This window comes from Methanocella arvoryzae MRE50 (assembly GCF_000063445.1).
Lineage (GTDB): Archaea > Halobacteriota > Methanocellia > Methanocellales > Methanocellaceae > Methanocella_A > Methanocella_A arvoryzae.
The window spans coordinates 3079824-3179916 of record NC_009464.1 but is presented as its reverse complement, the minus strand read 5'-3'; the positions used below and the strand labels follow the sequence as shown (position 1 = coordinate 3179916).

98 protein-coding genes and 1 pseudogene (1 of these 99 running past the window's edge) are annotated in these 100093 nt (G+C 52.8%); 61 read left to right on the top strand and 38 right to left on the bottom strand.

The window, feature by feature from the left end:
• The first annotated feature begins 64 nt into the window (after positions 1-64).
• Positions 65-451 (top strand): translation initiation factor IF-5A, encoded by a 387-nt coding sequence (locus RCI_RS15565; RefSeq protein ID WP_012037400.1) that lies wholly within the window; start codon positions 65-67, stop codon positions 449-451.
• A 12-nt stretch (positions 452-463) separates the two neighbouring features.
• Positions 464-1330, top strand: coding sequence for an agmatinase (speB, locus tag RCI_RS15560; RefSeq protein WP_012037399.1), 867 nt, complete (start codon positions 464-466; stop codon positions 1328-1330).
• Between the two features lie 80 nt (positions 1331-1410).
• Here the strand turns inward: speB and RCI_RS15555 are convergent, their stop codons facing one another.
• Positions 1411-1650, bottom strand: coding sequence for a hypothetical protein (locus tag RCI_RS15555; RefSeq protein WP_048198813.1), 240 nt, complete (start codon positions 1648-1650; stop codon positions 1411-1413).
• A gap of 369 nt (positions 1651-2019) precedes the next feature.
• Between RCI_RS15555 and RCI_RS15550 the strand changes: the two genes are divergently transcribed.
• The 4 genes from RCI_RS15550 (at position 2020) to RCI_RS17155 (ending at position 4341) form a co-directional block, all read left to right on the top strand.
• Positions 2020-2478 carry a 30S ribosomal protein S15 gene (locus tag RCI_RS15550; RefSeq protein ID WP_012037397.1) on the top strand — a complete coding sequence of 153 codons (459 nt, stop codon included), beginning with the start codon at positions 2020-2022 and terminating at the stop codon, positions 2476-2478.
• Between the two features lie 24 nt (positions 2479-2502).
• Complete coding sequence (locus RCI_RS15545; protein ID WP_012037396.1) at positions 2503-3795, top strand: DHHA1 domain-containing protein; 1293 nt, start codon at positions 2503-2505, stop codon at positions 3793-3795.
• Positions 3782-4024, top strand: a complete 243-nt coding sequence (locus RCI_RS15540) for a KEOPS complex subunit Pcc1 (protein WP_148266671.1) — start codon at positions 3782-3784, stop codon at positions 4022-4024. The genes RCI_RS15545 and RCI_RS15540 overlap by 14 nt, the downstream gene beginning before the upstream one ends.
• Positions 4025-4164: 140 nt before the next feature.
• On the top strand, positions 4165-4341 hold the full coding sequence (locus tag RCI_RS17155; RefSeq protein WP_158308943.1) for a hypothetical protein: 177 nt from the start codon (positions 4165-4167) through the stop codon (positions 4339-4341).
• Positions 4342-4407: 66 nt separating this feature from the next.
• Here the strand turns inward: RCI_RS17155 and RCI_RS15535 are convergent, their stop codons facing one another.
• The gene (locus RCI_RS15535) at positions 4408-5670 is read right to left on the bottom strand and encodes an alkaline phosphatase family protein (protein WP_012037394.1); all 1263 of its coding nucleotides are present in this window, start codon (positions 5668-5670) and stop codon (positions 4408-4410) included.
• A 189-nt stretch (positions 5671-5859) separates the two neighbouring features.
• Between RCI_RS15535 and RCI_RS15530 the strand changes: the two genes are divergently transcribed.
• From RCI_RS15530 to hisS, 6 genes are all read left to right on the top strand, one after another.
• A complete protein-coding gene (locus RCI_RS15530; RefSeq protein ID WP_012037393.1) occupies positions 5860-6270 on the top strand; it encodes a Mov34/MPN/PAD-1 family protein in 411 nt (136 codons plus the stop codon).
• On the top strand, positions 6270-6692 hold the full coding sequence (locus tag RCI_RS15525; RefSeq protein ID WP_012037392.1) for an adenylyltransferase/cytidyltransferase family protein: 423 nt from the start codon (positions 6270-6272) through the stop codon (positions 6690-6692). Before RCI_RS15530 ends, RCI_RS15525 begins: the two co-directional genes overlap by 1 nt.
• Before the next feature lie 11 nt (positions 6693-6703).
• Positions 6704-7708, top strand: coding sequence for an N-acetyl-gamma-glutamyl-phosphate reductase (gene argC, locus RCI_RS15520; RefSeq protein ID WP_012037391.1), 1005 nt, complete (start codon positions 6704-6706; stop codon positions 7706-7708).
• A 30-nt stretch (positions 7709-7738) separates the two neighbouring features.
• Positions 7739-8194, top strand: a complete 456-nt coding sequence (locus RCI_RS15515; RefSeq protein WP_231844874.1) for a CBS domain-containing protein — start codon at positions 7739-7741, stop codon at positions 8192-8194.
• Positions 8191-9375: a bifunctional ornithine acetyltransferase/N-acetylglutamate synthase gene (gene argJ, locus RCI_RS15510; protein WP_012037389.1), complete on the top strand. Its 1185-nt coding sequence runs from the start codon at positions 8191-8193 to the stop codon at positions 9373-9375. Before RCI_RS15515 ends, argJ begins: the two co-directional genes overlap by 4 nt.
• A gap of 752 nt (positions 9376-10127) precedes the next feature.
• Entirely contained in the window at positions 10128-11420 is a 1293-nt protein-coding gene (gene hisS, locus RCI_RS15505; protein WP_048198809.1) for a histidine--tRNA ligase, read from the top strand.
• Between the two features lie 434 nt (positions 11421-11854).
• On the opposite strand, the gene RCI_RS15495 is transcribed toward hisS, so the two are convergent.
• Complete coding sequence (locus RCI_RS15495) at positions 11855-12112, bottom strand: hypothetical protein (protein ID WP_012037386.1); 258 nt, start codon at positions 12110-12112, stop codon at positions 11855-11857.
• Positions 12113-12630: 518 nt separating this feature from the next.
• Here RCI_RS15495 and RCI_RS15490 point away from each other — a divergent pair.
• Positions 12631-15759, top strand: coding sequence for a DEAD/DEAH box helicase (locus RCI_RS15490; protein ID WP_012037385.1), 3129 nt, complete (start codon positions 12631-12633; stop codon positions 15757-15759).
• Positions 15760-15783: 24 nt separating this feature from the next.
• Complete coding sequence (locus tag RCI_RS15485) at positions 15784-16689, top strand: SWIM zinc finger family protein (RefSeq protein ID WP_012037384.1); 906 nt, start codon at positions 15784-15786, stop codon at positions 16687-16689.
• Between the two features lie 222 nt (positions 16690-16911).
• On the opposite strand, the gene RCI_RS15480 is transcribed toward RCI_RS15485, so the two are convergent.
• Positions 16912-17319, bottom strand: coding sequence for a type II toxin-antitoxin system death-on-curing family toxin (locus tag RCI_RS15480; RefSeq protein WP_012037383.1), 408 nt, complete (start codon positions 17317-17319; stop codon positions 16912-16914).
• Positions 17320-17637: 318 nt separating this feature from the next.
• On the opposite strand from RCI_RS15480, the gene RCI_RS15475 reads away from it, so the two are divergent.
• From RCI_RS15475 to RCI_RS17150, 3 genes are all read left to right on the top strand, one after another.
• A complete protein-coding gene (locus RCI_RS15475; protein ID WP_012037382.1) occupies positions 17638-19569 on the top strand; it encodes an SWIM zinc finger family protein in 1932 nt (643 codons plus the stop codon).
• Positions 19570-19881: 312 nt separating this feature from the next.
• Positions 19882-20913 (top strand): hypothetical protein, encoded by a 1032-nt coding sequence (locus tag RCI_RS15470; RefSeq protein ID WP_048198805.1) that lies wholly within the window; start codon positions 19882-19884, stop codon positions 20911-20913.
• Positions 20914-21018: 105 nt separating this feature from the next.
• Positions 21019-21174 carry a hypothetical protein gene (locus RCI_RS17150; protein ID WP_158308942.1) on the top strand — a complete coding sequence of 52 codons (156 nt, stop codon included), beginning with the start codon at positions 21019-21021 and terminating at the stop codon, positions 21172-21174.
• An 85-nt stretch (positions 21175-21259) separates the two neighbouring features.
• Here RCI_RS17150 and RCI_RS15465 read toward each other — a convergent pair whose 3' ends face one another.
• From RCI_RS15465 to RCI_RS15445, 5 genes and pseudogenes are all read right to left on the bottom strand, one after another.
• The gene (locus RCI_RS15465; RefSeq protein ID WP_048198803.1) at positions 21260-24049 is read right to left on the bottom strand and encodes a BPTD_3080 family restriction endonuclease; all 2790 of its coding nucleotides are present in this window, start codon (positions 24047-24049) and stop codon (positions 21260-21262) included.
• Positions 24050-24063: 14 nt separating this feature from the next.
• A complete protein-coding gene (locus RCI_RS15460; RefSeq protein WP_012037379.1) occupies positions 24064-26568 on the bottom strand; it encodes a site-specific DNA-methyltransferase in 2505 nt (834 codons plus the stop codon).
• A 98-nt stretch (positions 26569-26666) separates the two neighbouring features.
• Positions 26667-26969: a hypothetical protein gene (locus tag RCI_RS15455; RefSeq protein ID WP_148266670.1), complete on the bottom strand. Its 303-nt coding sequence runs from the start codon at positions 26967-26969 to the stop codon at positions 26667-26669.
• A 330-nt stretch (positions 26970-27299) separates the two neighbouring features.
• A pseudogene (locus tag RCI_RS17145) lies at positions 27300-27800 on the bottom strand (IS630 family transposase); the annotation flags it as partial.
• Positions 27794-28321: a helix-turn-helix domain-containing protein gene (locus RCI_RS15445; RefSeq protein WP_012037377.1), complete on the bottom strand. Its 528-nt coding sequence runs from the start codon at positions 28319-28321 to the stop codon at positions 27794-27796. The gene RCI_RS15445 and the pseudogene RCI_RS17145, both read right to left, overlap by 7 nt.
• Positions 28322-28404: 83 nt before the next feature.
• On the opposite strand from RCI_RS15445, the gene RCI_RS15440 reads away from it, so the two are divergent.
• A complete protein-coding gene (locus RCI_RS15440) occupies positions 28405-29241 on the top strand; it encodes a hypothetical protein (protein ID WP_012037376.1) in 837 nt (278 codons plus the stop codon).
• 201 nt (positions 29242-29442) lie between these two features.
• Positions 29443-29598: a hypothetical protein gene (locus RCI_RS17140; protein ID WP_158308941.1), complete on the top strand. Its 156-nt coding sequence runs from the start codon at positions 29443-29445 to the stop codon at positions 29596-29598.
• Between the two features lie 538 nt (positions 29599-30136).
• On the opposite strand, the gene RCI_RS17135 is transcribed toward RCI_RS17140, so the two are convergent.
• Positions 30137-30280: a hypothetical protein gene (locus RCI_RS17135; protein WP_158308940.1), complete on the bottom strand. Its 144-nt coding sequence runs from the start codon at positions 30278-30280 to the stop codon at positions 30137-30139.
• A 231-nt stretch (positions 30281-30511) separates the two neighbouring features.
• On the opposite strand from RCI_RS17135, the gene RCI_RS17130 reads away from it, so the two are divergent.
• The 7 genes from RCI_RS17130 (at position 30512) to RCI_RS15420 (ending at position 33284) form a co-directional block, all read left to right on the top strand.
• Positions 30512-30652 carry a hypothetical protein gene (locus RCI_RS17130; RefSeq protein ID WP_158308939.1) on the top strand — a complete coding sequence of 47 codons (141 nt, stop codon included), beginning with the start codon at positions 30512-30514 and terminating at the stop codon, positions 30650-30652.
• Positions 30639-30977: a DUF234 domain-containing protein gene (locus RCI_RS15435; protein ID WP_048198798.1), complete on the top strand. Its 339-nt coding sequence runs from the start codon at positions 30639-30641 to the stop codon at positions 30975-30977. The genes RCI_RS17130 and RCI_RS15435 overlap by 14 nt, the downstream gene beginning before the upstream one ends.
• Positions 30978-31180: 203 nt before the next feature.
• Complete coding sequence (locus RCI_RS16485) at positions 31181-31579, top strand: nucleotidyltransferase domain-containing protein (RefSeq protein ID WP_081477368.1); 399 nt, start codon at positions 31181-31183, stop codon at positions 31577-31579.
• Complete coding sequence (locus RCI_RS17625; protein ID WP_081477367.1) at positions 31572-31802, top strand: HEPN domain-containing protein; 231 nt, start codon at positions 31572-31574, stop codon at positions 31800-31802. Before RCI_RS16485 ends, RCI_RS17625 begins: the two co-directional genes overlap by 8 nt.
• Before the next feature lie 379 nt (positions 31803-32181).
• Entirely contained in the window at positions 32182-32343 is a 162-nt protein-coding gene (locus RCI_RS17125; RefSeq protein ID WP_158308938.1) for a hypothetical protein, read from the top strand.
• Entirely contained in the window at positions 32336-32812 is a 477-nt protein-coding gene (locus tag RCI_RS15425; RefSeq protein WP_012037374.1) for a HEAT repeat domain-containing protein, read from the top strand. The genes RCI_RS17125 and RCI_RS15425 overlap by 8 nt, the downstream gene beginning before the upstream one ends.
• 31 nt (positions 32813-32843) lie before the next feature.
• The gene (locus tag RCI_RS15420; RefSeq protein ID WP_012037373.1) at positions 32844-33284 is read left to right on the top strand and encodes a hypothetical protein; all 441 of its coding nucleotides are present in this window, start codon (positions 32844-32846) and stop codon (positions 33282-33284) included.
• Positions 33285-33794: 510 nt separating this feature from the next.
• Here RCI_RS15420 and RCI_RS15415 read toward each other — a convergent pair.
• The gene (locus RCI_RS15415; RefSeq protein ID WP_012037371.1) at positions 33795-34370 is read right to left on the bottom strand and encodes a 3'-5' exonuclease; all 576 of its coding nucleotides are present in this window, start codon (positions 34368-34370) and stop codon (positions 33795-33797) included.
• 137 nt (positions 34371-34507) lie between these two features.
• On the opposite strand from RCI_RS15415, the gene RCI_RS15410 reads away from it, so the two are divergent.
• The 4 genes from RCI_RS15410 to RCI_RS15395 all read left to right on the top strand — a co-directional run bounded on the left by RCI_RS15410 (position 34508) and on the right by RCI_RS15395 (position 38072).
• A complete protein-coding gene (locus RCI_RS15410; RefSeq protein WP_231844873.1) occupies positions 34508-36067 on the top strand; it encodes an MBL fold metallo-hydrolase in 1560 nt (519 codons plus the stop codon).
• Between the two features lie 84 nt (positions 36068-36151).
• Positions 36152-37012, top strand: a complete 861-nt coding sequence (locus tag RCI_RS15405; RefSeq protein WP_012037369.1) for an HFX_2341 family transcriptional regulator domain-containing protein — start codon at positions 36152-36154, stop codon at positions 37010-37012.
• A gap of 83 nt (positions 37013-37095) precedes the next feature.
• Complete coding sequence (locus RCI_RS15400) at positions 37096-37638, top strand: nucleotidyltransferase domain-containing protein (protein WP_012037368.1); 543 nt, start codon at positions 37096-37098, stop codon at positions 37636-37638.
• Positions 37635-38072, top strand: a complete 438-nt coding sequence (locus tag RCI_RS15395; protein WP_012037367.1) for a HEPN domain-containing protein — start codon at positions 37635-37637, stop codon at positions 38070-38072. Before RCI_RS15400 ends, RCI_RS15395 begins: the two co-directional genes overlap by 4 nt.
• Here the strand turns inward: RCI_RS15395 and RCI_RS15390 are convergent.
• From RCI_RS15390 to RCI_RS15375, 4 genes are all read right to left on the bottom strand, one after another.
• The gene (locus RCI_RS15390) at positions 38069-39220 is read right to left on the bottom strand and encodes a TIGR04083 family peptide-modifying radical SAM enzyme (protein WP_012037366.1); all 1152 of its coding nucleotides are present in this window, start codon (positions 39218-39220) and stop codon (positions 38069-38071) included. The two genes, RCI_RS15395 and RCI_RS15390, sit on opposite strands and share 4 nt — an antisense overlap.
• A 476-nt stretch (positions 39221-39696) precedes the next feature.
• A complete protein-coding gene (locus tag RCI_RS15385; RefSeq protein WP_012037365.1) occupies positions 39697-40056 on the bottom strand; it encodes a NifB/NifX family molybdenum-iron cluster-binding protein in 360 nt (119 codons plus the stop codon).
• Positions 40057-40146: 90 nt separating this feature from the next.
• Positions 40147-40572, bottom strand: coding sequence for a hypothetical protein (locus tag RCI_RS15380; RefSeq protein WP_012037364.1), 426 nt, complete (start codon positions 40570-40572; stop codon positions 40147-40149).
• A 94-nt stretch (positions 40573-40666) separates the two neighbouring features.
• Positions 40667-41890, bottom strand: a complete 1224-nt coding sequence (locus tag RCI_RS15375; protein ID WP_048198794.1) for a YncE family protein — start codon at positions 41888-41890, stop codon at positions 40667-40669.
• A gap of 291 nt (positions 41891-42181) precedes the next feature.
• Between RCI_RS15375 and RCI_RS15370 the strand changes: the two genes are divergently transcribed.
• The 7 genes from RCI_RS15370 (at position 42182) to RCI_RS15340 (ending at position 50343) form a co-directional block, all read left to right on the top strand.
• Positions 42182-43102 carry a radical SAM protein gene (locus tag RCI_RS15370; RefSeq protein ID WP_231844872.1) on the top strand — a complete coding sequence of 307 codons (921 nt, stop codon included), beginning with the start codon at positions 42182-42184 and terminating at the stop codon, positions 43100-43102.
• A gap of 54 nt (positions 43103-43156) precedes the next feature.
• The gene (locus RCI_RS15365; protein ID WP_012037361.1) at positions 43157-43372 is read left to right on the top strand and encodes a DUF2769 domain-containing protein; all 216 of its coding nucleotides are present in this window, start codon (positions 43157-43159) and stop codon (positions 43370-43372) included.
• Between the two features lie 69 nt (positions 43373-43441).
• The gene (locus RCI_RS15360; RefSeq protein WP_012037360.1) at positions 43442-44449 is read left to right on the top strand and encodes an SWIM zinc finger family protein; all 1008 of its coding nucleotides are present in this window, start codon (positions 43442-43444) and stop codon (positions 44447-44449) included.
• 10 nt (positions 44450-44459) lie between these two features.
• Positions 44460-47090 carry a cation-translocating P-type ATPase gene (locus tag RCI_RS15355; protein ID WP_012037359.1) on the top strand — a complete coding sequence of 877 codons (2631 nt, stop codon included), beginning with the start codon at positions 44460-44462 and terminating at the stop codon, positions 47088-47090.
• Between the two features lie 102 nt (positions 47091-47192).
• Positions 47193-47678, top strand: a complete 486-nt coding sequence (locus RCI_RS15350; RefSeq protein WP_231844871.1) for an Lrp/AsnC family transcriptional regulator — start codon at positions 47193-47195, stop codon at positions 47676-47678.
• A 29-nt stretch (positions 47679-47707) separates the two neighbouring features.
• Positions 47708-49075: a magnesium transporter gene (locus RCI_RS15345; RefSeq protein WP_012037357.1), complete on the top strand. Its 1368-nt coding sequence runs from the start codon at positions 47708-47710 to the stop codon at positions 49073-49075.
• Positions 49072-50343, top strand: a complete 1272-nt coding sequence (locus RCI_RS15340; protein ID WP_012037356.1) for an Nramp family divalent metal transporter — start codon at positions 49072-49074, stop codon at positions 50341-50343. The genes RCI_RS15345 and RCI_RS15340 overlap by 4 nt, the downstream gene beginning before the upstream one ends.
• 67 nt (positions 50344-50410) lie before the next feature.
• On the opposite strand, the gene RCI_RS15335 is transcribed toward RCI_RS15340, so the two are convergent.
• Positions 50411-50773 carry a heavy metal-binding domain-containing protein gene (locus RCI_RS15335; RefSeq protein ID WP_012037355.1) on the bottom strand — a complete coding sequence of 121 codons (363 nt, stop codon included), beginning with the start codon at positions 50771-50773 and terminating at the stop codon, positions 50411-50413.
• Between the two features lie 86 nt (positions 50774-50859).
• On the opposite strand from RCI_RS15335, the gene RCI_RS16030 reads away from it, so the two are divergent.
• Complete coding sequence (locus RCI_RS16030; RefSeq protein WP_148266668.1) at positions 50860-52734, top strand: sensor histidine kinase; 1875 nt, start codon at positions 50860-50862, stop codon at positions 52732-52734.
• On the opposite strand, the gene RCI_RS15325 is transcribed toward RCI_RS16030, so the two are convergent.
• The 3 genes from RCI_RS15325 to RCI_RS15315 form a co-directional block, all read right to left on the bottom strand.
• Positions 52731-53570: a phosphoribosylformylglycinamidine synthase subunit PurQ gene (locus tag RCI_RS15325; RefSeq protein WP_012037353.1), complete on the bottom strand. Its 840-nt coding sequence runs from the start codon at positions 53568-53570 to the stop codon at positions 52731-52733. The genes RCI_RS16030 and RCI_RS15325 overlap by 4 nt on opposite strands.
• Positions 53571-53572: 2 nt before the next feature.
• Positions 53573-56554: a phosphoribosylformylglycinamidine synthase subunit PurL gene (gene purL / locus RCI_RS15320; RefSeq protein ID WP_012037352.1), complete on the bottom strand. Its 2982-nt coding sequence runs from the start codon at positions 56552-56554 to the stop codon at positions 53573-53575.
• A gap of 154 nt (positions 56555-56708) precedes the next feature.
• Complete coding sequence (locus RCI_RS15315) at positions 56709-57923, bottom strand: tetratricopeptide repeat protein (RefSeq protein WP_012037351.1); 1215 nt, start codon at positions 57921-57923, stop codon at positions 56709-56711.
• Between the two features lie 204 nt (positions 57924-58127).
• On the opposite strand from RCI_RS15315, the gene RCI_RS15310 reads away from it, so the two are divergent.
• From RCI_RS15310 to RCI_RS16025, 3 genes are all read left to right on the top strand, one after another.
• Positions 58128-58457, top strand: coding sequence for a hypothetical protein (locus RCI_RS15310; protein ID WP_048198790.1), 330 nt, complete (start codon positions 58128-58130; stop codon positions 58455-58457).
• A gap of 205 nt (positions 58458-58662) precedes the next feature.
• Entirely contained in the window at positions 58663-59103 is a 441-nt protein-coding gene (locus RCI_RS15305) for a hypothetical protein (RefSeq protein ID WP_148266667.1), read from the top strand.
• 264 nt (positions 59104-59367) lie between these two features.
• Entirely contained in the window at positions 59368-61482 is a 2115-nt protein-coding gene (locus RCI_RS16025) for a histidine kinase dimerization/phosphoacceptor domain -containing protein (RefSeq protein ID WP_148266666.1), read from the top strand.
• Between the two features lie 67 nt (positions 61483-61549).
• Here the strand turns inward: RCI_RS16025 and RCI_RS15295 are convergent, their stop codons facing one another.
• Positions 61550-61780 (bottom strand): hypothetical protein, encoded by a 231-nt coding sequence (locus RCI_RS15295; protein WP_148266665.1) that lies wholly within the window; start codon positions 61778-61780, stop codon positions 61550-61552.
• 63 nt (positions 61781-61843) lie between these two features.
• The gene (locus RCI_RS15290) at positions 61844-62407 is read right to left on the bottom strand and encodes a hypothetical protein (RefSeq protein WP_012037346.1); all 564 of its coding nucleotides are present in this window, start codon (positions 62405-62407) and stop codon (positions 61844-61846) included.
• Between the two features lie 288 nt (positions 62408-62695).
• Between RCI_RS15290 and RCI_RS15285 the strand changes: the two genes are divergently transcribed.
• The 3 genes from RCI_RS15285 to RCI_RS15275 are packed head-to-tail and all read left to right on the top strand — an operon-like array spanning position 62696 to position 65849.
• Positions 62696-63577 (top strand): ABC transporter permease, encoded by an 882-nt coding sequence (locus tag RCI_RS15285; RefSeq protein WP_012037345.1) that lies wholly within the window; start codon positions 62696-62698, stop codon positions 63575-63577.
• Entirely contained in the window at positions 63574-64380 is an 807-nt protein-coding gene (locus RCI_RS15280; RefSeq protein ID WP_012037344.1) for an ABC transporter permease, read from the top strand. The genes RCI_RS15285 and RCI_RS15280 overlap by 4 nt, the downstream gene beginning before the upstream one ends.
• A gap of 59 nt (positions 64381-64439) precedes the next feature.
• Entirely contained in the window at positions 64440-65849 is a 1410-nt protein-coding gene (locus RCI_RS15275; RefSeq protein WP_231844870.1) for a chromosome condensation regulator RCC1, read from the top strand.
• A gap of 24 nt (positions 65850-65873) precedes the next feature.
• Here RCI_RS15275 and RCI_RS15270 read toward each other — a convergent pair whose 3' ends face one another.
• Both RCI_RS15270 and RCI_RS15265 read right to left on the bottom strand, forming a co-directional pair.
• Positions 65874-66773: a class I SAM-dependent methyltransferase gene (locus RCI_RS15270; protein WP_012037342.1), complete on the bottom strand. Its 900-nt coding sequence runs from the start codon at positions 66771-66773 to the stop codon at positions 65874-65876.
• A 274-nt stretch (positions 66774-67047) separates the two neighbouring features.
• On the bottom strand, positions 67048-67767 hold the full coding sequence (locus RCI_RS15265; protein WP_012037341.1) for a DNA alkylation repair protein: 720 nt from the start codon (positions 67765-67767) through the stop codon (positions 67048-67050).
• A gap of 155 nt (positions 67768-67922) precedes the next feature.
• Here RCI_RS15265 and RCI_RS15260 point away from each other — a divergent pair, with 155 nt between their 5' ends.
• Positions 67923-68504: a thioredoxin fold domain-containing protein gene (locus RCI_RS15260; protein WP_048198786.1), complete on the top strand. Its 582-nt coding sequence runs from the start codon at positions 67923-67925 to the stop codon at positions 68502-68504.
• Positions 68505-68591: 87 nt separating this feature from the next.
• On the opposite strand, the gene RCI_RS15255 is transcribed toward RCI_RS15260, so the two are convergent.
• Positions 68592-69440 carry a PD-(D/E)XK nuclease family protein gene (locus tag RCI_RS15255; RefSeq protein ID WP_012037339.1) on the bottom strand — a complete coding sequence of 283 codons (849 nt, stop codon included), beginning with the start codon at positions 69438-69440 and terminating at the stop codon, positions 68592-68594.
• 161 nt (positions 69441-69601) lie between these two features.
• On the opposite strand from RCI_RS15255, the gene RCI_RS15250 reads away from it, so the two are divergent.
• Together RCI_RS15250 and RCI_RS15245 are read left to right on the top strand one after the other, a co-directional pair.
• Positions 69602-70756 (top strand): alpha/beta hydrolase family protein, encoded by a 1155-nt coding sequence (locus tag RCI_RS15250; RefSeq protein ID WP_012037338.1) that lies wholly within the window; start codon positions 69602-69604, stop codon positions 70754-70756.
• Between the two features lie 135 nt (positions 70757-70891).
• Entirely contained in the window at positions 70892-72676 is a 1785-nt protein-coding gene (locus RCI_RS15245; RefSeq protein ID WP_048198783.1) for a PAS domain S-box protein, read from the top strand.
• Between the two features lie 31 nt (positions 72677-72707).
• Here RCI_RS15245 and RCI_RS15240 read toward each other — a convergent pair whose 3' ends face one another.
• The gene (locus RCI_RS15240; protein WP_012037336.1) at positions 72708-73808 is read right to left on the bottom strand and encodes a DNA topoisomerase IV subunit A; all 1101 of its coding nucleotides are present in this window, start codon (positions 73806-73808) and stop codon (positions 72708-72710) included.
• A 2-nt stretch (positions 73809-73810) separates the two neighbouring features.
• Positions 73811-75436, bottom strand: a complete 1626-nt coding sequence (locus RCI_RS15235; RefSeq protein ID WP_012037335.1) for a DNA topoisomerase VI subunit B — start codon at positions 75434-75436, stop codon at positions 73811-73813.
• Between the two features lie 191 nt (positions 75437-75627).
• Between RCI_RS15235 and RCI_RS15230 the strand changes: the two genes are divergently transcribed.
• Positions 75628-76320 carry a ferredoxin--NADP reductase gene (locus RCI_RS15230; RefSeq protein WP_012037334.1) on the top strand — a complete coding sequence of 231 codons (693 nt, stop codon included), beginning with the start codon at positions 75628-75630 and terminating at the stop codon, positions 76318-76320.
• A 99-nt stretch (positions 76321-76419) separates the two neighbouring features.
• Here the strand turns inward: RCI_RS15230 and infB are convergent, their stop codons facing one another.
• The 8 genes from infB to RCI_RS15190 all read right to left on the bottom strand — a co-directional run bounded on the left by infB (position 76420) and on the right by RCI_RS15190 (position 80910).
• Complete coding sequence (gene infB, locus RCI_RS15225; protein WP_012037333.1) at positions 76420-78204, bottom strand: translation initiation factor IF-2; 1785 nt, start codon at positions 78202-78204, stop codon at positions 76420-76422.
• 15 nt (positions 78205-78219) lie between these two features.
• Positions 78220-78678: a nucleoside-diphosphate kinase gene (gene ndk, locus RCI_RS15220; RefSeq protein WP_012037332.1), complete on the bottom strand. Its 459-nt coding sequence runs from the start codon at positions 78676-78678 to the stop codon at positions 78220-78222.
• A 6-nt stretch (positions 78679-78684) separates the two neighbouring features.
• Positions 78685-78903, bottom strand: coding sequence for a 50S ribosomal protein L24e (locus tag RCI_RS15215; protein ID WP_012034501.1), 219 nt, complete (start codon positions 78901-78903; stop codon positions 78685-78687).
• A 5-nt stretch (positions 78904-78908) separates the two neighbouring features.
• Complete coding sequence (locus RCI_RS15210) at positions 78909-79121, bottom strand: 30S ribosomal protein S28e (protein ID WP_012037331.1); 213 nt, start codon at positions 79119-79121, stop codon at positions 78909-78911.
• A gap of 16 nt (positions 79122-79137) precedes the next feature.
• Positions 79138-79509, bottom strand: a complete 372-nt coding sequence (gene rpl7ae / locus RCI_RS15205) for a 50S ribosomal protein L7Ae (RefSeq protein WP_012037330.1) — start codon at positions 79507-79509, stop codon at positions 79138-79140.
• A gap of 140 nt (positions 79510-79649) precedes the next feature.
• Positions 79650-79877, bottom strand: coding sequence for a hypothetical protein (locus tag RCI_RS15200; RefSeq protein WP_012037329.1), 228 nt, complete (start codon positions 79875-79877; stop codon positions 79650-79652).
• 94 nt (positions 79878-79971) lie between these two features.
• Positions 79972-80160, bottom strand: coding sequence for a DUF2795 domain-containing protein (locus RCI_RS15195; RefSeq protein ID WP_048198781.1), 189 nt, complete (start codon positions 80158-80160; stop codon positions 79972-79974).
• Positions 80161-80274: 114 nt separating this feature from the next.
• The gene (locus tag RCI_RS15190; protein ID WP_048198779.1) at positions 80275-80910 is read right to left on the bottom strand and encodes a hypothetical protein; all 636 of its coding nucleotides are present in this window, start codon (positions 80908-80910) and stop codon (positions 80275-80277) included.
• Positions 80911-81173: 263 nt separating this feature from the next.
• Here RCI_RS15190 and RCI_RS15185 point away from each other — a divergent pair, with 263 nt between their 5' ends.
• Positions 81174-81512: a hypothetical protein gene (locus RCI_RS15185; RefSeq protein ID WP_052310010.1), complete on the top strand. Its 339-nt coding sequence runs from the start codon at positions 81174-81176 to the stop codon at positions 81510-81512.
• A gap of 43 nt (positions 81513-81555) precedes the next feature.
• On the opposite strand, the gene RCI_RS15180 is transcribed toward RCI_RS15185, so the two are convergent.
• Entirely contained in the window at positions 81556-82098 is a 543-nt protein-coding gene (locus RCI_RS15180; RefSeq protein ID WP_048198778.1) for a PKD domain-containing protein, read from the bottom strand.
• Between the two features lie 367 nt (positions 82099-82465).
• Between RCI_RS15180 and RCI_RS15175 the strand changes: the two genes are divergently transcribed.
• The gene (locus RCI_RS15175; RefSeq protein ID WP_012037325.1) at positions 82466-84016 is read left to right on the top strand and encodes a hypothetical protein; all 1551 of its coding nucleotides are present in this window, start codon (positions 82466-82468) and stop codon (positions 84014-84016) included.
• Between the two features lie 51 nt (positions 84017-84067).
• Here the strand turns inward: RCI_RS15175 and RCI_RS15170 are convergent, their stop codons facing one another.
• Both RCI_RS15170 and RCI_RS15165 read right to left on the bottom strand, forming a co-directional pair.
• Positions 84068-86824 carry a DNA polymerase II gene (locus RCI_RS15170; protein ID WP_012037324.1) on the bottom strand — a complete coding sequence of 919 codons (2757 nt, stop codon included), beginning with the start codon at positions 86822-86824 and terminating at the stop codon, positions 84068-84070.
• A gap of 548 nt (positions 86825-87372) precedes the next feature.
• Positions 87373-87810: a hypothetical protein gene (locus tag RCI_RS15165; RefSeq protein WP_148266663.1), complete on the bottom strand. Its 438-nt coding sequence runs from the start codon at positions 87808-87810 to the stop codon at positions 87373-87375.
• Between the two features lie 125 nt (positions 87811-87935).
• Between RCI_RS15165 and RCI_RS15160 the strand changes: the two genes are divergently transcribed.
• From RCI_RS15160 to RCI_RS15150, 3 genes are read left to right on the top strand one after another with little or no spacing between them, the layout of a single operon-like run.
• Positions 87936-88616: a 2,5-diamino-6-(ribosylamino)-4(3H)-pyrimidinone 5'-phosphate reductase gene (locus RCI_RS15160; protein ID WP_012037322.1), complete on the top strand. Its 681-nt coding sequence runs from the start codon at positions 87936-87938 to the stop codon at positions 88614-88616.
• Complete coding sequence (locus RCI_RS15155; protein ID WP_231844869.1) at positions 88601-89566, top strand: NOL1/NOP2/sun family putative RNA methylase; 966 nt, start codon at positions 88601-88603, stop codon at positions 89564-89566. The genes RCI_RS15160 and RCI_RS15155 overlap by 16 nt, the downstream gene beginning before the upstream one ends.
• Positions 89559-90104 (top strand): PUA domain-containing protein, encoded by a 546-nt coding sequence (locus RCI_RS15150; protein ID WP_012037320.1) that lies wholly within the window; start codon positions 89559-89561, stop codon positions 90102-90104. The genes RCI_RS15155 and RCI_RS15150 overlap by 8 nt, the downstream gene beginning before the upstream one ends.
• A gap of 2 nt (positions 90105-90106) precedes the next feature.
• On the opposite strand, the gene RCI_RS15145 is transcribed toward RCI_RS15150, so the two are convergent.
• Positions 90107-90640 (bottom strand): superoxide dismutase family protein, encoded by a 534-nt coding sequence (locus RCI_RS15145; RefSeq protein ID WP_148266662.1) that lies wholly within the window; start codon positions 90638-90640, stop codon positions 90107-90109.
• A gap of 304 nt (positions 90641-90944) precedes the next feature.
• On the opposite strand from RCI_RS15145, the gene RCI_RS15140 reads away from it, so the two are divergent.
• From RCI_RS15140 to RCI_RS15105, 8 genes are all read left to right on the top strand, one after another.
• Positions 90945-92348, top strand: a complete 1404-nt coding sequence (locus RCI_RS15140) for a carboxypeptidase regulatory-like domain-containing protein (RefSeq protein ID WP_158308937.1) — start codon at positions 90945-90947, stop codon at positions 92346-92348.
• Positions 92349-92413: 65 nt separating this feature from the next.
• Positions 92414-93814 carry a hypothetical protein gene (locus tag RCI_RS15135; protein WP_012037317.1) on the top strand — a complete coding sequence of 467 codons (1401 nt, stop codon included), beginning with the start codon at positions 92414-92416 and terminating at the stop codon, positions 93812-93814.
• A 171-nt stretch (positions 93815-93985) separates the two neighbouring features.
• Positions 93986-94801 carry an HAD family hydrolase gene (locus RCI_RS15130; RefSeq protein ID WP_012037316.1) on the top strand — a complete coding sequence of 272 codons (816 nt, stop codon included), beginning with the start codon at positions 93986-93988 and terminating at the stop codon, positions 94799-94801.
• Between the two features lie 45 nt (positions 94802-94846).
• A complete protein-coding gene (gene atwA, locus RCI_RS15125) occupies positions 94847-96469 on the top strand; it encodes a methyl coenzyme M reductase system, component A2 (protein WP_012037315.1) in 1623 nt (540 codons plus the stop codon).
• Between the two features lie 101 nt (positions 96470-96570).
• On the top strand, positions 96571-98106 hold the full coding sequence (gene mmp3 / locus RCI_RS15120; RefSeq protein ID WP_012037314.1) for a methyl-coenzyme M reductase-associated protein Mmp3: 1536 nt from the start codon (positions 96571-96573) through the stop codon (positions 98104-98106).
• On the top strand, positions 98106-98561 hold the full coding sequence (locus tag RCI_RS15115; protein WP_012037313.1) for a methanogenesis marker 6 protein: 456 nt from the start codon (positions 98106-98108) through the stop codon (positions 98559-98561). The genes mmp3 and RCI_RS15115 overlap by 1 nt, the downstream gene beginning before the upstream one ends.
• On the top strand, positions 98558-99025 hold the full coding sequence (locus tag RCI_RS15110; protein ID WP_012037312.1) for a methanogenesis marker 5 protein: 468 nt from the start codon (positions 98558-98560) through the stop codon (positions 99023-99025). Before RCI_RS15115 ends, RCI_RS15110 begins: the two co-directional genes overlap by 4 nt.
• Positions 99022-100093: the 5' portion of a methanogenesis marker 15 protein gene (locus RCI_RS15105; RefSeq protein WP_012037311.1), read on the top strand. The gene runs 185 nt beyond the window's last position; 1072 of the gene's 1257 nt are visible here — the first part of the coding sequence; the start codon lies at positions 99022-99024; its stop codon lies off the right edge, out of view. Before RCI_RS15110 ends, RCI_RS15105 begins: the two co-directional genes overlap by 4 nt.

The window sequence follows — 100093 nt, the reverse complement described above, 5'->3', positions numbered from 1 at the left end:
TAAAATATCAATATCAAGGCCTTTAAATCTCATCAGAGATCCCATAAATATGGAGTGAATTATCATGAAGCAGCAGTCTGAAGTTAAGTCGCTGAAGGAAGGAAAATTCGTAATCATCGATGACGAGCCCTGCCAGATCGTCTCTGTGCAGCACTCTAAGCCCGGCAAGCACGGCGCAGCCAAGGCTCGTGTGGATGCCATCGGCCTGTTCGACGGCTCCAAGAGGTCCATCGTGCAGCCGGTCGACGCCAAGATCTACGTCCCCATCGTCGAGAGGAAGAACGCCCAGGTCATCTCCATCGCCGGCAACATGGCTCAGCTGATGGACACCGCCGACTACTCGACCTTCGAGCTCGAGATCCCGGAAGACCTGCAGGGCAAGATCAACCAGGGCGAAGAAGTCCAGTACATGGCCGCCATGGGCAAGCTCAAGTTCTCCATCAGGCAGTAAGAGCTTAAAGATATGAACTATAACATTTTTGCGGAAGCCGACCAGTCCTTCGAGGACGCGGCTTTCGTCATTTACGGCGTACCTTTCGACAACACGTCCTCGTTCCGCGCAGGCTCCCGCTGGGCTCCTGACGAAATGCGGAAGATGTCCTACAACTTCGAGACTTACAACCCGGACTTCGGCGTGGATTTAACCGACGTGCCCATCCACGACATGGGTAACTGCGACACTTACGCCAGCATAGAAGATACGCTTCTCGAAGTCTACCAGACCTCGAAGCAGATCGTGGACGCGGGGAAGATCCCCATCATGATGGGCGGAGAGCACTCGCTCACCTACCCGTGCGTCGAATCATTGGGTAAGAATGTCGGCTTCGTGGTCATGGACGCCCACCTCGACCTGAGGACGGAATACCGGGGCATCAAGCACAACCACGCCTGCGTTTCCCGCCACGTCATCGAGAACCTGGCTGACAAGTACGTCACAATCGGCGTCCGCAGCGGCCCGAAAGAAGAATGGGACTACGTCAGGGACAACAAGGACATAAGGGCGTACACCAATGAGGACGTCTACAGCAGGGGTATCGAAGCGGTGCTTAAAGAAGCTGATGAGTACCTGAAGGGCTGCGACAGGATCTACCTGTCGCTGGACATGGACGCCATCGACCCGTCGTATGCTCCCGGCCTCGGCACTCCCGAGCCTTTCGGCATGACGCCGAGGGAAGTCCGCACGGTGATCAGGCACTTCGCCCCGATCACGGCAGCCTTCGACCTGGTCGAGATTTCCCCCGAGTACGACGCTGGCAGCATAACCTCAGTGCTCGGCGCCAAGCTGATCCGGGACTTCATCGCGGCTAAGTGGAAAGCCCTGGGCCATTAAAGCGCCTGCGGGCAGGAAGATGGGGAAAAGAACATTACGGCCCGTAAGGGCCGTGACAGCCTCATCAGGCAACGCTTAACTTATTTTTCCGACTCCTTCCCCTTCTCGATGAGCTCCTTCACTTTCTGGCCGCCCTTTTCGCCGCCCTTGTGGCCGATCTCCTCGTAGAACTCATGGCCGTGGGTTTTTGCTGTCCGCTCTCCTCCCTTGTGGCCGATCTCCTCGTAGAACTCATGGCCGTGGGTTTCGGCGGTCTTTTCTCCACCCTTATGTCCGGCTTCCTTAACGCTCATCTCACCCTTTTTCTCCTTCTCAGGCATACAATCACCGAAAAAAACTATTTTCGCATATGTATCAAGGTATCTTGAGAAAAATGACGGAGTAGAGCAGGTATGTCGTATTATGAACAAACGGGAGGCAGGGGTAAATCGAACCACGCCGGCGTCGTGTTGCTATAGATCGAAGCTTGCGGTCAACTGCCGGCTGCCGGACAGACAGGCTTAATGCGTCAGCTGCCAGAGTATAATGGGCCAGCGCGCACATGTCTGCGTACCCAGGTCTACGGACATATTCAGCGTATGTGCGGGGCAAAAATTATATAAGCAAAGCCACAGAGTAAAGGTACAGCTTCGCCACTGTACAGCACTACAGTAAAACTAACCAAATTTCACTGATCAAGAGGATTATTAATGGCTAAGATGCATACTCGCAGAAAGGGCCGCTCCAGGTCCACCAGGCCGGTCAGGAAGACCCCGCCGGCATGGTTCACCATGAGCAAGGAAGAAGTAGAGAAGCTCGTCGTCAAGACCTACGGGCAGAACGCCACCACAAGCCAGGTCGGCATCATTCTCAGGGACAAGTATGGCGTACCTGACATCACTCAGGTCACCGGCAAGAAGGTAACCGCAATCCTGAAAGAGAACGGCACCGGACCCAAGCTCCCGGAAGACCTTGTCAACCTGATCAAGAAGGCAATCCGCCTGCACAAGCACCTCGATGAGAACCACAAGGACCTCCACAACAAGAGGGCACTGCAGCTCACGGAATCCAAGGTAAGGCGCCTGGTCAAGTACTACCACGCAACCGGCGTGCTCCCGATGGACTGGGTCTACAGCCCGGCAACGGCAGAAATTCTCATATCCAGGTAAGACTGACCCGCGGCAGGTGGCGGCATGTTAGACGCTATCTCACAAATGGCCCGACCTGCAGCGGATAAAATTTTTAAAACGCCTTTTATACGGGTCGTATCCCACCACGACGCTGACGGGATCACGGCCTGTGGCATTATTTGTCATGCGCTGCTGCGCAGAAAAGTCCATTTTCAGGCTACAATAGTAAGCAATCTGGACCCTTCGATCGAAGCGATCCTTGACCCTGCAGTGCCGGTCATATTCTGCGACATGGGCTCGGGCCAGCCGGACATCGTCAACAAGTACGACGCCATAATCCTGGACCATCACGTGCCTGTAGGAGAGCATAAGAACATTCAGGTCAACCCTCACCTGATCGGCATCGACGGAGGCTCAGAGCTGTCAGGCTCGGGAGTTGCCTACGCCCTGGCCCGAATTATGGGAGACAACGTCGATCTGGCCGGTCTCGCAATCTCGGGAGCCATAGGTGACAAGCAGAAGATGGCAGGCCCCAACAAGGACATCCTCGACGAGGCCATCAAGAATGGCGTCATCACTATCCAGAAAGGGCTGAAACTGGGCATGGGCCCGCTGGAAAAAGTCCTCGAATACTCGATCGATCCTTACTTCAGCTTCTCCGGCAAGCAGAAAGAGACAGAAGAATTCCTGAAAGAAATGGGGCTTAGCGGAAACATCGAAGCCCTGTCTCAAGACGACTTAAAGCGCCTGGGCAGCGCCCTATCACTGTTATTGCTCAAGAAATCGCCACCGGATTCGGTAGATGCCCTGTTCGGGGACATCTACATCCTGAACAAGGAATTAATCAAGGACGTCTACGATTTCACCAACACGGTGAACTCCTGCGGAAAGATGGGCACGCCCGGTCTCGGCCTGGAAGTGTGCCTTCGCCACGAAGCTTCCCTCCGGGAGGCAGAAGAAAAGCGCTTCAGCTACGCCCGCCAGATCCTGGACGCGCTGCACGATGCTGTCGGCAGGGTGAAGGATATGGGCTGGATCAGGTACATCGATATCCAGAGCAGCGACGTCACCGGAGCTATCGCATCGACTGTGATCAGGTACATCCTGCCCGATAAGCCACTTATCGTGTTAAACACAGAAGATGGCAAAGTAAAGGTATCAGCACGGGGCACCCCCCAGCAGATCAAGCAAGGCCTGGACCTCTCGGCCGCGCTCCGGGAGAGCGCCGGCATCGCAGGCGGCAGTGGCGGAGGCCACAAGATTGCGTCGGGAGCGGCAATTCCGGTCGGCAGGCAGCCGGAATTCCTCGAACGCCTGAATACGATTGTCGGGAGGCAGATTAGTGGCCAGGTGTAAGGCTCGCATGGTCATAGAAGCGGTAAATGCAGAGATGGTCGAAAAAGCGCTAGCTGCAGATAACCCCTCGTATGTCCGCACCCACGCGGAGGGCGGCAAAGTTATCATAGAAACTGAAGCGGACAGTACAGGCTCTATGCTGGCAACGCTGGACGATCTGATGATTAACCTCAAAGTCGCCGACGAGATGCTGGAAGGCCACGGCACCATCGAAGGCAAGGAAGACTGAGCCAGAAAGATTTCTGGTACCGGCTATAATACCCCGTCATCCCATGACGACGGGCCTGCTTGCCGAACGCCTGCTCCTGCAACGCAAAAATATTTATTGCCATACGCACATAAGCCTATATTTGCAGGAAGAAAAAACGTATGTCTGATCTAAAAACACTGGCCGTCGTGACAGTACTGGTCAGCCTGGTCGTGGGCATGACATCGCTATTTGTATTCCACATACCAGCCGTTTACTGTGGCATAATTACGCTGGCTACAGGAGTGCTCTTTTTCTTCATCATGCTCTTAAGCTCCTATATGTTTGTTTTCAAGTAAAAGAGGAAGGCAGCGACATGTCTAACACATGATGGCTGCTTTACATTTGAGATACTGGCAGCCCGATCACAGGCTCCACATTAGAAACGGTATTTCCATCTCATCCCGGGTCAGCCCGCCATGATGGCCTTTAAAAGTTACTTCGAAAACATCTTTCTCATACCACCAGACAGATTCGCCCTGTAACGGCAGTATGACCAGGTCCCCCAGCCTGCCACGCAGTGCTTCAGAGATGTCGGAAGACCCGAAGTAGCCGGCCGAGACCAGATCCGAGGTCTTGCATACGATTGCACGGCCATACAGTCGCTCATTTAAAAATGCCAGCGTCGCTGGGAGATACTCGGCTTTTACATACAGGAACATATCTCTGCACGATCCGGCAGGAGCCAGTATTTTTCCATCACGGTTCCTTCGCAGATACCGCTCTATCTCAGGAAAGTCTTGATTCAGGTAAATCGTCTTCGCAGGATCGATCGACGTCTGCCCGTGATCTGCGGTGAGGATAAAGGCGGTGTTGCCGACTTTATCTATCCCCGCACTCAAGAGCGTTTCCCGGAAAACTTTTTCCAGACACTCCAGAAATTTGCTGAAGGCCGCCCGGACTTCTTTCGATCCGGGACCATGATGATGAAGCGCTGAGTCTATGCCATCGTAGTAGAAGTAGAAGTAGGCCTTTTCAGGCTCTGAAAGCACTGCTTTTGCCAGTGCAGCCAGGCCATCCGAGGCAGACTCATAGCCCTGAACGATCGCAGGACTGAAGATGATATCCGAAAAAGTCGACCGGGCATACTCCCGGTTCTGGAAAGCATAACATTTGACCCCGTGACCGGCCATTTTCTGATAGATGCTCTCCGACGGGTATATCTCAGCCGGCTTCACGCCTGCATTTTTCCTGAGGGAGTCACGAACCTTCTGCTCCCGGGCGTAAGAGAAGAGTAGCGGCGCAATGATGTCATCAGCTTCAGGCTCGTAGTAGAACCACTCGAAGAGGCCGTGCCGGGCTACCGTCAGGCCAGTGTTGACCGTTGTCACATTGCACGCAGTAGTCGAGGGAAACTGTGTCGCTAGCTTTAATAATACGCCGGTATCAAGCAGGCTTTTGATAAACGGCCTCTGGAGAGCCATATTAGTGAACTGACTCCACCCGAAGCCGTCTACAAGGAACAGGACCACTTTATCGTACTCCTTATAGAGTCCACCAAGCGCTTCCCGTGGCAAAACGGCGGTAGGACGCTCCCCGGTAAGCATAGACAGGATAGTGCCAGACACATTTTGTATCTGGTATCCCCCGTAAGAGCCGGGGTCTACAAAGTGGTCGGAAAGATGCATAGTCAGTAACCTGATTTGGAGGCTATGGTGAAATACTGGTATGCCGGCTAATAGCAGCGCTTCGGGCAAAATATATCAGCCAGCGGACCGATATGTAAAAACAGCTGTACGATGGAAAATGCGGAGTGGCAAGCCGCGTAATTAATCTTAAGTACGAACAACACGTAGAAGTGTCAAATCCGGGCAGGAATGATCACAGTGGCGGGAAATAATGGCGTGAAAGGGATTTCCAGAGACCTACTCAAGCTGATCATGGAAGCCAGCAAGTCCACCCACCCCCACGAGTTCGCCGCCTTGCTGCGGGCTGAGAAGGGAGTGATCAACGAAATACTGCTGGTCCCCGGAACGGCCTCCGACGAGGACTCTGCCATAATGATGTTCCACATGATGCCCATCGACCGCTCGATCGTCGGATCGGTCCACAGTCACCCCGTACACGATCTCCGGTACTCCGATGCAGACATTCACATGTTCGGCAGCAAGGGCACCTATAACATCATCGTGGCGTACCCGTACATGGAAAACGACTGGGTATGCTACAATCCCCGGGGCGAGAGAGTGGCTATTCCAGTAGTAGACGAGCCCGCAGGTGGTAACTGATGGTCCGCAGAGTCGTGGCCACAGGGACATTCGACATTCTGCACCCGGGCCACGTGCTGTACCTGTGCGAAGCCCGAAAGCACGGAGACGAACTCTGGGTCATCGTCGCGAGGGAGAGCACGATCAAGCATAAACGCAAGCCGCTGATACCCGAAGAGCAGAGGCTTTTCATGGTGCAGTCGCTCAAGTGTGTCGATCACGCCGTGCTGGGCAGCGAAACCGACATGTTCGAGCCCATCAGGCAAATCCAGCCGGAAGTCATCGCGATCGGGTTCAACCAGCACTGGAACGAAAACGAGCTGAAAAAACAGCTGGCCGAGAGAGGGATCAAGGCAGAGATCGTCAGGATACAGACGTCTGACCACTCGCCTTACGCGTCCAGCCGCACAATCAGGCAGAAGATCAAGGAAAGCGATCCTTAGGTGAAAGAAATATGTTAAAGATCGGGATTGTTGGCGGCACCGGCTACACCGGTGGCGAATTGCTGAGGCTTCTTTCGATACACCCGCTGGCCGAAGTCACCGTGGTTACATCACGGAAGCAGGCAGGCCAGCCCGTGGACACAGTCCACCCTAACCTGAAGAGCCTCACGGACCTGAAGTTCGAGGACCCCGACCCGGCGAAAATCGCTGAGCGGTGCGACGTAGTTTTCACCGCAGTACCGCACGGGGCTGCCATGGCTGTCGTGCCCGAACTGCTGAAGTACGGCCTCAGAGTCATCGACCTGAGCGCAGACTACCGGCTGCCGACGGAAAAATTCGAACAGGTCTACAACAAGAAGCACCTCGATCCCAGAGAAGCGGTCTATGGACTGCCCGAGCTTCACCCCGAGGTCAAAGACGCCACCTTGATAGCAAACCCGGGATGCTACCCAACAGGGGCAAATCTGGCCTGCGCACCGCTGATCGCGCAGGGCCTGGTAAACAGGGCGGTGGTAGACTCGAAATCGGGCATATCTGGCTCAGGGCAGGACCCCACCGAGGGCACTCACTACCCTAACGTCACTCAGAACGTCCGGCCGTACAACCTGACCACCCACCGCCACAAAGCGGAGATCGAGCAGGAGATGCTCCGGCTCAACAACAGCACCAGAATCCACTTCACCCCTCACGTAATACCGTCGACCAGGGGCATCATGACGACAGCCCACCTGTTCGTGGACGAGCCGCTTACGACAGATCAGGTACAGACGATCTACGATGAGTTCTACAAGAACAAGCCGTTCGTTAGACTGCAAAAGCCGTCACTGGCTAACGTGAGAGGCAGCAACTTCTGCGACATAGCGTTCGAGGTCGAGAAGGACTCGGACAGGATCGTCGTAGTCTCGGCCATAGACAACATGGTCAAGGGAGCCTCCGGCCAGGCGATCCAGAACATGAATCTCATGTACGGTTTCGACGAGCGCACCGGCCTCTGGACCAGCGGCCTGTCGCCATAGGAGGATTTTGTCATGAAAGTAGGAGAAATAATGACAACGACGGTTATCACCTGCACGCCCTCGGATGCCATCCAGGACGTCATCAAGCTGATGAGCGAGAAGAATGTCAGCGGCATCCCGGTCATGGACAAGGACAGGCTGGCGGGCATCGTCACTGAAGGCGACATCCTGAAGCTGCTTGCCGTACCCCCGAGATCGGACACCCTCTGGCTGCCGAGCCCGCTCGAAGTGATCCTGGAGATCCCCTTCCGGGGGCTCATGCAGATCAGGGACCTGCAGAACGCTTATACTGACCTGGGACACAAGCCGGTCAAGGACATCATGCATAAAGAGGTCTGGACCACCACGCCGGAAACGGACATCGAGGACGCAGCGGCAGAGATGGTCAGGCGGAATGTCAACAGGCTGCCCGTCATGAAAGGCGATCAGCTGGTAGGTATAGTCACCAGAGACGACATCATACACGGTTTAGGTGGAAGGAAATGAAAGAGGTAAAAGGCGGCATCTGTGCCGTCAAAGGCGTAAAGGCGTGGGGCATCAAGGAAGGCAAAATGGGCTTAGCGATCATGCTCGCCAAAGGCCCCGCTGCGGGAGTATTCACGCTGAACAAGGTCAAGGCGGCTCCGGTCCTGGTGTCGCAGGATCACCTGAAAAAGATGGGCAAGGAATTCAACGGCATCATCGCCAACAGCGGCTGCGCAAACGCGTTCACCCACGAGCAGGGAGTCAAAGATGCTATTGCCATGGCCAACCTGCTGGCCAAAAAGCTGAACGTCGATCCCCACACGATCGGCGTCTCCTCTACGGGCGTCATCGGCAGGCCCATGGATATGCCATGGTACATAGACCACTTCGAGGAAGTCTTCTCGAAGCTCACCAGCAAGGCAGAGGGCAGTGAAATGGCCAACAAGGCTATCATGACGACTGATCTGGTCCCCAAGTCGTATGCGGTCGAAATAGAGGGCGGCATTCGGATAGGCGGCATCTGCAAAGGCTCCGGCATGATCGAGCCCAACATGGGAACGATGCTCGCGTTCGTGTTCACCGACGCGAAGATCGGCCGGGCCCAGCTCCAGAAGTGCCTGCAGAAAGCGGTCGACAGGTCATTCAACATGGTGGTCGTCGACGGCGACACAAGCACCAACGATAACCTGTTCCTGATTGCTACTGGCGAGGCCGGCAAGCCTGCGGACATGAAGAAGTTCCAGGAAGGCCTGGACACTGTCTGCATGGAACTGGCGAAGAAAGTCGCTCGCGATGGTGAGGGCGCCACCAAGCTCATCGAGGCCACGGTCACCGGCGCAAAGTCGATCGAGGACGCCAGATTAGCAGCTAAGGCCATCATCAGGTCGCCGCTGTTCAAGAGCGCTGTGTATGGCACCGACCCCAACTGGGGCAGGGCAGTCTGCGCCGTCGGCTACTCCGGTAGCGAGATCGACCCAGCTAAAGTAAGCCTGATCTTCTCGGACGGCAAGAGCAAGGTAAGCCTGGTCGATGCAGGTGTGCCCAAGAGCGACGAGAAGACACTGGCAAAGGCTAAGAAGATCATGGGCAACGACACGCTTTACGTGACTGTTGAGTTAAAGTTAGGGAAGAGCTCGGCTACGGCCTGGGGCTGCGACCTGACGCACAAGTATGTGGATATTAACGCGTCGTACACGACATAGAGATAGATAAAAATTGACGCGTTTAAGTTGGCGACCGGCCTACGTGCAGATGATAAAAATTCATTGCAGTAGCAGGTTGCCGACAAATCTTGTTCTATTTAATGTTCTCAGCGGGTCGACGTCCGACCTGATGGTCGGACTACTACGGTTTTTCGGGCCCCATGAAAAATCCGGGTCCGGGAGGTGTTGAGAGGTCGGAGGGGAGGCCAAAGAGGTTCACGGAGTTTAGAGAGGATACGTTCAAGCTGGGAGGTCAGGGAGGCCATTGAGTTCAGAGAGGAGGTTATGTGAGTACCCGGAGGTCAGAGAGAATATCTTTAAAAAATCCTCCCAAACCTTTCCACACTCCCTATCCTCCTCTCAGACCTCTCCGCCCTCTCTAACCTCCCAGTTTGAAAATCCTCTCAGAACTCCCGGGAACTCCCCGACCTCCAGGAGTTTTTCATCGGCTTTACTTGAAAAACCAGTTTTCATGAGACGAGTGCTGCTATGCCGGTGTAGGACTCGCACCCTCGCAACGAAAGCCCGGCTGGCGCTTCGCAGTTGCCGGTTTACATTGCTTCGCAAGTCCTAAGCACCGCCACCTTCAGTCGGCGGTCATTACCCCGCCATCTCCGCATCCGGCTGATGCCGGGCAAGCCCGAAAAACCTCCGTCGACCGCTACATAAGTGGTTTTTATGCAACATGAGAACTTATTAATAGTTTAAATACAGCCTATAAACTATCTTTTTAACGGCATAACGTGGTTCAAATGAAATTCCAGTCACTAAAAGGGTTCAGGGACTTTTACCCGGAGGAGATGGCGGCACGCAGAGAGGTGCTTGACAAGATCTTCAACGTCGTCCGCAGGTACGGCTTCAGAGAAGTTGATTCCCCCAGCGTAGAGTCTATGGACCTGTTCAGGATAAAGAGCGGCGAAGAGATCGTCCAGCAGACTTTTAGTTTCAAGGATAAGGGCGAGAGAGAAATCACCCTAATCCCGGAGCTTACGCCGACGATAGCGCGCATGGTCGTCGACAGGGAGAAGACCCTTCGCAGGCCTATCAAGTGGTTCTCCATGCCCAAGATGTGGCGGTACGAGGAACCTCAGTCAGGCAGGCTCAGAGAGTTCTACCAGCTGAACGTGGACATCTATGGAGTCAAAGGCCCGGAGGCAGACGCTGAAGTCCTGGCTGTAGGCATCGACCTGATGCTGAAGCTCGGCCTGGAAGGCGAGTTCGTCTTCAAGATTAGTGATCGCAGGTTCATGCAGGGCGCACTGGAAGGATTAGGTGTGACTGAGGTCGGGCCGGTCTTCGCAGCCATCGACAAACGGGGTAAGATTTCGCCCGAGGAATTCAAGCAGCTGCTGGCCACTGCAGGGCTGAACGACTTCCAGATGGGCAAGCTCATCGCCATCCTCGATACAAAGGGCCCGATCACAGAAGCCCTGCCCAAGGTGAAGGCGCTGCTGGCCAGGAATGACACAGTCGTGGAAGGCATGACAAATCTCGAGAAGCTCGCCGAGCTGATGACCATGTACAACATGGCCCAGTACTGCGAGTTCGACCCCGCTATTATCAGGGGCCTGGCGTATTATACGGGCACCGTGTTCGAGTGCTTCGACGTCAAGGGTGAACTAAGAGCAGTATTTGGCGGCGGCAGGTACGACAAGATCGTCGGCCTGTTCGGCGGCGAGGACATGCCCGCAGTCGGCTTCGGCATGGGCGACGCAGTCCTGGAAATCCTGATGAGAAGGGCCGGCGTCTGGCCACAGGAGTCGATCACGACCGACTACTATATACTTACGACTAAGCCCCAGTTCAAGGAGACTGAGACTTTCCTGGCACAGGCGCTGAGGGAGAATAACTTCGTCGTCGAAGTCGACCTGCAGGGCAGGAACTTCGGTAATCAGATGAAGTACGCCAATGCGATTGGCGCCAGGCATGTGCTGATCCTGGGCGATAAGGAAATGGCTGAGGGTAAGGTCACTGTGAAGAATATGGAGACCGGCGAACAGGTCATGAAAGAGATTAGAGAGTTTTTGAGTAGTGTGGGCCGGTGAGAGAAAGCTGGCCTTTATACCTTTTTTCATTATTCAACAAGATAATTCAAGCCTATAATTCTCTTCTACATCAAGCTTAAAGTAGAGGCGGACGGCATCATCAATTCTCGTCATCAATGTATTCCATGTCTTAGCCTGGGTGACAATCGGATAACCTTCAGCGTCAGCTACAAAGTAGCCTTCGCTCTCCGAAATATTGAATTTAATTGTCCGCATAGCCATTGTCGCTCTAATAATTCTTGTATCTTCATGGCTATAACTATGTCTGTTCAACAATACGACCGGCTCTACATCCATCTTATTTTTATGCAATACAACATTATGCAACGAATTAACACATCCAGAGATGCAAATTTTCAGCTATATGCATATAAGTTAGTAATCGGTTATTCCTTAACTGCTATATATTAATTACTATGACGATATCTTTCCAGTTAACAACTGGCAGTTTCGGCATTATCGGTCACCATCGGGTCGATCTCCAGAAGAATTTTTACTGCATCGGCCGATGGGATATCAAAATAGGTTTCGATGACGTCTCGAATGTTTTTCATCAGTATGTTCCAGTTCTTGCCCTGCGTCACAATACCTAGTTCCCTGTTACTGGCAACGAGCATTTTTTCGCCCTGGTGAACGCGCAGTGTGACTGAAAGCATCCCGTCAACTCGAATAGTTGTCTCATTTTCATTCATAAATACATATCCCGGTAGCCATTACAAATCTTATAGTTGCATGTATTAGTACATAGTAATCTGCAATGATATGAACTAAAGCTATAGGTAGACTGAAAATATTTGAGAATATGAAAAGAGAGTATGCGATAACTGCCTGTGTTAAAAGGAAATAAGAAAATATCTTTATTCTAAGTAGGCTGGAACCGGTCTGTCTTCTTATACTCGTTCATCAACGACGAGATCATCCTTTCAGCCCGGGTATTCTCGCCAGTCCATGTATTGTAGGAGATAGACTCGGTCACTCTGACCTCATGTGCATGTCACTTAAAATTATAGTTGGGAGTGCCGTAGCCGATGGTTATCATGAACATGCTGGTCTTATCAGATATCTCCTCATCCAACTGGAAGAACAGGTAGGCCTTGTCCGAACAACTGGTATAACATCAACCATAAATATATAAAAGCCTGATTACCTTATTCAAGATCGGGGCTCAGAATTATCGACCGGACGTCAGCCCCTAATTTCGAGTAATGTTATGATTACACTTCACGGAACCTGGACTACTGTCGATCCCCTGAATGGCACATTTTTCCTCTGGGGAGAGAGTGATCCGGCCACGCAGCATAAAAGAAGAGGCAGGCCTCGGAAAAGTGCAGGGGAGAAACAGCACCCGTTTCACGCCGGCATCAAAGAGCTGGAAGCTGGAGCGGGGGCTATCAATTCATCGTGTATAAGACATATAGCAGATGCGGGAGCACGGGCGGAGCAGGTTTTAATTTTGCCGTCAGCTACGGACAGGCCCCTGAGATCTGCGAGCCCTTCAGCACTGGAGTCAGGTGAAGAAACCAACCCTGACAGCAGTTTACAATTTCTTCCGTGGACGGTGACCGGCATCAACATTAAGCCCGGGAATGCTCTGGTACTTCTATCCTCTATAGCCGAATCACAAAAGCGGATCGGAGATATGGCGATAGGCCCAGACCTGCTTTACTGGAGTAAGGTAGCCAAGTTTACGCTTAAGCTCCTGATAAGCCAGCAGTTCAGGCCGGAGGTTGTCGAAGTAATGAGCGGAAAAGCATATAGCCGTTGGAGATTTGCGCTCACCGATGAAACTGACCGGAAACACTATGCCTCGCTCGAAAACTCCATGCCGCTGGCATGTATTGCGGTTTCAGGAAAGGCTGGCATTTATAATCGAAAAGAAGCCTTAGATTTGTTCATTAATACCGCCCTTGACACATTTATCCGGGACCAGATTGCCCTGCCCGCTGACAGCAGGATGACGAACCTGCTATCGCAAGCATGGCTAGATTCGCTCGGCACCGGAGAGAGTATCCGCCTGTCGGCTCCTGAGATGAAGAAACTCAAAGATTCGGCAGGCCGCTGGACATCCCGCATGAAAACAGAGAGCAAACAAGCTTTAAAGACCTGCTTCATCCTGGAGCCGCCAGCCCCGGATACAGAGTATCCTGAAGCGCCGTGGAACCTACGGTACTGCTTGCAGGCATCCGATGACCCCAGTCTGGTAATTCCGGCTGAGACTGTGTGGAAAGAGTTGAAGAAGACGCTGAAGTACCTGAATAAGAGATACGATAACCCTCAGGAGCAATTGTTACAGGATCTCGGAAAAGCGATGCAGATGTTTCCCGAAATCGAGCCCAGCCTCAACACGTCAAAACCTCTGTCCGCAACGCTGAGCACCAGTGAAGCCTACAAGTTCCTGACAGAAGCGGCGCCTCTGCTGCAGGACAGCGGGTATAGCATTATCCTACCGGAATGGTGGCGCAACAGCACTGGCAGGCTCAAGCTCGGCGCCAGGCTTCGCTTCAAGCCGAAAGCCGAAGGTAAAGCGGGTAAAAGCCAGTTCACCATGGATACCCTCGTCAGCTACGACTGGCGCCTGGCGCTGGGCGATCAGGAGATCACCGAAACAGAGTTCAGGAAGCTGGCAGCCCTGAAAGAGCCGCTTCTGCAGATAGGCGGGAAATGGTTTGCGCTGAAAAAGGAAGACATAGACAGCATCATGAAAGCATTCAGGGCGAAGAAGACTGGAGAGATGGCTTTATCGGAGGCACTGCGCCTCAACGGCGGGCTGGAAGACTTCAACGGCATCCCCGTCAGCGGCATGAAATCGTCAGGATGGCTGGCAGAACTTTTCGACAGGCTGGCAGCCGGCGAAAAAATAACGAGCCTTGCCCCGCCGGACGGTTTCAACGGGGAGCTTAGAGATTACCAGGTTAAAGGCTACTCCTGGCTGGCCTTCATGAAAAAGTATGGCCTGGGCTCCATTCTGGCTGACGACATGGGCCTGGGTAAGACGATACAGCTGCTGGCGTTGCTCCTGAAAGAGAAGGAAAGAGGCACTAAAGGCCCTACTCTGTTGATCTGCCCCACCTCGATTCTCGGAAACTGGCAGCGGGAGGCGAAGAAATTTGCCCCGGCCCTGAAAGTCCACATACACCATGGGGCAGGAAGGGCTGATAAAGAGCAGTTCGGAAAAATCGTCAAGGCTCACGACCTGATCCTGAGCACTTACGCTCACGCCTACCGGGACGAGGAACTGCTTAAAGAGGTGAACTGGAAGCTGGTAGTGCTCGACGAGGCTCAGAATATCAAGAATCATCATACCCGGCAGGCCAGAGCTATCCGGGCTCTTAAGGCCGATCACCGAATAGCCATGACGGGAACGCCGATAGAGAACAGACTCTCGGAGCTGTGGTCGATCGTGGACTTCCTGAACCCCGGCTACCTGGGCAAGGCGGAGACATTCAGGAAACAATTCGCCATACCTATCGAGAGATACGATGACGCTGCCCGGTCGGAAAAATTGAAGCAGGCCATCAAGCCCCTGGTGCTGCGCAGAGTGAAGACGGATCCGGCCATCATCAAAGACCTGCCGGACAAGATCGAGATCAAGGAGCCCTGCAACCTCACCAAAGAACAGGCCACGCTCTACGAGGCCATCGTAGAGAACATGCTGAAAAGTATAGATAAGGCCACGGCAATGCAGAGACGGGGAATCGTCTTAGCGTCCCTGATGAAGCTCAAACAGGTCTGCGATCACCCGTCGCTGTACATCAAAACGGGCGCTGTGACCGACGATAAGACGCTGATCAGGTCTGGCAAGCTGAAGCGCCTCACGGAGCTGCTCGAAGAAGCGCTGGCCGAAGGCGACAGCGTGCTGATCTTCACCCAGTTCGTGGAAATGGGGGAGATGCTGAAAGCCTACCTGCAGAGCACGTTCGACGAAGAAGCCCTCTTTTTGCACGGCGGAGTACCGCAGAAGGCCAGAGACAAGATGGTCCTCCGTTTCGGGGAAAAGGACGGGCCACGGATCTTTATCGTCTCGCTGAAAGCCGGCGGCGTCGGCCTCAACCTGACGAAGGCAAGCCACGTGTTCCACTTCGATCGCTGGTGGAACCCGGCGGTCGAGAACCAGGCGACAGATCGAGCTTACAGGATAGGCCAGAGCAAAAATGTACTGGTCCATAAATTCGTCTGCGCCGGCACGCTGGAAGAAAAGATCGACGAGCTGATCGAGAGCAAAAAGGCGCTGTCGGCGAACATCCTCGGCACGGGAGAAGACTGGATCACGGAGTTGTCGACCGAACAGCTGAGGGACATGGTCATGCTGAGATGGGACGAGGTAGCCGATGATGGCTAACGCAGGACTAAAGAGGCATTCAAAATGAAATTTTACAGCTCGTGGAGTAACAGCTATCCGAAGTCGTCGCCACGCAAAGTCGAAGGAGGCATCAAGGCTAAGACCAAAAGAGGCGCCATCGGCAGCACCTGGTGGTCGAAGAGATGGGTGAGCGTGCTCGACAGCTTCGGGTGGACCAACCGCCTCGAACGGGGCCGGAGATATGCAAGAGCCGGGCAGGTTCTGGACATTAAGATCGCACAGGGAAAGGCTGTGGCAGATGTTCAGGGATCTAGATCTAAGCCGTATGACGTTGAGATTATGCTCGCGCCTTTCAGCCCTGAAGAGTGGGACCGGATCATCGACAGCATGTCTGCGAAAGCGATCTTCTCCGCAAAGCTGCTGGCCGGGGAGATGCCCGAAAACATAGAAGATGCGTTTAGCGAAGCCGGAAAGTCCCTGTTCCCGACAAGCCCGAAGGAACTGACCACAGACTGCTCCTGCCCCGACTACGCCAATCCCTGCAAGCACATCGCAGCAGTCTACTACATACTAGCCGAAGAGTTCGACAAAGACCCGTTTATGATCTTCAGGTTCAGAGGGATGGAGAAAGAGCGGCTTTTAGAGGCCCTGAGAAAGAAGAGGGCAACTGTGGAAGAGGAGACTGGGGGTGGCTTATCTGATGTCAGGCCAGAGGATGATGAAAAGCCCGGGGACGAGGAGATTACCTTAGCTAGTTTCTGGGCCGGAGAGGGTGACAGCCATGTTTCTTTTGATATCGCTCCCCCGGAAGTCAATGCAGCGATTATGAAAAGGCTGGGGACGCCGACGTTCTGGGTTTCGAATGAAGATTTTGGGAAGTTGATGAGTAAAGTGTATGCAGAGATCAGTAGAAGGGCGGCGGATGTGGCATACAGGGATAATGAGGATAGATTGACAGATCAAGGGTAGATGCGAGAGATCACGAACAATATACGTTACAAAACTTATTTATACAGATTATTCTCAAGAACTAACATATAAGAGCGTGAATTTATGGAACATGAGAATTCACAACGAGAGATCATGAAAAAGAAAGGAGAAAACGGTCTTTCGGACACAAGGAGAATGCTGCTTGAAGATACACTTCGAAGGCATAAACAGGCTCTCGATCTAATGAGCAAACACTAATTTTTATCGCGCCTGGACATGTCTGGTCAGCCAGTCTTCTACCTGATCTATTGTAAATGTCCCATTGGCCACATTAAGCATAAAATCATCCAGCTCTATGTGCCCGACGTCTAAACGAAGCCCACATAGTAAAAGACAGTTCTCAGCGGCGATGAAGCCAGTCCTTTTATTGGCCTGTGCAAATGGGTGCTGTGATGCAATGGTATGGAGTACGAAAGCTGAATATTTTATCACGTCAACGGATAATTCAGGAACCCAGTCCGGCTGTTCAATGACATAATCCAGTATTCCAAATGCACCATCACGGACAATGCCTTCGAAACCATCATCAGCTTCACTATGGTTACGACTTATGGCAATTATCTGAATGTCGATCAGTTGATCAACATGAGTAAAGATAAAGCCGGGCATTGCACTTTATTGATTACATTTTATTGTAAATAAGTATTCTGATATTGTAAACTGATCATATAAATTGAGCTGCCGAACCGGATGGAGAAAATTTTCGGATGAAGACTTCGTGAGCCTGGAGTAAAGTGTATGCAGAGATCAGTAGAAGGGCAACGGAGGTGGCATTTAGGGATAATGAAGATGCGTCGGCAGATCAAGAATAGATATGCGTAGATCAACCCTCTGGTTCGAATATCTGGCCGCGCTCTGTGACACTCGGCCAACCCCGATCTGGCAGAGCAGGTAAAAAGATATCATCTAATATTTTAATCATAGATCATGCCCGATTTCACCGACGACGACCTGATCGATATCTTCGGCGATCGTACCTACGGGCGCGGCCTGGATTATTACCAAAGCGGTAACGTGACGGATCCGCTGAAGATAAACGGCGTTCTCTATGCCGAGGTCTGGGGCAGTGCAGACGAGCCGTACCAGACAAGCGTGACCATCGACGAGGGTGGAAACATTTTTTCTGACTGCTCCTGCCCGTTCGGGGACATGTGCAAGCATGGAGTCGCAGTTATGCTGGCATGGATGCATGAGCCATCGTCGTTCATGGATGGAGACAGAGTGATCAAATCGCTGGAAAGCCGAAGCAGGGAAGAGCTGCTGGAGACATTGAAGAAGCTCCTGTACCGCCATCGAGGCCTGATCAAGGAGATCGGCGTCAGCAAGGCAGCCGTTAAGAATGCGGACATCTCTGTCATCGTCAAGAGGATCGGGCGTGCAATAAATCCTGGGCGGGAGTATTACGACGGAAGTATGCTCGTCAATAAGCTCGAGCCCATTATGGAAGAGACCTACGCTCTATCCAGTGAAGGCCGGCGCAAGGATGCGGCTATTGTTTTCCTGAAGCTGATCGATTCCTGCCTCGACGTGCTGCAAGACGGAATCGACGATGAGGCTGATGAAATTGGCGACTTGATTGTCGAGTGCTCCGAAGCATTCTCCGAAAACGTTGATACACTTGAAGAGGAGGCTAAGGAAGAACTGATCGACCCCGTGCTGACCTCGATCTGGAAGGACGACTGGTCATATGGCCTGGAGGACATGCTATCTGCCCTTATCACCAGAAAAAACATCGATACAGTCCGTCAGCACTTCTTGAAGAATATTGAGGCGAACCATGATATCAGCCACAATAGAAAAGGCGACATCATCAAACTCCTCGGCGACATTTACAAGAGCTATGGTAAGCCGGACGAGAAAGTCCGCTTGGCAGAGGAGTGCCTGGCAGATAAAGATGACTATGCCAGGCTTGCTACTGCCAAACTGGAGTCCGGGGACGAAGTAGGGGCGTTCGTAGTCGTTATGCGCGGGCTGTCTGAAAAAGAAGGCAGGTCGGTTCTGCTGGATGATCTATACTTCGATCTGGCGCTCCGCCTGGTCGATAATAAGCCAGAGCTGATAGATCACAGGACATCGCTGATCCCGGCGCTCAACATCCTCTCGGGATGGTTCGACGCAAAAAGATATGCAGGCGTCTCGGGCCTGTTCAGTAAAATCGGCAAGCTTGACGAGCTGCATGAGACTATGATCAAATGCATCAAGAACAAGGACACTGTTGCTCAGGCGCTGATCTACGACGGCAATGTCAACGCAGCGATCAAGCTGGCAACCGATAAGCCTGATCTCCACCCGAACGTACAATTCGAGATCGCGAAAGCGGCGAAAAATCGCGGCATGGAAGACGAGGCGGCAGGGATCATCCGATCGTTTGCCGTAAGAAAAAGGCATCTCTGGGATCGGCAGCTTCCATCGGACGAGCTGATCGAGCTGATGATCAGCCGCTCGGACATGAGAACGTTGAGAGCAATCTGCGATCAGATTATCAGTAACAAGACAGTTGACATTGCAGAGAAAATGCTGCCGGGGCTGGCGAGGAGATATCCGGAACTGGCTGCTTCGCTCCTGAAAGCATTTTACGACCGTATGGCTGTGCAGGTGATAGCCAATGCAGCCCGCCTGATCGGGGGAGGGATGCCGGAGCAAATGATTGACATCTGCATGAGGAAGATCATGCGGGATTGCCTGAAATCTCACAGCTACTACGATGATGCCATGCTGCTGCTGAAGGCGGTCAGGGACATATGCGTGCAGGGCAGTATGGAGCAGAAATGGGCGAGTATCATCCGGGAGTTCGCTTCGAAAAACAAGGGGAAAAAGAAGCTCATCGGCATGATCGAGAGGGAGTTCGGAGGTATATGAGAGGAAGGTTATTCTCCAGGTTTGGAAACACAAAGGGCAGAGCGGCCGGCCTATATTGTAGTCGGTGCCTTTTCCGCAGTGCCTACACTGATAGAACTTATCATACTGCACCCTACTCCCATACCCATACGTGAATAACGCCTTCCAGAACTACAAGAACCCTGTATCGAAGTCATGTATAATCACACCATCGTCATTGTACTGGAGACTGAGGATAAGTTACTGAAAACTATTGAAACGTTGAAAGATAAAATAGTAGGCAATAGCTTTATATCTAATTGGTGCAAATAAGTGCTAACATTTAGTGAAAAAATGCCTAATCAGCCTGTAACTTCTGAAGAAAAAATAGTAACCCAAGACGTAGTAGTCAGCAGGTGGCGGTATTTTTACAAATTCATTGATGTAACAACCATAAAGATCACTGAAGAAATTACTGTATACAATCCTGCGAATACAGATCAAGAAACTATTCGAATACCGTTTGAGGAATTTATTAACCCTTTCAACGAAGATAAAAATAAACGGGATCGATTTAAACCATATTTACACGTATACGACACGCGCGGAGAATCGCTTGAATTTTGGACCCTTGAAGATAATATAGATTTTTTATATATTGATCTCCCAAAAGACAGCAAGCTATCTCATGACAAATTTACTACTGTACGCCTCGAATACATTATTGAAGTAGATCATACAAAAACTAAGCAGACTATCGTACACGATGAGGAACTGGAATACAAAGACTATCTCAAACCACTATTATTTCCAGAAGACGTAAAAGTAAAAGAAATAGAATTAGCATTCAAATTACGATCTGGGGCAAAAACATACGTCTTCATTGAACACTGTGATAAATATAAAAAAGATTTATTCTACCTTGTTACCGATAGTAAATTCAAAGGTGATCAAGAAAAAACTAAAAAAGTAAAGAAAGAAGATGGAGAACGTTACACCCATATTAGATATGGTGCAGACCCGGAAGAAGGTCTATTATTCGTTACGATAAGATATTCGATTCCAAGGCATATGCTGGGCTGGAGTTATCTAGGAGGATGTATTGGTATATTCTCATTGCTTGGAATACTGCTGCTCTCGATACTCAAATATGCGCTTGGACATAATCATTATGAAGAGGGATTCACGTCAACCTATTTAGGAGTAATAGTAGCATGGGGAGCATTCGCAATTTCCGCAATGATCATGATAAAAGGCTGGCTTGTAGATAAAGATTATAAAAGCGATTTAATCACAATCCATGATTCCACATATAAGTGGATTGCAGCTTTGATCACAATCGAAGTAGCAATGCTATTACTTATTATCGCATTTATTAACAATTGATTGAATGCATAAACTCAAGACTACAATAATAACGTTTATAAAGTCGATGAGACATATAAATAAATATTAGTTATCAGCTATCTCTGATATAACCAGGTGGTATAAGTGACATACATTAAGCCAAAAAACAGAGATATCGGGATAATAAGGGTAAAAGAGTTGGAGATCAACCTGGCAGATCCCGAACAGGTTAGAGAAAAACTCCAAGAAAATAGAGAATTAATGAAAAAATATAGGATTGAAATCAATCCCCTTAAATAGTATTCTTTATAATACCATAATCAGATCAAATCATTAATCAGCTACAATCCCTTTTCAATATACTGAAGTAGAGATATTAAAGAGATTATTGACATTCTTTTCTAATAATCTCCTCAACATCAGCCGGATCTCTCGACACCGCCGAACTCCACACCCCAAACCCGCCATGCTGGTTGACGGCCTTTATCCACTCTTCAAGCGCAGCACGCTTGACCTGATCCTGGAAAGTCTCCTGCCCTTTCACTTCCAGCACAAGATGCTTACCACCTTTGAGCCGGACGATGAAGTCAGGACGGTACTTTCGCACGACACCGTTGAACATATAGACGATCTCAAAGCCGAGGTGGTCGTTCTTTACCCATGCTTCAACATCGCTGCTGTGATCGAGCCGGTACGCTTCAGTGGCCTCCCACGCGCTGTCGTAAACAACAAGGTTGATATGCGACTTCTGGGTCAAATGATTGGGCTTACTGGTATACCATGCCTGCATATCCCCTGTCGTCCTCGACGGACGTTCAGGGTCGAAAACAGGCACTATTGCCTCGGAATTAGACAGCTTGATCTCATTGGCCACGTGCTGGACGACCTTGGTCATGTTCAGCATGATCAAAATCCGTCTCCTGAGGTCATCCTGCGCATAAAGAGTCTGGGAAATCTTGAGCTTGTCAGACTTGAGGAAGTCCTGGACAATCCTGACCAGCTGAGCCATCAGGAACCTCTCATCGCCCTTCCATTTGCCCCTCATCATCTCAAAGATATCCCGTGCAGACTCGAATATAATGCGCTGCATGCGGTACATTTTGCCGAGCTTTTCCAGGTCGATCTCCGTCAGGCTCTCGAAATTGGGCTTGCCTTCGATGACTGCGGCCAGTTCTGCACTGATTACGGTATCTTTCGCATCTATCACAAGCGGCTTCACTTTATCCATATCAAGGCTCATAACGGTTTTATAGGTATAGTCGACCCGCAGGATGTTCGGCCATCTTATTTCGTACTGGCTCTTCTGCGGCAGGGGCTCTACTCTCCACTTTGGCTGTGGCGGTACCGGGCCGGTGCCTTCCGATGCCTCGTGAGGCAGGAATGTGAAGGGCACTCCAAAGATGTTTACGTACTCAGCGTCGAACAGGCCTGTTTCTGGATTAATATCATAGGAAGTTCTTCGAAGCCCACGCCCAACAACCTGCTCGCACAGTAGCTGGCTGGTAAAAGCTCTCAAACCCATGATATGGGTCACAGTCTTAGCATCCCAGCCTTCCGATAGCATGCCGACTGAGATAACGTTCTGTATCTGCTCTCCAGGCTTACCAACCTGTCCGACGGTATCGACTTTTCTACGCAACAACTCAGCCAGTTCTTTCTTTGAAAGCTTCTGCTCACCATCTTCTGAATCTGAACCGTCTGCAGCCACTGGTTCAATGGTAGTAGATACCTCAGATTCTGCCATATCGAGAACTTTACTATCTATGTGCAGCAGCTTTTTAGGATCGCATAGCTCGTCGACATGCACCTTTTTATGGGTAAAGGCATACTCCACTCTCGCCGCAGTATTGGTAATATTGACCACTGAGATCATCACCGGTGGTACCGGATAGCCTCGCTCTTCCCAGGACTTTTTAGTTTCAAGCCAGTCAGCTCCGAGGAGATCATAGGCATTGATCACCAGATCAGGAAGCGGCTCGGTCTCCTCTGCTTTTCTGGCAAGGTCTTCTTTCACGTGCTCGTACACGTGATAAAGTTTCGACATGTAGCTCTTAGCATCGGGCAGCGCATCATCTCTGACGACAATTCTCGGCGTCTTGACCAGCCCGGATTCGATAGCATCGTTGAGCCCGAAGTCGCTGACGATCCAGCCGAACAGTGCCTCTTCGGTGCTCTTCTTGCCGGAAGGCACAAATGGTGTAGCCGAGAAATCGTAGCAGGTCAGGATGTTGCGAGCTTTATGGATACGGTCGAGGCCACTGATCCAGACGGTAGCCTCTTCCTTTTCTTCCTTGCTGAGCCCGGCCAGCTTCTCCCCGGGGACAATACGCCAGGCATGGTGAGCCTCATCGTTGATAACCACGATGTTGCTTGCTCCGGCCATGTCCTCCAGTACTTCACGCACATAAGCCTCGTCGCTCTTGGGCCCGCGCTTATCTACGCTCTTCTTCTTCTGGAGACGCTCCGCAGACTCCCACGCCAGCGCCTGCCAGTTCCTGATCATAACTTTGCCCTGACGGAGCTTTTCCCTGTCAGCGATCGGAACGATATTGAACTCATCGTAGTAGTTGCCTTCCGATGAAGGAATAAGTACACCGAGCCGGCTCTTTACTGTCAACCCGGGAGCTACAACGAAAATGTTTTTCGAATAACGGCTGTCCTGTGGATATGTTACCTTATTCAGGACCTGCCATGCAATAAGCATGGCCATAACGATCGTCTTGCCGCTGCCGGTGGCCATCTTAGAGCATAGTCGCCTGAAAGGCCCACCGTCGCCCTGAATCTGGTCGATGATCCCCACTTTATCCGCATCGGGAGCTTCAGTAAGCCAGATCAGCGTTTCGATAGCCTCAAGCTGGCAGAAGAAGAATCTGCGGTCCCGCTCCTCGATATTATGCCAGTGCTCCAGCAATCGCCGGGTAACACCAGTTGCCCCCGGATAGCCGGCTTCCCGCCACTGCTTGATGCGCGGCCTAATATCGTTGACAAGCTTGATGGAACGGAATTCACCAGGGTCGTCATAGGTTCTTGACCGCTCGGAAGCGATCAGATATCCGGCAGGCCGACGGCCTTTAATCCGCTCGAACAGCTTGACGCCTGGATTGTACGACCAGTACTCCTTCGGCTCCTCGTACGGCGAGTTGATGATGAGCTTATCGATGACGAACTTTCCCATGCTATCGTCACCCCTCACTCGACGTTGATAATCCTCAGGCTCTCAATGCCCCGGTCATCTATAATTTTTACTGCGATACGCCCATTGGCGCCCTTGGCGAAGGGCAGCGATTTCGTGCCACGGAAGGCCTCTATCCGATCTTCGTCGATCTCCGCTTTGAGGTTCCTTGCCAGCTTCGCCCAGCCATCTTTCTCCCCGGCCATCGGGAAGAACACCTGCCGAGGCATAATGCTGCGACCATCGTAGTCAGTATCCAGCATCCACATAGCGATCTTTTCCACGCCACCAGACTCGACGAGCTGAGTCCTGGTATCGTAGTAGTCGAAACCATGGACCTCAATCACGTACTTGCCCTTGTCTTCGCCGTCCATGATCCGCTCGATCGTAACGTCAGGCTGGCCGACCATCCAGAAACTTTCGTTAGTGGCTTTCTTCTTCTTGAGATCACTGGTAAGTAAATCGGCGTTCATCTGAGCTTTGAGGAGAGTTACGCCAGGCCATTTGGTTTCATCGATGTCCTTAGATGCTTCGGGGTCGAACTGGAACGCTGCGAATACCACGATCCTCGGCTTCGGCACCAGCTTCTGTGCTTCCTCGATAGCCAGCGAAACCTGCCTCTGCTCCAGCGGCGCATGCTCCGGGCCAAAGGATACAACCACACGCTGTGGGCTGGATTCCTTAGTCTCGGCGTCAGCATGCAGCCACCTCGTACCGGCTAAAGGCTCGACTCTGGAGAACTCGATCTTCTGGCCAGCACGACCACGGATGCCGGTCTTTAAAAGCTCTGATCTCCACTCGCCCTGCCTGAGAGATTCACCGCTACGGGCGATAGAGTCGTCTGAAGCAGAGGGCTGTTCAAATTCGGAGACTGGCTGGACTGTCGGGGCCGGGACGGCTTCGACAGTGAATGGACCGGTGACACGAAGCTTGGATTTGTCTACCAGAGGCTGATCATAGAGAGTTTCCTGTGCAGGTGGCTCGTTGTTTGCTATAGATTTTAAAGTAATATGCGGAACAGTCTTATACCTGAACCCGCTGCCTACGCCTTCTTCTGGGTAAGCAAGCTCATAGTAGTCGAAGATTGCGGTCATCAAGCGCTGTTTTGCGAGTGTGATGGCTACTCTGGAAGTATCGCAGGTAATCCAGCGACGGCCCCACTGTTCGGCTACGTAAGCAGTGGTGCCTGAGCCACAGGTGGGATCGAGGACGATGTCGCCGGGATCAGTTGCCATCAATAAACATCGCTCGATTACTTTATGTGACGTCTGTACAACATACAGCCTTAATGTACCAATTTGAGTACTTTCCCACCTATCAGTTAATGGTATTACTGGGAAATCATCTAAAAATCTGCGATACCTTATAACACTGCCCATTACCTCGATCCGATTTTTAAGTCCAAGATTTTTAAGTCCTTCAATTGTTGTCTTCCAATGGGTGTCTTTCCGTGGCTTATATATAATACCTTTAAATTCAAACTCATTATTTTCCTTTTTTGTAGAACCCTCTGAATATAATGGTGCTAGCTGATATCGTCTTGCCCCAGCAGGAATTTTACCAGTTAATAGTTCTTCAGGAGTAAGTCCTCTATATGTACCATCTTTTAACATGACTTTATCATAACGATCTAAAGATGTATCACCAATACTGCGTTCGAGGTATAGTCTCCTAAATTTTACATTTTTGATATCCTTAGCATACCACAAGATAAAATCTATAGTGCATCCAAGTAGATTACTTGATATTCCACCGGTTTTTTGGAATGTTATGATATTTATAAAATTATTATAACCAAATATTTCATCAAGTATTTCTCGTACATGATGTAAATTCTCATCACTAATTTGAACAAAAATACTTCCACTATCGCTCAATAGTTCTTTAGCAAGTAATAGACGATCCCTCAAATATGTCAAGTAAGAGTGAATCCCCAGTTCCCATGTATCCCTGAAAGCCTTCACCATCTCCGGCTCCGATGTCAGATCTTCATCCTTTCCATCCTTAACATCACGCTTATTCACAAAGGGCTGGAAATTAGAGCCATACTTGATACCATAGGGCGGATCAAAATAGATCATCTGCACCTTGCCAGCCATGCCCTCTTTCTCAAGTAAAGAATTCATCACCAGTAAAGAATCTCCTGCTATAAGGCGGTTTGACCAATTATGCCTGTGCTTGTAGAACTCTATAGCCTCTCGTATAGGCTCGTCCCGCTCGAAGTCAAAGAGGGATACCTGTTTGAGGGAGGTCGATTTTTTCCTGACAGCGTCGATGATCGTCCGAGGGTCGATGCGCTCGTGGACGTGTAAAGAGACGGTCGGCACATGGAAAGACGTGTGCTCGGCCTTGCCAGCCCAGACCAGCTGCGGATCGAGGTGAGGGTCGTACTGATAGGTTTTTACACCTGCATCCGGATCTGTTTCAGGGTCAACGAGCCCGACCGGAGGGTTGTTACAACGTGATTTTCCCTTGTGCTGATACTGTTCAATATCTTTCTTTTCCGAAGGTACTGCTGGCATTTGACCTCATCCCGCTGGTGTTAATATTTTAAACGATTGATTATTCTGCTTATCTAAGATATTTCTTTTGGCGAGTACAAGACAATTATTATATCAAATTATTTTCTTCTTTTTATTACTGCGCCTCTTGAGATGAGCTTAACGTCGGGGTAATATTTGTTGGCATGATCAATAGCCGGCTGAGTAAAACCCGCCTTGCTATCGAATTCCCTGATACCTTTCTCTTTTATTGATCGTATCAGTTCAGGCTTGGTAACCTTTGAGCTTCTACACTTGACTTCGCCTTTAACCCGACCTCGTTCGTAATCGTGTTTTCCTGGACCACCGACATGTTTTGCGCCGTGCTGCCTGGACTTTGCTTTCTCGTAGTTTATTCCCCGTTTTGAGTGAGATACTGCCATTATATCACGCTTGTATATCAAGCGGTGTTACCATATATAGTTAACGTACAACACGTATACATAATAAGTAACATATTTTATTGTTATATTTAGAAGGAAGATCATCACAAGTAAAATTGATCTCTTGGCGTTCCATAAAAATTAGCTCTTGGCGTGCTTGGCTTCTTGGCGGGCTTGGCGGTATTTTCGACTCGCACAGGGCCAACTTTCAATTTTTCATACCCCTACATGAAAGCCACAATTTCTCGCCTATCGAGTGCCTGGCTCTCGGAGGATCGCTGTAACACCCAAACTATCGCAGAATTATAGTCAATTGAAAAAGTATTTGTACTAATTTGCATAGGTGCTTATCCAGTTCTCACCGAAACTTTTCCTGGCGCTTAGCATACGGTAGATTTGTCGTATTGCGCTTTTTAGCTCTTCGGTGGTCAGCCTGAACAGTAATGGTAGGCGGCGTTTTAACGCTCGCCAGATCTGCTCGATCGGGTTAAGATGAGGGCTGTAAGGAGGAATATGGAGCAGGATTATGCCTAACTCCTTTGCTTTTGCCATGGCCTCGTCCGTCTTATGGGGCTTGTAATTGTCCAGAATAACCAGTATCCTTCTATACGGATTCGCTTCCCGGATCGTCTCCATGAAAGACAGGAAACAAGGGGTTTTGCCGTCTTCTTTAAAATCGACGACACTGTGACCGTTTAGCGTGTAAAAACCGTATACGTTGATCCTGGGACCACTCGTATTCCTGATCAGGGTGGGCTTATGGAAAGACCATACCCGAGGATTCGTCTTAGTTTGGGAAGAGGCTTCATCAAGAAAACCAATGATCAACTGATCAGGTGGGACCCCATCCTCTTCCTGCTCCCGGAAGGCTTCTTCAACCGTTTTTTTAAAAGCTCTTCAGCATTGTCCGGTCTGCGGTAATCCTCTTCATAGGGTTTGCCCAATTTCATCTTCCAGGAGCGGAGCATGCGGTACACGCCATTTTCAGTGATCTCCACATCAAAATCCTCACTTATCAACTCCTTAACCTCTCTGGTAGTCCAATCATCCCGTAACATCAAGAGTTCCTTCAACTCTTCCTTCTGCTCCCCCGTCAGCTTTGATGGACGGCCACTACGAGGCCGAGTCAACAATCCCCCGACACCCTCCGCATTCCACCGGCGAGCCCAGATATACGCTGAATTCTTCACCATCCGCACTTTAGCACCGGCCACCGCCACCGAATCACCATCATACAAATGAGAAATGAACAAGAGCCTCTGACTCAATTTCGGATCAGAACAATCCTTCAAAAGACTATCCAACTCATCCCGCCTCAAATGCCTGACCAGCGCAAACCGTTTTTCAACCATCAGAATAAGCTGAGAATCCCAAATACTAAAACTTTCTCATGATACTATAATAAGACTACGTAAAAAAACAATTAATTGATATCATGTTCACAACCCCCGTAAGCCGTCCTTTTATAGATACACTGAAAGCCCTTGGCCTGCCCGAAAAGAAGGAAAATAACATATACCTTGTACTCCACGTGCACGGTGATGGCATCCGGGCGCCGAAGGGCTGGAACGCCAAGATTTTCAGGAACAGTAAAAATGAACTGAAACTTGTCACCACCGACGAAGCGATCTTAAACAGGCTATTGAAGGGCGGACCAGGAGTGGCTAAGAAAGAAGATGCTCCTCGGGCGACGCCCATAGTAACTCCGCCGCTGCCAAAGCATACTGCCAGTACAGCCTTAACTGATTTCGGCATGGAAGACTGTAAGCAGCCCGAAGCCCAATTAGTGATAAAAGTTGATGACTCGGGCTGGGGCTTTCCCCTTGGGGGAGTCATGATAGGCGCGACAGATGGCAGCCGGGTCGAGACGGGAATTATTGAGCTCAAGTATTTCCAGGAAGGATTGTTCGAGTCTAAAGAGTATCTCGATGAAGCGGCCCATATTACTGTCGAGCTGATAAATAAGCTGGGTGCTACGAAGGATAATTCACGGGTGGAAATATGCCCCGGCTACATTAACTCGAAGAGCTATACGGCTATTAAGTACAGAGGCTACAGTGTCGAGAAAAAGGAGATCACCGGGTTGTTGCAAGATGAGCTGGAGAAGAGGTTTTTCGAGTACGTCAAAGGGCTCGGTTATGAGTCTTACTACGATCCCAAACAGACGAAGAGTATAGGCAAGAATTTCAACGAGGTGATCGCCTGGATAGACAAAGATAGAGCTGAAAGGATGAAGCTCGCAAAATCCGGGTGGAAGTACTTTAAAAGATAGTTATGAACAGATAACATCGAATAATCGTGCATCGAGAGACAGACACATCAGGCAATATATCGACAATGGAGCCTGGCCAGAAACCAGTTCGGCTGCGGCTACGATAAAACGATCCTGCTGATCGACATCAAAGACTCGAACGGCAACCTCATAAGAGATCACCACTGGTTCCGCTCGAACGGTTACATCGAGGCACTGCAATTGCAGCCCGGCGATAGCGTCGAGTTCATAGCGAAACAAGTGATGATTGCCAAGGGCTATAAAGGCAGAGACCCGGTAGGCAGGGCGCAATCCCCGAAAGTAAAAGTGCCGGGGCTGGCGATGGAGGGGATTTCTAAGGTTCTGCAGGCGACATGATAACGACTATGAAGTGATTAAGCCCTCGATGTTCAGGGAAACACATGAACAATATTTTACTCATTAATAATAGCTCTTCTCGGATTGTCGGATGAGAGATAGGCCACGGAAAATTGGCTGCCGACCCTGCATGGGTCGTAAATACTGCCACGAATGCCTTATCTGACCAGTAACTTTTAACACAGGTTTTTCAGCCCGTAATCAGGGTTTGGTAAGTGGCGGTTTAAAATTCCTCATTTGTGGCGGGTTAAAAATACCCAAATAAGATAGCAGGTTTTAATACCACCGAACACTCCTGGAGGCTTACGAGTACCTGGAGGCCGGGAGGCAGGGGAGTGCCCGTGAGATCAGAGAGAACGATCTCAATGGGAGGATCAGGGAGGTCTGGGAGATCAGAGAGGAGTATAGTGAGTACCCGGAGGATCAGAGAGGCGAAAACATAAGAAATTTTATCACTATTACAAGTGCTTTCATGGCAAATGATCTGCCGAATTTCGAAAGTCACTACTGGAATGTTATGTACGAGTGCCCGTACCGTTTACACGAAGTACGCGAAGTACTCAAAGTACGGTAAAACGGCATGCTGGAACATGATCATATCGTAAAACTTCGCGTACTTCGCGTACCTTGCGTACTTCGTGTAAACGGTACCTGACTCCCCTAAAAGTATCAAGAATGACAATAATCAATATTATTCTCCCAGACCTCCAGTCCCTCACCTTCCTCCCCTCTGATCTCCCTGACCACTCTGACCTCTCCCTGAGAAATTGTCTTCCTGATCTCCGGACACTCCTCTGACCCCCACCTCAGGGAACTCCCGAAACTCCCCGGACAAGTAATCCATTTTCCCCCGATCGGACCACTCATCAAGGTAAAGTGTGAGACTGGCGGCCCGGCAGCCCACATAGAATTATTGCCACGGATCGATCTAAACTACACGACCACGGAGATTGGCGATACCATAGTCGTCGAGTGCCTGCTGGACATAGATTTTGACGCTTTTGCCACCATACTTTCGAGAAAATCGTCGGAGGGAACAATTGAGAAAGCTTGAGAGGGGCAGATTTACTGATATCGGCCGGTGGTGGGGCTACCACCGGGAGGCAGGTCTGAGAAAGGAGATCGAGATCGACGCCGTCGGGCTCAACAGAGAGACCGGCGAAGCGGGTTTCTTCGAGTGCAAGTGGAAAGAGCTGAGTCAAGCAGAAGCCTGGACAATCCTGGATGATCTAAAGCAGAAGGCCGCATACGTCGAGTGGCAAAACCATAGCCGCAAAGAGGTGTATGGCATATTCGCCAGGAAAATTTATAGAAAGGATAGTTTGCGCGAAGACGGGTTCATCGCCTACGATCTCGATGATCTACAGTGGACGAAGTAATATTAGGAACGTAATCCTTAGGATTACGTTCCTAAGTTATTAGTCACGGAAAACATCAAAGGAGATTATCAACGATTATTGATACATCTTAAAATTATCATTGATAATTAGCAATGATTAGTCGGCTATGCAGCTAATAGATACATATCCACCATTCTTTTATATTCGCAGATTGCATAATAGGAATTGATTAGGGAGTACATATCGACGCTGCAACTCAAGAAGACCTGAAAACTATACGGGAGGTTATCTTAGAGGAGCTTAGCGACGTAGAAGCGATCTACCTGTTCGGAAGCGTAGCAAAGGAAACTCAAAATGAAAAGAGTGACTACGATATTTTGGTATTTGTAAAAAAATACCCTGCGGATAAATTGAAAATCATATCGAGAATCAGATACAACCTTCTGGGAAAGATAAAAAGACCCCTTGAAATTTTCATGCTGGATGTTAATGATCTGAACTATCCATCTCCTTTCCTGTATGAGGTTTACCACAACAATAAGCTGCTCCATGGTAAAAATAGTATAGTTCGGTGCAGAGACGCCATCAGCAAGATGAAGCCCCTGGTTTTGAATGGGGTAAAAGTTGGGTATTATGTCTAGTTTAGCAGAAGCCCGAGCTGTAAGATATTTACTCGATGCATCATATGATAAGTCCTTAATAGACGCTGCTATTAAAGAAAATATCCCCTCTTTAGCGTTGTTCCATATGGAGCAACTATGCGAGAAATCAACGAAAGCCTGCCTGGCGATATTGAGCATTTTAATCACGAAAGAGCATGGTTTTAGCTACTATGTCGAAGCAATTACCAAGAGCGAAAGATGAACTTTTAAAGTACTTTAAATCGAGTTATTCTGAGTTCATAACGAGATAGACAGAAAATATTGCTTATATACTTCGATCAATTATCCTAAAATCAGAAGAATTAGATACTTCAGGAAATCAACTACCTGTATGCAGATATGTTCCTAACTGTACCCTATCTCTCTTTTATAATATTTCCAGGAGCACCATGAATCTTCCTGACTTTCCCTAAATCGCCGGTACATTATTTGCCTCAACATTTATAGTTTCACAGATCGCAATTATCAATAATTCTTGAGTAGTAACATATAAATATGTTATATGTCATTTATACAATACATTACGTAATTAAGTGCCTGCACCTAAAGCCCAGGCACAGACATCATGGGAGGTATTTGCATTGTCCGATCAGATCATCAGAAACTCGCAGTGTAGCTGTGAGATCCAGTTCGACGAAGTTCTCACTCACCAGATCCGTCAGCACCTCGACCAGAACCTGTGCCAGGAATACATAATAAAACTGGCCGAGGAAAAGCGGAAGAGTAGGAGCTACCATGGCTAAGTCCCTGTCCAGAGCAAATAAGGAACAGCTCAGCATTCTATGGGACTTCACGCTGCCGGAAGCCGAACGGATCCAGGCGTCGATCAAGCTGGCAGAAACAGGCAACAGCGATCTGGCAGTGACCTTCGTCGAGTTAATCAAGCTCGACCGATCTCCGGCGATGCGCAGATCGGCCATAGCGGCGCTGGGCATGATCGCAAAAGTATCTTCCGCGGACATGTCGATAGTCAGGACCCTGGAGAGGATAATAGCATCAGACTGGGACCCGGCCGTCAGGAGCGAAGCAGAGATCGCTTTAAGCAAGATCCTGAAGCGATATGAAAATTTTTGCGTACCCGGCAAACGTTGGCCGTCTCGTAAGAGAAGGCGCAGCAATGGAGCGGATAAAAGTTCCGCCAGTGTAGGGGGAGACAAAACCTGGATCATAGACGGAGAACTGGTGCGCCAGAGCCTGAAAGGGCCGGGATAAGCCGATTAAGATTATTACAGGAGGGGTTGAATTGGCATGTTTAGATTCCATTTACTACGTATTTCGGGCAACCGATGGACCCTGGATCAACGAAGGGCTGGATAAGCCCCTGTTCGAGATCTGGGTGGGCTCGGGAAGCCAGGAATGGATGGAAGTGCATTATACGGCCATGGGACTATGCCCCCTGGAACATATCACGCGATTCGTACCGGAGAAGCCGGGCATGGCTGCTTCGCTGGTGGATGCCTGCATCCTATTCTACCCCGCACACTTCAATGCTTGCGAGTCTCTGGAAAAGGTGAGGCAGGAGCTTGAAGCGCAGGTCGCAGGAACAGGTTTCCTCGACCTGAGCAATGCAGATAAGGATTTTCTGGCCATGTGGAAAGCGCTGAGAGAAGAGGCGATGCAGAAAATGGTGGGGCTAAAAGTGTGCAAGACCAAGTTTGAGCACGTGGAAAAATTTACCGGATAATTATATTGATATCCAGGAGTAATGATAGATATCTTGAAACTTTTTTAGATATTCGTCATTCATATCCTCCGGAACCTCTGGCCCCTCACATTCCTCCCCTCTGATCTCCTGACCTCTCTGACCTCTCCCTGAGATCGTTCTCTCTGATCTCCGGTGCCTCCGAAACCTCCTTGTTGTCCAGCTTGCGCACACGTATCCGGCAAAACCGGAGGTTGGGGAGTGCCAGGAGATCAGGGAGACTTTTTTCAAGGGGAGGTCAGAGAGGTCAGGAGGTCTGAGAGGAGGAAGGTGAGTGGCCGGAGGATTGGAGAGGAAAAATCAGCTGTCGGGAATCGCCTTGAGAACGCCTGCATTCGCAGGCGTTCAACAGGCGAACATCCTGGTATAGGAACTGTAAAAATTTAGGATGAAGATAATGCATGAATAGTAGCCCGGGGATCCGTTTTGAGGTGGACATTTTAGAGGTTTAACACTATGGAATTTATCCCCGGACGACATTTAGGATAATCGTTAACTGTTTACCATCTCAAGCCCGGATATGTCAAGGTCATAGTTTTTCAGCGCAGCCATGACCCCGACAGTCCTGATGCAGTCGTTCAAGGCATCATGAGCATCGAGCCCGAGGATTGCCGGGTCCTGCACATACTTATCCACGTACTTTTCGAGGCTTGCCATCTTCTCAGGCTGCAGTTCTACCCACTTGCGTATGGGCGACTCCATTTTGCCCATTTTGAACAGGATGTCGACGAAGTGGCGGTCTACCCTGTGGTTCCATGCGGCGGCCGGTATTTCGCCGTGCTTCTCGTAGAATTTCCGGATCTGCCCGCACACCTCTTTCGGCTTCGGAGCAGCCTCCAGGTCCTCCGGATAGATGTGGTGGAAGATCGAGGTCTCCTCTACTTTCGAGGGGTTCGGGATCCGGATCAGCGTGTGAAAGCTGTCGAGGCACCGGATGGCTTTGCCCTCCTCATCCACGCCGGCAAGGATGATGCCGATGCTGACGGGATAGTCGTCATCGACAGGGTTTGCTTTATCGAACTTTCCGAGGCCGGTCATTTCTAAGTCAACAACGGTCAAGAATTCCACGTTCGATCACCTACTGATTGTGCAATAGTACTATAGTATTACATGTTAATATATGTTGTTATGAGTCGTTATATTTCACTACATATTTGGATAACAGCAAATAACTTATATACGGATTGTTACCATATCACTACCAGGTGCCTGCTGTGGTATCGGTAACAGTATACGATGGTGCGGAGACGATCGGCGGTAATAAAATCTACGTGGAAAACGGCGGCAGCGGAGTCTTTCTGGACTTCGGCATGAACTACTCGCGCTACAATGAATACTTCAACGAATATCTCTGCGACAGGGATACGAGGGGCATTCACGATCTGCTCCAGCTGAACCTGATACCTAAGCTGAACATATACCGTGACGATCTCCTGACGAGTGACACTTGCGGCTGCGTGAGGTCGTATGCCCGGCCGGATGTGAAAGCGGTGCTGCTGAGCCATGCCCATATGGATCATACCGGCAACATGGGGCTGCTGGATCATGCTATACCATTCGTGGCGTCGAGCCTGAGCCTGGCGATCCTGAAGGCACAACAGGACGTCTCGAGAAACGCCGGCACCAGCGCAGAGGCAGCCTACGTCAAGCCCCGTGTGCCTGGCGATAACCCGCTGGTCTGCGGCTCGGCCGGGACGAAAACGCCATCAGTCGGAAGAGACCTCTATGGGCTGACAGAGCCGGCGGCCAGATTGCACGACCTGATGGCAGCCAATCCTCTCAAGTCAAAGCCTTACCGGCCAGGCCACATCGGCCACCTCTCCGAGCTGGATCTGCCCTTTGAAGTGGACGCCTATCCCATGGACCACTCGATCTGCGGCGCCGTCGCCTACCGGCTCAAATCACCAGACGGCACCATATTCTACACAGGCGACTTCCGATTCCACGGCGAAAACGGCAGCCAGAACATGGATCGCCTCGTCGCCGGTGCCAGGGAAGCTAATGTGCTGATCGTCGAAGGCACCAGGACAGGCCGGGAAGGTGATCACCCTACGACGGAGAGTGATGTTTACGAGCATTGCAAGGCTGCCGTCGACAGTACGGATAAGCTGGTGATCGCTGATTTTTCTGCCAGGAACTTCGAGCGGCTGGAGATGTTTGCCAGGATTGCCAGAGAAACTGGCAGAGAGCTGGTGATCACGACCAGGGACGTCTACCTGCTTGCTGCACTTGAGTGCGCAGACGGCAGGTGCAGGATGAGTAACTTACTGGTCTACGACGCGATCAGCGACAGTAAATCGGGCTGCGATCAGCGGCTGGTGGAGCGAGAGTATGCAGATCGATTGCTGAGCCCCATGGAAATATCAAGAAATCCGGGGAACTACATTCTGTGCTTCTCTTTCTATGATATGAAGCACCTGCTGGACATCAAGCCGAACGACGGATTGTACATCTATTCGTCGAGCGAGGCGTTCTCGGAGGAGCAGGAGATCGATCACCTGAAGCTATTCAGGTGGCTCCGGCATTTCAACATCGAGACCCGGGGCATCAGGCTGGCTACCGAGAATGGCCGGCCCGAAATAACGACAGAGCCCGGCTATCACGCATCAGGTCACATTGCCGGAGATGAGCTGGAAAAGTTCATTGACAGAATTTCACCGGACATCATTATACCTGTTCACACCACCGCTCATTCGTGGTTTACAAGCCGGTTCCACGAAAAAGTCAGGTGCCTGAAAGACGGGGAAAGTTTCAGCCTGAATTAAGAAGAAGATGATAAACATTTTTTATTGTTATGTGACAATGAAAAAAGTTAAGTACTTTTAATGACAATATCTTTCTAGAATTTTATGGCAGAAGCTGGCATTCATATCATCCCTGCCGGCCTGGAATACGATAGGATTATTAAGCCGCTGTTCAAGGATTTTACAGTAAAGAAAGCGTATCTCCTGGTCCAGGACCCGAAAAAGGAAAAAGAGGAATATAAGAAGCAGACGAAAGTAGTCAATACTTTTATTGAAAAAATTAAAAAAGTCCCCATAGACTGGGAAGAAGTTCACGTGAACTTATACGATTTCAACGACATTTTTAAAACATCATATGATTTGATCCACCGGGAAGTCCAGGCGAACAATAAAGTCTACGTCAACCTTTCTTCTGCACCCAAAATCATGCAGGTCGCCCTCACGCTCGCCAGTTTTCTAAATAATTCCAAGGGCAGCGTAGAACTTTACTATGTCGAGCCAGAGAAGTATTATGAGGGCGCCTTGATAAGCGCCACCCAGAAACTTTTAAAATCGGGCGTTTCCGAAGCTGACGTAATCAGGGAGATCAAGGAACTCGCTGCGGAAATACACGAGCATGGGCTGGCGGCAGGAGAGGCAAGAATACACAGGTTCCCCCCGTTCCCGCTGGCAAAACTGACAGATACGGAACTGGAGATGCTTAAGATTTTGAGAGAGAAAGAGCTTGTTTTCCAGAAGAAGAAAGTTCAGGCCGACGAGGACAGGTATGTAAACTCGATCAAAGAGATGAAAGAGCTTCTCGACAGAGACCTTAAAACTGAAGTGCCCCGGTCTAACGTAAAGTATTATCTTGATAATCTTGTAGAGTTAAACCTTATCGAAACCGAACGCTATAAGAAAGAGTTGCGGATCAAACTCACGATTGCAGGCTCGTTATTTGCGGACACAAGAATAAACGCAAGATGATCATTTAAATTTTTAAACAAATCACTTTAAAAAATTAAAGTAAACAATAAATAGTTAAAGTACGTTATTTAAAAAATTGTAGAATGTTCGCAATCGAAGAGATTATCAGCTCGAAAAACTGCATGCATATCATCAGGCAGTTCCTTTATAGGCCGGATATCGAGAAGTATCAGGCTGAAGTTGTTAAAGATTCAGGGCTTTCTTACGTCACAGCAACCAGATGCCTGAATACGCTTGTCCTTGGTGATTTCCTCCACGAGAGCTGGAAAGGCGGGCTTAAGATATATAAACTGAAAAGTGACAGCCCGGTCGTTAAACATCTGAAAAAATTTTTCAATGTAGCTGCTGTTTACGAAGCAGTAAAACATTTCTCAGGCCAGGGCTTTGAGTTATACCTCTACGGCTCTGCCGCGAGAGGCGAGGATACGGAAGACAGCGACATAGATATTATTATCATCGGAAAGATTGACAATCGTGCACTTGTGGAAATCTCCGACGGAATTGCGAGAGATATGAACCGCCGGGTTAATCCGATGGTTAAAACCCCCATAGAGTTCGCTGATCTTTCAAGGACCAACACGGCATTTTACGAAAGCATCATTCGCGATAGGATAAGGATTATATGACTACGTTTGAGGAATGCTTGAAAAAAGACTTGATAAAGCCCCACCCTTACGATCGACAGAGCATCGAGAACGAGCTTGCTCAGTCAGAGTTCGATCTACAAAGGGCAAATGTTAGCGCTTCCGCAGGAGATTATAAGTGGGCGACCGTACAGGCATATTATTCGATGTTCCACGCTGCCCGGGCCCTGCTTTATCAGAATGGCTACAGGGAAAAGAGCCACATATGCATCGAATTATTCCTTGGCAAGCTGGTCAATGAAGGGAAGCTGGATCAACGGTACAGGGACTACTTTGAAGCCGCTAGAGACCTGAGGGAGAGGGCAGACTATGACTCTTCCTATTCTGCAGAAAATGCAGAGAAATCGATGGTTAATGCCCGTGATTTCCTGGACAAGATAAAATCACTGGTTACGCCGCCGACTTCACAAACTTAGATCCTTTTTAGCATTATAGCCATAACACCCGGCTTCGCCGCCATCCTCATCGGGTCGAACCCCATGATGGCCCCCTCGAGCCCCGATGTGCCGGCAAGCAGATCCCTATTCTGCCGCTCCTTGATCTCGTCGAAAATCCTCTTGTAAGCCACACAGTGCGGGTCCACGGCCTTGATCTTACCATCAGTCGGCACGATCGCATTATAGGGACACCCGCCTCTGCAGTACCGGATGTGTGCGCACTCCTTGCAGTTCTTATCCACGAACTTCTTAAACTTCTCCATGAGCTTGCCCGCTTTTGAGCTCATCAGGTCTTCCATTGTCGGCTTATCCTTCACGTTGCCCATGACGAATTTGGGCATGCCGATAAACCGGTAGCAGGGATATATGCTACCATCCGGCCCGACGGCGAAGGTGTCTCCCATGCAGTCCACGAAGGTGCATACTACACCGTGCCGCTTGAAGACGCACTTGCACAGGTGGTCGATGTTCATGACCTCGAACCGGCCCCAGTTCTCTAAATATGTATCTAAAAGGTAGACCAGCAGTTCCCCGTACTCCCCGGCGTCCAGCGCCCACTTGCCGGGGTCGTCGCCCTTGATGGAAGGCAGCGCAGGGTGCAGCTTGAGGTTCCAGCCGTTGTCCATGAAGAACTGGATGATCTCGTCCTTGTGCTTTATGGAGTGCGAGGTGAAGGTACAGATGAACTTCACGTCCAGGCCGTTCTCTCTGGCGATCGTGTAGCCCTTCATCGTCTTTTGATAGTAGCCTTTGCCCCGCTGGAAGTCGTTGACATCCTCCGGCCCGTCCAGGCTGGAGCCTATGGGGATGTTATACTTAGCCAGCACTCTGGCAATCTCCGGCGTCATCAGCCAGAGGTTGGTCTGCATCGCAAAGGCGACGTGCCGGTCTTTCAGGCCTTTCTGCAACAGCGGCAGCGCTTTCTTATAGAAGTCCGCCCCGGCCAGCAGCGGCTCTCCCCCGTGGAAGGTAAACGTGACGTTGTCATCCCTGAACTCCTTCAGCCATGCCACGATATCCTTGACCGTGTCGAGGCTCATGACGGGGGAGTTAACATCCGAGCTCCAGCAGTAGTGACACTTGGACGGACAGCCCAGCGTCGGAATGATCATCACGTGGAACGGCATCCTGAAACGACCTCTTGAATAATAAGGAAGCGTATGGCACTCGAGAACAATAAAGTTTCGCTATCTGAAGAACGACCCGCGAACATGCGTCATGGAGATATCGATAACCATAGAGAACACAGAGGCTCACAGATTGACTGTTTACCACAGAGGCACAGAGGCTCACAGAGAAACGGTTCACCACAGAGGCACAGAGAAACACAGAGACGCACAGAGATTTCTAAAATTACTGGATTTGTCCTATACTTGCTGTAATAATCAGATTATCCCCCAGAGCGTCTGATTTAAGGTTCGTATTTACAGTAAAGTTGCCACAATACTATATTATGGGGCCGGATAGCAATTTTATCCTGTATATTCTCTGTGTATCTCTGTGCGTCTCTGTGCCTCTGTGGTAAGCCGTACTTCGTGAACCTCCGTGAACCTCTGTGCCTCTGTGGTGAATAATTTACGATGCCAGTATTGCGGAATAAAGTTCAGAAACTATATCTGCTTTTCTGGACTTCAGCCAGCTCTCCGGCCATATATTTTTCGTAAGCTTCCCGCACCGTGCCTTCGGCACCTGTAAAAACTCTAATACCCCGGTCTATCAATGGCGTGCTCATGCAGGTGCCCATCATTCCCGCCAGCACGATTTCGACGCCATGGTCGGCGAGGAAGTCGGGGAGGTTTTTGTCAGTACTGCCGTATGTCTGCTCATTAGTGATCACGCTTACACTATTGATCCGGCCTTCGTCCGCGTCGACGATGGCAAAAGTTCCGGTCCGGCCGAAGTGTTCGAATACCATGGATGTGAGGCCTGCGTAATCGTCCACAGGTAGCGCGCATCGGGTCATACTTGATATTTTAACCTGGCAATAGTATAAAAGTTGTTAAGGATGTCTCTCACCCTGTCTATTGGCCCTGTGGCCTTCATCCGACGGCCATTATTCACTGCAGTTAAGATCGCACTTGTTCTCTTCGTGCAGGTGTTCTCTGGTCGCATTACAGTAGGGGCAGTTCTCCGGCTTCTTGCAGTCGATCCCGAACTTTTTATTGCAGGAGTCGCAGGAGTACACGCATTTTGCAGGCAGTTCGACATAATCCCTGCATGGCGGAGTCTTCGAATAACCGGTGTGGGTGATGGGGCATGAGTCCTTGTGGAAGATCAGCGAGTTGATGTAGTCGATCTGGGGCACGGTCGTATACTTTTTACAGTCGTCTGTCCGGCCGCACACCGGGCATATCAGCTCATCGCAGTCGACCTGACTGGCCTCGACCTTGAAATACGTCATACACGAGGGGTTCGGACATTCGCGTCCGACCATGCCCTGAGGGTCGGTTTTAAGCGGGTAGCGGCGGGACTCTGCCATTATGATTGCCTCTTTAAAAAATTGTACGCCTTGTAAGCTTATAGCTTTGTTGACGGAAAGAAAAAATTTAGTTGAGGCCGTCCTGATTACGTGACTAGTACTTGCGGTAAATCCTTGACATACCGTAGATTGACAGTATCAAAGCAATCACTGGCAGCACTGCAAGTGTCGGGGTCGTAGCAGGAGTGGCCGTAGGAGTGACAGTAGGAGATACCCATGAAGCAGGTATATCGGTAGGCTCTGGCGACGGGCTTACAACTTCCGGCTTCGGCGTCGTAGTAGCGCCCGAAATGCTTTCGGCGGCCTGAACGGTGGCTATGTCCACATCTGTCGCTTTGTACCCGTAAAAGTACGCGTACTGGGTATTATTGACTGTATACAGGCCCAGTACCCCGGTGTCGTCGCAGATGAAGACTTTGCTGTCGTCACTGCTGAAGACTCCCCGGGTGGGAGACTCCCAGTCGCTGACGTTGACCAGCCGCCGGGAAGTAAAGTCCTCGAGGTTCACCTCATATACCCTGTTGTTCTCCCGGTCGGTGAAGTAAGCGGTTTTCTGGTCATTGCTGACTGTCAGGTAGGGGACGAAGAAGGATGATGAGATTCCCACCGGGCGAGGCGTGTAAGACCACCCCTCTACCCCTGTATAATAGTTATAATTCAAGATGTTGATTTCCCCGAGCTTATCCGTGCCCAGCAGCCGTGTGCCGCTAAGAGCGCTCAGATAGCCGATCTCGCAGTTGAGGTGATACGAGTATATAGCGTCATCATAGCTATCGTACACGAACAGCTCGCTGGAGCCGGGCGCTGCAAAGTAGGCCTTGTTTACGTCCATGTCCCTGGCTGTTGTCAGGGTTGTATACCTGTCTGTATCGATGGTTTTTTCAGATGTTTTACCGGTAGCCGTATCGAGGATGATGAAACGGGTAGCCGTGACGACGTAAACGTACCGGTCGTCCGGGCTGATGCCGATGTCGCCCGCACCATCGTCTGGCAGCGAGTACCGGGCAATGACAGTCTGGTTAGCTGTGCTGATTACGTAGAAGCCCGAGGTAAGACTTCCGGAACTGGCCACGTACACACGCTTGCCATCATTGCTCGCCACTACGACCGAGGGCTTTTCGATGGAAATCGTAGCTACTTTGGCAAACGAAGAGGCCGAGACATCATACACGTGCACCAAATCGTGATTATAGTCAGCCGCATAAAGTAAGTCGACATAGCCGGACCCTGTGTCAGCGGTCGCCAGTGACACACCTGCAAGAGCCAATATCAGGAGGACGGCCAGGAATATAATCGATAGTCTTGCCTTTACGCTCATTTTTACACCAGTCACAGTCTGCAATTATAGCCTGACCCACCTCGCGAGCGGCCATTAATATAGTCCGTTAGTTGCTCTTTGGTATTAAGAGTGACGATACAAGACCATATGGAGTACAAGCTCGTGTGAGGAAAATTTTTCCGCTGACTAATAATCCGGGCAACACAGGCCACAGAGTTTTTATGAAAACAACTGGATAGATTTGGTTATAGAATGATAGATCTGAAAAGTAGCTCGAGGCAAACTAATCATAGCCTTCTAAAATTAATCAGAGTAAATGCAGATTACCTGTTGCTCCCGGACTCTGGCCTGTGGAAGTTGCACGACGAACTTATGGCCGAGTACAGGCAGTCCAGAGCGGAAGGTAAGATACCGGCAGGCGACAGGCTGGATACCTCGCTGCTCGACGTCAAGATCGAGCTGGCAGAACGCCTGCTGAAGGCATGCTGTTTCTGCGAGCGCCGGTGCGGGTGCGACAGGTTCCGGAAAGCCGGAGCCTGCGGAGCCGATGCTGTATCCAGGATTTCATCCGAGTTCCTGCACAGGGGAGAAGAGCCCGAGCTGATACCCTCGCACACCATCTTTTTCGAGGGCTGCAACTTTACCTGTGCCTACTGCCAGAACTGGGCTATCGCCACCCGGGCCAGAAGTCCTCCTCTTGACGTTTTGCGGATGTGCAGGGTCATCGAAGCCCGCAGAGGACAGGGCAGCGCTAACGTCAATTTCGTCGGCGGAGATCCCATACCACACCTGCACACAGTCCTGAAGATCGTCAGGTGCATGCCAGAGGAGCTGCCGGTGATCTGGAACTCTAACATGTACATGACCCCTGAAGCCATGAAGCTGCTGGACGGCGTGGTGGATCTGTACCTGGCCGACTTCCGGTACGGCAACGATGAGCACGCATACCGGTATTCTGGCATCAGGGACTACTGGAAGGTCACTACCAGAAATTTCCTTGAGGCGAAGCGCCAGGCCCGGGTGCTGGTGAGGCAGCTGGTGCTGCCCGGGCACGTCGAGTGCTGCACGAAGCCGATAGTTGAGTGGTGCGCGGAGAATCTGGGCAAAGACGTGCGGTTCAACCTGATGTTTCAGTACCATCCAGAGCACAGGGCTGCTGTCCACCCGGAGATAAACCGGCCGCTGAACATGTCGGAAATTCGCCGGGCGACGGAAATAGTAAAGGCGGCGGGGCTGACCAACCTGGTATAGCGCTTGCTATTATTTGCGGTCTTCTATTTAAACAAGTAAGCCAGATAACTGTTTATGGCCACGCCACAAGAAAATGACGAAAATTATAATGCCTGTATCTGCAACGGGTGCCCCAGCTTTCCGGGCAACGATAAAAAGCTGTACTGTGCCAGAGGCAAGAGCGATAAGAAGATTGTAATGGAAGGCTGCATATGTCCTGCAGGCTGTCCGGTCTATGCCCAGCACAAGCTGAGGGACATGTATTACTGCATTAATGGAAAGGCAAAGTAAGCCCCGGCGACCGCAAATGCCGCTTATCCGGGCTTAATAATATATTTATGCGGTAATAAATTATTATACATGCAGCAGGCCGGAGCCACAGGCTCGACAGATCTTCGAAAGCTGACGGAGCAGGACATTAGTAAGCTCTTCAGCCCCAAAATACTGGAGCGGGGCATCGAATATTTCGAGGAGGGTCGCCTGCAGCGGCCTTTTGTATACAGAAGCAGTATTATGGCAGAGTGCCATGGCACCCAGCCTGAGAATTACCACACCAGTATCGACGTCAGAGACGATAATATCGTGGCGTCGTGTACCTGTCCATATGCTTTTGGGTACTGTAAGCACATTGCGGCAGTGCTGTACGCCTGGGTGAAGCGGCCTTCGGCCTTCGCGGACCTCGGGGAGAGCGAGGAGATTCTGAGCCGGCTGGACAAGAGCCAGATCGTCGAGATCGTCATGGACATGATCCGTTATGATCCCGACGTCATGTACGTGATCAACCTTCGCCTGACGTCTGCCGGAGAACTTACGGACTTCACCCGCCGGGAAGTCGCCGCCATCTTTTCCGAGGAGTACGTAGACTACCTCAACGTCCGGGAGATCGTGAAGAAGCTGGACATTTTCCGGGAATACGCCTCGGACCTCGCGAGGGAGAAGAAAACTGATACAGCCCTTGCATTGATAGAGCCGGTCATCGATGCGATCGTCGCTAACTATACCCGCCTGGACGATGCTGACGCACTGATGGCCAACTTTTTCGGGGCGGCCATGGACATGTATGGCAGCCTGCTCTCCGTGATTAAAGACGAGGGGAAGTTGCGGATTCACCTGACCAGAGCCCTGGACTGGTATATGGACGCAGAGTGGGGGCTGGAAAGCGACGTTCTGAAGTTTTTGGCTGATTACCCGGTGCGGCTGGGCCAGAACAAGTATATGATCGACGCAGTTGAGCTGAAGATCTCTGATTTTAAGCGCAGCTTCATATCCACCAGCCCGAAGTACTCGGAGGAGCACGAGTACATCGACGAGCGCATTGGAAGGCTGAACATCCTGAGGTCCGAGCTTCGCAGAAACGCTTTCCGCTGAGGGATCACCTGTGAGCGGGTGGCATGATCGTCCGTTAGACGAAGTGCTTACCAGCATGAACACTTCGCAGACAGGGCTGACTTCCCGGGAAGCTGCAGAGAGACTGCTGCGCTACGGTAAGAACGAGATATCAGTCGATTCCGGCCCCGGGCTGCCAGCCATTATAGCCGCCCAGTTCAGTAACTACATTGTCATTATCCCGGTGATCGCCAGCATCATAGCGCTGGCCGTCGGTAATTTCCACGATGCCGTCGTCATTGTCATTATCGTCCTCTTAAATACTACGATAGGAGTTTTTCAGGCGCTACAAGCCCGGCGATCGATCAATGCGCTGAAGCGGCTGTACAGGTCGGAAGCGCACGCAATGCGGGATGGTAAAGTCGGTGACGTGGACACCGCTGACCTCGTGCCCGGCGACGTGATCATGATCAAGGCAGGTGATCGGCTGCCGGCAGATGCCCGGATCATCGCATCCGACGGCCTGTCGGTCGATGAGTCGATGCTGACCGGGGAATCGGTGCCCCGCAGTAAACAGGAGATGGTCCTGCCGGAGAACACCCCGGTGACAGACCGGGCTAACATGCTCTACATGGGCACGAATGTGCTGGACGGGGAGTGTGCCGCTGTAGTGGTAGCCACCGGAGCGCAGACGGAGATAGGCAGGATCTCGGCGATGGCGGGAGGGGCGAAGAAGCCCAAAATGCCTCTCGAGAGAGCGCTGGACCGGCTGGGAAGAATATTCGGCATCAGTGTCGTCATTGTTTCTGCCTTTGTCTTCCTCACCGGAATCATCAGGGCACAGCCGCCTCTCGAAATGCTCCTCGCTGCAGTCAGCCTGGCAGTTGCGACAGTTCCCGAAGGCCTGGCAGCCACAATAACCATCGCTCTCGCCACGGGGGCACGCCGCATGGCCAACCATAAAGCTATCGTACGATCGCTGCCCATCGTGGAAGCGCTGGGCAGCACGGATGTCATCTGCACGGATAAAACGGGCACCCTGACGAAGAACGAGTCACGGGTGAGGACAGTATACACTTTCGACAGAGACCGTGAGGCGTATTCCATAGAGCATACGGATGACCCGGACCTTCGTATGATGTTTGAAGTGGCCGGCGTATGCAACGATGCTATAGAAGAAAAATGGAACCAGGTTACCCGCTATCATGGCAACCAGTTAGACATAGCCCTGTACGATTTCCTGAACCGGCTCGGCTTCGACAAGGCCGGCTACGATCGGGCATATCCCCGTCTTTCAGGCATACCCTTCCGGCCGTCGATCAAGATGATGATAGTCGTAGCCGGAAGCCATGAGGCCCCGAGGCTGTACGTGAAGGGAGCGCCGCTGGCGGTGCTGGAGAAGTGCACAAAAAAGCTCTCCTCGGGCAGGGAGAGCACCTTGAGAGAGGAAGACCGGGAGAGAGTGAGATATGCGAACGATCGCCTATCATCACGTGGCATGAGGGTGCTCGCCTTCGCTTACCGAGACCTGTCGCAGGAGGATATTAGCGATGTGTGGTCGCTGACTCACGATCTGACGTTCGCTGGCCTGACAGGATTCGAAGACCCGATCCGGGACAACGTCAGAGAAGCTATCCAGACGTGCAAGGATGCCGGCATAGACATCGTGATGATAACGGGCGATCAGGAGCTTACGGCAGTCGCAGTCGCTAAAGAGCTGGACCTTTTTCACCCGGGCGATGAGGTGATGACGGGTGCCGAGCTGGATCTGACTCCCGAGGATGTCCTGAAGGCGAAGGCGGACCGGGTAGCTGTCTACGCAAGAGTGGTGCCGGAACAGAAGATCCGGGTAGTAAGAGCACTGCAGTCGAATGGCAAGGTCGTGGCGGTAACCGGCGACGGCGTGAACGACTCCCCGGCGCTGAAACTGGCAGACGTGGGCATAGCGATGGGCGCCACAGGCACGGAAGTGGCCAAGGAAGCTTCCGACATCGTCCTGCAGGACGATAACTTTTCCACGATTGTAGAAGCGATCTATGGCGGACGGGTGATCTACGATAACATCCGCAAATTTGTCAAGTACCTGTTCACCAGCAACGTGGGCGAGGTAGCGACCATCATGTTCGGGCTGTTGCTGGGCCTGCCCCTTCCTCTGCTGGCCACCCAGATCCTCTGGCTCAACCTGATCACCGACGGACTGCCGGCACTCGCTCTGAGTGTAGACGCCCCGGAGCGCGACATCATGCGCAGACCCCCGAGAAGGACCGGAGAGCCAATTATCAACAGGATTACAATCTTCGACATGGCCTTGATCGGGCTGATCATGAGCATCTGCTCGCTAAGCGTGTTCTACACAGCCCTCGGCCAGGGTATCGAATACGCCCGCACCATGGCTTTCACAACGCTGGTCGCCCTGCATATCTGCAATGCGTTCAACTGCAGGTCAGAGACCAGATCGGTTATCAGAGGACTGTTCTCGAACAGGCATCTTCTGGCAGCGGTAGGAATATCCATCCTGCTGCTCCTGGCGATGATATACCTGCCACCCCTGCAGGCGATCTTCTACACAGTCCCCCTCTCGACAGGAGACTGGGCGGTCGTGCTCCTCATAGCGCCGATAGCAGTTGTAGTTTTAGAGATCAGGAAATGGGTTACGAGACACGTTAATCTCCGAGGCCGGTAGACCTGGAGGATACTTATCCAGTTATGGTATATTTCTTGTTATTACTACGAAATGATGGTAAAAACACAAATTTTTTATACTTTTATTGGTAATTTACCAACATTGAGTCATAGGAGTACTACACTACTCATGAACGATAGTCCAGAGATAGATGAGGTCGACTCCACCATACTCCGGCTTCTGCGGGAAAACGCCCGCATGAGCTACCTGGAGATGTCCCGGAAAACCGGCATCTCTGACGCTACTATCCAGCACAGGCTGAAGCGGATGAGGGAGCGGGGCGTAATCGACAGGTTTACTGTCCTCGCCAATCCCGCCGCGACCGGCTACACGGTCACAGCGATCATACTGGTGCAGACAGCCACCGAGATGCACGACGAGGCTAAGACGGCGCTGTCCGCGCTGCCGGAAGTGTCGGAGGTCTACAGCGTGCTGGGGGAGTACGACCTGTACATAAAGGTGTGGGCGAAAAGCCTCGAGGAGCTGAACCGGTTCATAAACGACCAGATCAGGGCCATCAGCGGCATCGAAGACCTGATGGAGATCGTCGTCGTCGAGCGGGTCAAGGAAGATGCGCCTCCGATTTAGGAGGTCCCACAACTACAGGAGCGGTTAAGATGAGCCTGTCGAAGAGCGTTTCCAGCATTATCAGCAGCCTGCCCGCCTCAGCGGCCTTCAGGGGCCCGGAAGGGCAGAGCATCGAGAACGTAGCGTATTTTAGCACGTTCCAGGGGCAGAAGGTGATAGATAGCGAAGGCCGGGTACTTGGCCGGATCAAGGACTTTGCCATCACCCCCGGCGAGTCGCTGCTGGAAGTATCGCGTATCGTCTATATGTCGAACATCCTGAGAGACAGTATAACGGTACCTATGGCTTCTGTGGCCTCCTTCGACGGCTCCTTCAGGCTCAAAATCCCCCGGGAAGAAATACCGCCGGGAAAGCTGTCGGAGCACGAGATGCTGATAGTGGAAACGATCCTCGACAAGCAGATCGTGGATATCGACGGGCTGAAAGTGGTGAGGGTAAACGACGTGCTCCTGACCAGAGTCAAGGATAAGCTCTGCGTGGTCGGGGTGGACGTCGGCTTCAAAGGCATCCTGCGCCGGCTTGGCTTAGGCTGGGTTTCCGGGAGGCTGCTGACAGGGATGCCGGACAACCTCATCGCCTGGTCGTACATCGATCCGCTCGACCCCGGGCTGCGGCGCATCCACCTGAAGATCCCACGGAAGAAGATCGGCGATCTGCACCCCGCAGACATTGCCGACATTATCGAAGAGCTGGACCGGAAAGAGCAGTTGCTCATCCTCGAGTCGCTGGGAGACGAGAAGGCAGCGGAGACGCTGGAAGAAGTCGAGCCCGACGTCCAGGCCAAGATCGTCAAGCACATGGACAGCGATGACGTGGCGGACATTCTGGAGAACATGAACCCAGACGACGCCGCGGATGTCATTCACATGATGCCCCGGGAAAAGGCCTGCGAAGTGCTCAAGCTGATGGATGAGGAAGAAGCCAGCGATGTCAAGGAACTGCTGCGGTACAGCCACCGATCTGCAGGTGGCCTGATGACCAACGAGTTCATCAGCATCCCGATCAAGAGCAGGGTGGCTGACGCTTTCGACAGGCTGCGGGAACTGGGCAGCGAAGTTGACATGATCTACTACGTCTACGTGCTAGACGACAAAGAGCGCCTGACCGGAGTCCTCTCTCTGAGAGATCTGCTGCTGTCGAAGCCCGAGCAGTGTGTCTCGGAAGTCATGAAGTCGGAGATCCTGCGAGTGCTGCCGGATACCACGGGAGATGAGGTCGCCAACCTGCTTTCCAAGTACGATCTGCTGGCCATCCCGGTCACGGATAATGAGGGTGTTATGCTGGGCGTCGTGACCTTCGATGACGCCCTCGAGGACGTGCTGCCCGAGGATCTGAGAAAGCAGCTGCCGCAGAACTACCGGATGATTCGCAAGGTGCACAGGGGCCATGGACCATGAGCGTGGAAAGGAAGACGGCCCTGTTCTCCGGGATCAACTTCAAGCAGATAGCGCTGTTTCTCGCGGTGATCGGGCCGGGCATCATCACCGCCAGCGTGGACAACGATGCGGGCGGGATCACCACGTATACGCTGGCGGGCGCCCACTTCGGCTACAGTCTGCTCTGGACGCTCATACCTATCGCCATAGTGCTGGTCATCGTACAGGAGATGTCGGCCCGTATGGGAGTAGTCACCGGTAAAGGGCTCTCCGACCTGATACGGGAGAACTTCGGCCTGAAACTGACGGTACTGCTGACACTGGTGCTGCTCGTGGCCAACCTGGGCAACACCATGGCCGAGTTTGCAGGTGTGGCAGCAAGCATGGAGGTCTTCCACGTCACCAAGTACATCTCAGTACCCATTGCTGCAGCGCTGGTCTGGATACTGGTGGTCAAGGGCACATATAGTATGGTAGAAAAGATCTTCCTCATAGCCAGCGCGTTCTACCTCACCTATGCCATTTCCGGCCTGCTGGCCAACCCGGACTGGGGGTACGTGGCTGCGAGCACGGTAGTGCCCACAGTAAGCTTCAACCCCGGGTATCTCGCTATGGTAATCGGTCTGGTAGGCGCTACGATCGCCCCCTGGATGCAGTTTTACATCCAGTCTTCCATAGTGGATAAAGGCATCAAGATATCGGAGTACAGGTACACGAAGCTGGACGTCATCATCGGCTGCCTGGTCACCGACATCGTCGCGTTCTTCATCATCGTCACCTGTGCAGCGACAATATACCCCAGCGGCATATCCGTCGAATCCGCTGCGGAAGCCGCGCTGGCCCTGGTACCGCTGGCCGGGCAGTACAGCAGCTGGCTGTTTGCCTTCGGCCTCTTCAACGCGTCGATCCTCGCCGCCTCCATCCTGCCTCTCGCCACAGCGTACACGATCTGCGAAGGCATGGGCTGGGACTCTGGCATCGATAAGAAGTTCAAGGATGCCCCGCAGTTCTACACATTGTATACGATGCTCATCGTCATCGGGGCGGCGATCATTCTCATACCGGGCATCCCCCTCATCGAGATCATGGTGATGTCCCAGGTGCTCAACGGCATCCTGCTCCCCGTGATCCTGGTGTTCATGCTGCTCCTGATCAACAATAAGAAGCTGATGGGCAGCTACACCAATGGCAAAATCTACAACTATATTTCCTGGGGACTTACTATAGCCATGACCCTGCTGACGCTGGCCATGATTGCGACGAGCATTTTCCCGGGCCTGTTCATGTAGAATAAGAAAAGAAAGAAGGCCTGGCCAGAATACTGTCTGCCGGGCCGATCATGCGCTCCGGGGCTGGTTATCCAAGCCTTACCGGGCTTGAGGCAGCAGTTTCCGGCTCTACCGTGACCGCAGTTCCGAAGGCCAGGACTTCAGACATGTTCTGGCCGATATCGGATGAGTCGAAGCCGACGCTGACGACTGCGTTTGCGCCCATCTCCCGGGCGTGCTGTTTCATGCGGTCCAGCGCGTACTGCCTGGACTGGTTAAGCAGTTCGGTGTATTCGTGGATCTCCCCGCCGAAAATCGTTCTGAGACTTGCGATAATGTTGCCGCCGATGCCTCTGCTTCTGACAATCAGTCCCCAGGTGAAGCCATAAGTTTTCGTGATCTTATAGCCGGGCACGTAGGGAGTGCTGACGATTATGATATCCTCTACCATAGTAAATCGTATAGGGATTACACTCTAACACTATAAAACTACTCAATAGCTATTAAGACAGCATCGTTCATGAGTTGCAATAACCGGTGTCAACGAATATCAGGCTCGCGGCTAAAACGTTGATCATGGGTTACAGGTCTATCAGGACTCAGGCCATCATCATAATGATCGTTATAATGGTAGTACCAATCATCCTGGTAGGCACCATCAGCACGATTTATTACAGGGACATAATACGGCAAAATATCTGGGAAGATACCCTGGATCAGGCGAAGACCGTAGCTTCGTTTTCCGGCCACTTCGTGGACTCTGCTTTGCTCTTCATCGAAAGCCATGCTTCCAGGTCGTCGATTTCCGAAGCTGTCGAGACCGGTGACAGAGCCTTCTTGACTGACGAAGTCCGGCAAGTCCAGGACGCAGGCATATTCTATAACGTTTACGTGACCGACGCCTCAGGCACTGTGATCATATCGTACCCCTACGACGTCGCCGGGAGAGACGACTCGGATAAGCCGTGGGTAAGCTCGGTCCTGGCGAATAAAAGCGGATACGTCAGCGATGCAGTTGTCAGTCCGATCGGAGGGCAGCCCACGGTTTTTGTAAGCGCCCCGATCATGCGAAATGAGACCAGTATCGGAGTGATGGTCGGATCGCTTGACCTTTATTATTACTCCAACTATATCCTCAACCCCAACATCACGGGCAGCCGGTACATTTACCTGGTAAACCGGACAGGCAACGTGATGATCCACACCAACCGGTCGTATATGGACGTCATGCAGAACATGTCCGGCTATGCAGGAGTTCCGCAGGTTTTAATGAATAAAGAGGGGAGCGTCGAGCAGTTCAGCTACGAGGAAAACATCCACAAGCTTGCCTCGTATTCACCGATTCCCAGATATGGATGGGGAGTGATCGTGTCGTTGCCCTCGGACATAGCCTACGAGCCGATTAACCAGGCTACCAGGTGGTTTGCGGTCTTCACCTCGATCATGGTACTCATCGTGATTGCCATAGCCTGGGTGAGTAGCGCCAACATCGTTAATCCCTTGCTGCACATGACTCGTGCCACCCGCAATATGCCGTATGGCGACTACCGGAAGGACCTGCCCCTGGACAGGCAGGATGAGGTAGGCGATCTGGCACGGTCCTTCGACCAGATGGCAGGCGATATCCGGGAAAGCCAGCAAAAGATTGTATCTGCCAGAGACCAGGCGGAGGAAGAAAAGAACAGGGCAGAGCTGTACGTCGACATTCTCGGGCACGACATCAATAACCTCAACCAGACAGCGCTGACCAGTCTCGAGCTGGTTGAGCTAAATAATAGACTCTCCCCGGATGATCAAACCCTGATCAGGAGAGCGATCGCCTCGATCAAAGGGAGCGCAGGTATCATAGAAAACGTGAGGAAGATCCAGGAATTCACATCGGGAGAACTGCATCTGGATAACGTAGACATCGACGACATGATCAGGCGATCCATCGCGGAATCTCCCCGGCCGCAGGGCAAGACCGTGATCATCAACTATCGCCCGAAGCCGGGGATGATCACCAGAGGTACTCCGCTGCTGAAGGAAGTCTTCAGTAATATCATTGGCAACTCGATCAAGTACTCGGGGACAGAAGTCACGATTGACATCGATGTCCGGGAGATTATGGATGACGGGAAAATAAGCTATGAAGTAGCTATAGCAGATAACGGCCAGGGTATTCCTGACGAATTGAAGCCCAGGCTCTTCCGCAGGCTGGAACGGGGCACCAAAACAGGGCACGGCAAAGGCCTGGGCCTCTACATCGTAAAAATGCTCGTCGAGCGGTTCGGCGGAAAAGTCGAGATCACGAACCGGGTACCGGGAGACCACACGAAGGGAACAAAGATCTTAATATGGATGCCGGCAGCGGAAAAGGCGGCGGCTGGCCGGTCAGACGGGAGTCCGCCTGGCCCGCGCCAGCAGCCTTAGAGCAGGTTCGCTTCGATGTACTCGACCGCGTTCCGCCACACCTTGATACCGTCGCCTTCTTCTTTCAGCGCTATGCCTTTACGGGAAGCCTGTTCCCGGAGACGGGTATACTGCGGGTGATTAGTAATGTGATTGAACGCTTCGGGGTGAGGCATCAGGCCGAAGACCCTGCCGGTCTCGTCACAGATTCCCGCGATGGCGTCGACCGAGCCGTTCGGGTTATCGGGGAACTGCTGGGTGGGCTGATAAGCAGAGTCGGCATACTGTAGAGCCACGTGGCCGTTCTTCCACAGGCGGGCCAGCACCTCCTGGCTGCCGGGGATGAACTTGCCCTCGCCGTGCCTCACGGGCATGTCGATGCGGCTGATACCACGAGTAAAGACGCACTGCGACTCGGTGTTCACCTTCAGGCGGACCCACTGGTCTCTGAAGCCTTTGTCGTTGTAGAAGACTGTTGCGGTCTGCCCGGTGTAATTCTTATCGAAAGCGGGCAGCAGGCCCATCTTCACCAGGATCTGGAAGCCGTTGCAGATGCCGATGATCAGCTTGCCGTCGTCGATGAACTTTTGAATGTGATCGATCATCGGCCCTGTCGGGGTCTTCGCGTACAGTACTTTGTTCGCGAACGCTTTTCCGCTGCCGAGGTCATCGCCATAGGAGAAGCCTCCCGGGAAGTTGAGCAGGTGGTAGTCGTCTACCTTCACCAGCCCGTCGATGACGTCGTTGATGTGGACGATCTTAGCGTCTGCTCCTGCAAGGGTGTTAGCGTATGCCGTCTCTACCTCGCTGTTGATACCGTAGCCAGTGAGAACCAGCGATTTTACCTTTCCTGCCATTGTTACCACCTCAGCGGGTACTGCCACGACTCTTTGAGTGCTCCGATCACGGTGTCGATCACCCTTGTGCCGTTCAGGCCGTTCACCAGGAACCTGTCGTCTTCCCTTACACTGCCGATGAGGGCACAGGGCACGCCTTCCATGGCCTGCTCGAACGCCTTCGCTTTGTCCGGGGCGACCGTGACCACGAACCTGCTCGCCGACTCGGAGAAGAGCACCTGGGCATCCCGGAAGAGCCGCTCTGCCGGCACCCGGTTCAGGTCGATCTCCATGCCGAAGCCGCCGGAGAAGGCTGTTTCTGCCAGAGCGACTGCCAGGCCGCCATCGGAGCAGTCGTGGCATGATGCTACAAGGCCGGCATCGATAGCTCCCGACATGGCGTCGTAAATCTTCTTCGCCATTGCAGCATCCACTTTAGGCACGTTGTTCCCTGTATGCCCGAGCAAATTGTAGAACCGTGACCCGCCGAGCTCGTCCTTCGTCATGCCCACGGCGTAGACCAGATCTCCCGCCATCTTGGCGTCCATCGTGACGCACTTTCTCACGTCAGGCACGACTCCCACTGCAGAGAAGAGCACTGTCGGCGGGATAGATATCTTGTATTCTTTCCCGTCTTCGCCTTTCAACTTGTAGTCGTTCTTCATGGAGTCCTTACCCGAGATACATGGAGTGCCAAATGCCGTAGTGTAGTCGTACAGCGCCTGATTTGCCCTCACAAGCTGAGCCAGCTTATACTTGCCATCCGGCGTCTTCTCCGGGTCGTAGATCGGATCGCACCAGCAGAAGTTATCCAGCAGGGCGATCTGTCTGAGGCTGCCGCCGACGGCGATGATGTTCCTGATCGCCTCGTCGATGGCGCAGGCAGTCATGTGATAGGTATCGATGTCGCCGTAGTACGGGTTGATGCCGTTGGACACGGCGATGCCGGCCATGCGGTCTAAGAGGGGACGGATGACGCCGGCGTCTCCCGGGCCATCGTTATCCTTGCCGGTGAGCGGCTTGATGACTGAGCCTCCCTGCACTTCGTGGTCGTACTGTCGGATGACCCATTCCTTGCTGGCGATGTTCAGATCGGACATCAGGTCCTGAAGGTACATGGTCAGGCCCTCTGTCGGCAACTCCGGCTCGGTGCGCTGGACAGGCTTCCACTCTGCCTGCAGCCTCATTTCGGGCAGGCCGTCATGCAGGAAATCCATGTCGATAGACGCGACAGTCCTGCCATCGTAGAACACATGGAACTTGCCAGTGTCAGTGTACTTGCCGACCACGGTAGCCTCGACACCCCTGCGCTTCGCCAGGGACATGAAAGCGTCGAGCTTCTCGGGTGGCACTGCGAGCGTCATGCGCTCCTGGGCTTCGGAGAGCAGAATCTCCCATGGGTCTAAGCCGTGGTATTTGAGCGGCGCCTTCTCCAGGTAGATCTCGCACCCGCCGGAGAACTGGGCTGTCTCTCCGACCGAGGAGGACAGCCCGCCTGCGCCGTTGTCGGTGATGCAGGTGTACAGGCCCTGATCCCGGGCTTCGAGCAGCATGTCCAGCATCTTCTTCTGGGTGATGGGATCGCCGATCTGGACTGCGGTCGCCGGGGAGCCTTCGTGTAGCTCTTCGGAAGAGAAGGTGGCGCCGTGGATGCCATCCTTACCTATCCGCCCGCCGGCCATGACGATAAAAGTGCCGGGCTTGACGTACTTGTCTTCAGACGGCTCGCCGTTGATGGTGGCCGGCATAAGGCCGAGGGAACCGCAGTATACCAGCGGCTTGCCGCCATACCGGTCGTCGAACAGGATGGCGCCGTTAATGGTGGGGACGCCGCACTTGTTGCCCCCGTCCTTGATGCCTCTGACCACACCTTCCATAATCCTCCTGGGATGGAAAATCCTGGGCGGGAGGCGGCCTTTGTAGTAGGGAGAGGCGAAGCACAGCACGTCGGTGTGAGCGATGAGTTTGGCGCCCTTGCCGGTGCCTGCCGAGTCCCTGTCGCAGCCCACGATGCCGGTGATAGCACCGCCGTAAGGGTCCAGCGCAGAGGGGCTGTTATGGGTCTCTACCTTGAAAGCGACATTATAGTCGTCCGTGAATTTGATGATGCCCGCATTATCTTTAAATACTGATACGAGCCAGCCCTTTTCTTTTGAGATCTCTTCGGTGGACTTACGGATGCAGGACTTGAAAAGGCTCTTGATCTCCGTATGCTTGCCGTTCTCCACGTAGTCGATGGTCGCGTTGAAGATCTTGTGCTTGCAGTGCTCGCTCCAGGTCTGGGCCAGCGTCTCGAGCTCGACGTCGGTCGGCCTCGGGCCCAGCCCGAGGTTCCTGCGCTCGGCGAGTACTTCCGGCTGCTTGAAGTAGTCCCGGATCGCTTTCATCTCTTCCAGAGTCAGGGCGAGCGTCCCTTTCCGGCTGATAGCTATGAGCTCATCGTCGGAGACATCGAGATCGATCTCCGCCACGCGAGGCTGGTGAGTGTCCTTGACAAGAGGGACCCTCGCGGGAATGCCTTTCTGCGCATCCCAGGAGCGCCCGTCGATCACGTCGAAGCGCTCGATCAGCTCGTTACCCAGCAGTTGCCTGCAGATAGTCTCCACCTGGGCGCGGGTGAGGTTGCCGTTGATCAGGTACTGTGTGGAAGTGTGAACCGATTCGTCTGCGCCGAGCTTCCGGCCGAGCCGGTCTTCGATGGCTTCCCTGCCGGTCTTGCCCTCGTTATCCGTGACACCGGGCAGATAGCCGACCTCGACCAGCCAGTCGAAGTCGCTCGCCAGCGGGCGATCGACAGAGTATCGCTGGGCCACTGCATCGGAGAACGGGCCTGAGGCAACCGCTTCTTTCTCCGCATCAGTCAGGTTTGCATTGATGGTGAAGACCTTGATGGTGCGAATATCATCCACGGCGATGTCTAAGTTACTCTTGATGGCGTTTTTCACGCTTTCCCCCGCAGCATCCCGGTAACCGGGCCCAAGGGCGATCTCAATCCTGAACGGCATATCCCTGTACCTCTTGCCACCCCTCTCCAGGGCGGGTATTATTTCGTATCACGGCGCTTAAGATATTTAAAATCTAGCTGCATTGCAACTCAGGGTGCGTGATAGAATAAATAGCTTGTTTATAATAGATTAAAAGCCCGACATCGTGGCTCAATTAACCCTGGTCTCCAACCACAGCTCTGAGCCTGACTTTAGCCTCGTGCAGGTCGGGCTGGTGTTTGAGGGCTTCGCCGTAGGCCTGGAAGGCTTCGTAGAGGAGGCCCTGTCGCTCGTGGAGCAGGCCAAGTAAAAAGTGGGCTTCGGCGAAGTCGTCCCGGGCCCATGCCGCTTTTTTAAGCCCGGACTCGGCCGCATCCAGGACCCCTTTTCGGATCAGGGCCAGGCTGCCGGCAAAATGGGCCCGGGCCTCGGAAGGTCCGGCTGCATCGGCGATGTAGCCGAAGCAGGCGATGGCATCGTCATACCCGCCCTCGACGTACAGGCTGACACCACGTTTAAAGAGCGCATCTTCTTCAGGGCTGCACTCAGCTACTATGGCGAAGTAACGGTCTGCGACTGCAGAGAGGCGGGCGTGATCCTGACGGATTTTCTCTAGCCGGGAAGCTGCAGCCCGGTTTTCCGGGCTCATGCGTAGTATGGCAGAATATTCCCTTATAGCCTCGGCGATCAGGCCTTTACGGTCCAGACACCCGGCGAGGCGAAGGCGGAAGTCTATGTTCTCCGGGTCCTGGCCAGTGATGAACCGGTACTCCTCGATAGCGTCTCCGATCAGGCCTTCCCGCTCCAGCAGCCTCGCCAGAGTGGCCCGCACATCCACCCGCCCGGGATCGGATTCGAGCGCCGCCCGGTACTCCCCGATGGCTTCGAGGTTCCGGCCCAGCCGTTCCATACACTGGGCGGAGGAGATGCGAGGCTCGGTGAGATTAGGGCTGGTCTTGAGAATGTAGCGGTACTCCTGTAACGCCTCTGCGATAAGCCCTTTCTTTTCCAGGCAGCAGGCGAGCATGTACCGGGCGGAAACGTACTGGGGATTGACGATGAGGGTGATCATGAACTGCCTGATGGCATCGTTGACCCTGCCGCTCCTGAAAAGCAGGTTGCCGAACTCGAAGTGGGCTGTAGCATTATTGCCGTCTGTCTTCAGGCCTTCCCGGTAATGCAGAATTGCCTCGTCGGCGAGGTTTTTCCGGTCCAGGCATTCGGCCAGGGTAAACTGGGCTCTGGCATTCCGGCCGTCAAGCCTGACGGCCTGCCTGAGCTCGACTATGGCTTCGTCTACTTTGCCGTCGTGATAAAGCTTAAGGCCCTTCTCGAAATGAGCCATCGCGGCCTCCTGCCTGCCCTGCCTGTCAACTGCCAGAATTCCCATAGCTAAAATAGTAATTACAATCTTATAAGTAATAATTTTTTTGTTTGAATCGGAATATAATGGCGAGGCAGTATAGACTCTGCAATCCCATGCTACGATTCTATCCGTAGCTTAAAAAAGTAATATATACGTACAGGTATTTTAACAACATGCCGGCACGAAAGGCAGAAGTTGCCAGGGTTCCGCCGGCAGAAGGTACACCGGATGACGCAAAAAGGGATCTATTCTGCAGGAGTCCTGCTGATCGTGGTTGCCATGCTATCAGTATCTGGCTGCGCTTCGGCGGCTGCAAGCGAAGACGCGAAAGATGCCATCAACAAGACACTCGTAGGGCATAACCTGACCTACTACAGCATCGCAGGAAAGCCCATGAACTACACGATCACATCTGAAGACATCGTGAGCATCGAACCGGTGACATACAAGGACGCTAACGCCTGGAAAGTGCGTGTGGGAAAATCGCTGCCATGGGACCTGACCATGAGTTCCGATGGCACAGAGATTCTCTATGTAGATCAACTTTTCAGGACATAAGTCTACGGATGACAGACGGGTGTGACGGGCACCTGATAATACCCGGACTCTTTTATTATGTAACTATTTCCTTGCATGCTGGCCATCACATTATCCAGGTCATGCGTTTATTCATGGCGGACGGTCGATAAATACTGAAGATTAAGCGGGTAAGGTTTTTATTATTAATTATATATAACTAAGTTTAATAGTGTGGGGGGATGTTATGATTAAGGTTAAGCTTTTAGTGATATTTGTAGCGCTGACTATGATCTCCGTTCTGCCCGCCGGTGCGTGGGTAGGACCGGAGTATATTGCCGGGTCCCTGCCACTGGCGGCAATCACCCCGTATGGTACGGTGGGATCGGGGATCTTTGAGACGGACAGCTGGACGTATGGCACAGGAGCGTCTCAGGTCTCGGACAGTTTCGCCAGTAACGTGATCAGTCCGTTCGGCGGATCGTTCTTCAGCCCCTTCGGCCCGTGTGGCTTTGGAGCAGGACTGGGATGCGGAGGTCTGGCGCAGTCGGGGCTGGGCGGTAACCTGGGAGCCCAGGAGTCTGCCACAGCCACAGGCACACACACGACTGCCTTCGGTATCGGGCCTACGCCCGGACTGGTCTTTGGCATTCCTGTCGCAGGGCCCGCTGGTTTAGTATACTGCTAAAAGCTGCAAGAGATATAGAAGAACAATTGCCGGGCTTGCTGGCCCGGCACCATGCTATTTTTCTATAAATCAGTTTTAAATTCGCGTTTTAAGCAATTATAAAGCGATAATTACGAAAAAATATTATGTTTCAAAATAGTAAACGCAAATTTTTTAACCATTGGGGGGACAACATAACTTAACGGGTTAATTGCCAGACAGACGGAGAAATTGGTGTTGAAGCTTAAGATAGATTTTAAAAGCATATCTATCAGGTTACTGCTATTGGTTTTAGTCATTACAATCGTCCCGATTGCTTTTTTAACATATAATAACGACAAAGTTCTCACATCAGACAAAGACGACCAGCTGAAGGATAAGATCCACGACGTATCGGCGCTGGTCGAACAGGTGTACAATTCCAAGATGGCCGCCGATCAGATGGAGGCTATCAAGCTAAGCCAGGACCCCCGTATGCTGCCCGCCATAATAGAGGGCAACAATAGCAGAGTCAAACAAATAGTCGATGAATATTCCAGGAAAGGCCAGACAAATTACATAATAACCGTAGTTGATGAGCAGGGCATCGTTATCGCCAGATCCGCGAATAATCAGTCTGGCGACAGAACTACTAACCGGCTCATCTATGATGCGCTGAAAGGCAGAGGGACGTCGATCACGGACGTGCTGGACAGCCAGGTGATCGAGTCAAACAATCTCTCCGCTCAGGTCAATGCCACCCAGATGAGCGACGGCCTCGCCATTATCAACACTGAGCCGATCAAGAACGCGGACGGAGAGATCATCGGCGCTGTCAGCATCTCTGAAGTCCTGAACAATAATAACGAAATAGTGGACTATATCACAGAGGAAACCAACGCGTACTGCTCGATCTTCCAGAATGACACCAGGATTGCCACTACGCTGATGGACAGCAACAACAACAAGATCATCGGCACCAGAGTGCTCCCCGAAATCTCACACGAGGTCCTGTACAATGGAAAGACCGTCGAGGGCATATACCCTATCAACAACCTGACTTTGTACACTCACTACGAGCCGCTGCGGAACGCAGATAACGTAACCGTAGGCATGCTCTTCGTAGGCTACAACGTGGAGCCCGGGCTGCAAAGGCTGTACCACATGCAGGAACAGGCGATTATCACGGCCCTGGCAGCCTCCATCATTTTCATTTCCATCGGCTACATCATGGTCCGGACTATCACCCGGCCCATCAAGCGCATTGTGACGATCGCCAACAGCATTGCCGCAGGCAACCTCGAGACGCCGGTAGAGACAGGCGCCAGCGGAGGCGAGATCGGCGAGCTCTCGGTCGCCATCAAGCAGATGGTCAGCTACATGGTGACCAACATCAAAGAGCGCATCAACTATAATGAATCGATCCTGAAGGGCATATCTGACCCGATGCTGGTCGTCGATAACGAGGACAGGATCACCTTCTTCAACGAGCCTGCATCCAGTCTCACCGGTTTCACCCAGCAGGAGGCGATCGGGCAAAGCCTGTTCAACGTGCTCTACTCTGACAGAGAAATTCACCTGAGGGATATCATCCGGAAGAAAGACGTCGTCCGGGGGTTCGAGATGATCCTGAGACAGAGGACTGGCGGCAAGGCGATTGTCCGGGGCAGCAGTTCTCCGATCAAAGATGCCAACGGGAACGATATAGGCACTATTATACTACTCCATGACATAACGAAAGAGCGCGAAGCAGATGAAAAGATCAAGGCGTCTCTTAGGGAGAAAGAAGTCCTCCTGAAGGAGATCCACCACCGGGTCAAGAACAACCTGCAGATCATCTCCAGCCTCCTCAACCTCCAGTCCGGCTATATTAAAGATAAACAGTCGCTGGGCATGTTCAAGGAGAGCCAGAACCGCGTCCGGTCCATGGCTTTAATCCACGAAAAGCTGTACCAGTCCAAGGATATCGCCAGGATAGATTTCGCCGAGTACATCAAGAACCTGACCGGCAACCTCATACGATCATATGGCACCGGCGCCCCGGTAAGGCTGAAGATCAATGCGGACTCAGTCTCGCTGGGCATAGATACCGCCATCCCCTGCGGCCTCATTATCAATGAGATAGTCACGAACGCGCTGAAATACGCATTCCCGGACAACCGTGTCGGCGAGATCAGAATCGAGCTTACACAGGTGGAGATCGACGATAACGACAACGGCCACTACCGGCTTGTGATTGCAGATAATGGAGTCGGCCTGCCAGAGGGCTTCGATATCCGTAAGACCACCAGCCTCGGTTTGCAAATTGTGACTACACTGACGGACCAGATCAAAGGCCACATAGAAGTCAAAAATGGCAATGGCACAGAATTTATCATCACGTTCCAGGATGCAAAGAGCAAAGGAAGGCAGGGGCAATAAAAAGTGCTCTTCTCCAGGTTTCCGTGGCAGTATACTGGATAAGAGCTAAAAAAGAATTTTGGTATTATTATTGTATGACAGTGAACCGGTAAAACATGTCGTACTCGGAGAGTGTGTCCTTGATCCAGCGGACGTCCGAGGGGGGCGTGGCCTTGCTCACTTTCACCACGACCTCAGGGAGTTCTCCATCCTTATCGCTGCCCTCTTTTAGCTGGAAAGACTCAACCAGTGAGGACAGGCGTAGGCTGTCGTTGGGATTTCCGAGCAGGTTATAGATCTCTTCTGCGAAATCGCTCATGGTAACACCAATACACTTCATGCAATATAAAATGTGCTGCCTAAAAACGGCAGCCATAAATCATTAAGAGGTCCTCAGGATACCATAGACTTTCGTCTTCACCAGGTATTCCCCGTGCTGCTGATTGACTGGCTTGTAGTAATAGGGGCGTATTAGGGAGCCGCTCTCCGGCGCCGGCAGGGCGATGATCAGCCTGCCTTCAGCAGGTCCCGAGCCGTCGCCGATAGTCTTCGAGGGATACCGGAAGACAGTGTTTGGCTCCAGATCCTGTATAGGCTGCGTGGCGTTCTTCCTGTACTCGATCCCGAACCAGGAATCGTCTGTCTGCACAGGCTTATCAGAGTCTACTTTTACGTCAAAGACGTAGATAAGCTCGCCGGGATTAGGTGTCAAGCCTTCGTACTGCTTCGGGTAGGTCTTCATGATATAGGTAAAATTAATGTTCGCTTCGTCGCTTCCCGGAACCGGGGTGGGGGACGCAACCTGCGCTGAAGACGTTGCTGGCAGAGTCGGATGGTAAGACGGAGAGGGAGATGGGCTCGCAGGCTGAGTACAGCCGGAAGTCAGCAGGATGAGGGTTAAAGATACCATGAGCACCATGGCTCTGATCAAGTGGCCATTCATCATATCACATCTTTGATCAAGGCAGGTCAGAATATAAATATGCTGGTTCCGAAAAAATGAGCATTAGCCTCATCATCTCTTACGGACGTACGGCCGATCATACGATCAACACTTGGTGAGAGAACGGATAAATAGTCCGATCAAGACTCATTTTGTTAAGAATATGTATACAATCGCCGGCAGATGGAGAAAAATGACTGTCACGCCTGTATCGAAGCGATTGTTATACCCCTGCTCAGGTATATGACAGCCCGTAAAGGCAGTCTGATCATTACGTTAAAGGTCGTGTAAATGGTGAGAAATGTCTTTGTCATCGCCGGAAACGAGTTTGGTAACCTGGCGAGGAGCAAGCTGATGCTAATAACAGGTGCGATATACTTTCTGTTATTCGCTAAATGCCTGATAGAACTGCGCCCGCCCGGAGACGAAGCCTACACCCAAACGCTATTTTACTACCATATGCTGGGCGGCAAGGATTCGGATTACTACACAGGTATCATGCTTGTAAACATCATGCACGTGCTCACGTTTTACGGGTCATTCTTAGGAATCATTCTCGGCGTTTGTACGGTGGCGATCGAGAGGTACGGCAATACGCTGAATACCCTGGTCGTCAAGCCATTATACAGGGATACGATCATCAATGGAAAGCTGCTTGGGTGCTCGATGTTTATTCTATCGGTCTTCGTGGTTACTATACTGGCATATACTGGTTACATAACAATAGCATGGGGGGAAGCCTTTTCGCCGCTGGCCGGGGAATACTTAATCAGGCTTCCCATAGTGGCATTAATTTCTCTGATCTACGTACTCATGTTCTTCTCGGCAGCATTGCTGATCTCTCTGCTGTTCACGGACCTTGCCTTTGCCCTGATACTCAGCACGATCTTCAAATTTTTCATGATCGACTCGCTGTCAGGCGAGATCTCCGGTAAGCTATCGGGCTTGTTAGGCTGGAGCGTGGTGAACCCGCCGTTCCTCGAGTACATACCGGACGGCATCATGAGCAGCATCTTCAAAGGCCCGGTTCAGGCCGACAGTATTCTTAATCCCGCCTCTGACCTACTTTCAACGCTGTGCGCGGCGCTGCCGAATATTGTAAAACTTGCCACGTATGTCCTCGTTGTAATAGTCGTGAGCTATATTGCGTTTTTACGGAGGGATGTGACATGACCGCTCCCTCCCGGCTATCCGCTACATGCTACGTAGCAAAAAATGAGTTTGCGCGAGTATATTATCACCCGCTTACCCCGGTAATTATACTCCTGTTGACTTTCCTGGCGATACTCAACGGCGCCGGAGGGACGGCTGCAACGATCGGTGGCGGCCATACGGAGAAGGGGCTGTATTATTGCCTCGGCCAGACGTTCATGTTCACGGCCGTGTACTGTTCCGTGGTAGCAGTCTTCGTCGGTGTCATTTCTATCGCTGAGGAGCGGAGAAACCATTCCCTGAACGTCCTCCTGTCTAAGCCGCTATACAGGCAGGATTTGATCGTCGGAAAGCTCCTGGGCTTGAACGTGTATATGCTGTTCGTTATCGTATACAGCCTGCTTCTTGCAGCGGTGGCTCTCTCCCTTCTTTACAAGATGCCCGCAGACCCGGCGGACTTTCTCTCGAGGATCGCCATATATGCGCTGATTGCCATGGTCTACGCATCTTTGAGTTTGACAATCGCCATGTTCATCGGCGCGGTCATCAAAGACCTGCTGATCTCGACGTCCCTGGCGGTGGCGTACATTTTCATCGACGGCTACGTCGGATGGACATGGCTGCTTCCCTGGCTGAGCAACTTCAGCCCAAAATCTGCGATGTGCAGCCTGTATATCAGTAAGGCAGCCAGCCTGCAGAGCGTCTCTTTGACCATGGGCGAGTGGTTCGACGCTAATCTGGTCAACCTGTTTTTCTTTGTGGCAGCGATCGTTCTCGCCTGCCTGGCTACAATGGCAATCTATACGAAAGGTGATATTGTATGATTTCAAGTAAAATTCTGGTTAAATCCTCTATTATATTGCTCCTATTAGCAAGCTTGATCGTGGCTCTGTCAACGACGGCCAGTGCGATCACGGTAACGGAAGTCTGCGCACTGGACTCGTCAGGTTATGCAATCGGCGCTGACGGTGATCTCTGGGTGTGGGGATATTTCCTCGGGGAGAAGTACGTGCACCCGACTAAAGTACCTTTAATCGATCACGTGAAGATGGTTGCTTCTGGAGTAGGGGGCGCGGTAGTATTGAAAGACGATGGTACAGTATGGGCATGGGGAATGATGCCTGCCAGCCAGGCTGGTTCTTATCCCGGGGAAAATAGCACTACGCCTGTCCAGATCAATATCGCTGATGTAAAATCTATCGCCAGCACAGGAAACACGGTTTATATGGTGAAAACTGATGGCAGCCTCTGGATGTGCGGGAGAGAGCTATGTCTAAGCTTTGACGACATCAGGCATTCCGAATATACTCTCGAGCCTGTACAGCTGTCGATCGGTAATGTCAGCAGAGTGGTACCGACGATAAGCTTTGTTTACGTGCAGAAAGATGATGGTTCCTGGTGGAGCTGGGGGGAAAACAGGGATTACCAGCTGAACGACGGTACCAACGTCAGCAGGGAATTGCCTGTACAGATGCAGCTTGACAACGTTAAGCTGGTCTGTCCCCAGTCGATATGTTTTGGTATCAATGATTATTATATGTCTGATTCCAGCGTGCTGGCCCTCGACGGTACTGGCCAGGTGTATGGCTGGGGCAAGAATAACTTCTGGGTTTCCGGAGACTCGAAATTTCCGACGTACGATGGTACGAACGATGATGGGGATCCTCTGGGATACGTCGTCCCATCCCCACATCCTGTGCCGGGAATGAGTGATGTCAGGGAAATTGATAGTGGAGTAGGCTATTATGTGGCTTTGAAGAAGGATGGAACAATATGGGCGTGGGGTAGCAATCCGAATTGCTATGACGGGCAAGCTTCGCTCGACAGCAATACGCCTGTGCAGCTATCAGGCTTTTCGGACATCGTAGCTATTAGCACTGGCGACATGCATTTGCTGGCCGTTAAAAATGATGGCACAGTATGGGCATGGGGTTCAAATTGTTTCGGCGAACTGGGTAATGGAGAAATATCACAGTACGGAGGTAAACCCTATGCTGTACAGGTGACCGATCTCTACGTCGATTTGCCCGGTGATGCAAGTTCTGTCTCAGTATCCTCGACACCGACTCCAGTACCCGACAATACTACAGGCCCGGTGCAAGAAGCAGATTCTACAGGAACTCCCACTCCTGCCATTGTAACGACGGCATCTCCGACCCCGGTACCATTACCTGACGTATCACCAGTACCTGCGACCGGTTTTGACTTTAGCGCACTGGCAGTACTTGGCTGTCTGCTCGTGACGGCCGGGATTACGGCAGGATTCCTGGGTAGAAAAAGAGAAGGCCAGTAGCGTTACATTTTTTACAGTGTAACGCTACTTCGGCGCATTTTTTCTCGCGAAGACGATGACGCTCATCCCCACCCGGTTGATCGGCCAGAGGCCGTAGAGCCGGTTTTCGAAGAAGGCGAGGAACTTGAATACGGCAGTTGTAATCTTGCCCGGATGATCCTGGATCATCAGGGGGCTGGGCAGGACGTTTGTTATGGCGTGGATGCCGTAGACTTTTTCAACTTTACATCCCCGGGCGCCCAGTTCTTTATAGAGTTCTTTGCAGGTGAAGGTGCGCAGGTTCAGCTCCCTCACTTTGCCTTCCCCGAAAGAGAGCGGAAACACGTACGGATAGCCTTCTGACAGGGGGCGTTTGAAGTACCCGATCACGTGGCCGAGCTTTTCGTGGTACTGCAGTGGGTCGCCGGCCATACAGCTTAAGAGACACCAGAACATGTCAGGGCGCCACTTGTTGTCCGATTCCAGAAAGATATATCCGCCCGGCTTAAGCACCCGGGCAACCTCATCGAAAAAGCAGCCGTAGTCAGGAATATGGTTTAGCGTGCTGCCGGCGCAGGAGACAGCGTCGAAAACCCCGTCCACAAATGGCAACCGGCATGCGTCAGACACCATGCAGATATTCTCGCCGATCTTTTCATTGGCAACCCGCACCAGCCCGGCACTGATGTCGACGCCGACGACGGCGATGCCCTTCTCCCTGAACAACAGCGTCTGCTGGCCGGTACCGCAGCCCACGTCCAGCACCACTGCATCATTGGGCAGCGAGGGGATAAACCGATCCGCCACAAGCTCCCGGATACGCCCGAACAGGTACGGGAAAAACAGGCCCTCGTACGTGTCGTAAATGTCAGAAGCATCGTCGTAGACGTCAGCATTGTATTTCTTAAGCGTATCAGGGTTAGGAGTGATCGTATTGCCTGGCAATAGTATCCCAGCGAATGGTGTATTAGAGACTTAAGGAATAGATAAGCCTTCTGGATGCTGGAAGAGACAACAGAGTACTTATAACCACAGAGACTCACAGAGTTACTATTTTACCACAGAGGCACAGAGGCGAACAGAGATTCACAGAGACTTTTTAACATACGGTCAATATGCAATTGTCTTTAGAAAAATCTCTGTGTTCTCTGTGCCTCTGTGGTGAACCAGTCGCTCTGTGCGTCTCTGTGGTGAAAAACTACCATGCCGCTGTTGTAAGCTATTTTGCCTTTTTAGCCTTCGCAGCAAGTCTGGCCTGCACTTTCTCGCTTTTCAGCTCTCGCAGCGCATCGCTGGCGATCCACCGGGCGCTTTTGGTGTTGATGGCCTTGATCTCTTCGGCAACTTCGATGGCGCAGGCATTCAAAGTCAAGTTGCGCTTGCCGACGTTTCTCAAAGCCCAGTTGACGGCCTTGCGGACGAAGTTGCGGTCGTCGGTGGCGTACTTTTTCATGACCGGGAAGAACTGCTCGAAGCTCTCATCGCCCGCTTTTTTGTCATGGACAGCCAGAGCAGCCATCATGACGAAGCCTGACCTGCGGACGAACTCCCGGTCGTCGTCGGCCCACTGGAAGGCCTTTTCGTAGGCAAACGGAGTCTGGTCGAACAGGTTGGAGCAGCACTGGTCGCAGACGTCCCAGGAGTCGAATTCGGCGACCCACGCGTCCATCTGGTCTGAGGTGACTTGCTTCGGGTCATCGATGATGCCGGCCAGGATTCTCGCTTCGTGGTAGCCCGTATCCCACAGCGCCAGTGCCAGCTCATGGCTGGTGCCGATCTCCTTCGCCATGTCCCGCAGGACATAGACGGAGATGCCGAAGGCCCTGTCGGTCCGGATACCGAACCGGGCCATGCCTTCCCGATCTTTGGGGCTTTCGAGAGCTTTGAAGCGATCGATGATTGCAGACAAATCGGAGTCTATCCTTGAGCTGGCACTCATAGACGATAGAATAGTCTTGCCCGGTTATATAACCACGCTAAAACTCCGCATTAGCTACAGCATTATTCCACCCCGGATGCTCTTTACCCATATCAGCTTAAAATTGTCAGAGGAGGACGTTTCAGGTGTGAAGTTATTGAAAGCGGTGATTGGATATGATGGAGCAAAAGCTCAACTGGATGGAGAAATACGATGAGGTGCAGGACGTGGCCAGGAAGACGGGAAAGCCGATACTGCTGTTCTTCCATTCCCACCACTGTAGCGGATGCAAGATGATGATCGAGAAGACACTGCCGACCAGAGACGTGGTCCTCCATGCCGGGCACAGGTTTGCGCTGGGCATGTTCGAGATATCGGAGCCGGGAAACAAGGACCTGGTCAAAAAGTACAACGTAGAATGGACGCCTACGTTTATCATCGCAGACAAGGACGGCAGTGAGGCGTACCGGTTCGTAGGCTACCTGCCGCCGAAGGATTTCAGGGCTCAGCTGATCCTCGGCGAGGGAAAGGTCTCGATGCGGAACGAAGACTACGATAAGGCGATCAGTTGCTTCGAGACGATCGACAAAAAGTACCCCGAGACCGAGGCGGCACCTGAAGCGGCCTACTATACAGGCGTAGCTCAGTACAAGAAGACAAATGACGCTAAAATGCTCAAGAATGCCCACATCTACCTGAGCAGGAAGTACCCGGAGAGCGACTGGGCGAAGAAAGCGTTTGCGTGGAGCGGACTATAAGTCTGCCCGGAGACTGTAGCTAATGCATAGCGGTCGCAATTGCATAGCGGTCGCTAATGCATAGATCGGATAGTATACAAAAAATTCTCAGAGCGGGCAGTGTACTCCCCGGTACTCGCAGTAGTTGCACTTCCACCGCTCTCTGCTTTTTACTGTAGTAGCTTCCCGCTCGCCGGTCCAGAACTTGAGGGCGTGGCTGAGCTTTTTATCGAGGGCGGCCGGGTCGTGGAGAACCACCTTGTCGCCGATATGGCTGCCCGAGTCCCGGTGCAGGTAGCGGACGATCAGGTAGTCTGAGATAGCGGGCAGTTTCCGGAAAGCGGAGAATACTTCGACGGTCAGCTCTGCCGGGGTCAGCTTTTCGTAGAGCCCCTGTGCTTCCAGCTGGTCTTTCATACCGGGGGAAATATCCCCGAGGTCAGGCAGCCTGCGGTCTGTAAAAAACTGGTCAGGGGTGTAACGCCCGAAGCGGAGGTCGTCCAGCAGCTTCCGGTAGAGCATGACCTGGATCTCGGCCGTTGCAAAAGTCGGAGGCGGCGGCAGAGAGGGTTTAGTGCGGGTTTTGTGGTCCAGGATAGTCAGCTGACCATCATTCAAGGAGAGCTCGTCGATGATGCCCGAGAGCGGGAACTCCCCTGCCCTGCCGAATACCCTCAGTTCCCGGGTCTTTCCCTCAGAGACAAGCTGCTCCAGCCCGGTTCTGAGGTTCAGCATCATCAGGTAGATTTCGTCCTCGATAGTGGTGGTTTCCGCCGAGACCTCTTTGACGATCTCCAGCATAAGTTCTCGGTGGATTTCGGTGCCCGCGGCCATCTCTTCTGTCTCTTCCCGGGGGTGCTCCAGCGAGAGGGCTACCTGGCGCTCGCACCAGAACTGCTGGGAGAGGTGGGTGACATTGAGCCTGCTTATGCCGTATTTATCGAGGGCGCCGGTCATGAGAGACTGAACGTAGCGCGATTAAAAATACTTGCTGCACCGCTGATTTCTTACGTTAAGCCACACCGGCAAAGGTGATCGGTAAGTCTCGCGATCTGTTTCCCCGCGTCATCCATCATTAAAATATAAAGTCGGGCCTGTCCAGTTTTTTATGATCGATTATGGCGGCGATGGAAAGGCAGGCGGACGAGGAAATGCTGTGGCTGAAAAGGGACAAGTTCCCCTTATGGATTTACGCCGGGGCGGATGGTAAACTGCTCAATGATCTGGCGACCAGAAGCAGCGGACCGCTTTACGAACCCGATGGGGTTAACGGCTGGGCCACTATCTGCATGAGGCTGGGTGACCGGTGCAGGGACCAGGCTCGCTCTCCCGCGAAGAGCGAGGGGGAAAAGGCTCGCCTGTACAACAACGCTGCCCTGTATTATGGTATAGCCAGATTTCCGGCTACAGAGACGCCGCTGAAACAGGAAGCCTACTCCAGGCAAAGATCGGCTTTATCGGAAGGAAGCCACTATTTCCCGTTCGACTTCCGCAGGGAGCAGATACCCTACGGTGACAGAGACATCGCTGTCAACTACTATCTGCCCCGCCCGGAGAAAGAGATCGTCAGGCCGGAGGGCGTGCTGCTGACGGGAGGTGCAGACTGTACCAAGGAAGACCTGCACTACATAGCTATGCAGGTGGTGGGTGCAGGGATGACATGCATGACCATCGACATGCCTGGGACAGGGGAGAACGCATGGAAGCTTGAGCCGCCGGGCGGCAACGAGGTGTACTCCAGAGCAATCAAGTACCTGGCAGGCAGGGGCGAGAGCGATCCGTCGAGAGTCGGCATGATGGGCACAGGTTTTGGGGGATACTGGACGCTGGTGGCAGCTTCGACATCTCCTGAGATTAAAGCTGCTGTGAACTGCGGCAGCCCGGTGCACAGGGCGTTTTCCAGGGACAACGTTAGAAAATGGCCCGGGTATATGAAAATACCCCTGGCCAGGGCGATGGGCATCGACCTGATGGAGTTCAATAAAGCGCTGGATGCACTCGAGGAGTTCCCCTTGTTCAAACGAGAGGACCTGCGTAGAATAGCCTGCCCGCTACTGAGCATCAACGGCTCGGACGACCCATACGTTCCAATAGAAGACCTGTTTATGATCGCCGAAGAGGGCGGAGTAAAGCAGGAAGAGTGGGTATACCGGGAGGACGGGCATTGTGCACCTGGGCAATGCGGGATATGGATACCCCGGTCAGTCGCATGGTTAGCTAACAAGCTAGGAGGTCCGGAGAGGATACCGAGGCCAGATCTGGCTACGCTTTAAGATCACCTTTTGCAATTCTTTTTTATAATTCCCTGTGAAGGGATTGTTTATATGCTACTGGTACCAAAGAGATCATTATTCTGATTATTACTGTAATAACCTGCGAGCCAGGCAGATGCGAGGGGCATGCGACTCATGGATAAAAACGAACTATCCTGTAGTGAAGATGACGTGACTCAGTCCACCAGAGCAGAGGAGGCTAGAAGTAAGAAAAGATACGAAGAACTGGCTGACCTGCTGCCGCAGATCGTCTTCGAGATGGACCTCCTGGGAAACCTGACCTACGTCAACCGTAGCGCCTACGAAGTAATGGGCTACACGATAGAGGATTTTCACCGCGGGCTAAATGTATTGCAAATGATTGTGCCGGAAGAGCGGGAGATGGCACGGCGGAATATCAGCTGCGTTTTGAACGGCGAAAAATCCGGCGCTGAGTACACATTCCAGAGAAAAGACGGCAGCCGGATCCCTGTGATCGTCCATTCCTCCGTCATCCTCAGAGACGGAAAGCCGGCAGGATTACGGGGCTTCATCGTCGACATCACCGGGCAGAAGATTTCTGAGGACAGGATGCGAAGGCTCTCCGCCGCTATCGAGCAAAGCCCCAGCAGCGTCATGATCTTCGATATGGAGGGCACTATCGTGTACGTCAACCCCTATTTTTCCAGGATCACAGGTTATGCTGCAGAGGATGCTGTGGGCAAACCGCTGTCAAGCCTCTCCTTTGCTAACGCAAGGCCGGAGCAGTTCAACGAAGTGATGGACAGGATCAAATCAGGGCAGGAGTGGCGGGGGGAGATCGAGTATAAGACCAGTAGTGGCAAGCCGAACTGGGTATTCGCCCACATATTTCCGATCAAGGACAGGAACGGGAAGATCACACACTTCATAGATGTCGAGGAGGACGTCACCGAGCGGAAGCTGGCAGAGGAGCAACTCCGGAAGCTGTTCATGGCTCTGGATCAGAGCCCGAATAGCACCACTATCACTGACCATGAGGGGAAGATAACTTACGTTAACTCGGCCTTCACCAGGCTGACGGGAGCCAGACCAGGGGATGTGATCGGCAGATACAAGCTGGACTTTATACCTGAGGCTGATCGTGCCAGAGTCGCCGAGATAATCGAGTCGGTGAAGTCGGGCAAAGACTGGAAAAGCGAGCGCCCGTACGTGAATAAGGACGGAGAAGAGAGGTGGGTCTCGGTACATATATCCCCCCTCAGGGATCCAGATGGAAAAGTCGCCAACTTAGTGATCATAGAAGAGGATATCACCGAACGCAAGGTCAATGAAGAGCGGATTAAAAATTCGCTCAGGGAGAAAGAAGTCCTCCTGAAGGAAGTGCACCACAGAGTAAAAAACAACATGCAGATTATTTCCAGCCTTCTAAATCTGCGGCTGTCAGGCATCGATCAGGAGCCGGTAAGGCAGATCCTGGCAGAGAGCCAGAGCAGGATTCGTTCCATAGCCCTGGTGCACGAGCGGATTTACATGTCTGACGACCTCTCGAAAATTAATTTCGACGAATACCTGAAGAGCCTCGGCAATCAGCTCTTAGTCACGTATAGAGCTAATTCTGGAAGAGTGAGGCTGACTATTGAAGGTGATGACATTTATCTGGGCGTAGATCAGGCCGTCCCCTGTGGCCTGATCATGAACGAGCTGATCTCTAACAGCCTCAAGCATGCGTTCCCGGAGTCCCGGCATGGTAATATAAGAATACGGCTATCGAGCGGCGATCATAAGACGATCATCACGATAGAGGATGACGGGGTAGGCATGCCCGATGGTTTTAGCCTGTCGAACGCCCAGTCCATGGGCATGCAACTGGTCTTAGCGCTGGTCGAGCAGCTTGAGGGCAGGATCGTACTCGACAGTTCCCGTGGAACCATGTTTACCATTACATTTCCGGCACGATAAGCCTGTACGTTATGACTTGCAAGCCCTAATATCAGTCAAAGAAGTCCTTATTCTCAATTTTGGTCGGCAGGTAGTTGTTCGCCGTGAACTCGATCGACTTGGAGACCAGTGCATCCTGCTCGATCTTGTACCCGAACTTCTTCAGATCAGTCAGCTCTTTCTGCCAGTAGTCTTTCTTGAACCATGGGTACTCGGAGATCTCGGCGATGCGCTTGTGGTCCTCGTCGTTGAGCTTGATCCACGAGCTGCGGGGCATATCGAAGTTCATCACGTCTTTGACCGAAAGGCCCAGGTACTTCGCCCTGGGGCATGCTGCCTTTTCGGAGAAGAACGCCAGGTTGATCGAGCCATACTTGTAAACCGAGTAGATGTAGTATCCCCACGGGTCCATATCGGTAAACACGTAAACTGGGATATCGTACTCTTCTCCGAACCGGGCGAGAAGCCTGCGCTCTGCTCTTGCAGGCTGGCCTTTGCCGGTCAGAAGGATGCAGTTATTTTTCTTCCAGAACTTTTCCTGGTTCAGCAGGTTCCAGACGGCGTACTTTTCCACGACCAGAATATAATCGGCGTTCATTTCCTTGATGTGGAAGAAATCGTCCTCGACGATCGGCGGCACTGCCCCGCCTGCCGAGCCCATCTTAGTGAAATCCAGCACGTCGCCGGTCTTATCCTCCACGATCATCGGGCCGGCAAGGACACCGTTAGGGGTGGCAATCAGGTTGAGCTCTTCACGGAGGGCGTCGACCATCAGCTCTACGTCCTCGATGAGCGGATCGGACTCGTCCTGAACGTCAAAAGTGTTTTCGCCTGCTCCCGGGATGTCGTGCTTGAGCGTGTAGAACAGCTGACGAATGGATAGCGCTGGCTTATCCTGCTCTAGCAGGATCTTGATCTGCTTGGCGATGAGTAAGGTCTGCAGGAACTTTTTCGCCTGCCCGAGGTTGAAGTAGAACCGCTTCTGCTGGTCGTTGCCGAGCTTAATGATCCCGGACTGCTCATCGAAATAGACGTTATTGAGCGCTCGCATCCTGATATCGAGGGACGGATTTTTCCCGGCGTCGATATCCGAGATGATGCTGTCGCCCAGGCCTTTGAGCCTGTTGACGATCTCCTGGCTTCGCTTTGACATGATCAGGCACCTCCGTCCTTAACGGGAGTTTCGGGCAAGGCCGCGTCCTCGATGAACTTAGCATATTTCTTATTCAGCGCATCGGTCAGTTTCGCCTCGACCACAGAGGCGGGCTTGCCTGTAAGATCTTCCAGTGCCTGTGCAACCTCTTTAGTGTACGCTTCGAACAGCTTGATCTTCTTCCGGGCTTCTCCGGCCTTCTTCTGCTCCGACAGAAACCTGCTCAGCTCTCTGGCGGCCTGTCTCACGGCCAGTTCCACTTCGTCGATGAGCTCGGGGACGTCGGCGATAGCATCCTTGGACTCGGAAGTGAAAGGCACATTTGTGGAGGCCACGTGGACCATTATCATGATTGGTCCGCTGGGCAGCTTAGCGCCTTTTGACTGTTCCAGATTGTAGTGTTTCCAGTTGATCCTTTCAATGGCATGGGTGATCGCACAGGCGCCCTGCTGGTACATCAGCGGCACCCGGTTGGCAAACCGCACTATATCGATCCTTCCCTCGGGCTGGATGTCTCCGCCGTAGGCGATCAGTGCCTCGACCAGGAAAGGATTACCCCGGCTCGCGTTGACTGGCCGGGATGAAGTGGCTATGAAGTCGACCCGGTGGTTCTGCACTACGCCTTTTTTCAGCAGATCTTCAGTGATCGGAGAGAGACAGTCTTTGGGCGGAGCCATCACCTTGATCTTCTGGAAAGCTGCCATCAGCCGCTTGACCGCATCGATGTCCTTCGCAAGCTCCACTGGGTCGGCGGACGGGTCGATACTGGCCTCCTTGCAGATATTTTCAGCCGTGTAGCCGCCGACCTTCGCAAATTCGCTATTCAGGAACGTAGACAGCTTGCCGTGCTCCGCCGACTGCATCATCTTAATCAGGGTGCCCAGTTCGATACCACGCGGGTGAGGCTTGATCTCGACCGGCTGTTTCGGCAGCACGTCGGAAGCCCGCTCGAAAGTGGTCTTCTCCCCCAAAGGGTCGACAAAAGTAATTCTAGCGTGAGGGTTGACAATGGCAGTATTACGCAGGTACTCCAGTACCGACTGCTTGCCCCGGACATAGGCGGCCTCCATCTCAAGCTCGATACGGGTGCCCCGGGAGGTGAAAAATTCGTCCACCCTCTCGGAGATGATGCGTGGCTCATTGGTCTCCGTGTCGATCTTGAGCTCATACATGTAGGCAGGCAGCCTTGGGTCGATTTTAGAGGTAATGCGGGCGGGCTTGCCACTGGTAAGCTGTCCGTAAAGCACCGCTGCAGAAATACCGATACCCTGCTGACCTCTGCTCTGGCGGATAGCGTGAAAGCGACTGCCATACAGGAGTTTACCGAAGACTCTGGGCAGCACGTCTTTTTGAATGCCCGGACCATTGTCCTCTATGATGATGGAGACGAGGCGATCATCTACCTTGCGTACCCGTATGTAGATGTCCGGCAGAATAGAAGCTTCTTCGCAGGCGTCCAGCGAGTTATCCACAGCTTCCTTGATACACGTTATCAGGCACCGCGGCAGAGAATCGAAACCCAGCATGTGCCGGTTCTTCTCGAAGAACTCCGCTACGCTGATAGACTTCTGCTTTCGGGCCAGTTCCATGGCGATGGGCGATTTTTCGTTCCCGGGTACAGCGGTCATATGCTATAGAATGGTACAACGGGTTATAAATAGCTGACCGATGGCAGAAACGCCTCGCCGCGGGCCATGGTTTTACGACATGGCACAGAAACCATCCTTTCCTCATGTTACCTATATAGTAATGGATAGCGTACGCGCGAAACGAGTAATCAGCTATGTCATCGTTACAGGGGTTTCAGGCAGCAGGCACCATGAATTTTGAGACGAGCGTCAGGGAAATCATACAGCGGACGGCCGACGTTAAAAGTTTCCGCTTCGACCGTCCGCAGGGCTTCGAATTCAAGGCCGGGCAGTGGATGTACGTGAACATCAGGATCGAAGGTACCAGTAAGCTGCACCACTTCACTATCTCAGCCAGCCCTACTGAGAACTATCTCGAGTTCACCAAAAAGATCACAGATCACCCTTATTCTCAGGCGCTGGACCAGATGAAAGGCGGGGAATGGATAAAAATTAACGGCCCATATGGCGATTTCGTCTATGCGGGAGAAAACTTGAAGCTGGGCTTCCTGACAGGAGGCATCGGCATCACCCCAATGCGCAGCATGCTCAAGTACATAGCAGATAAGAACCTGAAGACCGACGTGAAGATGCTTTATTCCAACAAGACGGCTGCAGACATCGTGTTTAAGGACGAGCTGGACGCGATTGCCAGAGAGCATCCAAACATCAAGATCAGCCACGTCCTGACACGGGAGCCGGACTGGAAAGGGCTGAAAGGGCATGTGGATGCAAAGATGATCAGAGAACAAATACCGGATTACTCAGGGCGAACTTTCTATATCTGCGGCCCGCCGGCAATGAATGAGGCACTGTCGAAAGCTTTGAGAGAACTGGCCGTGCCCGATGAACAGATAAGATTAGAAGACTTTACTGGCTACTAGAAAGGTATCGTTGTCCGGAGAAGCACCCTCTGTCAGGCCGGATTCGATGATTTATCTGGCGGGTCGATGATTAGCTTTATCGACCCACGACCTTTATTTTTATCTACCCCAGAACGGGTTATCCTTTCGTTTTATAGCCAGGAACTCCATCAGCGTCTCAAGTTCATCCTGCTTGATCGTATCTTTCAGCTGGAACTCGAGCACCTTGCTGTGGCCTTCGGGCACGTCGACGAAGTAGATTTCGCCTTCGTTGATCTGTCTTCCGGCGGTCGGGCCGTCGATGGATACTGCGACTTCCTTGCCCACGGTGGCGATACTGATGTTCTCGTTGCGCTCCTGGATCTGCCTTACAACGCCGATCTTGGAGCCGTCGGGCTTGATCAGTGTGACGCCTGGCTTGAGCATGCCGCCCATGATCTGGAGGCCGATGACTGCAGGCTTGCTCTGTCTGAAAGTGCAGTTAGGCAGGTACTTGACCTTGCCCGGCCTGACGATCTCGGCGAACTTCTTCTTTTCCGCGAGAGCCCGCTGCTCGGTCTCCCACTTGCGGAAGTCGTCGATAAGATGATAGATAACGTCGCTGTTGAAGATCTTGATGTCTGTGGTCTGCAGGTAGTCGTTCGCATCCGGGAGTATGGTCACGTTAAAGCCGAGCATGACCCGGTACATCGGATCGTTGACCGTCTCGGCGTTGATGATGTCTCTCTTGGAGATGTCGCCTACGTCAGCTCTGCCGATGGGGATCTTAGCTTCCCGCAGCTCGTTAACGATGGCTTCGAGGCTGCCGAGGGTGTCAGCTTTGACCATGACGCCGACTTCGTCGGTCACAATCTTTGCCTGCTCCATCTCCTGCTCGATCTCTTTGATTATATCCTCGACGTTGCTCTCTTTCGTTACGCGTACCTGAGAGCCGGCCATAGCCTTCTCGAGTTCCGGGGCCAGGATCTTGACACCGGATGCTGCGGTCACCTTATTGACCCGGTCGAACCGCTCTTCAACCCGGATCTCCCGGTTGGGCTTGGGCTTCAAAAGAGCCCTTACCTTGGTCGAGTACGGCTTTTCTCTGCCGCCGATAACGATGGTGTCGCCGACTCTGATCTCGCCGTCATAGATGATCGTATCTATAGTATAGCCAAGTCCGCGCTCTTCTTTGACCTCCAGGATCGTGCCGACGCCGGGCCCGGTAACCTGGAACTTCAGCGACTCTTCGAGGAACCGCTGGGCGAGGCCGATCAGGATCATGAGCAGATCGGGGATGCCTTCGCCAGTCCTTGCGCTGATGGGGATGATGCCGATGTTCCGGGTGAAGTCCCGTATGCGGTCATAACGGTCCGAACTGAAGCCCAGATCGGACATCCGGCCCACGAGCTCGTAGGTCTTGGTTTCGATTATACCCTTGACGTGGTCTGGCTGGGAGTTGAAAGTCTGCAAGAATGGCGAATTATTCTTCGCAGTCCACCCGTGGATCCTGTCGATCTTGTTGGCGGCGATCACGAACGGAGTCTTAAACTGCTTTAAGATTTTTATGGCTTCTACAGTCTGGGGCTGGAAGCCTTCGTTGATGTCCACCACGAGCACCGCAAGGTCGGCCAGTGCGCCGCCTCTGCTCCGCAGATTAGTAAACGCGTGATGCCCGGGGGTATCGATGAAAAGTAAGCCGGGGACGACGATGTTGCCGCCGATCATACCCTTACAGAGAGTCTGTATGGTCTGCAGCGGCACCTCGGTCGCACCAATATGCTGGGTGATGGCACCCGCCTCCTTATCTACCACGGCCGTGCCCCGGATCCGGTCCAGCAGCGAAGTCTTTCCGTGGTCAACGTGTCCCATGACGCACACGATCGGCGTCCTGAGGTCCTTCCTGATTTCAGTGGCGGTGGCCATATCGTATCCCTGCGCTTATTCGTACAGCCACTGCTCGTCGATGCGGGCGTAAGTGGCTATTTCCGATGTTTTGAAGTACAGGGATATTTCCCTTTTTGCCGATTCCGGCGAATCGGAAGCGTGTATCACGTTTCTCCCCATGTCCAGCGCGAAGTCGCCCCTGATGGTGCCGGGCGCAGACTCGATAGGCTTGGTCTTGCCGAGCATGGAGCGAACCATGCTCACAGCGTCCTTGCCTTCGATGACCATGGCCACCGTCGGGCCGGACCTGATGAAGCTGACCAGGCCGGGGAAGAACGGCTTGGCTGCGTGCTCAGCGTAATGCTGCTTAGCCAGCTCTTCGCTGACTTCGAGCATTTTCATGCCGACGATCTTCAGGCCGCGGCGCTCGAACCGGGAGATGATCTCTCCCACGAGCCCACGCTGGACGCCGTCGGGCTTGACCATGACGAATGTCCGCTCACGCTCAACCATATGTGATCACTCTTTCTTTGCGGTTTTCTGTTCCGCCTTCTTCGAAGGCGCCTTGGCCGGACCCTTGACCCACTCGGTGAGCCTGGGGATGCGGCCCAGTTTCGCGTTGTTCTCGCACTTCGAGGAACAGTAGTAGTGGATCGAGCCGTCCTTCTTGACGAGCATCTTGCCGGTGCCCGGCTCTATCTGAGTTCCACAGAACGTGCACTTCTTGTTGTCTACCATTTTTGTTACCTCGAGGACATCTTCTTGGCTTCTCTCGCGGTCTCCATGAGGATGACGATGTCGCCAAGCCTGATCGGGCCCACGGTGTTGCGGGTGATAATTCTGCCCTTGTTGCTGCCTTCCAGGATCTTGCACTTGACCTGGACTGCTTCTCCGTGCATGCCGGTGACGCCAATGATCTCGATGACTTCAGCCGGAACGCCTGTCTCTTCAGCCATTGTGAATCACCTGTGCTTATGCCTTCAGAGCGCTGAACTTCTGTGTGATCTCGTCGACCAGGGCCTTAGCCTTGCCTGCGTCCACGATGGCGGAGGTCGCACAGCCTACTTCGAGGCCGGATGCGGCGCCGAGTTCCTGCTGCTTCTTTACAAAGACGTACGGGATCTTCTTCTCGTCGGACAGTGCCGGGATGTGAGCGACGATCTCCTCGGGGGTGACATCTTCGCCGACGATGACGAGCTGAGCAACGCCCCTCTCGATGGCCTTGGTGACCTCGTTGGTGCCTTTCCTGATCTTGCCGGTGTCCCTGGCGAGCTCGAGTGCCTCGAGAGCCTTGTCCTGTAATTCCTGCGGGAAGTCCATCTTAACGTAAGTTGGTTTTGCCATGTTAATTTCCTCCTTCGAAGGCTTCTATCAGGAAGCCTCTTCATCATTCATCAGGTTTAACCTAAAGTAAAGATTAAACGAACAGGCCTGTCGACAACATAATGTCGATCAAGCGTGTCCCTATAATATCGGGATACATTTTAAATCTTTTGCTTTGAGCCGGCTACGGCATCGGTTGAGCCGCTTTCTTTCGCCGGCCTCATGCGCCAGCCGTAGTAGAGAAGAGTCACGGCGATAAGGCATGCGATAAAGCCAGTAGCCATCACCTGCTTGTTCCAGGTCACGAGGCCGAACAACAGCAGCAGTAAGCCGACGACAGCCAGAATGACTCCTACGATCTTTACGACCAGGCTGTTGACCTTAATCATCCCTTATCTGTAGGAGGTATTCCTATAAAATTCTTATCGGAACCTGGCGGAGCAAATAATCAGCTCCGCCGGTGCCGTGCCTTCAAAATGGCTCTCATCTCTTTTTTCCGACAGCGTGCCAGACTCCGGCCATGCTGTCGTAGTCCTCGTCGGGCATGCCTGACAGAGCGCCCATCACATCCTCCGGGGCATCGTGCTGCCGGGCATAATTCACGCACTCCCGCTTGTTTGCGGGAAAGTGAATGCCCTTCAGGTACTTGGAAACTTTAGCGGTAGAAACCATGTGATACCTCCCTGTAAAAATCCTGTGAGCGCGGCAGGTCTATGTATCTTTTCACAGTTTTTACTGAAACGGCCCGATCCCGGGACAGGCGGCAAAAAACTGGAAAAAAGAGACTTAACCCTGCACGTAGCCCGGGTTCGCGTCCAGCGTCGGCCAGTCCAGCCGGCCGGCAGTCTTCTCGTAGTCGGCATCGCTCGACACGTAAGCGAGGATATACAAAGTCCTGGTCTCGTTGGGCGCTATGGAGATCTCCGTGAACTGCTTGCCGGTGTCCTTGTCATAGAATACGTCGGCAGTGACCAGGCCACGCCTCACCCCGTTCGCATCCAGGTAGGAGAAGGCCGCTTTCACGTCCGAATCCAGCACGATCGACTGCGTCGAAGAGGTCGGGTTATAGAACTTGACCAGCATTACAGCCCCGTGGTTTGCCTGGTTCACCCTGGGCCCCCCAAGAGGGAAAGGCATCATCCAGTCGTCAGTCTTGTAATATTTGCTGTAGGTGACTTTAACACCGTTGGGCAGCGACTGCGACCGCTCTAAAGTGGTTTCCTGATAGCCGCTCAGCCAGTCCGACGATACCGGAGTCGCAGTGACAGGCGGCTGCTGAGTGGTAATGACCCCCGGCGTGATATCGGTCGGATAAGGCGTCGGAGTGGGAGAAGCCTTGCCATCAGTACCGGATGGCAGGGTACAGCCTGCAGCAGACAGCGTAAGCAGGGCAATAATTAGAACTAATCCAATTTTTTTCACAGTCTCACCCCTCCTGATCGAATGAATCAAAAGCCCTCCCTGTTTATAAACGTTATCTTACGTTCCGTCAGCAATATGCGATTATAGCTCAGGCATTTGCAACTATAGTCCTTCGTGAAACATGTTGTACAGTCCGGCAGGCTATGTAGCTGCTCGACAGCGTGATACCTATCAAGAATGAGTATACGTACTGTATCAATCAATGCATGCCACCGTAATCCCGACTCAACTTTATTCTCCGGCGGGTCAATCCAGCTGTGAATATGGTCAATATACCGCACAGGATTCTCGGCCACCGCTGGGACTCGTGGGACAACTTACTACTGGCACTGGCGATCTTCATCGACGTGGCAGACTTCATACCGTTCAATCTGCCAGTATCAGCGATAGAAGCGGTATTCCTGATGTACCTCGGCGTAGCCCCCTCCCGGACGATCATCGCCGGCATCATTGATTTCATACCGATCGTTCACTTTTTCCCGTGGTGCACCCTTGCAGTATTGCACATGAGATACGGGGTCAACCTCGGTGGGCTGTCGAAGCTGTTCAAAGAAGAAAAGCCGCAGGCCGGGCATGAGAGGTATCATGCCGGGAGCATTTAAAAAAATATGCAGCTACGGCATAGCCGCGCTTACATGATTTAAACTAAAAGTGACGGACGGGGTTGTCAGAATTACCCTTTTCGCCACCGCGCTTCTGCCTGTCGGGCTTCTTCACCTTATCCGGCTTCTTGACCTTATCCGGCTTCTTGCCAAAGTCAGGCTTCTTCACCTTATCCGGCTTCTTGCCAAAGTCAGGCTTCTTGACCTTATCCGGGCCGTCGCCTGGCTTGACCGGGTGAACCGGCACAGGCACTACACGGATAGGCTGGGGCGTGGCCGACGGGGCCGGGGTTACGACGATCTCGCTGCTGGCCGTGCTGTTCACATAGCCGTCAGTTACGGTCAGCGTTACGTTGTAAGTGCCGGGAGCCTGGAAAGTGTAGGTCGGGTCCTGCCGGGTCGAGGAGCTGCCGTCGCCGAAGTCCCACTGCCAGCCGGTGGGGTTGCCCGTGCTACGGTCCATGAAGTGGACGGTGAGCGGGGCAGCGCCAGTCGTGACGTCGGAGCTGAAGCTTGCCGTCAGAGTAGCTTCTTCAGGGTGGGCTACTGCGGCGGGGATCAGCGAGGCTACAAGGGCCAAAATCATGGCTATTTGCAGAAATCTAAACAGTTTCATCGTTTTTAGTCACCTTGGGGGTAATACATGGCTATTTTGTAGTAAAACAGCCGATATATTGTTTAATATGAGTAAGAGGGCGAAATGATATAAATAGTTTCATTTAGAGGCCGTATTATTGGCTAAATAGAAAAATGAGCGCAATTTAATGGTGGATTAATACTGGCTCAGCATATCATATCGCTTCGGTAATATGCCCAGGATCTGTTGCCAGCATTGCCACATAGCAGTTATGGTCAGGACGAGTAGAGGGTGAGTGATACTGTATTGACATTTCCACCATCTATGGCTGCCCGACACAAGCATTAAATAACACCTCAAGTATCCACATTAGTAAATGTCAGACAGGAAAGCCGTCAACCTGATACTCATAATCCTCATAGCAGTCGGCCTCCTCAGCAGCCTGCTGGCCTCCCTCAACCTGGAGCTGGACAGCGATACGGTGGTCCCGGGGCTGGTCGCCATGGAGATCGTCAAATACGGCAACTTTGGTTTTACCTACCCCGTAGATGATCCTTACCTGTTCACCGACATATTTACATTTCATTTCCTGCCGCAGGTCCTCTCAGGATTTGACCCGACAGTGTTGAGGCTCACGGCGTTCTTCGTGTTTCTGCTCGTCGTATCGGTATTCACGTATATGATCTACAGGTTCTCTAACCTCACCAGCGCCCTCATTTTTGCAGCGCTCTTCACCAACATCCAGCCTGGGGCGTCTTACCTGTTCCTGTCACCGGAATATCACGTCGGCTCCCTGCTTTTCGCCGGATTATTTATCCTCCTGTTCCACACGGAAGCCATACAAAAACTGCCCTTCTACGCCGTCGCTGCGCTGGCTTTTGTAGTAGGGCTCATCGTCCTGTCTGACTCGATCATCCTGGCCTTCTTCATCGTACCGTATATTGGCTACTGCATCTACTATTTCTGGACCAAAAGAGCAGAAGTGCCCACCGAGGGTAGTAAAAAGCAGAGGGTGGCAGAGGCAGAGAGCCGGGAGAAAGAGGTCTCAAAGATTACGAACGTGCTCGTCGTACTTGGAATTTCGACGGTCGCCGCTTACGTGTTGAAGATGAATAACTTCTTCATGGACGGCTTACGCGTCTTTTTAATAACCACCAAGACAGGAGACGTGGGCGGGATCGGCGAACGCCTGACGCTTTTAGTAGAGTCGTTGCTCCTGCTGCTGAACCATAATCTGCTCAGCCTCTTGAACACAGGCATTAACTTGTACGATATCGCCATCGGAGCCATCTTTCTGATGGCCGCCGCCTACTCGCTCGTCCGGAGGAATCCGAAGGCAAACTACCTCTACTGGATGTTCATGCTGTCAGCTGGGTTCACGTTCGTGGCTTTTACCTTCACGACCCTGGGCGACGGCGGGTCTGCCAGGTTCCTCTTATTCGTAGCTGTCGGAGTATTCGCCACGATAGCCTTAGCATACAGGCCGGAAACTCCGGGGCTGAATGTGAATACGATGTTACTGGCTGCAGTGATCATACTAATCCTTGCGACGATTGCCTCAAACATAGGTACTATAGCAGGATATGACTACCAGCCGAACAAGGAAGACTACGAGCTTATCGACTACCTGAAAAATAATAGCATGACGTACGGGTATACGGATTTCAATAGAGCGAATAAGCTGATTTACCTGTCGAAGCAGGAAGTGCTTTACCCGAAGGTGAAGATTGTCGACGACCAGTTCTTCGTCGAAGGCATGCTGATGACGCAGCGCTGGTATGACGTGGTCAATGAACAGCATAGACTCCACGTGCTGGTCGGCGAAAACGATCCACTATACATAGATGCTCAAAAAGTAATCAGGGCAGGTGTCCTGAACAATACGCATTATTATCAGAATTATACGATCTATGAGTATAATCTGTAACGGGCTTCCATAGCTTTCAGAAGAAAAAGAAAATAGGTCTTCGCATTCGGATCACATGAACATGTCCAGCGTCGACATCGTCTTTACCTTCTTCACAACTTCCTTCTGCACCAGCGGCGCCGCGACCGGCGCAGGCTTTTCCTCCCCAAACAGGTCCAGCGTCCTCTGGGAGTTACCCTGCATCAGAGTGCGTTCATCGCACCCGAACGCTTCTGTAATACGAGCCAGCCCCATCGCCAGCCTCTCGGCGTAATACCGGTAGTCGGGCCGGGCGGTGAACTCCAGCCCCTCGATGACGGGCTCTGCCCTGATCGGCTGTGCCGAGCCGTTGGTGATCACGAACGGAGTTTTCATGCCGGGGGTGAATTCGTAGCCCATCTCCTGCAGGCGTTTGGCCACGTTGACGTGGACGAGGGAGTCGGGGTTGTCGTAAGAGCTGAAGTCGTTGACGCTCTTGGAAATGATCAGCTTGGAGAGGTCGACTTTGCCTTTCAGGGTTTTATCAATGATGTCCTTGCTGAACCTGACCGCTTCGTCCGGCCTGCCTTCAAGCACGATCTGGAAGACCTGGGTCATGGTCTCGCTCTGCAGGTCGAAAGAATCGGTTCTTCTCGGCTCATAGCCTCTGACCAGCAGCGTTTCTTCGGGCCAGATGATCTTGCCGAAGTACCTCTTCTTGGCGTGTGCGAAGAACCTCTCCATGACTTTCTCCAGCTCGAGGTGCATGTTGCCCGCGGAGAATTCGGCCTGCACCTGGAAGCCCAGCATCTTGCAGGAGTCCAGATCCCGGTGATTTTTAGAAGTAAAGAAGACCGAATCGGTATCTCCGGCGATGACGGTGAAGCCCCTGCTTTCGAGGGATGCTACAACGGTACGAATTTCATCTCTGGCCCAGGAAGTGATGCTCGGTGCGATGTACCTGCTGTACGGCCACCGGCAGAATTTGGCGCCGAAGTACCCATAGGTCGCGTTGGCCAGGATCTTGATCGCGTTCTGCAGTCGGTTGTAATAGTCGGCCGCATCCATGTCGCCGTCCTGTCTGGCCTTCTTCATGAGCGCCTTTGCCTCCTTACGAGAGTTCAGGAGCCCCTCTACCATCCGGGGGGTGATGCCGTACCGCTTTTCCTTCGAGACAAAGCACGCCCCTATGGGCGATTCGTGGGCGGCTTCCGCCTTGTTTTTAACGAGCGTGGTGAAGCAGATGTTGTGCTTGATGATCTGGGAGGGGTACATGGATGAAAAGTCCAGGCCGATTACCCATTCCCAGAGGCCGGGCTTAGTATCGTACACGAAGCCACCCTCGTAGTCGTTGGTCTCGCCGCTGGCCATAGGAACGATGACATTTTCCCTGTCGACCATCCGGATCATCAGGCTCTCGATCATCCGGTTCTGGCCGCCGGAGACCTCTTTCACCGGCAGCCTGGAAGGAATGGCGACGTCCATGAGCTTGTTGAGAGTATTGATCCGGGGGTGCATAAGAATCCGGAGGGCAAGCTCGGCGTCCTTGAGACAATACTTTACCACCTCATCGCGTCTGTTGGTCCATTCCTCGTCAATGCGGGTCGAATTAATATTATCCTTCGTGTCCCCGAACAGCTGCTGGGACACGTAGCCTAAACCCTCTCTCTTCGGCCTCAGCTCTTTTTTCACCGACAGCCAGGCATCCTGTAGCAGCCTGCCTTTGATGTCCCATGTGACGAAGCCGGTCGTCCGATTCTCCCTGCGGCTCATTCCTAAAGAGTCCCGGCCGAAGTTCATGTATTCGCCGGCGGTGGCTTTCCTGCCTTCCGGAGGCGGGTTCAGGGCATTAGATCGATCGTACAGCATCTGCAGGTCGAAATTGTTGATGTTGTAGCCGGTGATCACGTCCGGATCGAGCTTGCGCACCTCAGCCACGAAGTCTGCGAGCAGCCTGCGTTCGTCCTCATTTCGTTCGGCCTCCTCCGCAGGAGACATGTTATCGCCCCGTACCCCGAATTTTGAGACGAACTGGCGATCCTCTTTCGTGCCGTCCACCTCATTGTAGACGGTGAAACAGATACAGTAGATGTTACCGTACTTGATCGAGCTTTCAATGTCGAAGCTCATGATCTTCAGCTTCGGAGTAAAGATCGGGCACTGCTCGAACTTTTCGGCCTTTAACACAATTTCAGTGGTATACTCACCAGGATCATCCACCAGCTCACCCGTCACCCGGACGCAGGTATCCAGATCGTAGTCGTAGATGAAGCGGTTAGTGAACACAATGTCGGCCGCGAAGAACACGCTTTTTAGCTCGAACTTCTCTATCTCTTCCTTATCCATGTACTGGAACAGGTTGTAGGTTCGGATGAGCTTCTGGGAATAGACCCGGTCAGTAGGGGTCAGCCTCGCAAGACGAGCGTCACCTGTGACAGTGAACTCGGGGTCAGCACGGACCTGCTCGAGGATCTCTTCGGGAATATTTTTCACGACGAGAGTCTTGTGCTGCAGCTCGAACTCCGTCCTGAATTTAGGGACCAGCCACGGCGCCCTGACTCTTACCTCAAGGAAATCCTCGATCGAGCCCTTGTACTCTTTCTTGACCTCCTTTATTGAGAGAACATCTTCGTGCTCTTCCAGCTTTTTCCGCAGCGCATCGGTAGGCCAGAAGATGTGGAAGTAGGGCTTGAAGTCCGGGCAGATGATAGTAATGCTCTGGTTTTCCCTGGTCTTTCCGTACAGGCGAACGTTGACATCTTCCCGATCCTTGCTGCCCTCCACGCCCTTCTTCGGCGTGACCGAGTACGTCGAATCCAGAAGCCGCACATCAAAAGTCGCCTGAACCATAAGCACCGACTTGCCATTAGAGGTGAGACGATATATACCTGATGCTTGCTCTGCAAAAGTAATACAGTTCGAGGATAATAAACCACGGCGGCACGACTCCCTATTCTGACAACTATAGAGCAAAGGTTCTAACCACAGCGACACGGCGGCACGGAGACGATTCGAGAAACAATAGCAGGATGGTTATTCATACCACGGCGGCACGGCGGCACGGAGACAACCCGCACCAGAATAGCAAGGCATTCTTTTTTTAGATCCACGGCGGCACAGCGGGCTGACGGCACGGAGACAATAGTATTTTCTACTTCCTTCAGGCTATTGATCAAAAGTCAGACTGAAACGATTGAGTAGTAAGCCTATGGTTAATGCGCTGTCTCCGTGTCGCCGTGGACATAAAAAGAAGGTCGCTTTTACCGGTTCACCATTGTCTCTGTGTCGCCGTGCCGCCGTGGTTCGAGTTACCATCTGGCCTGTCGTGGATCTCCCTGTCTCTGTGTCGATGTGACGCTGTGGTTCAAACTTTTCTTCTTATTTATATTTCATTAAGGTCAACGAGCAACTCTTGCAGGCTCCGGCCGAGACATTAGTAGCCCTGCGCCCGCGGAGACGACGATGATGATGGCAGCGATGGTCCCGCTGTCGAGGCCGAGGATCCAGATAGAGCTGCCGTTAAGCAAAATGTTGAAGTTGGACGTGCCGACGAAGAAGCCGGCGACGGTGGCGCCGCCGAGGATGCCTGCGCCGAAGGCCCGTAGCCTGGTATAGTGTTCCATCAGCAGGTATGCGGCAGATATGGCTGCGGCGGACATGACGATCTTGAGAGTGATGAAGCCGGGCACGCCGGCCACGTCATATGCGGCTTTGATCAGGAAGCTCTTTTCATACTCGAAGCTGCCGAGAAAGTTGTATGCCGCCAGCGTGGATACTATGTCATACAGTACGTAGAACACGATGGCGCTCACCAGTAGATACCTGCTCCACTTCACTATTCTGTCAATGTTTCGTATTTTTATATATGCTACCAAATATAATAGCGGCATTTACGCATGCAGCGATTGCATAGCTATCGGCTGTGGCAAACTTTATACATGTACCGGCCCATGGCTTAATCATGCTAGACAGGCCATACACGTTCATCAACTCAGCCATGAGCGCGGACGGCAAGATCTCGACGAAAAAGCGGAAGCAGGTCAAGATCTCCGGCAAGACAGACTTTGACCGGGTCGACGAGCTCCGGGCCGGCAGCGATGCGGTCATGGTCGGCATCGGCACGGTGCTGGCCGACGACCCCAGCCTGACGGTCAAGTCGGAGGAGCGCCGAAAGCGCCGGGTTGCCGAAGGGAAGGACGAGAACCCTGCCCGCGTCGTCGTAGACTCGCAGGCCAGGACGCCGCCGACGGCAGATATCTTTAAAAAAGGCACAGGCAAGAGAATCGTTGTAGTCTCGCAGGCCGCGCCTGCCGACAGGGTTGCGGCGCTGAAGGAGAAGGCGGAGATCATAGTCTGCGGGAAAGACGAAGTAGACCTGGAGCAGATGTCTGTCGAGCTGAAGAAGCGGGGCATCAACAGGCTCATGATCGAGGGCGGAGCCACGCTGAATTATGCAATGGTCAGCCGCAGGCTCGTAGATGAGATTTCGGTGTTCGTGGGCAACCTGATCATCGGCGGCAAGGACGCTCCGACCTTCATGGACGGGCCGGGTATCGCCGAGCGGAGCGAGGCTGTCGAGCTGAGGCTGATGAAATACGAACAGATGGACGAGGGGATCGTTTTAACGTGGAAAGTGTTGTAATTCAGGAGTTCCCTGCAGACGCCCGCATATCCGAGCTGGCGAAGAAGTACAAGTATAACGAGTACATGGTGGCGAGGTTTGCCAGGCTTGTGCCCGATCTGGAAAAGTTTCTGGAGAGCATGGAGGCTCCCCCCGCCACCTACATCAGGGTGAACACGCTCAAGATCGCCCCGAACGCGCTGCTGAAGAGGCTGACAGATAAGGGCTTTACCCTGAAGCCAGCCGATATACCGGACTGCTTTGAGGTCACCGGCGAGCCGTACTCGATCGGCGCCTCGGCCGAGCACCTGCTCGGCTACTTTTACGTGCAGGACAAGTCCTCTATGATCCCGCCCCTGGCGCTGGCGCCGAACCCGGGGGATACAGTCATCGACATGGCCGCCTCGCCGGGAGGCAAGACCACCCATATCGCCCAGCTTATGAACAACGAAGGGCTGATCGTGGCGATCGAGAAAGAGCCCGGCAGGATCCCGTCGCTGCGGACCAACATCGGCCGGTGCGGGGTAATGAACACAGCCATCTACAATATGGATGCGCTGGAAGCTGACAAGATCGGGGTAAAGGCGGACAAGATTCTGCTGGACGCCCCGTGTACCGGAGAAGGCGTGATCGCCCGGGACCGGAGCAGGAAGACCAGCAGGGAAGAGGCGGACATCCAGTTCTGCTCCACGGTCCAGCATGAGCTGATCGACGCTGCGCTGAAAGTCCTCAAGCCCGGCGGGACTCTCGTCTACTCCACATGCTCTTACGCTCCGGAAGAGAACGAGCTGATCATTGACTATGCAGTGAAGAAATACGGGCTGAAAGTGGATCCGGTGCCGTATGGGGTGCCGGGTATCGAGAAGTTCGGAAGCCTGACGTTTGCTCCCGAAGTGAAAAACGCCAGGCGCATGTATCCACACATACATAATACGACAGGATTCTTTGTAGCGAGGCTGCGCTATGTATAGGGGACTGAAGAAAAACGAGCTGACGCTGGTCCGGCGGGGGCTGGACTACTGGGGCGCTTTCGATCTCTCTAAAGAGCTGAACCTGATCGCCCGGCAGGGTGATAAGGTCGAGATCTTTACCACCACGCCTGAGGTGAAGTTCTTCGCGATCGGCAGAGACCCGGAGCCCCTGACAGCAGGGCTCTGCATCGGCGAGGTCGGGAAAAAGCAGTTCCTGCCGACGCTGGAGGGGCTGTACCTGATCGCCCGGGCTTCGGACAAGAAGAAAGTCGAGGTCGTCGGCCAGGCAGAGTCACTTGTGCTCTATGGCAGAGACGTCTTCGGGACTTCCATCACCTGGGCGGACGAGAGCATAAAGCAGAACGAGCGCGTCATCATCGCCAACAAGTTCGGGGAAGCCATCGGCGTAGGCCGGGCGAGGTACGACTACGCCGGGCTAAAGGCAGATAAGGTTACAGTTACCAACGAGGCCGACGTCGGCCTGTATATCCGTAACCAGGACATCATGGCCGGGTCGACCTGCCGCATAGGGCTGTGAATTCAGGCTTTCTCGATGACACCGCAGGCAATACGGGCGCCGCTGCCGCCTGAAGGGTCAGTCATCTGGTCGTCCGACCCTGCGTGTATTATGATAGCGCTGCCGTCAGCATCGAACAGAGTGACAGGACCTGGTGACAGTGTCACTCGATCAGTGGTCACGTTCAGCCGACCGGTGCCCGCCCGGTTTACCCGGATATCAGGCAGGTCTCCGGCATGAGGGCCCTGAGGGTTGTCGAGCCCATGCTGCTTACCAAGCGGGTTGTAGTGGTCTCCAGCCCCGGTGAACGGCGGGGTACAGTTCCCCACGGCGTGAATGTGGATGCCGTGTCTGCCAGGGGGCAAGCCATCTACGCTGACGTTGATCTGCACCGTGCCCGGGCTGACTTCGGTAAAGCGGGCGATTCCGACATCTTTGCCTTCGGCATTTTTAAGGACTGCTGTGGCCTGATCGATTTGGCCGCCCTGAACATAGGCGCCGGCGACCATGGTTACAGACAGCAGTAATGTAAGCAATAGCACATTTATATTCATCATACTCCACCTATCACAGTTGGCCGTTTTGGAATGATAGTATCTCGGCTGCATTCAGGTGACAGTACACGGCATAGCTTGAAAATAATCCGGATTTTTCCAGCACTACTAAACGGTCACGGCACTGACCCCGGTTTATCGAAACGTTTAAGAGATAAGCAATCATTAACGGTATTAGATGAAATCAGGGATGAATAGGGTTTATTTCACAACAGTAATTATTATTTTGAACTTACTGATATTGTACTCCCTATGTATAACCAGCGCCAGCGCCGAAGGAACTGGGTACCTTATGGGCCGGGTCACTATGCCAGACCAGCAGACGGGCATACCCAACGCGGAAGTCGAGCTGCAAAAGGACGTGACAGGCACGGACGTCGGCATGGCTAAAGTGACCACGGATGCCCAGGGTAACTTTTATATCACCAACCTCGAGCCGAACGACGAGTCCTGGGGCTACAGGCTAGTTGTCAAAAAAGGCGACTGGGGCCAGAGCGTGACCCAGCATTTCTCAATCATAGAAGGCACTTCGACGGTCGTGACGGTCCGAATTTTCCCCCACATCAGCCGGATGACGGTGGAGAGCGATAAGGCAGTCATCAGCGCTGACGAGACCTCCCGGGCGAACATCGTGGTCAGGCTCTACGATATCGATGGCAAGCCGGTGCCCGATAACATGCACGTGGTATTGTCACAGGACAGCTACTACCCCAACCCGGGCAAATTTTTCGCCGGAGGGCAGAATGGCACTGAACTGCTGCTACCCACCAGCGGCGGAAAAGTAGAGGTGCAGTACGGAGACATACCCGGCGACTCCCTGGCCCGGACCGTAAAGATCAACGCCGAGTGCGTCCAGTCTGCGGGGAATGGTTCGACCGCCCTTTCCATAGACCTCGTGAAGCCCAACACAATCACAGGTACAGTGTATGATATGACCATGCAACCGGTACCTTATGCAGGAGTCTACCTGTCCCGGTGGGACGGCGTAGGCAAGTATACTGGATATAACAGCACCGAGGATGGCGACTCGACGGACGGCAGCGGCCGGGCTGACGCTAACGGCAACTATCGCTTTACAGTCATGCCGGCGGGCGACTACATGATCACGGCTAACGAGTCCTCGTTTAATAACTCTACGAAGGTGCAGGTCATACGGGGCACCTACAACGTGGACATCATCCTCCCGATGAGCCGGGGCAGCATCAAAGGGTACGTCAGCGATCCGGATGGCACTCTGGTGCCCGGAGTCCAGGTCAAGCTGTTCAGGGTCTACGAAGGCAGGCTGTCTGAGATGGCTGTTACAGTATCGGACGAAGACGGAAGCTTCAGCTTTGACGATATATGGTATGGCAGATACAACCTGCAGGCATCCGCAGGAAATGAGACCGCCGACCTCCCGATAGTGCTGGATTCATCGAAGGCAACCGCAGCCATGAACCTGCGGAAAGCTAATACGACACCTACGCTGGTTCCCACGCCAGGTGCTAACAATACTACGTCCGCTAACGTCACTGTCACCCCTACAGTCAAGCCTGCTTCACCAGGCAACGCCACGGGCAAGACAGTTACGCCGAAGCCTCCTACCCCGACGCCATTCCCGCTCACGCCGGAGAACCTGCTGAAAACATACGGTGTGTCTATTGCAGTCATTGCCATTATTTGCGCAGGCCTGCTCGTGCTGGCAATACGCTACATGCCGCCGAAGTTATGAGCGGTGAGCGCAGTGCATTGCACTGAACACAATTTTGATATGCCTGCCGGGCTTACAGTACCACCATGGCGGGTTTGATCCGGGACTGGCTGGGCAGCGGGCTCGCGGACTTCGAGCGGGCGCTGCTGTACGATCAGGACAAGCAGCACTGGGGCTGGCTCAAGTGGCTGCCGGAGGGTGGAAACAGAATTTTTACCCTGTCTAAAAGCCCGTTCCTGGGCAAAACAGGCATTCCAACTTATTATATTTTGCCGGAGGGCTACGACAGGCTCCTGACGGAAAACCAGTTCGTCCGAGTCCAAGTAGACGGCTTACCCCATGAGGAAAAGTTCCCGGAGCATTATAAGTCCTACACAGTGAAGTCCGTGGAAACGATCCCGGACCGGGAGCTCCTGAACATTTTACCGCACCCCAAGCTGTACCTTGAGGAATTCCGGCATGAAGCGACAGTGAACTTTGTCAATGCCGAGAAAGACAACCTGGACGTAGTCCTGCCTTTGCAGCTTGTCAGCTGCCCGTCGAACGAGACTGGCTTAGGCGGCCTGACGGTCAGGCGGGAGTCTTTCCTCGAGAACGAGCCCGGCCAGGCGGACATCGTGCGGCAGTTCAAGGACGGCGTGCTGGACTGCATTCCGACGGGGTTCAAGATCGTAAATCCCTCTTACTTTTACATGATGGTCACGCCCGGCAAGGAAGCAAGCATGGAGCGGCTCAGGAAGAAGGTAAGAGAAGTGAACCTGATGACAGACCCTGGCACTTCGCTGAGCATCCACCTGCCGATGATCCACCTTCAGTCCAGGTACCAGTTCAGGCAGCAGCTCTCGGCGGACGTCGTGTCCTACCAGCTGACGGCACTGATCTGCCAGCCCCACCTGAGGAGAGAGGACATCAAGCCCATCGAAAGCTCGATCAAGAAGGCTCGCAAGCGTATGGAAAAGATGTCCGTCGACATCAACATGACTCCGCTGGCCGAAGTTAAGATCGCGGAGGCATTTGCCCGCATGCGCCTGGTGCAGAACAACGCGATCTACAGGTACCTCGATGGTGCGACAAAGCTGCTCGATTCCCAGCGTAAGGCCACAGAAGACCTGTACCACGACCTGTGGAACCGTCAGGTCGAGGCGTACGAGGACCTTCGCAGCGCCTTCGACGGCATGGAGATCAAAGGCGTGCAGGTGGCAGGCAAGAAGCGATCCGTCAGCATCAGCAGTTTCGACGCGAACCTGTCCCGCCGCGATATCTCCGTATACCTCGAAATTCGGCGCTTGATGCAGGAGTCAGGGGGACAGTACGTCAAGAGAGCGGAGCTGAAAAAAGCTCTGGCAATGGATGATGCGGCTCTGCGGGAAAGCCTGGACATGCTCCGCAACAGGGGCTACATTATTATGCTTCAGAACGGCTCGTTGATCAGGGTCTTCGATCTCGGCGAGTTCAGCGGCCGGTTTGACGAAGGGCTGCCGAAATAGGCGTGCTGAGACAATGAGGCCGGTATTCGGCCGGGCGGTCGCCCTGCCGCCGGATCTTAAAATATCATAAACTACTAATCTTATAGATTCCATATACTTTTTTAAGTGACTGCGGCCGGACGGCGGCCCTTAACGCCGTTAAGTATATAGACTCTGACCGGGATAGATATCATGAAAACTGCCGTAATCTTCGATAGCGCAGGCACCTTGCTAAAGGCGTACAGAGTGGCCAAGAACGTCCGCAGCGGAGAGATCGTCGAAAACGTGGCCTCGACCAACATGGTCCTGCAACACCCGGGATGCGCTCTGGTTGCCATCAGGGCAGACTCAGCCGATTTCCTGGATAACCTCGACGCATCGACTACCATCTCGACATTCCTGGCTTCTTCCAGCATCAGCCTCGACGTCATCTGCCGACGAAGCAAGTGCACGACGGAGCGCATAGCATCGGCGGCGAAAAAAGATACGCTGGCCACAATAGGCGATATGCGGGATGCGGTCGCCGCGGTTAAGCTTAAGTGTAAAGATATATATTATGTCAATATGGGTTTCGTTGTCGACGTGCCCCGTTCAGAGATACCCTACGTGCTGGCCACTGGCGGCCGGCTTTTCTCAGGTGCCAGGCGGCTGATCCAGAGACTGGGGGAACTGAAGGTCGACGTCTACATCGCATCCGGAGACAACAGAAAATCACTGTCTGCGCTTTCCCGGGAACTCGGCCTGCCCGAATCGAGGGCTTACGACGCCCTGTCACCGGCGGGTAAAAAGGAGCTGGTCCTGAAGCTCCGGGAGAAGTATGACCTGGTAGTGATGGTCGGAGACGGCATCAACGACTACCAGGCGATCGAAGCGGCGGACATCGGCGTGCTTACCGTACAGCAGGCGGGCCCGCGACCGCAGGTGCTTTACGACTCGGCAGATTTCGTGATCGACGACATCGGGAGCGTCGAAGAAGTGATAAGCAGAAGGTTACCCGAAGGAAAATGACGTTTACATTCAAACCCTTACCATTATAACCCGGAGGAAACTGGAGTGACTGCCTTTATTGAAGTTAAAAACCTGAACGTAAAATACGGGGATAAAAGCGTACTTAAAAACATCAACCTCACCATTAACGAAGGCGAGGTGCTCGGCATCATCGGCCGTAGCGGAGCCGGTAAGACTATCCTGTTACACGTGATCCGGGGCCTGGACGAGGACATCCCTGCGTCAGGCAGCATCGTATTCCACCTGGCAAGCTGCGAGAACTGCGGCTACGCCAACCCGCCGTCATGGACTGGCAAAGCCTGCCCGAAGTGCGGCGGCATGATGAAAGCACGGGACATAGACACTCTGTCACCCGACATGACAGACAGGGACCGCAGGAACATTTCTACGAGGATCGCCATCATGATCCAGCGTACCTTTGCCCTGTACGGCGACGACCGCGTCATCGAGAACGTGATGAGGGCGCTGGAGGACGTGAACTACTCTAAAGATCACACCCAGAGCCAGCTTGTCCAGCGGGCTGCAGACCTGATCGATCAGGTGAAGCTGTCCCATCGCATGATGCACATCGCCAGAGACCTGTCGGGTGGCGAAAAGCAGCGTGTGGTCCTGGCCAGACAACTGGCCAAAGAGCCTATGATGCTGCTGGCAGACGAGCCTACCGGTACGCTCGACCCCAAGACTGCGGGGATCGTCCATAACGGCATCGTCCAGGCGGCAAAAGACCATAACATGACTGTGCTCATCACCTCGCACTTCCAGGAAACCATCAAAGACATGGCCACCAGAGCCATCCTCTTAGACAACGGCGAGATCAAGATGGACGGCGCTCCGGACGACGTGATCAAGGAGTTCATGAAGTTTTCGAAGACGGTGGAGAAGAAAGAGTTCACGGCCGGCGAGCCGATCATCAGGGTACAGGACCTGGAGAAAATTTACCTCTCCATCGACCGGGGCATTATCAAAGCTATTAACAAGATAAGCTTCGAGGTAAAAGAAGGAGAGATTTTCGGCGTGGTCGGCGTCAGCGGCGCCGGCAAGACATCCCTGTCCAACGCGATCACCGGCAATCTCGAAGAGACTCACGGCATCTGCGAAGTGAGGATCGGAGACGACTGGGTCAACATGCTGGAGCCTGGCTACTATGCCAGAGGCAGGGCAAAACAGTACGTAGGCCTGCTGCACCAGGAATATGACCTGTATCCGCACAGGACTGTCGTGGACAACCTGACCGACGCGATCGGCCTGGACTTCCCGGCTGAGCTGGCGGAACGGAAGGCGATTCACACCCTGCAGATCGCCGGCTTCAGCGAGGAGAAGAGCGCAGACGTCCTGCCCCAGTATCCGCACGAGCTGTCAGAGGGCGAACGCCACAGGGTAGCGCTGGCACAGGTGCTGATCAGGGAGCCCCGCATCGTCGTCTTAGACGAGCCGACGGGCACCATGGACCCGTTCACCAAGCGCGATGTGGCTAACTCGATCCTGTCTTCGAGAGACGAGATCGGAGAGACGTTCGTCATCGTCTCCCACGACATGGAGTTCGTCCGCATGGTCTGCGACCGCGTCATGCTGATGCGCGCAGGCAAGATCGTCGACATCGGTGATGTTGAAACGGTGCTCTCAAAGGTCACAGAGCAGGAGCGTCAGATTATGGCGCAGGGCCAGTAAGGCCCATCTCTTTATACTGGCAGAGGAAGTGTTTTCTTTTATTTCGCTAAAAAGAAAGTATTTGAGCTGATATATCATTTTAGTCTGGAGAAGAGGGTACTTTGAGCGTAAAATATGTCGTAGATGTCGACGGGAAAAAGGTTGCGGTCCGAGAGGGAGCAACTGTAGCCGACGCGCTGGCGGCGGCAGGTGTCAGCCATCACCCGGGCACAGTCATAGGTATCATCAGCGGCAGGGAAGAAGCCCGGAAAGAAGTAGCCACTGAGTTCAAGATACTGACAACCCGGGGCGAGATACGGTTAGAGCTGACCGGAGGAGCGCTCAAGCAGGCCTGGCTCGACAGCTACAGCAAGTTCGCAGGCACGGAAACCAAGTGGACAACAGGCTATGCAATAGCCTTCGGACCGGCCCCGACAGGAGTGCCAGCCGGCAAGACAGAGACGGAATACCGGCGCTGGGACGTGTCCTTTGGTACTGGCGGCTACGATGCAAAGAACACTTATCTAATCATCTCTAAAGCAGACCACACTTCTGACTACGGTGTCAGGGGTGGCGGAGCTTTCGGGAAGATCATCTCGGGCAAAAAGGTGCTGGCAAGCCTGGGTCAGGACGACAGCATCAAGTCCATCGAGCCGGTCGTGAAGCTGGAGAAGTTCGCCAACAAGACTGTCACGACGGATACTTCGATGCCGGTGGAGGAGGGCATGGAGATACACACTGCCCTGCAGGTAGAAATGATGCCTAAAGCCAAAGACGGAGCAGAGCATTTCTACGCGGCGGTCAAGGACGGGACATTCCCGGTGGACTTTGCCGCCAGCACGTTCATATCCAGCGACGTCATGCTGGGAGAGGTCTGCCCGTACGAAAACCTCGGGGCCAGGAGCGAAGGCGCGGTAAGCATCCGGACAGACGGCAGCGGCAAAGGCCGGATCTACATTTCCAGAGCAGACCTGACATCGAGCATCTATCACTCGATCGTCGGCAGAGTGATCAACGGCATCGAACTGGTGAAGATCGTCAGCCCCGGCCAGCGCATCGCTGTCACGACTGTGCCCGACCGCCTTAGTGTGCTGGGCATGGATCTTAAAGCCGCCGAAGAATTTCTGACACGGCGGGGCATCAGGTACGAGAAAGCCGGCCACCAGGGCGAAGATGCAGTAGTCGTCGACCAGACGCCGCGGACTACAATGGAGATCGTCAGCTCGGGCAGCGTCAAAATCACAGCGATTCCAAGGGACGGCCTTGTTGAGATCGAATTATACGATGACAGAGCCCCCCAGTCGGTAGAATACTTCCGCCGGGCGTCGGGGTTGAAAGAGCAGCACGTGGGATCGCTCAACGTGTTCTTCAAGTACGAGGATACGCTGCTCTTCAAGGGCAAGACAGTACACGTCGGCGAGCTTATACCGGAGAACAAGCCGGAAGAGGGCTCGATCGTGGCGGCAGGCGAGATCGGTATGACCAACATGGCTGCCCGGTATGCAGGCATGGTGGGCGTGAGGTTCGGAGACAGCAGCAAGTTCGGCCCGACAGGGGAGAAATACACCTCCACCAACATCATCGGCAGGGTGCTGAACATGGAAAAGCTGAGGAAAACTAAGGAGAAGGAGACCGTCTATTTCACGGAGGTGCGGTGATGGCGAGTGAAGGACAGCAGGAAGATGTCATAACAAAAATGGTGGTCATATCTGATTCGCTGCTGCCTGCAGAGGTGGCGATCAGCGCTTACAAGATTACGAGCGACGTTGTAATCAAGGAAACCTGCTACGGGCTAATGATAACCGGAAAGAGAAGCGAGGTAAACCGGCTGGCCGAAGAGCTCCGGAACGAACACCCTCACAAGATATTCATCAAGGAGCGAGGTTACCCGTCGGGCGACAAAAGGCGTTGCCGGGCTAACAGGGGAGGAGGCCCCAGGCCGGGCTTCCACCAGCTGAAAGAGGAGCTGGACATCCTGCCGGATATCGCCAAAGGACTGGTACTCGTAGAGAGAGGTTTCACGCCCGTACCCCAGCCGAGGCCTAAAAATATTGACGTTGACAGGTTCAAGGAAATCATTAATTCTACTATCGCAGAAGGAGATGCGCAATGAAAATATTCATCTATCCCCCTAACAGCCTCATATTAGCAGATCTTGTCGAGCGCTTCGGCCACGAGCCGCTGACGCTCATGAGCGAGGTCCGCAAGAAGGTGACCAGCCCCAGTCTGGACTCCCCTCCCATGAACATGACGCCGGACGACCCGAAGAAAGGCCTGAAATACGCCGCCATCGAGATCCCCTCGGGCGTCAGGGGCCGCATGGCCCTCATGGACCCGCTGATCGAGCAGGCCGAGGCAGCCATCATTGTAGAGGATGCAGAATACATGTTCGGATGTATGGGCTGCGCCCGGACGAACGAACTGCTGAAGTACGTGGTAAGAAAGAAGGGTGTGCCAGTCCTGGAACTGCAGTACCCCAAAAATGAGAACGAGGCGAAAAACTTCGTGTTATACGTAAACGAGTTCCTTCGTAAGCTTACAAAAGAACAAGCGCCTGATGCGGAGGGAAGCCAGTGAGAAAGATACGCATAGCCCACCTCACCTGCGGCTCGGAGCACAGCGGCGTGCAATCTGAGATCGAGAAGGCCGCAGAGCAGGTCCAGGCCCAGATCGTCTTCCCCGAGGTAGAGATCGGCAACGTGAAAGAGAACGCCAACGCGTTCGGCCTGCAGGTGGCCAGTCCGGACCTGCGCCTGATGATCGCCAGGGCGAAGAGCATCGTCAAAGGCGATACCAAGGCAGACGCCGTCTTCATCACGACCTGCTTCCGGTGCGCCGAAGGCGCCATCGTCAGGAACGCCCTGAGAGACTACATTCACCAGCAGTCCGGCTTACCGGTCATCAGCTATTCTTTCACCGAGAGGACTTCCCACGAGACGCTTCTCACGAGAATGGAAGCCCTGTCGACCACTGCGCTCCGCCGCAGCCTGCTCGCCAGAGAAGAGCAGTCCGGCCTGACCGCGGGCATAGACTCTGGATCGAGCACCACCAAGGCCGTCATCATGAGGGACAACAAAATTATCGGCACGGGCTGGGTCAAGTCCACCGACGTCCTCAAGAGCGCCGAGGAAGCCTTCAGCAAGGCGCTGGCAGAAGCCGGCGTCAAGAGAGAAGATCTGGAAGGCATCGGCACCACCGGCTACGGCAGGTTCCTGATCGGCAAGCACTACAACGCCGACCTCGTGCAGGAAGAGCTGACGGTCAACTCCAAAGGCGCCGTCTACCTGGCCGGAAAACAGAAGGGTCCGGCCACGGTCATCGACATCGGCGGCATGGACAACAAGGCCATCTCAGTCCAGGACGGCATCCCCGGCAGCTTCACGATGGGCGGCATTTGCGCAGGCGCATCCGGCAGGTTCCTCGAGCAGTCCGCCAACAGGCTGGGCGTAGAGATCGGAGACATGGGAGCACTGGCCGTCAAGGGCGACCACTCAAAAGTAACCATGAACAGCTACTGTATCGTCTTCGGCACCCAGAGCCTGATCAACTCGCTGTCCAAGGGCAACGCCAGAGAAGACGTGGCCGCAGCAGCCTGCTACAGCGTTGCAGAGCAGGTTTTCGAGCAGCAGCTGCAGGAGATAGAGG

Coding starts and splice junctions, on each gene's coding strand:
- RCI_RS15235 (WP_012037335.1), bottom strand. CDS start 75,436: ATGACCGCTGTACCCGGGAACGAAAAATCGCCCATCGCCATGGAACTG.
- RCI_RS15525 (WP_012037392.1), top strand. CDS start 6,270: ATGGTCCGCAGAGTCGTGGCCACAGGGACATTCGACATTCTGCACCCG.
- RCI_RS15550 (WP_012037397.1), top strand. CDS start 2,020: ATGGCTAAGATGCATACTCGCAGAAAGGGCCGCTCCAGGTCCACCAGG.
- RCI_RS15305 (WP_148266667.1), top strand. CDS start 58,663: ATGATTAAGGTTAAGCTTTTAGTGATATTTGTAGCGCTGACTATGATC.
- RCI_RS15160 (WP_012037322.1), top strand. CDS start 87,936: ATGCTAGACAGGCCATACACGTTCATCAACTCAGCCATGAGCGCGGAC.
- RCI_RS15210 (WP_012037331.1), bottom strand. CDS start 79,121: ATGGCTGAAGAGACAGGCGTTCCGGCTGAAGTCATCGAGATCATTGGC.
- ndk (WP_012037332.1), bottom strand. CDS start 78,678: ATGGTTGAGCGTGAGCGGACATTCGTCATGGTCAAGCCCGACGGCGTC.
- RCI_RS15555 (WP_048198813.1), bottom strand. CDS start 1,650: ATGCCTGAGAAGGAGAAAAAGGGTGAGATGAGCGTTAAGGAAGCCGGA.
- RCI_RS15565 (WP_012037400.1), top strand. CDS start 65: ATGAAGCAGCAGTCTGAAGTTAAGTCGCTGAAGGAAGGAAAATTCGTA.
- RCI_RS15180 (WP_048198778.1), bottom strand. CDS start 82,098: ATGATTTTGGCCCTTGTAGCCTCGCTGATCCCCGCCGCAGTAGCCCAC.
- RCI_RS15290 (WP_012037346.1), bottom strand. CDS start 62,407: ATGATGAATGGCCACTTGATCAGAGCCATGGTGCTCATGGTATCTTTA.
- RCI_RS15175 (WP_012037325.1), top strand. CDS start 82,466: ATGTCAGACAGGAAAGCCGTCAACCTGATACTCATAATCCTCATAGCA.
- RCI_RS15360 (WP_012037360.1), top strand. CDS start 43,442: ATGCAGCAGGCCGGAGCCACAGGCTCGACAGATCTTCGAAAGCTGACG.
- RCI_RS15310 (WP_048198790.1), top strand. CDS start 58,128: ATGACGCAAAAAGGGATCTATTCTGCAGGAGTCCTGCTGATCGTGGTT.
- speB (WP_012037399.1), top strand. CDS start 464: ATGAACTATAACATTTTTGCGGAAGCCGACCAGTCCTTCGAGGACGCG.
- RCI_RS15465 (WP_048198803.1), bottom strand. CDS start 24,049: ATGGGAAAGTTCGTCATCGATAAGCTCATCATCAACTCGCCGTACGAG.
- RCI_RS15250 (WP_012037338.1), top strand. CDS start 69,602: ATGGCGGCGATGGAAAGGCAGGCGGACGAGGAAATGCTGTGGCTGAAA.
- RCI_RS15405 (WP_012037369.1), top strand. CDS start 36,152: ATGGCAGAAGCTGGCATTCATATCATCCCTGCCGGCCTGGAATACGAT.
- RCI_RS15110 (WP_012037312.1), top strand. CDS start 98,558: ATGAAAATATTCATCTATCCCCCTAACAGCCTCATATTAGCAGATCTT.
- RCI_RS15375 (WP_048198794.1), bottom strand. CDS start 41,890: ATGAGCGTAAAGGCAAGACTATCGATTATATTCCTGGCCGTCCTCCTG.
- RCI_RS15490 (WP_012037385.1), top strand. CDS start 12,631: ATGATTACACTTCACGGAACCTGGACTACTGTCGATCCCCTGAATGGC.
- RCI_RS15345 (WP_012037357.1), top strand. CDS start 47,708: ATGAGCCTGTCGAAGAGCGTTTCCAGCATTATCAGCAGCCTGCCCGCC.
- RCI_RS15515 (WP_231844874.1), top strand. CDS start 7,739: ATGACAACGACGGTTATCACCTGCACGCCCTCGGATGCCATCCAGGAC.
- RCI_RS15135 (WP_012037317.1), top strand. CDS start 92,414: ATGGCGGGTTTGATCCGGGACTGGCTGGGCAGCGGGCTCGCGGACTTC.
- RCI_RS15340 (WP_012037356.1), top strand. CDS start 49,072: ATGAGCGTGGAAAGGAAGACGGCCCTGTTCTCCGGGATCAACTTCAAG.
- RCI_RS15145 (WP_148266662.1), bottom strand. CDS start 90,640: ATGATGAATATAAATGTGCTATTGCTTACATTACTGCTGTCTGTAACC.
- rpl7ae (WP_012037330.1), bottom strand. CDS start 79,509: ATGGCAAAACCAACTTACGTTAAGATGGACTTCCCGCAGGAATTACAG.
- RCI_RS15230 (WP_012037334.1), top strand. CDS start 75,628: ATGAATTTTGAGACGAGCGTCAGGGAAATCATACAGCGGACGGCCGAC.
- RCI_RS15140 (WP_158308937.1), top strand. CDS start 90,945: ATGCCAGACCAGCAGACGGGCATACCCAACGCGGAAGTCGAGCTGCAA.
- RCI_RS15475 (WP_012037382.1), top strand. CDS start 17,638: ATGCCCGATTTCACCGACGACGACCTGATCGATATCTTCGGCGATCGT.
- RCI_RS15400 (WP_012037368.1), top strand. CDS start 37,096: ATGTTCGCAATCGAAGAGATTATCAGCTCGAAAAACTGCATGCATATC.
- RCI_RS15390 (WP_012037366.1), bottom strand. CDS start 39,220: ATGCCGTTCCACGTGATGATCATTCCGACGCTGGGCTGTCCGTCCAAG.
- RCI_RS15440 (WP_012037376.1), top strand. CDS start 28,405: ATGTTCACAACCCCCGTAAGCCGTCCTTTTATAGATACACTGAAAGCC.
- RCI_RS15185 (WP_052310010.1), top strand. CDS start 81,174: ATGGTCAATATACCGCACAGGATTCTCGGCCACCGCTGGGACTCGTGG.
- RCI_RS15130 (WP_012037316.1), top strand. CDS start 93,986: ATGAAAACTGCCGTAATCTTCGATAGCGCAGGCACCTTGCTAAAGGCG.
- RCI_RS15260 (WP_048198786.1), top strand. CDS start 67,923: ATGATGGAGCAAAAGCTCAACTGGATGGAGAAATACGATGAGGTGCAG.
- RCI_RS15325 (WP_012037353.1), bottom strand. CDS start 53,570: ATGGCAGGAAAGGTAAAATCGCTGGTTCTCACTGGCTACGGTATCAAC.
- RCI_RS15425 (WP_012037374.1), top strand. CDS start 32,336: ATGGCTAAGTCCCTGTCCAGAGCAAATAAGGAACAGCTCAGCATTCTA.
- RCI_RS15385 (WP_012037365.1), bottom strand. CDS start 40,056: ATGACCCGATGCGCGCTACCTGTGGACGATTACGCAGGCCTCACATCC.
- RCI_RS15535 (WP_012037394.1), bottom strand. CDS start 5,670: ATGCATCTTTCCGACCACTTTGTAGACCCCGGCTCTTACGGGGGATAC.
- RCI_RS15460 (WP_012037379.1), bottom strand. CDS start 26,568: ATGCCAGCAGTACCTTCGGAAAAGAAAGATATTGAACAGTATCAGCAC.
- RCI_RS15115 (WP_012037313.1), top strand. CDS start 98,106: ATGGCGAGTGAAGGACAGCAGGAAGATGTCATAACAAAAATGGTGGTC.
- RCI_RS15455 (WP_148266670.1), bottom strand. CDS start 26,969: ATGGCAGTATCTCACTCAAAACGGGGAATAAACTACGAGAAAGCAAAG.
- RCI_RS15265 (WP_012037341.1), bottom strand. CDS start 67,767: ATGAGTGCCAGCTCAAGGATAGACTCCGATTTGTCTGCAATCATCGAT.
- RCI_RS15485 (WP_012037384.1), top strand. CDS start 15,784: ATGAAATTTTACAGCTCGTGGAGTAACAGCTATCCGAAGTCGTCGCCA.
- RCI_RS15245 (WP_048198783.1), top strand. CDS start 70,892: ATGGATAAAAACGAACTATCCTGTAGTGAAGATGACGTGACTCAGTCC.
- RCI_RS15315 (WP_012037351.1), bottom strand. CDS start 57,923: ATGGGAATTCTGGCAGTTGACAGGCAGGGCAGGCAGGAGGCCGCGATG.
- RCI_RS17625 (WP_081477367.1), top strand. CDS start 31,572: ATGTCTAGTTTAGCAGAAGCCCGAGCTGTAAGATATTTACTCGATGCA.
- RCI_RS15470 (WP_048198805.1), top strand. CDS start 19,882: ATGCCTAATCAGCCTGTAACTTCTGAAGAAAAAATAGTAACCCAAGAC.
- RCI_RS17155 (WP_158308943.1), top strand. CDS start 4,165: ATGTCTGATCTAAAAACACTGGCCGTCGTGACAGTACTGGTCAGCCTG.
- argJ (WP_012037389.1), top strand. CDS start 8,191: ATGAAAGAGGTAAAAGGCGGCATCTGTGCCGTCAAAGGCGTAAAGGCG.
- RCI_RS15240 (WP_012037336.1), bottom strand. CDS start 73,808: ATGTCAAAGCGAAGCCAGGAGATCGTCAACAGGCTCAAAGGCCTGGGC.
- RCI_RS15170 (WP_012037324.1), bottom strand. CDS start 86,824: ATGGTTCAGGCGACTTTTGATGTGCGGCTTCTGGATTCGACGTACTCG.
- RCI_RS15480 (WP_012037383.1), bottom strand. CDS start 17,319: ATGCCCGGCTTTATCTTTACTCATGTTGATCAACTGATCGACATTCAG.
- RCI_RS15295 (WP_148266665.1), bottom strand. CDS start 61,780: ATGAGCGATTTCGCAGAAGAGATCTATAACCTGCTCGGAAATCCCAAC.
- RCI_RS15255 (WP_012037339.1), bottom strand. CDS start 69,440: ATGACCGGCGCCCTCGATAAATACGGCATAAGCAGGCTCAATGTCACC.
- RCI_RS15380 (WP_012037364.1), bottom strand. CDS start 40,572: ATGGCAGAGTCCCGCCGCTACCCGCTTAAAACCGACCCTCAGGGCATG.
- purL (WP_012037352.1), bottom strand. CDS start 56,554: ATGCCGTTCAGGATTGAGATCGCCCTTGGGCCCGGTTACCGGGATGCT.
- hisS (WP_048198809.1), top strand. CDS start 10,128: ATGAAATTCCAGTCACTAAAAGGGTTCAGGGACTTTTACCCGGAGGAG.
- RCI_RS15445 (WP_012037377.1), bottom strand. CDS start 28,321: ATGGTTGAAAAACGGTTTGCGCTGGTCAGGCATTTGAGGCGGGATGAG.
- RCI_RS15335 (WP_012037355.1), bottom strand. CDS start 50,773: ATGGTAGAGGATATCATAATCGTCAGCACTCCCTACGTGCCCGGCTAT.
- infB (WP_012037333.1), bottom strand. CDS start 78,204: ATGGCCACCGCCACTGAAATCAGGAAGGACCTCAGGACGCCGATCGTG.
- RCI_RS15545 (WP_012037396.1), top strand. CDS start 2,503: ATGTTAGACGCTATCTCACAAATGGCCCGACCTGCAGCGGATAAAATT.
- RCI_RS15200 (WP_012037329.1), bottom strand. CDS start 79,877: ATGATTAAGGTCAACAGCCTGGTCGTAAAGATCGTAGGAGTCATTCTG.
- RCI_RS15285 (WP_012037345.1), top strand. CDS start 62,696: ATGGTGAGAAATGTCTTTGTCATCGCCGGAAACGAGTTTGGTAACCTG.
- RCI_RS15530 (WP_012037393.1), top strand. CDS start 5,860: ATGATCACAGTGGCGGGAAATAATGGCGTGAAAGGGATTTCCAGAGAC.
- argC (WP_012037391.1), top strand. CDS start 6,704: ATGTTAAAGATCGGGATTGTTGGCGGCACCGGCTACACCGGTGGCGAA.
- RCI_RS15365 (WP_012037361.1), top strand. CDS start 43,157: ATGGCCACGCCACAAGAAAATGACGAAAATTATAATGCCTGTATCTGC.
- RCI_RS15150 (WP_012037320.1), top strand. CDS start 89,559: ATGTATAGGGGACTGAAGAAAAACGAGCTGACGCTGGTCCGGCGGGGG.
- RCI_RS15395 (WP_012037367.1), top strand. CDS start 37,635: ATGACTACGTTTGAGGAATGCTTGAAAAAAGACTTGATAAAGCCCCAC.
- RCI_RS15215 (WP_012034501.1), bottom strand. CDS start 78,903: ATGGTAGACAACAAGAAGTGCACGTTCTGTGGAACTCAGATAGAGCCG.
- RCI_RS15195 (WP_048198781.1), bottom strand. CDS start 80,160: ATGGTTTCTACCGCTAAAGTTTCCAAGTACCTGAAGGGCATTCACTTT.
- RCI_RS15495 (WP_012037386.1), bottom strand. CDS start 12,112: ATGAATGAAAATGAGACAACTATTCGAGTTGACGGGATGCTTTCAGTC.
- RCI_RS15280 (WP_012037344.1), top strand. CDS start 63,574: ATGACCGCTCCCTCCCGGCTATCCGCTACATGCTACGTAGCAAAAAAT.